The organism is Arthrobacter sp. MYb214, assembly GCF_002979865.1.
In the GTDB taxonomy this organism is placed as follows: domain Bacteria; phylum Actinomycetota; class Actinomycetes; order Actinomycetales; family Micrococcaceae; genus Glutamicibacter.
On the sequence record NZ_PCPZ01000002.1, the window covers coordinates 345,335 to 457,865 of the forward strand.

A 112,531-nucleotide genomic window follows, 5' to 3' on the forward strand; every position below is an offset into this window, starting at 1 on the left:
CAGCAGTGCCATCGCCGCTTTTCTATCAAGCAACAGCTTCCCATTCCATGTCCGTCGGAACTGGACAGAGCCGGAGCTGAGACGACTAGTCGATAGCGGAAGATATTGGAACAGCGAGCGCCAAGGATTCTGGATTATTGGCGAGGGAGAATGCTTGGGAATGGCAGTACTCGAAGATCTGGAAGACGACACTCCCATGCTTCACCTGCGCTTGGCGGAAAAGCACCGGGGATCAGGCCTGGGTACCCTCGTACTGAGGGAATTGACCGCCAAGGTGTTCACTGATTTCCCCGGCACCTTGCGCTTCGAAGGCCAAACCAGGGAAGACAACATCGCGATGCGCAAGACTTTTCTTCGCGCCGGATTCCTCAAGGAGGCGCATTACCGGATGGCGTGGCCCACCGGCGACGGGCGCCATCTCGCCTCGGTTGCCTACGCGATCCTGCGCCAGGATTGGGAATCCGGGACCGCTACCCGCTTCGATTGGGAAGATCTGGACCTGTGAGCGGCGCGCGGTCCTGCGGCATTTGATTTGGCGCCTCTGGCAACTGCGCACTGATCCTGCTAGGGTTTCACACCAAATCAACTACCGCTGAGCGGTAGAAGGCTTCTAGGAGGGCAGTCATGGCTGCATGGCCCAGAATCGCGGCGCTGGCCATGCTGCTGGCCGCCATGGTGGCATTGATGGCATTCCAGTGGCTTCCAGCTCTCTTGTTCTTGCCTGCTGCAGGAGCCTTGCTCGTTTGGGACGGCTCTGCGCGCGGACGCTCTTCAGGCCCCGGGAAAGGCCATGGGTAGGCCAGCTGTGACCTGCCGGATGCCTTTCACGACGCGTCCTTGGCCAAGTGATCCCGGGTGATTTCCAGATGCCCCAAGTGCTGGCAGAGCTCTTCGAGCACATGCAGCAGCACGCCCTGGCAGGTGGACATCCAGTATTCGCCCTCCCTGCCTGGCGGGGCCGCAACGGGAGCATCATTCATGCCCGTGAGCGCCAGGTCGTTGGCGAACGCCTTCCTGGCCTCATGCGCCAGTTGCAGGGCAGCCTCCTTGTCCATCACCGCGGTGAACTCGGCGGCCCGATCGCGGGGGACCTCGAGGCCGAGATTGACCGTGGAAGACCAGCGGCGCATCATCCCGCAGCAATGCAGCACCAGCTGCACCGGCGAATTGCTGCCGTGAACTGGCAGGACGCTATTGGCTTGTTCCTGCGGAATGCTCGCCAAGGCTTCGGTAAGCTGGTCGAATTTCTCTAGCAGGAGCGTGGCGAGGATCTGCTCGCCGGGTGCAGGGGAGTCCATGCACCGATTCTAGAACGATTCGCGCGGCAGCGTGAGCCATGCGGGGTGCACTAGCATTGAGCAATGACTTCTTCTGTCTCCACGGATAAGGGAATGCCGCCAGCCGAAGTTGAAATTGACGCGGAGCTGGTCAGGCACCTGCTGGTTAGCCAGGCGCCGAACTGGGCGAACCAGGACATTGCCTATCTGGCTACCGGGTGGGATAACGAGGTGTACCGGCTGGGTGCTGAGCTGGTGGTGCGCCTGCCGCGCCGGGAACTAGGCGAGGCCATTGGACTCAAGGAACGGCGTTGGCTGCCGCAATTGGCCGCCGAGACCGGACTGCCCATCGCCATGCCGGTCTTCGTTGGCCGGCCCGCGCCGCAGTACCCCTTCACGTTCTCCATCTGCCCCTATGTCCCGGGCCGCAGCGCAGCGACGGTGGACCGCCGCAGGCGCGATGGCTACGCCGGAGAATTCGCGCAGTACTTGTACCGGCTGCACCAGCCTGCCGGAGCGTCCGGACCGCACAGTGAATTCCGCGGGGTGCCGCTGGCCGCGCTCGACAAGAAAACCCGCAAGCAGATTTCGGCGCTGGACCCTACATTGCACGAACCGGCCCTTGCACTTTGGGAAGACGCAGTGGCCGCGGCACCGCATGAAGGCGCACCGCTTTGGTTGCATGGTGATCCGCATCCGCACAACACGATTGTCAACGACTCAGCCAACGACGATGCCACGGTTTCGTTGGTTGATTTCGGAGATCTCTGCATTGGTGATCCAGCCAGCGACCTTGGCATGTTCTGGATGCATTTCAGCCCTGCAGCAATTTCGGAGGCATTCGACCAGTACGGGGCAGAACCCCGAAGCTCGTTATGGCGACGTAGTCGAGGCTGGGGTCTGAGATATGCAATGTTGACCGCAGACCTCGGCCCTGATGATCTTTTGGGCGTCATTGGCCGTGAAACATTGGGAATCCTGCTTACCGATTCCGAATCAGCGGCGATTGCCGGTAATTGAACGATGGGCGGGTCCGTAACACAATGCGCCATGGGAATGAGCTTCGAATACCTTTTAGGTGGTCAGCTGGGCTTTCAGCCTATTTTCTCTACTCTAAGATTCCATCACTGTTGTCTAGATGATTTGCGGGTGAAGAGTTACGGAAGCGCGTCGAACTGAGAGATGTTGCCCAGGTCAATATTCATTTGAGGGTACGGTATCTGAAGGGTTGATGGGGTAAGCATCAAGAAGAGGATCCTGGAGGATCTTTTGCGCGGTCCGTCGCTCGCATCCGACTACGAGACTTCTCGCGTAGATGTCCTGACCGACGAACCAGCGAAGATTCGAGGGCCACCAGTACATCGGCACACGCTCCGTTGATGTCGTGGACAAGAGGGAAGCTCCGCGCTGATCCGTCAATTTTCCGGAGTAGAGCAGCATTTCGCTTTGATACGGAGAAAACATCGTGGTCTGTTCATGAAATCCATGGCATACCCGGCCCAGGAAGCGAAAGAGTGGGTGCTCGGATCTGGATCGAGGGTTTTGGTCAGTTGCCTTGCAAGACTGGCGGGTGGATTTCCCCTGTCGGGTACCCGCCAGTAACCCTCCGGTTACTTGGCGTCTTTTTTCACTGCGAGCTCGGGCCACTGGATCCATGCCCGAGGCTGACTCCGTTCCTGCCCATGACATCCGTCCGGAGGATAGTTGAACCGTCTCGAAGTTCGACCGGATTGAGGACCAGCACATACGATTCGTAACCAGAGGGAATCACTGAGGTCACTGTGTTTCCCGTTTAGTCCAGCAGCCTGGCGACAGCTTCTGCTGGATGCATATCGGCTTCATAGCGCGAGGTATGCATGGACGTAGACTACCCTGGCTCGATGGCTGAATCCAGTGAAGCCCGATTCGCTTGATATGGTTCCAGTCGGAGAGGAGTAAAGACCAAAATGAACTTGGTTGAGCCTTCCCACAACCATGCTTTGCAGCCACGCCGATTCGGCAAAGGCGGACGTATTTCTTAGCTGGAAAAGTGTGCTTCAAGCTGCTCGGTTCGAGGGCTGATGAAAGCGACTTGCTAGCCTCTTACGGCCACAGCGATAGAAGAACGCTCTACGCGACAGCAGCAGAAATGTCGAATGCGGGGGACCGAGCTCCTTGAACAGCAGCACCGTCCAACCGGGCTATGGGCTGGCAGATGGTGTTGTGGATCGGCGGCAAGGTGATCCCATATCGCCGGGTTTAGCACACGGGGCACAACATTGCTTTTCAAGTTCCGAAGCGCGCTGTTTCCCGCAGTCCGCCCTACTTTACCCACCAGCTTCGCGGCTTCCCACACGGGATCTTCTGCCGCTGAAAGTGCGCGCGTTGGAAAGGGCGCGATCAACCGGTTTTCCGTACAAAGAAACCCGCTGCGCCGAACGAAGCGAAATGCGAGAGTCCTTGCATCACATGTTGTTGATGGCGTACTTGCGGCTTGACGGGGAATATGCCGCAGCCAGCGAATGGGGCAGCGAAAAGTGGTCCGAATGGATGCTGCGGCCCCAGAAAATGGCGAACCAACCAGAACGAACCGGTCCGCTTCGTTCCTGGTGTAATAGCTGGTTGGGCTGCGTAATTCTGCTCAATCATGGCCTCTGAATGCCACCTGTGTTCCCGAAGTTGACCCGCACAGTGACACAATAAGCCAAGTAGCCCCTTCAGGTTGCTGTCATGGAAAGGACCTTCTCCGCATGTCCCGCAAGTCCGACCCGGCCCGGGTGCGCAACTACTCGATGGTGCTCCAGGAGATTTTCTCTTCGCCCGGCGGCTCCCGCAAGGATGTCGCCGATGCCCTGGGCATCAGCGCCGCATCGGTTACCGGCATTGCGGCGAGCTTGCTGGAAAGCTCATTAATCAGCGAAGCCGAACCAATGGCTGTGGGGCAGGGGCGGCCCAGGGTCCCATTGCACGTTGATACCAAGTCCAATCTGGTGATGGGCATCCACCTGGGACCGCGAGTCACCGGCGTGGTGCTTACCGGGCTGGATGGGGTGGCCAAGGCCTCGGTTCTCGTGCCGCATGATGGCTTGGGCGCCCAAGAGTCCTTCAAGCTGGTCATTAACCAAGCGAAACAGCTGGTGGACGAGCATGCCAAGGGGAGGCCAATCTTGGGGACCGGGGTAGCCACCGGCGGCATTGTCGACCGGATCAACGGGCGGATTGTGGAGAATCGCGGTGCTCGTTGGCAACAGGTTCCCGCGGTGCAGATGCTCGAAGAATTGCCCCAGCCGATTATTCTGGACAACAATGCCCGCGCAGCGGCGCAGTCCGAGCTGTTCTATGGGCATGGCGCCACGGAGCGCGATTTCCTGCTCATGGTGATCACCTCGGATTTGGGCGCGGTTTTAGTCAGTGACGGGCGGATCCGCGCCGGCTGGTCGCAGCATGCCGGGAACATTGCCCATCTTCAAGTCAGTGACCAGGGGTTCCCTTGCGATTGCGGACGCAGTGGCTGCCTGCAAGTCATGGCAACCGACGAAGCTACCGTACGCCGGGCGCATGAGGCCGGTCGCCTTGATGTGATGCATTATGGCGATATTGATCGGCTTTATGACGCTGGTGATGAACAGATCCGTGCCCTGGTCGCTGATCGCGACACCTTTGTCGCCCGGGCCGCTGCGATGCTCTTCGACCTGCTGGACCCGGGGCTGCTAGTAATCGCCGGGACCCCGGCCGAACGCCCCGAAACCCGGACCCTGGTCCAAACGGTGGTCGCGGAGAATTCCCTGCAGGGCGCCCAGGCCTCAAGCCGCGTAGTCTACTCCAGCGACCATTCGCTGTCGCTGTCGATCTTCGCAGCCAGCTTGATGGTGAACGAAGTGCTGGCCAATCCGCTGGCCTTTATTGATCGGCTGCATGCGGAGACAGAGGCAGAATAAGCCCCGGAAAGTGTTGACAGTCACACCTTCTGCAATGTTTACTTTATTTCATAAAATAAATAAAGTGACAGCGGCCACGAGCCCGGCACAGGTGCCGGTAGCCGCTCAGGGAGGAACAAGATGGAACGACAGAAGAAAACTGCGCTCGTTGCCTGTGTCGTATCGCTGATGCTCGCCGCAACCGGCTGCTCATCAGCCAGCAGCCAAGCGGAGCAAGTCGGTGATGGATCCGGTGAGGCAACCTTGTCATTCATGACCAGCGAGCCAAAGAGCATCGTGCCGCAGAAGGATCCCGGAAGCCAGATCGGTATGGCGCTGTGCGCGAACCTGATGGAAGTGAATTCCGAAACCCAGAAGCTGGAACCGCTGGCCGCCAAATCGGTGACCAGCGATGATGCCCAGGTCTGGGATATCGAGCTGCAAGACGGATGGACCTTCCACGATGGCACCCCGGTAACGGCACAATCCTTCGCCGATGCCTGGAACGCCACCGCCACCGGATCCAACGCCTGGCAGGGCAATGGCACCTTCGTCTCCTTCGAAGGCTATGACAAAATGAACCCGCTGGATGGAGGCAAAGCCAAGGCCAGCGAGCTCTCCGGAGTCAAGGTTGTGGACGACACCCACATGGAAGTCACTCTGAAGGCGCCGAACCGCGACTTCCCGGCAATTCTGAGCACCAACCCGACCTGCCCGATGCCGCAAAGCGCATTCGATGACGAGACCGGTTACGACCAGGCACCAGTTTCTAACGGACCATACAAGTTCGACTCCTGGGAGCACAACCAGCAGGTAGTGATGGAGAAATGGGACGGTTTCAAGGGTGCCGAGGGCTTCAGTGGCGGAGCCGAGAAGCTGATTGGTAAGATCTACACTTCCGTGGATCCGGCCTACACCGACATGACCGCAGGCAACCTGGACATGATCCGCAACGTGCCGGCCACCATGGTGGACAAGGCTTCCAGCCAGCTGGGCGAAGAAGCGCTGTACAAGGTCGCAATCGGCTCCAAGCAGCAGACATTGCAGGTCCCTGCCTACGTCGATGAACTGACTTCCCCGGCTCTGCGCCAGGCGATCTCCATGTCCATTGACCGCGAAGCGATCGCCACCTCGCTGCTCAAGGGTCACGCCGAGCCATCTGACTCATTGGTCCCGCCATCGCTGGAATCCTACGTTCCCGGATCCTGCGAAGCATGCACCTTCGACCCCAAGGAAGCCAAGGAGATCCTGGCTGATGACGGCGGCTTTGAAGGCACGCTGACTATCGAAAGCAACTCCAACTCCGACCAGCAGCTGGTGCAGGCCATTGCCAAGCAGATCCAGGACAACCTGGGCATCAAGGTGCAGATGAAGCCGATGCTGGGCACCGAGCTGTCCGAGCGCCGCAACAACCAGAAGCTCGAAGGCGCAGCCTTCGGCTTGTGGGGCTGGTCGTACATGTCTCCTGACCAGTACCTGAGCCAGTATGAGACCGGTGGCGACGGCAATCTGGCCACCGGCTACTCCAATCCAGAAGTGGACAAGCTGCTACGCGCGGCCCGCGCCGAGATGGATGATGGGAAGTCCACCGAGCTGTTCAAGCATGCCGAGGCGAAGATCATCAAGGATCTGCCAGCCATCCCGCTGTTCATCCCGACCGACTACGGCCTGCAGTCCAAGTGCGCCGTGCTCAACGACGTGCAGGGCGACCTGCAGTACTACCGCGCGGGCTACGGCTGCTAGCACCACCAGTCTCCGGCGGGCGGGCCATGAAACGAGTCATGGGTCCTCCCGCCGGTACACACTATTCTTCTTAAGGGGTAACCAATGCTGGGTTATACCGTGCGGCGCATCTTGCAGATGATCCCGGTGCTACTGGGCGCCACCTTCATTATCTACGCACTGACCTTTCTGATGCCGGGCGACCCGATCTCGGCGCTCACCGGCGAACGCCCGCTGCCCGAGGCCACCGTGATGCAGATCCGCCAGGCCTACCATTTGGATGACCCGTTTTTCGTCCAGTACGGCAATTACATCCTCGGGGTCTTCCGCGGGGACTTCGGCATCGACTTCTTCGGCCGCCCGGTACTGGATTTGATCCTCGAGCGCTTGCCGGTGACTTTCGCGCTGGCGCTGACTGCCTGGGTGCTCAAGCTGTTCATTGGCCTGGTTATCGGCGTTTACGGAGGGCTGCGCCGCGGACAGTCGGGAGACCACTTCGCACTGGTGTTCACGGTGCTGTTCATGGGTGTACCGGGCTTCGTGATCGCTCTGGGCGCACAGACCTACTTCGGTGTGCACTTGGGCTGGGTGGACCCGGCCGGCATCCGCGCGGGCTGGCCCATGGCCTTCATTCTGCCCGCCTTGGTCATGGCCTTCGAGGCCGCCGCCGGGCTGGCCCGGCTGACTCGCACCTCGCTGGTGGAAGTGCTGCGCGCTGAATACCTGCGCACCGCCAAGGCCAAGGGCCTTTCCCCGCGGCGGATCATCTGGGGCCACGCACTGCGCAACGCCATGATCCCGGTGGTGACCTACCTGGGCCTGAGCCTAGCCGGCATGCTCGGCGGCGCGGTCATCATCGAGGCCATCTTCAACATCCCGGGCATTGGGGGACTGATGGTCAGCTCCATCAACAACAAGGAAGGCACAATCGTGGTTGGCATCGCTACCTTGCTGGTGCTGGTGTACTTGGTTTTCAACCTGCTGGTTGACCTGACCTACGGCCTGATCGATCCACGGGTGAGAATATGAGTTCGAGCATGAGCACAGTCAATCCCGCCGATGGCGCCCAGGCGGTGGACCGCTCCCCGCAGAAGTCGCGCGGCGCGCACCGGCGCTGGTGGCTGAAGCCGCGCTTCGCGATCTCCGGGTCCATTGTGCTGCTGATGATCCTGATGGCCGCGTTCCCTCAGCTGTTTACCGGCTTTGGTCCCGGGCCCACGGAGAGCTGCGACATCCTCAAATCCAACCAGCCGCCTAGCGCCGCGCACCTGTTCGGCATCGATATCCAGGGCTGCGACTACTATACCAATGTCATATATGGGGCGCGCGCCTCGATCCTAGTGGGCATCGTGGTCTCGGCCATCGCCTTTGGCATCGCCGCGCTGGTCGGGGCCGTCGCCGGATACTTCGGAGGCTGGGTGGACGCAGTGATTTCCCGGGTGTGCGATATGGCCTTCGGCCTACCGTTCATCCTGGCCGCGATCGTGGTGCTGCAGCTGTTCAGCGAGCGCAACGTGTGGACCGTGATCTTCGCGCTGTCCCTGTTCGCATGGCCCGGGGGCGTGCGCTTCATGCGCTCTTCGGTGCTGGAAGTGCGCAACCGCGAGTACGTGCAGGCCTCCCGGCTGCTGGGCGCCAGCAATGGGCGGATCATCGCAAAGCACATCGTGCCCAATGCAATCACCCCGCTGCTCGTGCTGCAGACCCTGGGTGTGGGCGGGATGATCTCTGCCGAGGCCGGCCTGACCTTCATCGGCATCGGGCTCACCCCGCCGTCGGTGTCCTGGGGCCTGCAGCTGGCAGCGGCCCGCGACTATATTGATGCCGCCCCGCACCTGCTGCTGTTCCCAGCCGTATTCCTGACCATTACCGTGCTCGGCTTCGTCCTGTTTGGCGAAGCCATGCGCGACGAGTTCGACCCGAAGGGCAAGTGATGAGCACTGCGCACGAAGCAGCAAACCCGCTGCTGGAGATCAAGGACCTGCGCGTTGAGTTCGCCACCCGGCAGGGAGTTGCCACCGCGATCAACGGCGTGGATCTCTCGCTGCAGCGCGGCCGCGCCCTGGGCATACTGGGTGAATCGGGCTCAGGGAAGTCCGTGACCGCGCGAACCATCATGGGCCTGCTGGACACTCCGCCGGCGAAAGTCACCGGTGGGCAGATCCTGCTGGACGGAGAAGACCTGCTCGCAGTGACCCCCAAGCGCCGCCGGGAGCTGAACTCGGCCAGCGTGGCCATGGTGTTCCAAGACGCGCTCAGCGCCTTGAACCCCGTGCACCCGGTGGGCCGCCAGATCGGCGAGCTGTACCGCGTGCACCGCGGCTACAGCCCGGCAGAGGCCAAGAAAGCGGCCATCCAGATGATGGACCGGGTGCGCATCCCAGTTGCAGCCAGTCGGGTGAACGACTACCCTCACCAGTTCTCCGGGGGCATGCGCCAGCGCATCGTGATCGCGATGGCCCTGGCCCTGGACCCGCAACTGCTGATCGCCGACGAGCCGACCACCGCGCTGGATGTCACCGTCCAGGCCCAGATCCTGGAGCTGCTGACCGAGCAGCAGGTGGAGAACAACATGGGCTTGATCCTGATCACCCACGACATCTCGGTGGTCCGGGAGGTCACCGACCAGGTGGCGGTGATGTATGCCGGGCGGATCGTGGAGAACGGGCCCACCGCCCAGGTGCTCTCCGAACCGGCACACCCCTACACCCGCGGTCTGGCCTCATCGGTGGCCAGCGAGGAGCTCAAGGGCCAGCTTCTTCCAGCAATCCCGGGCAGCCCGCCGGACCTGCTGAACCTGCCGGCTGGCTGCGCCTTCGCTGGGCGTTGCCATCTGGCCAACCAGCAGTGCGCCACCGAAGTCCCGGAACTAGACGAAATCGCCGCGCAGCGCCACACGGCCTGCTTCAACTCCCAGGAGGTGCTAGCCCATGCTTAGCCCGCAGACCCTGCCAGAGACCGCGACACCGGATGCCGCCCCGCTGATGGAAATGCGCGGGGTTACCCGCCACTACCCGGTGGCCCGTTCTCTGCCCATCGGGCCGCGCAAAGTAGTCAAGGCCCTGGACGGGGTGGACCTGCAGGTGCAACAGGGCAAGACCCTGGGAATCATCGGGGAAAGCGGCTGTGGAAAGTCCACCATGGCCCGCGTGCTCAGCGGGCTGGAAAAGCCCACTGCTGGCCAGGTGCTGTTCGAGGGCCACGACATCAATGCGCTGCGCGGAGCGGAGCGGGCGCAGATGCGCCGGAATATCCAGCTGATCTTCCAAGACCCCTACGCGTCGCTGAACCCGCGCATGACTATTGAGCAGATCCTCTCCGAGCCCTTCGAAATCCACCCGGACATCGCCAAGCGCGGCTCCCGCCGAGCTAATCTGGGCGAGATGATGGAATTGGTCGGGCTGAACCCCGATCATTTGGGACGCTATCCGCACAACTTCTCCGGAGGCCAGCAGCAGCGCATCGGCATCGCCCGCGGCATCGCACTGAATCCGAAGGTGCTGATCTGCGACGAAGCGGTCTCGGCCCTGGACGTATCGGTGCGCGCCCAAGTGGTGAACCTGCTCGATTCGCTGCAGCGCGAACTGGGTCTGAGCTACGTCTTCATCGCCCACGACTTGCAGATCGTGCGGCATATTTCCGACTCCGTGGCCACCATGTACCTGGGACGGGTGATCGAGACCGGCTCCTACGCCCAGGTCTATGACGCCAGCGCCCATCCCTATACCCAAGCATTGCTCTCGGCAGCACCGGAACTGCGCCAGGATCCGGCGCATGCGCGCCAGTTGATCATGCTGCAAGGCGACCCGCCTTCGCCGATCGACCCGCCCTCCGGCTGCCGCTTCCACACCCGCTGCCCGGTCGCCCGGCCGGACTGCGCAACTAGCGAGCCGGAGCTGGATCCGGTGGCCGATGGCCACCGCGCCCGCTGCTTCTATCCGGGCCCCATCAGCACAGAACTATCCCAAGGAGACTGAAACATGGATTTGAAAGTTGGCATTATCGGCTTCGGGCTGCGCGCTTCCCTGCACCGCTACCTGCAGCGCCCAAACGAAGGCAGCGTCGTGTCCATTGTTTGCGACACCAGCGAACGCGGCCGTCAGGATGCCGCTGAGGCGCTTCCTGATGCGGTAGTCACCGGGGATTTGCAGGAATTGCTGGACTTCGAGCTGGACGCAGTGCTGGTGCTCACCCCCGACTACACGCACCGGAACGTGGTGGTGCGCACCTTGAAATCCGGTATTCCGACCTTCGTGGAGAAGCCGCTGGACATCACTTTGGAAGCGGCCGACGAGATCCTGGATACCGCTCGGCGCACAGGCACCCGGCTGTATGTTGGACACAATATGCGCCATATGCCGGTGATTCGGCAGATGAAGCAGCTCGTCGACTCCGGGACCATCGGCGAGGTCAAGGCCGTCTGGTGCCGCCACTTCGTAGGCAACGGCGGAGATTACTACTTCAAGGACTGGCATGCCCAGCAGCGCTATGCGAATACGCTGCTGCTGCAAAAGGGAGCCCATGACATTGACGTTATTCACTGGCTGGCCGGAGGCTACAGCACCCAGGTTTCGGGCGTTGGCGCGCTGGCCGTCTACGGTGACGTCACCGATCGGCGGGACAACTCGGATCTGCGCATGCGCGACTGGTTCTCGCTGTCGAACTGGCCCCCGGCCAAGCAGACGCAACTGAACCCAGAACTGGACGTGGAAGACTTGTCAATGGTGCAGATGAAGCTGGATAACGGGGTGCTGGCTTCCTACCAGCAGTGCCATTTCACCCCTGACTATTGGCGCAACTACACAGTGATCGGCAGCGCCGGGCGGTTGGAGAATTTCGGCGACGGTCCCGGGGACTTCATTCACGTGTGGAACACCCGCAGCACCCATGGATTCGCCGAACCGGATTTGAAGGTCGAAGTCAATGGCGATGATGAAGGCCATGGCGGCGCAGATCCGAATTTGATCGCAGAGTTCCTGCGTTTTGCCCGCGAAGGGGGAGCGACCGATACTTCCCCGGTTGCCGCTCGCGCGGCAGTGGCCGTGGGCGACTACGGCGCCCGCTCAATGCGCGCGGAGGGAGAGGCCCTGCAAATTCCAGCGCTCGATGGACAGCTCGCCGAGTATTTCGCTGCCAACCAGCAGGCGGCGGCCGTTAGCTGACCTCGATGGGGCTGGCATTTTTGGTGCAGCTGGGCGGTCGCTTCAACGTTCTGAGCAGGCAGAGCCTGCCAAGATTAGGCGAACCGGCCAGCTCCCCGGGGCTCTGGCTTATTGCTTGGATGCCAAAGCTGGCAGCTTATCCATGGAGGTGAACACCTGCGTTGCGCCAGCTGCGCGCAGCAGCTCGGGCGAAGTGCTCGTGGGTCCGCCGTTGGAATAGCCGTACACCGTCGCGCCGGCCGCGATCCCGGCAGCCACCCCGGTGGCCGTGTCCTCGATAACCAGTGCGCCAGCTGGGTCAATGCCCAGTGACGCAGCTGCGGCCAGGTAGACATCCGGTGCCGGTTTGCTGCGTGGGCATTCCATGCCGCTGAAGACCCGGTCTCCGAAGTACTCGGTGAACCCGGCCAGGGCCAGCTGCATTTCGACCTTGGCCCGGTCTGCGCCAGTGGCGCAGGCAATGTTCTGGCCGTAGACCGCCGAAATCTGATTGACTGCTTCCAGCGCTCCGGGGATCGGCTGCAGCTCCGAGCGCAGCGCTTCGTCGCGGCGTGCGCGGAACTGGCTAATCCACTGGTCGTCGATGCGGAATCCGGTCTGGTCGAGGATGGGTTGCCACTGGTCTTTCAACGCCTTGCCGATGAAGATCTCGATGCATTGCTCGGGGCTGATCTCCCAGCCCAGCTCGATGAGCATCTGGCGGAGCACGGAATTGGTGATGGACTCGGAATCCACCAGGACGCCATCGCAATCGAAAAGCACGGCGGAAAATTTCGGATGCAGCAAGGACGGTCCCTTCCAAGGATTCAGCAATTGGCTACGCGGCAGAGAATTCGTGGAGAATGCGGGCCAGCGGCGCCAGCTCGGGCTGCTCTTCTGCCTGCTTCAACACGCGTTCCAGCGTGGCATCGTGAATGGGCTTGGCCTTCTGGTACAGCTCGTGGCCAGTGGGAGTGAGCTCGGTGTAAATGCCGCGGCGGTCATCGGCGCACAGCACCCGCGAGAGCAGATTGCGGTCTTCGAGCCTGGTAACCAGTCGCGTCGTTGCGCTGGGGCTCAGTGCCGTGGCGCGGGCCAGCTGCGCCATGCGCATATGCCAGCCATCCTGACGATTCAGGGCATCCAGAAGTGTGTACTCGACCACAGAGAGCCCCACCTGCGCCGTCAGGTCCTTTTCAAGTGCAGTATCGATTAATCCGTGCAACGACGCCAAAGTGCGCCACCCTCGGGCACGGATTTCGACAGCATCATCTGCGATTCCCATGGGTTCCTCCAAAAGTACTTGCTTGCGCTGGTTAGTTGCGTGTGCAACGATAGTGTTCATCGCGCAATAACAAGCGTGTGCAACTAATTTATCTAGTCTATCAGGAGTAACGCTATGCCGCTCGGTCTTATTGCGTTGGCCATCGGTGCCTTCGGCATCGGGCTTACCGAATTTGTCATCATGGGCTTGTTGCCGGATGTGGCAGCCGACTTCGGCGTCAGCGAGGCCGCAGCTGGCTGGCTCATTTCCGGATACGCATTGAGCGTCGTGGTCGGCGCGCTCGGCCTGACCGCAGCCACCGTCCGCTTGCCGCGCAAGCCGGTGCTCGTCGGGTTGCTGGTACTTTTCATCATCGGCAACTCGCTTACCGCGATGGCCGCAACGTACGAAGTGGCCATGATCGGCCGCGTCATCGCCGCCCTGTGCCACGGTGCCTTCTTCGGTATCGGCGCGGTCGTGGCAGCTGACCTGGTCCCGGCCAACAAGAAGGCTGGCGCCATTGCCATCATGTTCACCGGGCTGACCGCCGCCAACGTACTGGGTGTTCCCTTCGGTACCCTGCTGGGGCAGCATTCCGGCTGGCGCTCGACTTTCTGGGCCATCTCCGGCATTGGCATTATCGCCCTGATCGGCATCCTCGTGCTGGTGCCAGCCATCAAGCACGCAGCCGAAGGCATCTCCCTGCGCAGAGAACTCGGGGCCTTCACCTCGCTGCAGGTCTGGCTGTCCCTAAGTGTCACGGTCCTTGGCTACGGTGGCATGTTCGGCGCCTTCACATACATCGCCTACACCCTGACCGAGGTCACCGGATTCAATGAGACCAGCGTTCCATGGCTGCTGATGCTCTTCGGCGTGGGTCTGTTCGTCGGCAACTGGATCGGTGGCCGCATGGCTGACAAGAGCATCGACCGCACTCTGCTCATCTTCATCTCGGCACTGCTGGTGGTCCTTGTCCTCTTCGGATTCTTCGCAAGCAACCAGATCGCCACCGTTATCGCTTTGCTGCTGATGGGCGGCTTCGGGTTCGGAACCGTTCCCGGTCTGCAAAGCCGCATCATGCAGTACGCCGGCAATGCACCGACCCTGGCATCCGGCGCCAATATCGGTGCGTTCAATGTCGGCAATGCGCTGGGCGCATGGGCTGGCGGCCTGGGCATTGCGGCAGGCCTGGGCTACACCTCGCCGATCTGGATCGGCGCACTGATCGCCCTCGTCGCACTGGTCGTTATTCTCCTGGCCATGGGCTTGGCCAAGAAGTCTTCGGCAGCATCACCCCAGCTGGTTACAGCTGGCTAATCCACAGTTTTGTTCAGTCCCCAACCAATTTCTAGGAGTTAGACATGACTACCCCCATTCCAACCATCACGCTGAACAATGGCGTTGAAATGCCTCAGGTAGGTTTTGGAGTCTTCCAGGTTCCCAACGAAGAGACCACTGCTGCAGTGGGTTCAGCGCTCAAGGCCGGCTACCGCAGCATCGATACCGCCGCCATCTACGGCAATGAGGAAGGCGTGGGCGCAGCACTGGCCCAGTCCGGCATCGCCCGAGAAGACCTGTTCATCACCTCCAAGATCTGGATTGCGGACATGGGTTACGAGCAGGCGCTGGAAGCCTTTGATGCAAGTCTTGAGCGCTTGGGCCTGGACTACCTGGACCTGTACTTGATTCACTGGCCAGCCCCGGAAAAGAATCTCTACGTTGAGACGTGGAAGGCGCTGGAGAAGCTGTATGCAGAGAAGAAGATCCGCGCCATCGGAGTTTCCAACTTCCAGCCTGAGCACCTGGAGCAGCTGGTCGCCGAAGGAACCATCGTTCCGGCCGTGAACCAGGTGGAGCTCCACCCAGCTTTGCAGAACCGCGAAGTCGTTGCAGCTAACGCGCAGCACGGTATCGTCACCGAAGCATGGAGCCCGCTGGCTCAGGGTGCAATGCTCACCGACGAAACCATCGTGGGCATCGCTCGGGCACATGAGGTGTCCGCGGCTCAGGTCATCCTGCGCTGGCATCTGCAGCAGGGCCGGGTGATCATCCCGAAGTCTGTGACTGAATCACGCATCATCGCCAACTTGAACTTGTTCGGCTTCAAATTGACCAGCGACGAACTGGCAAGCATTGATGCCCTTGATCGCGATGGACGCACCGGCCCAAACCCGGACACCTTCAACGGCTAACTTGATGACAACAACCAAGATGCTGCCTGTGCCCTCATCGGGCCACGGGCAGCATCTATGGCTTGGATAGTCCGAGGATTTGTTCGGATGCGGACTTTCTGCACTGGCGCCGGCTGGCCACAAGCATTATGGAGTGACGGACGACTATGCGTCTGATACAGCTATACGGCGGATCGTACAGTTTCCATTGATCAATGCTCTGCGGAAAAATGTAGGTAGAAATCATGTTTCGCCCGTCGGCCAGCTATACAGTCAAATGGAGACAGATCGGCGACGCGTGCTGTCTCCGGTTCGGCATCCTGCTGGTACGGCAAATTTTTTTCTGCCGCAGTCACGGTTGGAGAACGCAACGGCGCGTACTTGCTTGAGAATCATGCCTATCAGCGCCGTAAGTTCGCCTTTGGAGATTTCGAATGCCGAACTTGCAACTGCAGCGGGCGTTAGTTCGCCACCCCGGAGATAGCCACGGCGAGGACTCCACCCGTTCCCTCACCGAGGATGCCGTTGAATTGCACCGCATCGACCTGTGCCGTAGACAGGATCTCTGAAACCGATACGTTGTTCTCCTCGCCATTGCAGATGACTTCGACAGTATCGTTGCCGCTCCAACTGGACCCAGTCTGGGTGGCGAATCCGAGTCGAAGCGTTCCCTCTCCGAAGCAACTGACGCGGATCCCCGTGATCCGGGCGCCGGAGTCATAGTTGAGAACGATGCCCGAATCAGTATCTCCCGGAGTACCTTGGCCAACGCGCAGGGTGCCCCCACCGAGGGATCCCTTTGCAGACGTGGCTGCCTCCAGGAACATACTTGCCTCGTTTTGTGACTGATTCCAATCGACTTCAGGCATCGACGAGCAAGAGGCCAACCCGATAATAAGGACAGTTGGCATGATGACCGGAGAAAGACGTTTAACCATTTGAAGCCATACTATCAAGGTGACTGAAGAATGAAACTTTGGTGTAACCGGACTGTCAGAGCTACGGCACGGCTGGTGTTTGAACGTGTTTGGTTTTAGGCGCACAATGTACAAAGTTCAAAGGCCGTGAATCTGGGCGCGTTTTGTCTCAAAGAGGTGACGTACGCTGGGAGAGGTTGGATCCGCTCAGCCTTTACCCTGCCTGGCGACGGAGCGCCCGCGTCGAGGATCCGATTCATGAGCGTCCATGTAGATTCGAAAATAAGTACTTCTACCGCGCAGGACCGCAATCAGTCTGAGACGGGCTCGACGATTGCTAAATCCAGACTGGGAAAGCTCGTATCCGTGAAACCGGTTCAATCAAATCGTGAAACTACGTTGTTGAGTCGGCTGATTGTCACTATCGTGTTGGGATGCTTTGCGATTTATTTCCTAGCACCAATATGGTGGTTACTGGTGTCGGCTTCAAAACCGATGGGCGAGCAGTTTGCTGCTCCAGGTTTTTGGTTCAACGGAATGCACCTGGGGAACAACATCGCCGAGTTGTTGGCGGCACGCGACGGAATTTTCCTGCGGTGGATTATGAATTCCGTATTTTATGCCGGGATCGGTGCCCTGGTTGGGACGTTACTGGTATCGATGGCTGGCTATGCCATGGCCAAATACCGCTTTCGTGGACGCGAAGTAGTTTTCAGTGTGGTGCTAGCAGCGGTACTAATTCCCAAGATTCTTTTCACTTTGCCCCTGTACCTCATGTTTTCAGAGCTGGGATTGATCAATAATCCATTGGCTGTCCTGCTGCCCAGTATCGTCAGCCCCTTCGGTGTATACCTTTCGCGAGTCTTCGCCGCGCAGTCCGTACCTGACGAAGTAATTGAAGCAGCGCGTCTTGACGGGGTAAGTGAGGTTGGGATCTTCTTCCGCGTGGGTGTGCGCATGATGACGCCCGCTCTGGTGACCATCTTCTTGATCAATTTTGTAGAAATCTGGAATAACTATCTGTTGCCTGCAATGGTCATCAATGACTCCTCATTGCAGCCCGTGACAGTGGGTTTGGTGGCTTGGTTTGCTTCCAATGGCAAGGTGCCAATGTCGCTGGTAGTCGTTGGAGCACTGGTTTCCGTGATTCCGTTGCTGTTGCTATTCCTGTTCCTGCAACGCTTCTGGAAAGCAGGCCTGACAGCTGGCGCCATCAAATAAGCGGAATGCCCAAGGCTCGGTATTTTTACATCATTGGTCAGCAAAGCGGCCAGCTCAACGCTCTAGGTTGAGCTGGCCGCCTTGCTGTTCGGAGCTGTCCGGGAAAGTGGTAAAGCCTCCCAAGAAATGGCCTCCAACGCGAACTAACCCGGCGCTAGAGATTTTCGGCCACCAACTTCCGCGCCGTCTCTCTGAGGGCATCGATAACTCGAATAACTGTCGGTCTGTGAAGGTGTTCGGCGCGTACCAGGATGTCGATTTGTCGACCTGATTCCAAGCCTGAAACTGGTCGTAAAGTCACATCCTTGCCCAGCATGGACCGCGAAGTGAAGCGAGGCAAAATTCCCAAGCAATGACTGGCTCGTACCAGTGCGGCTGCCGTGCCGTAGTCGTTGACCCGATGCTCAATTCGAGGAGCCGACCCCGACAACGCGGCGATGGTATCGAGCACATCAGCCGGCGAGAATCCTGGGCGGGAGACCACCCAAGGCTCTTCGATAACTTGAGCTGGCGAGAGACTTTCAAACCGTGCCAGTGGATGATCTTGATGCACAGCAATATCTAGGGGTTCGAAGGCCAATGGGATTACGGAAACTCTGTCGGCAGGCCAGGCCTCGGTATGCGGCATTCGGTGAGCGAGGACCAGATCATATGTAGAAGTTAGGGCCGGAAAATCTTGTTGTGAAACGTCTTCATCAAAGAAACGCAAGGGCGGCAGGTCATCATCACCGGAATTCAGTAACGGCGCGAAGATCGTTTGGCCAATGGAATGAAATCCAGCGATGAGTACCGGTTGGGCAAAGTTGCCTTCATAGTTCCTGATCTTGGAGTCTGCCTCGGCGAGAGTTGAAGCAACCTGGGCGCTGGCTTGTGCCAAGATCCTTCCTTGGCTGGTGAGTACTAGCCGCCGTCCCTCTTTCTGTGTCAGTGGCACAGGGAAATTGCGCTGCAGTTGGGCCAACTGCTGCGAGACCGCCGAGGGCGAGACAAAAAGGGCCTTCGCCACGGCGTTGACGCTGCCCAAATCCGCGAGTTCACGCAGAATCCTCAACTGATGCAATTCCATGAAGTAAATTCTAAATCGTTGGATCAGTAAATCAGTGATCTTCTAAGGTGTTGTACCGTGCTGTCGGGTGCGACACTTGAAGCGACCCCATGTCTGTGTTGCGCGCACCCAGGTGCCCAATCCAAAGGAACCCGCATGAAAGCACTGTACAAGTCCGGCCCGCACGCGGGGCTGGAACTCGTTGATCGCCCAGAACCAGAGACCGGCGCCCACGAGGTCAAGATCCGCGTCATGACCGCCGGAATCTGCGGCACCGACCTGCACATCGAAGCCTACGACGATGCAGCCAAGGCCATGATCAACACCCCGCTGGTTCCGGGCCACGAGTTCTACGGCGAGGTCGTGGAAATCGGCGACTTCGTGCACGGGGTCAAGATCGGCGACCGCGTCTCGGGTGAAGGCCACGTCGTGTGCGGCCTATGCCGCAACTGCCGCGCCGGCCGCAAGCAGATGTGCATCAACGTCGATTCGGTAGGCGTGCAGCGCGACGGCGCATTCGCCGAATACGTGGTGATCCCCGAAAGCAATGTCTACATCCACCGCGATGAGCGCATCACCCCACTGCTCGGCGCCATCTTCGACCCGTTCGGCAATGCCGTGCACACCGCACTGCAGTTCCCGATGGTGGGCGAGGACGTGCTGATCACCGGTGCCGGACCCATCGGCCTGATGGCCGCGGCAGTGGCTCGCCACGTCGGCGCCCGCAACATCGCCATCACCGATGTCTCCGAGCAGCGCCTGGAACTGGCCCAGTCCATGGGCATCGATCTGGCCGTGAATGTCGCGACCACCCGCATCAAGGAAGCGCAGCAGAAGCTGGGCATGGTCGAAGGCTTCGACTACGGCATGGAAATGTCCGGGCACAAGACCGCCCTGCCGGAAATGATCGAGAACATGAACCATGGCGGCAAGATCGCCATGCTCGGCTTGCCCAGCACCTCGATCGACATCAACTGGGGCAAGGTTGTCACCCACATGCTGACCCTGCGCGGCATCTACGGCCGCGAAATGTTCGAGACCTGGTACGCCATGAGCGCCATGCTCACCTCCTCGGAGGTGATGCGCGAGCGCATTGCCTCGGTGGTTACCGACTTCCTGCCGGCCACCGAATGGCAGCAGGGCTTCGAAGCTGCTCGCAGCGGGCACGGCGGCAAGGTCGTGCTCGACTGGACCGTTTTCTCAGGCTAAGAATTTCCCGCATCAACAAGGAGCATTTGCAATGTACACGGATCTCAAAGACCAGCTTGCCGCCGAATTGGACGAGCTGAAGTCCTCCGGCCTGTTCAAGGCAGAACGCCACATCGACTCGGCCCAGTCCGCCTCCATCATGGCCGGCTCGCTGGGCGACGATGCACGGAAGGTGCTGAATTTCTGCGCCAACAACTACCTGGGCTTGGCCGATAACCAGCAGATCATCGACGCGGCCAAGACCGCCATGGATGAGCGCGGCTTCGGCGTGGCCTCGGTCCGCTTCATCTGCGGCACCCAGGACCTGCACCTGGACCTGGAAGCCAAGCTCTCTAAATTCCTGGGCACCGAGGACACCATCTTGTTCTCCAGCTGCTTCGATGCCAACGGCGGCGTGTTCGAATCGCTGTTCGGCAAGGAAGACGCCATCATCTCCGATGCGCTGAACCACGCCTCGATCATCGATGGCATCCGCTTGTCCAAGGCCGCGCGCTTCCGCTACGCCAACCAGGACATGGCCGACCTGGAAACCCAGCTGCAATCCGCCGCGCAGCTCAACGGCGGGGCGGGCGCCCGCCGCACCATCATCGTCACCGATGGCGTCTTCTCCATGGACGGCTACCTGGCTCCCTTGGAGGCCATCTGCGATCTGGCTGACAAGTACAACGCGCTGGTCATGGTCGATGACTCCCACGCCGTGGGCTTCATGGGCGCCACCGGGGCAGGCACCCCGGAGCATGCAGGAGTCTCAGACCGCGTGGACATCTACACCGGCACCTTCGGCAAGGCATTGGGCGGCGCCTCGGGCGGCTACGTGTCCGGCCGCGGCGAGATTGTCGCGATGCTGCGCCAGAAGGCCCGCCCGTACCTGTTCTCCAACTCGCTGGCTCCATCGATCGTGGCTGCCACGTTGAAGGCGCTGGACCTGGTGGTGGACTCCGGGGACCTGCGCGAGAAGCTCTTCGAGAACGCTGCGCACTTCCGCCGCCGCATGACCGAAGAGGGCTTCGAATTGCTCGACGGCGAGCACGCCATCATTCCGGTGATGTTCGGCGACGCGGTCAAGGCCGCAGAGGTCGCAGGCAAGATGCTGGAGCAGGGCGTCTTCGTCACGGCCTTCAGCTTCCCGGTAGTGCCCAAGGGCGCCGCGCGCATCCGCGTCCAGCTTTCTGCCGCGCATTCGGCTGAGGATATCGAGGCCTGCGTGCAGGCATTCGTCGCCAGCCGCTGACCCAGGGGGATTGCCCGGCGCCGTGTTTCAATAGGGATGACGAGTTGGAATAACCAAAGGCGGTGGGCTCATGGCTACCAGGAACGACGTGGCGCGCTTGGCCGGCGTATCTCCTAGTACCGTGTCCTACGTGATCAGCGGCCGGCGCACCATTTCCGAGGCGACCAAGGCCAGGGTCTTGGCGGCCATGCGGGAGTTGAACTACACCCCGGATGCCTTTGCCCAAGGCCTGGCCGGATCGCGCCGGGGCATCCTTGCCCTGCACTTTCCCACCAGCCTGGACGGCTATTCTTCCACCGAGTTCGAGTACGTCACCGCCGCCATGGAGCGTGCCCGCGCGCTGGGCTACCACATGCTGTTGTGGTCCAACCCGATGACCGATGCCATGGGATTGGAAAGCCTGGTCGGGCAGAAGCTGGTGGCCGGGGTGCTCTTGATGGAAGTGTCGATCAATGACCCGCGCTTTGATGTCCTGCGGCGCGCGGGCATTGCCTTTGCCTCCATTGGCCGTCCCGATGACAGCGCGGACCTGTCCTATGTCGATAATGATTTTGCCCAGGCCGGGCGCATCGCGGTGAACTATTTGGCGAGCCTCGGCCACCAATCCATCATGTACATCAACGTATCGGTGGAAGACCAGGAAGCCGGCAACGGCCCGGCCATCCGCACGGCCCGGGCCATCTGCGATGCCGTGCGCGATCGGGGCATGGCGATGCAGGAAGTGCCGGTGGAAAACAACGCCCGCGGCGGCCGCGCGGCGTTGAATGCCTACCTGGAACTGCACCCGCGACCCACTGCGGTGCTGGCGCTCAAGGAGTTCGCCACCGCGGGATTTGTCAACGCCGCTGGCCTGGCTGCGTTGCGGATCCCCGATGACCTCTCGGTGATCGCCCTGGGGGTCGGGGACCGTTCGGCCGAGATGGTTGCCCCGGCGCTGACCACGGTAGCCCCGCCGGGGGAGGCCATTTCCCATGCCGCGGTGGACGCCCTGGTGCAGCAGATCGAGGGGCGCTCCCAGGCGCCGGTGCAGCAACTGGTCGCGCCGCTGATGGTGGTCCGGGACAGCTCGGGCCCGGCACCGCGATGACCTGCCCGCGCCATTTTCTCCACGGTGTTCACCCATAACTGTTGACGCGCGTCGATGACCTGCGTCACTATTGAGGGGATCACTCGTGCCAGGCCGCCTCATCCGGCAGGGCATTACCCAACGTGGAGGGCATCATGACTAAAGCAAAACGTGGGCTGAAGTTCGCGCCGGTTATCTCGGTGGCAGCAATCGGCCTGCTCCTGGCCGGTTGCTCGGGCGGAGCAGACCCCAATGACCCCAACGCCTCCGGCGGCGGCGAAGCCCAAGTGGGCCAAGCCGACGGAGTCGTCGATATCTACGGTCCGGTCACCGGCATTGAAGCCGAACTGCTGGAAGAATCCTGGGCCAAGTGGTCCGAGGAGAACGGCATCAAGATCCGCTACACCGGCGACAAGAACTTCGAATCCCAAATCGGAATCAAGGTCCAGGGCGGCGACACCCCGGACCTGGCCGTCTTCCCGCAACCCGGCTTGCTGCAGGCCACCGTGGCCCAGGGCAAGGTGCAGCAACTTCCCGAGGCAGTCCAGTCCCAGCTGCAGAGCAACTGGTCCGAGGACTGGCAGAACTACGGCAAGGTCGATGGGGTGCAGTACGGGGTGCCGCTGATGGCCAGCGTGAAAGGCTACATCTGGTACTCGCCCAAGCAGTTCGAGCAGTGGGGCTTGAGCGTCCCGGAAACCTGGGATGAAATGACCACCCTGGGCACCGAAATCTCGAAGCAGACCAATGAACCGGCCTGGTGTGCCGGATTCGCCTCGGGCGAGGCATCGGGATGGCCGGGCACCGACTGGATTGAAGACGCGGTCCTGCGCCAGTCCGGAACCGAAGCCTACGACAAGTGGGTTTCGGGCGATCTGGAATTCACTTCGCCAGAAATCACCAGCGCCTTCGATTCCGTTGGAAAGATCCTGCTGGACCCGGAGCAAGTCAACGCTGGATATGGCGACGTGAAGTCGATCAACGCCACCGCCTTCGGCGATGTTGGCACGGCCGTGGCCAAGGGAACCTGCCCGCTGACCCACCAGGCATCCTTCCTGGAAGGATACGTCCTGGATTCCAAGAACGCCGATGGCGAGAAAGCTACCGTGGCGCCTGACGGGGATGTCTGGGCTTTCGTTGCCCCGCCAGCCAAAGCCGATGACCCCGTATCTGTTGTAGGCGGCGGTGAATTCGTTGCCGCCTTCTCCAATGATGAGGATACCGCCAAGGTCCAGGAATACCTGGCCAGCGCGGATTGGGCCAATAGCCGCGTTGGACTCGGCGGCGTGATCTCGGCGAACTCCGGGCTTGATCCGAAGAACGCCAGCAGCGACCTGCTGCGTTCCGCTGTTGAATTGCTGCAGGATCCGAACACCACTTTCCGCTTCGACGGGTCTGATCTGATGCCCAAGAGCGTCGGCTCCGACTCCTTCTGGAAGGGCCTGGTGGACTGGATCGATGGCAAGCCGACCAAGGAAGTGCTTGAAAATATCCAGTCCGGCTATGACTCCTAGTCGCCATCTGGTACATCGCCAACGGCCGGGAGTCCCGGCCGTTGGCGGGATTGTAGGAGCCTGAACGCATGTCTGAATTCTTCCAGTGGCTGGCTGGCGTTCCGCCGCTAGTCCAAGTGCCGATCGTCCTGGTTGCCTTCGCGGTCTTGATCGCAGCGATCCTCGCCTTTGTCGAGATAGCGACCAAGGGCGGACGGGTTTTCGCCGTCGTGCGCTTTGCCGCCGCGGTCTTGGTCCCGGTGGCGATCCTGCTGGTCCTGGGCCTGTACAACTCCGTGATGTGGGTGGCCGCGCTGGCCGCGGTGCTCGGTGCGGTGCTGTTTTTCCTGGACCGGCGCTCGCGATCCGGCGCCGGCTCGCTGCTGCAGCTGTCCGGTTTCCTGGCTCCGGCCATGCTGCTGCTCGCTATGGGCTTGATCTACCCCACGGTCCGCACCGCGGTCAGCGCCTTCATGGCCAACGACGGATCCGGCTTCGTCGGCCTGGGGAATTTCCTCTGGGTGTTCACCAGCCCCGATGGCCTGACCGCCCTGCTCAATACCCTGGTGTGGGTTCTGGTGGCGCCCGTGGTCTCCACTATTATCGGATTGGCCTACGCGGTATTCATCGACAAGAGCCGTGGCGAGAAGTTCTTCAAGCTGCTGGTGTTCATGCCCATGGCGATTTCCTTCGTTGGCGCATCGATCATCTTCAAGTTCTTCTACGACATCCGCCAGGGCGAGCAAATAGGCGTGCTCAACGCGATCATCACGGCATTCGGGGCCACCCCGGTCGACTGGCTCGGGCTCGAACCGTGGAACACGTTGTTCCTGGTGGTCATCCTGATCTGGACACAGGCGGGATTCGCCATGGTCATCCTGTCCGCGGCCATCAAGGGCGTGCCCGCAGAGCAATTCGAAGCAGCCTCCCTGGACGGGGCCAGCCCATGGCAGCGTTTCGCCAATGTCACGCTGCCGGGGATCCGCTCCACCGTCATCGTCGTATTGACCACCATTTCCATTGCCTCGCTCAAGGTCTTCGACATCGTCTCTTCGATGACCGGCGGACGCTCGGATACAACGGTACTGGCATTCGAAATGGTGCGCCAGTTCCAGCTCGGGGCACGCACCGGCTACAGCTCGGCCCTGGCCGTCATCCTGTTCATCCTGGTACTGCCGATCATCATCTACAACGTCCGCCAGCATAAGAAGCAAAGGGGAGTCCGATGAGCACCGTCAGCGAATCCTCTCGACGCCTCTTGGCAGCTACCGAGAAAACCAGCGGGAAACTGCGCAAAGCCACCACCTCCCGCGCAGCCACCATTGCGGCGTTCATCATTGCCGCGGTGTGGACCATCCCCACCTTCGGCCTGTTTGTCTCCTCCTTCAGGCAGGCTGATGACATCAAGACCTCGGGCTGGTGGACGGCCCTGTCCAACCCTTCATTCACGCTCGATAACTATGCGCAGGCCTTTGCCTCCGGCGACAGCCTTCCGCTGTCCAAGGCGTTCCTGAATTCGCTGGTCATCACCATTCCGGCGGCGATCGTGCCGATCCTTGTCGCCAGCTTGGCTGCCTATGCCTTCGCGTGGATCAACTTCAAGGGGCGCAATACGCTCTTCGTTCTCGTTTTCGCCCTGCAGATCGTTCCGATCCAGATGGCGCTGGTTCCGCTGCTCCAGCTGTTCTCGGACGGAGTGAAGATCGGTGGGCTGTATATCCTGCCGGGCTTGGGAGTCAACGGGTTGGATGGCGCCTACGCCAAGGTCTGGATTGCCCACACGATCTTCGCCTTGCCGTTGGCGATCTTCATGCTGCACAACTTCATTTCGGAGATCCCCGATGAGGTCATCGAGGCTGCTCGTGTTGACGGAGCCGGGCACGGGAAGATCTTCTCGAAGATCGTCCTGCCCCTGTCGATGCCGGCTATTGCTTCCTTCGGAATCTTCCAGTTCCTCTGGGTGTGGAATGACCTCTTGGTTGCGACGGTCTTCACCTCGGGTGGAGGCTTGCCGATCACGAAAGCGCTCCAGGACCTCTCGGGTACCTACGGGCAATCCTGGGAGCTGCTCACCGCAGGCGCTTTCATCTCGATGATCATTCCGCTGGCGGTCTTCTTCGCCCTGCAACGGTTCTTCGTGCGGGGATTGCTGGCAGGTGCCACCAAGGGGTAACCCTGGCCTGCAGTGGGAACAATAGGGTGCCAGTCTGAAATCCCAGACGGGCACCCTATTGTTCTGCCCCATAGGCAACGAGCCATGGGTAGGCTCTTGGCTAAAGGATTGGAAATACCACGAAGGCGGAGCGCTCATGGCAACCTTGTTGCTTACCAACATTGGACAGCTGACTACGGTTGACGCGAAGGGCCGCGTGCTGGAAGACGCGGCGGTGCTGATCGAGGACGGACTGGTCGCATGGATCGGCAACATGGCGCATGCACCTGCTGCAGGACACGGGATCGATTTGGGCGGCCGTGCGGTGCTGCCCGGTTGGGTTGATTCCCACAGCCACCTGATTTTCGGCGGCGACCGCGCCGAGGAGTTCGTAGCCCGCATGGCAGGCCAGTCCTATGCCGCTGGAGGCATCGCGGTCACCACATCGGCCACCGGGCAGCTCTCGGACAAGGAACTGGCCGACCTCGTGGCTGATCGCCGCCGTGAAGCTCTGGCGATGGGTACCACCTGGATGGAAACCAAGACCGGCTACGGCCTGGCACTGGAAGAAGAAATCCGGCATTCGGTGCTGGGCAAGCCGCTGGTCGATTCCCTGACTTTCCTTGGCGCTCACTTGGTACCGGCAGGATGGGATGCCGATGACTACACCGATTTGGTCACCGGACCGATGCTGGATGCCGTGGCGGCCTACGTCGACTTCGTGGATGTCTTCTGCGAACGCGGCGCATTCACCGAAGAACAGTCGCGCCGGGTCCTGGACGCCGCAAGGAACAAGGGACTGGCGACGAAGGTCCACGGAAACCAGCTGGGTCCAGGGCCGGGCGTGAAGCTGGCCGTAGAGTTCGGCAGCCACTCGGTAGACCACGTGAATTACCTGGACGAACAGGACCTCCATGCGCTCGCCGGAAGCTGGGCTGGCTGGGACACTGCAACAAGAACAGGGACTGCGGGCACCGTCGCCACCTGCTTGCCCGCCTGCGACCTGTCCACAAGGCAACCGCTGGCCCCGGGCCGTGCACTGCTCGATGCAGGCGTGCGAATCGCACTGGCAAGCAACTGCAATCCGGGTACCAGCTACACGAGCAACATGAACTTCTGCGTGGCTACCGCAGTGCTCCAAATGGACCTGACCCTGGCTGAAGCCATCGAGGCGGCAACCTACGGAGGGGCGCTCGCGCTGGGCGTTGCCGACCAAGTGGGATCTATTGAGATCGGCAAGCGCGCGGATCTGCATGTTCTTGACGCGCCAGTTGCTGCGCATCTGGCGTACCGTCCTGGGATGAACTTGACCCACAGCGTGTATCGGGCCGGCAAAGCGATCTAGAGCTTTGTGAAAGCCCATTTAAAATCTGTCTGGATCGCGCGCGCCTAGGGAAGGGGATAGGGACGGCAGGAATCCGGCCGCGAGGATTCTTCGGCCCCGAGCCGTGCTGCGGATTGAAGCAGTCCAAGCCGTAAGCAAAACTAGGACGCTGCATTCTGTCCGACTGCTCGATGGAAGCGATGAGAAGCCTTCAATGCCTGCCCCTGCTGGCCACGCAGGTCCGGTACTCCCAATTCCCGACGACTGGTGGCGGCTTCTGGCGAGATCGAGGCAAGCCTCCGTGCCTTCCCGGACTGGTAGCTTCCTAGCGCTGGGAAATCAGCGTCTCGTGCCCGGAGCCATGGGCAATTCTCCCGCTTGGCTCAGCACAGTTCTGCATGGGGATGCCCACTGTCCCAATGTCACTGAGAATAAAAGAGGCTTGCCTGCGGCTCGTGGAAACCGATGAAACGGCAGCTGCTCTTGCAAAGTCAGTTGGCTACGAAACAGCGGTCGCATTTAGGCAGCGATTCCAGGCCTTGAAAAGCTTGCCGCCTGTTGAATACCTGGCGGCGTTTCGCAAATAGCCACGAGGCTAGGAGGGCAGAATGAATATTCCATCTGGGCTCTCGAATCCTGAACGCTGACCGGTGCGCGCGTACACGCTCACCGACCATTGGGAGCCAGAACGGTAGGGAGCTAAATGCCAGTCGGCGAATCGCTGCACGAGCTGCAGCGAGGTTCCTTCGCGAAGTTCGTCCTGGTCTTCCGGTCCGCCGTTGGCATGGCGGGTGGTTCCGACAACGAGTACGCCCGAGACGCTGAGCATCTGATCGGCTAAGTTGAAAACGCCTCGCAGTTCATCGCGAGAAATGAAAGCAGGCACATTACCGGTCAACAATATGGCGTCGTACGTCCTTGGCCGGTCATGCTCGTCCAATGAGCCCACGGTCAGCTGGTTCGCCGATAGCTGCCGGAACCAGCTCCCGTCGAATAGCTCTGCAGCTACATCCAGCACTTGGGGAGTGGGATCTATGCCGTAGCCACGGTGTCCCAAGCGGCGCAAGGCGTTGACGGTGTTGCCTACCCCGCAACCGATATCGAGAATTCGTGAATTGCGGCGGCAGAGCATGTCGGTGAAACGGGCGACTACTTCCAAATCAGTGCCGTCAAGGGTCTGAGCACGCATCTTCGCTGCGTATGAATCGTAGTCGGGGCCCATGTCCACAGTTTTGCATAGGAACGAGACGTGAGCGACTTGTTTGCGCTAGCAGGCAAAAAATATAGCTCCGGATTAGGCATTCATGATAAACAAGACCTATGGCTAATACTGCTTTCAAGGGAACCCCTGTACAGACTATTGGTGATCTGCCGGCCGTTGGCTCGCAGGCTCCAGCTTTCACTCTCACCGACACCGGCCTTGCAGATGTCACCAGCGAATCGCTGGCTGGCCGTCGCGTTGTCCTGAACATCTTCCCGTCGGTTGATACCGGCGTTTGCGCTGCCAGCGTGCGTCGCTTCAACGAATTGGCTGCCGGCCTGGAGAACACGACCGTGGTGTGCGTTTCTGCTGACTTGCCATTCGCACTGGGACGCTTCTGCGGTGCCGAAGACATCGAGAACGTTACCGCTGCTTCGGTCTTCCGTTCCGACTTCGGTTCGGACTACGGTGTGACCCAGGTTGACGGTCCACTGGGTGGCTTGCTGGCCCGTTCGGTTGTTGTCCTGGATGAAGACGGCAAGGTTGTTTACAGCCAAATCGTCCCGGAGATCACCACCGAGCCGGACTACGATGCAGCCATCTCAGCACTGAACTAGATATTGTTTGCACCGGAAACGGTGCATGAAAGCCCGCTTGAAAATTTTTCAGGCGGGCTTTCTTTATGCCCAAGCCGGTAATCCCATCGGTCGATCAAGCCAAATCTCACGTGGCTTGTGGTGGGAACACATTTCGCCGAGGTTGATCATCAGTGGACCGGCTATCGGACGAGCAGAATCTGCATGCCTGGAACAACGCGGTAATTTCCTCGCTGACTAGTTAATTCCCATCAATAGTCGATTGCTGCCGCACTTTTGGGAGCGGTCTGCCACTGGCGGGAATTGGAGAATTTCTGGGCAGGCATTCTCAAGACGGGTTTCTCACCCTATACTCGAAATAGATTGTTTCTGACTGTTATCATCTAAAAATAATCATAAAACATCAATCCTGATCTGTCGGGCACTGCATGCCAAAAGGAGCAAACGCATGAGCGAGCGAACCGTGCTAGGCGCACATATGGAAGAAGAGCTGGTCTCGCAACCAGAGATGTGGCGTCGTGCAGTAGCGCAGCAACAGCGCGAAAACCTGTTGCCGGCCAAGGGCGCGAAGGTTGCCGTAGTGGGATGCGGGACATCATGGTTCATGGCTGAAGCCTATGCCGCGGCGAGAGAAGCAGCAGGCCACGGTGTGACTGATGCCTTCGCCGCATCTGAAGCGCGTATCGCTACGCGTGACTACGATGCCGTGGTTGCGATTACTCGTTCGGGCACCACCTCTGAAGTGCTCCAACTGCTGGCCGAACTCGATGACAGCATCCACACCGTAGGCATCATCGGGGACGTGGCCTCGCCCATAGTGGACAGGGTCGATGCCGTGATTCAGCTGCCTTATGCCGATGAGCAGTCCGTCGTCCAGACGCGTTTTGCTACCACTGCCCTGGCTTATTTGCTCTCCAGCGTGGGGGAAAAGCTGGATCACGCAATGACCCAAGCCGAAGCGCTGGTGAACTCGCCAACACCACAAGAACTAGTGGACGCAGAACAATTCACCTTCCTTGGACGGGGATTCTCCGTGGGCCTGGCCCATGAAGCCGCCTTGAAAATGAGAGAGGCTGTCCAAGGGTGGACCGAAGCCTACCCTGCAATGGACTACCGTCACGGGCCGATCGCCATTGCCGCGCCCAACCGAGTGACGTGGATGCTCGGCGAACAGCCCGAGGACCTGGATATCCAGGTGCGCAGCACTGGCGCCATCTACATCAATGAAGACCGTCACCCGTTGGCCGAGCTTGCCTACATTCACAGGGTCACCCTGGACCGGGCGCGTGCCCGGGGGATGGACCCGGACCACCCGCGCAACCTCACGCGCTCGGTGATTCTGGAAGGCTGAGTACTCAGCCATGTTAAAGCGATATCTGCTCTTCGATGTCGGCGGCACCGACGTTAAAGCCGGGCTGGCCACAGAAGAAGGTGAAATTCTCCGGGTACTGCGAGAACCTACGCGCAAGGCATCCCCGCAGCTTGCCGCCCAGGTACTCGTTGACCAGTTGCTCGGGCTCGCAGCCAAGCTCCGTGAAGCGAATGACCAGCAGCCGGCGGCAGCGGGCCTGGTGGTCTGCGGATTGGTAGACCCGGTTGCCGAGATGGCAGTGTTCTCAGCGAACCTCGGCTGGCGCGATGTTCCGATGAAGCGGCTGGTCTCTGACGCGCTCGGACTGCCTGTGGGCTTCGGGCATGATGTGGCTTCGGCTGCCCGTGCAGAACTGGAGTTAGGAAGCGGCGCACACGACGACGCACTGCGGCGCAACAGCGCCATTTTGATCATAGGAACCGGGATTGCGTCGGCCTTGGTGGTCGACGGCCGTCTCTTGGAAGCTGGCGGGTACGCAGGGGAACTGGGGCATGCGCCGGTCCCCGGAGGCCTGCTCTGTGCTTGCGGTGCCACAGGCTGCCTGGAAACCCTCGCCTCGGCCGGTGCCATCGCACGAAGATACGAACAAGCCACGGGAACATCGGCCGGTGCCAAAGAAATCTTCGCCGCCCGGGCCGCTGGAGACGCCAAAGCGGCAACGATCATCGCGGAGGCCATTGAGGCTCTGAGCTTCACGCTGGCTCAACTATGCTCATCAACCGCGCCAGAAGGAATCATCATTGGCGGAGGTTTGGCTCAAGCCGGGCCATCGTTCTTTGCTGAGATAGAACAATCGCTAGAACGGCGATTATCTTTCCAACGCAGACCACGGATTGTTCCGGCGCGGCTTGGCGCGGAGGCAGGGTTGCAAGGTGCCTTGCTGCTCGCCCGCCAGGCAACACATCCCGGGGCAGGACGCCACCCATGATTCTTAGCTTCACGCCGAATCCGGCCATGGACGAAACCTACTTGACCCCGAATTTGAAGCTGGACTCCAGCCACAGGGTCACGCTGCAGCATCGCCAAGCAGGTGGCAAGGGGATCAACGTAGCCAAGGTACTGCACTCCCAGGGCATTGACGTCGAAGTCATATGTCCGCTGGGTGGCAGCCTTGGAGAGCAATTCGCTGTCGAATTAGGACAGCAGGGCATTGCGATCAATCCGGTTCGCACTTCTGTCCCCACCCGCCGCTCCATGGCTTTCCATGACGCGGAGTCCGACATGACGAGCATCTTCAACGAAACAGGTACCGCGCTGGCAACTGCCGAATGGTCGCGTATAGAAGACGAGTTCCAGGCCTTGCTATCGACAGCGAGCGCGGTGGCCATCTGCGGATCCTGGCCACCGGGAACTCCCAAGGAAACAATCAGCAGGCTCATTGGCCACGCCACCGGCCAAGGACTGTGGACTGTGGTGGATACCAGCGGGCCAAACCTGCTGCTCGCTGCCAAATGCGGGGCAGTTCTCAAGCCCAACGATCATGAGCTGCGCGAGGCCACCGGTTGCGCCAGCATAGGTGGGGGAGCGCGGGAATTGCTGCGTCTTGGCGCCCCGGAAGTCTATGTCAGTGCCGGGGCCCAAGGGCTGTACCACTTCACCAGGGAAACACCGCTGGTCGCCCATGCCAAACTCAACCGAACGCTGTCCGGGAACCCAACTGGGGCAGGGGATTCGGCCGTGGCCGCTATCGCCTCGGGGTTTGTGCAGCTGCTGAACCGGGAAGCGATCTTGCGACGGGCTGTCGCCTGGTCCGCGGCTACGGTACTCATGCCAACTGCAGGGAGCCTGTCACCCCAGCACATCGAGCTGGCTAGAGACACCAACTACCGCATTATCCCTGCGAACGAACAAATCTAAGGAGCACGACCATGCCATTGGTTCCCACCAGCCAAATTATGGATCAGGCAGTAAAGCAACGCCGAGGCCAAGGAGCTTTTAATGTTATTCACCTCGAGACCGCCCAAGCCATAATCGGTGGTGCTGAGCAGGTCGGGTTGCCGGTGATCTTGCAGATTAGCGAGAATTGCGTGAAATACCACGGTGGACTCCACGCGATTGCCGCTGCAACACTGGCATTGGCCGAATCTGCCGAAGTCCCGGTGGCTGTGCATCTGGATCATGCCGAGGATGAATCGCTGGTATACCAGGCAATGGATCTGGGATTTGGATCGGTCATGTTCGACGGCGCCAAACTGCCCTTTGAGCAGAACGTTGCAGCCACCATACGAGTAGTGGAAGCCGCCCATCGCCAAGGGGTCTACGTCGAGGCAGAACTTGGAGAAATTGGCGGAAAGGACGGTGCCCACGCTCCTGGGGTACGCACCGACCCTGTCGAAGCACGGCATTTTCATTCTCTGACAGAGGTTGATGCCCTCGCCGTGGCCGTCGGTTCCTCGCACGCCATGCTTGAGCGATCTGCCAGCCTGGACTTGCCACTGATTGAGCAGCTTTCGTCAACGCTGGCCATACCAGTGGTGCTCCACGGGTCATCCGGGGTCCCCGACACTACGCTGGTCAAGGCGATTAACTCCGGCATGCGCAAGATTAATGTTTCCACGCACCTGAATGGATTCTTTACCCGTGCCGTGCGTGATTGGCTCGAAGCTAATCCTGGTGCCGTTGACTCACGCAAATATGTGGGCGCTGGCCGCGCAGCCTTGGCCTCAGAAGCGGCCCGCCTGCTCCGCCTCTTTGCCTTGCTTGAGCACTAAACTGGCAAAGAAGCATGCATTAATGATTACTTATGAGCTTTTTCGAACAAGTTAAATCTCTAAATATCAAAATTCTCTTGACCTGTGATCTGTAACACTTCATACTTTTTAGTGAATCTGACTTTTCTTGATTTATATCGGCAAGAAAAGTCACGAATTATTCACACTTGCATCGATGCAAAAGCATCACAGCGATGAGGAGCAACCATGAAACGTACGACGCGAACCGGGGTTCTCGCCCTTTCAACAGCCGCGGCATTGCTACTGACCAGTTGCGGTTTTTCTGATAATGGTGGCGGATCCGCGGATGCTTCAGGTGGCACTACGACCTTGAACATGCTCGTACCGACTTACTCGGATGGGACCAAGGGCCTCTGGGAAGGCGTAATCGCTGACTTCGAAGCCGAGCACGAGAACATTGACGTCAACCTCGAAGTCCAGTCTTGGGAAAACATCGAGGGTGTGCTGAAAACCAAGTTGCAGGGTGGACAAGCTCCTGACATCTACAACGGCGGAGCCTTCGCGGAGTTCGCTGCCGAGGGCCTGCTTGCACCGGCAAGTGACATTGCCTCGCAGGAAACCATCGATGATTTCCAAACGACTTTTGCGGACGCGGAGAAGTTCGAAGGCACCCAATTCGGTTTGCCATTGATCGCTTCGGCCCGGGCTTTGTTCTACAACAAGGCCCTGATGGAAGAAGCCGGCGTTGATGCCGTTCCTACCACTTGGGAAGAACTCCATGATGCATCGAAGCTGATCAGCGAGAAAACCAAGGCCGATGGTTACGGGATGCCCCTGGGCAGCGAGGAAGCCCAGGGCGAATCGCTGATCTGGTTCGCCGGAAACGGTGGCAGTTTCGGAGACTCGCAGAAGATCTCGGTGAATACGCCGCAAAACCTCGAAGCGGCCGAGTTCATGAAGAAGATGGTAGACGACGGTGTCACCCAGAATGATCCCGGTGCCACACAGCGTACCCCGATGCTCAACACGTTCGTCCAAGGCAAGCTCGGCTTCGCCTACGCGCTGCCGCAGACAATCGGGCAGATTGAGGACGAGAACCCGAAGCTGGACTACGGTGTGGCTGCCGTGCCGACGAAATCCGGTGAGCCTGCAACGCTGGGTGTTGCCGATCGCTTGATGTCCTTCAGGAATGACGGCAGCAAGTCTGCTGCCGTCAAAGAATTCATGGACTACTTCTTCTCCGCTGACGTCTACACCGATTGGGTGAGCACCGAAGGATTCTTGCCAACGACGAAGTCCGGCTCCGAGAAGATGGCTGGAGACGAAACACTCACGCCATTCCTGGACATGTTGCCTAACGCGGTCTTCTACCCGACGACAAACCCGGCATGGAACGCCACCGATGGTGCATTCAAGTCACTGATGGGCGAGTTGGGGACCGGCAAGTCTGCTCAGGAAGTACTCGAGAGCATCCAAGCCAAGGCCGACGCCGCAAGCTAGGAACTGCTACCGGAAGCATTCCACGGCAGGCCCGGCGTAACACCGCCGGGCCTGCCGTGCTGGACAACCGAGAATCTCCGGTCCCAGGGTTACCTGGCCGAACGCAACGAAAGCGAGCCGACTATGAGCTCCGTACTGCCAGCTACGAACCGGGCCCGGCGCACCCGCCGCCGAGGCACGGATTCCCAGACATTCTTGTCTTCTTTGCCATGGATTGGGCCGGCACTCTTGCTGATCCTGGCCATCGTGGTGTTCCCCGCCGGCTACATGATCTACAACTCGACCAGGAAGATCTCTTCGGTGGGAACCGATCTTGAATCGGCAGGCCTGGAGAACTTCGTGACCATCTTCCAAGACCCGGTCTTGCCCCGAGTTTTGCTCAACACCGTTCTCTGGGTGGTGTCGGTGGTGGTCATTACCGTGCTGCTGTCACTGGTCCTGGCCCAGTTCTTGAACAAACCCTTCCCTGGACGCACCATCGTCCGGATGGCGGTTATCGTCCCATGGGCCGCCTCAGTAGTCATGACCACCACAGTTTTCTACTACGGGCTGGATCCGAACTACGGCATCTTCAACCACTTCTTTGTTCAACTCGGCTTGATGGATGAAGGCTACGGATGGACCAAGAACGCCGTTCCCGCCATTGCCGTTTCGGTAGTTGTGGCCATCTTTGTTTCCATCCCTTTTACGACCTACACCCTGCTGGCCGGGTTGCAAGCAATCCCGCAAGAAACTTTGGAAGCAGCCCGCGTAGATGGAGCCGGTAGATGGAAAACCTACCTGTTGGTGATCATTCCCCAGCTGCGATCCGCGCTGGCCGTCTCGATGCTGATCAACATCATCAACGTCTTCAATAACTTGCCGATATTGAAAGTGATGACCGGATCCATCCCCGGCAACAGCGCAGACACGCTGATGACCTACATCTTCAAGGTGCTGCAATTCGACCGCCGACTGGATCTGTCTTCGGCACTTTCGGTTGTGAATTTCGCAATCGTGCTGGTGATTGTGGCGATCTACGTGAAAACCGTCAAACCCATGCAGGAGATCTAGCCGTGACATTTTTGGTAACCGAAGATCGAGCCGCGAAGAAGACTGTCATCGGCCGGATGGTTGTAGGCTTCGCGGTAGTCATTATCTTCCTCATTCCCTACGGCATGATGCTGATCGGGTCGCTGAAAACCCAATCCGAAATCCTGGCTATCCCGCCAAAATACCTGCCGCAGGATGGTGCGCAGTTTTCCAACTACATCACCATGTGGGACACCCCGGAAACTCCGGTGCCCTACAACTTGATCTCCACCATCGTGATCGCGGTTTTCGCCACCTTGCTGGTACTGCTGGTCGCGACCCCGGCCGCCTACTACACCGCCCGATTCAAGTTCCCGGGCAAGATGGTATTCATGTTCTTGGTGATTGTCACGCAGATGCTGCAACCTGCCGTGCTCACCGCAGGTTTGTTCAAGCAGATGCTGGCTTGGAATCTGAACGACACTTGGCTGGCAATGATCCTGATCAATGCCGCCTTCAACTTGGCCTTCGCGGTATGGATCATGCACTCTTTCTTCGCAGGCGTACCACGCAGCATCGATGAAGCTGCGCAGATTGATGGGGCTGGAAAGCTGCGGGTGCTGTTCACCATCAACCTTCCACTGGTTTGGCCGGGTATTGTCACAGCAGTGATCTTCACTTTTGTTTCCTGCTGGAATGAATTCGCTGCCTCGCTGGTGATCCTCTCCACCGCCGAGAACCAGCCGTTGAGCGTCGCGTTGACCAAGTTCGTTGGCCAGTACTCCACTGCATGGCAATACGTTTTCGGAGTATCCATTGTGGCCATCGTTCCGGTGATCGTGCTCTTCGCATTGATCGAGAAGCGGCTTATCGGCGGCCTGGCTGCCGGTGCGGTGAAATAGCCGTGGGCACGGCGTTGCTGGCGCTGGAAATCGTGGCCACGTCTGGTGCATGCGCCCAACGGGCAACGCGGGCCGGAGCCGATCGGCTCGAAGCCTGCCAAGCGCTGGAACTAGGCGGGCTCACGCCAAACCCGGAAGCGCTCGAACAGATCCTTGAGCATCGGCCTCCACGAGGGGTGCACGCACTGCTGCGCAGCCGTCCGGGAAATTTCCGCTACACCACCGAGGAAGCCGCGCTCATGGAGAGGCAAGCTGCACGTCTTGCTGCCGCGGGGGTAGACGGGATAGTGCTCGGTGCGCTGGATCCACGCGGGGCACTGGACTTGGCCATGATGCGGCCCTGGGCCGAGGCCGCCCTGGCGGTGAACCAGAGGCTGGAAATCACGGTGCACCGGGCCATCGATGCCAGCCGAGACCCAATAGGGGAACTTGCCAGGCTTCTGGAGTTCCCGGCTCACCGAGTGCTCAGCAGCGGCGGGAGAAGAACCGTTGGCCAGGGCATGGCCACGATCGAGGCCATGGTTCAAGCCGCCGGCAGCCGGATCGAGATCATGTGCGGTGGCGGGCTGCAGGCAACAGATATTGAATCCGTACGCAGACTGGGAGTCGCAGCCGTTCATTCTTCTGCCAAGACCCGCTATGCCGATACCATCGAAGTATCTGAGCAACAGGTGCGCCAACTGCGCTGCACGCTTGATGAACTGGAAAATTAAGGAGCGCGCACGATGAAACGCGAGGAACGGCAGAACCAGATCCTCGATCTGCTGGCCAGCCGCGGCCAGATCGATGTAGAGGAAGTCGTCAAGCAACTGGGTACCAGCCCGGCCACGGCGCGCCGGGACCTGGACGCATTGGCCGCCGCATCACTGCTTACCCGCACTCACGGAGGTGCGGTCTCCAACTCGGTGGCCTACGACCTGCCTTCCCGCTACCAGCGCGATAGCAACGACCGCGCGAAGGCGCAAATCGCGAAGCTGGCAGCCGACATGGTCTCGCAGAATATGGTCATCGGATTATCCGGGGGAACCACCACCAAGGCGATCGCCAGCGAACTGAGCCTGCGCCAAGACCTGGTGGGTGAACCGGGCCGGGTCACGTTGACCGTGGTCACCAACGCGGTGAACATTGCCTCGATGCTGGCCGTCCGCCCGCATATCCGGGTGATGGTTACTGGCGGCGTGCTCAACGACCGTTCTTACGAGCTGGTTGGTCCAATGGCGCAGTCCTCTCTGGCAAAGATCACCATTGACTTGGCTTTTGTCGGAATCAACGGGTTGGATCCCGAAGTCGGTCCGATGGTCAGCGATGAAATGGAAGCGGCAGTCAATGAGCAAATGATCCGGCAATCGAGCAGCAGCTACCTGGTGGCCGATTCATCGAAGATCGGCAGGCGCTCGTTTGTCATCTTGGATCGTCAGAACCTGACCGGCATCATCACGGACAACGACGCCACAAGCGAGCAACTGGGTGCCTTGGCCAAGGCCGGCATGCGTGCAGCCATGGACGTGGCGGAATATCGGCCCGAGGAGAAATCCTAGCTGCGCTGGAACTGCCCACCGAGCTGCTGGTCCGGTCGGCGTTTGTGCTTGCGGAACCAGCGGATGCCAAGCACTATCTTTTCCGATGGCCTGCGCTGGTCCTGTCAAAGCAAAGCGCGCAACAAGCAGGGCCGGCCGCACAGGTCAAAGCGAGGAGCCCAGGTTTTCAAGCAACGCCCGGCTTCGCGCGAGGAAGAGCTGTTCACGATTGCTATTGGGAGCCACGGAGTTGAATACCCCGGCGAGCATCACCGCAGCATCCAGCCTCAGCACAGTCCACGCTGCCGAAGTGTCGTCGAAACTGCCGCCATTTCCGGTGTATGCAGTACGCAAGCGCTCGCTGTCCAAACCGTTTTCGGCAATGGCAGCGTATTCCTCGATGCGTGCCAGTTCCATCTCCGGGGCAGCGCAGAGGGCATTACTCCAATCGAATATGGCCAGGGGCATTCCAGCCAGAACACGAACGTTCTGCCTACGGATATCCAGATGCAACAGGCTGCGCCGGTGCAAGGATCTTTCGAGAAGAGCACGCAACACGTCGGCCGATGGCAAGGCTGGCATCGCATGCTGGCGGGCTAGCTTCGCGTAGCGGTCAGCGATGCGCTGGGCAACCGTCGCATAAATTGTGCCGGCCTGGCTGCCTTCCTCGTCGAAAGCGAGCGGCGGAAGTTCGTGCAAAGAAGCCAGCAACGAGCCCAATGCGTGAGCGTCCACTGGTGAGCCGTCATCTTCGATGACTTCGGTGATCAACACCGGGTACCCGTCTTGATCTACGAGATCAATTGCCCGTGCGCTGGGCAACCCATGTTGTTGAGCCCAGATGCTGCAGTTCAATTCCTTGATCTGAAGGCTGCTGGCCGGAATCTGCGGATTGTTGCTGGTGTTGTAGACCCGCATTCGAGGGATGCGGTAGCCCTCGTAGCGGGTCCCGCGCAGCGAGCTGTAGAAAAGGAATTCGGTGCCTTCCCCGGTTAGTGCCAGCTCGCGTGCGCCACGGCGGGCGGCTAGCCTGGCAGCGACCTGATGGGGCTCGAGAATATGCGTCCTAGCCATTGATTGACTGCGCAGCGGTGAGGATGCGCGGACCAATCTTGCGCATGAGCTTGCCCATTTTCGGGTTGTCGGTGCGCGAGAGCGTATCCGATAGCCGTTCAAGACTCATCAGGCCCAACCAGATTTTGGCCCGGTATGCTTCCTCTGCGCTGGGAGCAATCAAATCCGCCATTTCCAATCCATGCCACAGGCTCAGGTAAGCGGTGTTCAAAGCCGGGTCCCACGCAGCGGCCAGGTCCCAATCCAAGATGCCAACCAGTTTCTCGCCGATCCAGTGCATGTTGTGGCCGGCCAAGTCGCCATGGACTAAGCCCGCAGGAACCTGTGCCAGGATATCGAGCTGGGCCCAGAGCTCGGTAGCAGGCCCTCGCAGTTCCTCGGGCAGCGCATCGAAGCATTGCTGCTGCCTGGCCTGGGTCCATTCGCCACGGAATGAAAACGGTTTGGCCAGATGCTCGCTGATCGGCTCCAGCGGCAGCTCGGCCAAATCCTTGACCAGCTGTCCCAGCACCTTCGGATCCCCGTAATGCGGTTCATGGGCGCTGCCGGGGATGAAAGACATGGCCACGGAGCTGAGTCCGTCGACGTGCAGGATCTCGGAGACCGCCACCGGAATCTGGTAGTTGAGCTGGCCCTCCAGCAAAGACAGCAGCTTGACGGAACGGGGCATCTGCTCCGTGGCCGCTGGCGTGCGCGCCATGCGAATCACCGCTTGCGGATTGCCAATGACCACCTTGTGGAATTGTCCGCCTTCGTTCACGGCCGCATCTTCCCAGGAAAGATCGGGGCAGAGCTGACGGGCAATCTGCAGTTCTCCAATGGTGGCAGGACGGCTCACTCGCACTCTTCTCGTTCAGCTTGCTGGTGGTCTCAACCTCAGGCTATCGCAGGTTTGCCACGTGGCTGCTCAGTACGCGCACAGCCAGATCAGCCTATGATCGGAAACGTGAACGCTGAACAATCTAAGCAGACAGCAACCCGCAAGACCCTCAAATTCGAGATCGTCTTGGTTCTTGCCCTGTCTTTGGGACAAAGCGCGGTCTACTCGCTGCTGAGCTTTGCCGACAAGGTCACCCGGGCGCCGCTGCGCGAGCAGACTACATCGTTGAACAACCCGCAGAGCACCCGCGAGTTCTTTGATTTCTCCTACCAGCTGCTGGACATCTTCTTTGCCTTGGTACCCGTCGTGCTGGCGCTCTACCTGATGAAGCGCACGACCGGACGAACCATCCGGGACATCGGTTTCGATATGCGCAAGCCGGGCAAGGACGCACTGCTCGGGGCGGGGATGTTCTTGGCCATGGGAGTAGGAACGCTGGGCGTCTATGCCGCTGGGCGGGCACTGGGCGTCACCACGGCACTGTCAGCAGCGAATCTTGGCGATTATTGGTGGAGCGTCCCAGTGCTTCTGCTGTCGGCTGCACGTCATGCAGTCCTCGAAGAAGTGCTGATGCTCGGATTCCTGTTCATCTACGCCAAGAAATTGGAGCTGGGCCTGTGGAGCACCATTATTGGTTCTGCGATGATCCGAGGCAGCTACCACCTGTACCAGGGGGTGGGGCCGATGATCGGCAATATGCTCATGGGCGTCGTCTTCGGCTGGGTATACCAGAAGTACGGGCGGGTGATGCCGCTGGTTATCGCGCACTTCCTGCTTGATGCCATCGGCTTCGTGGGATACGCCTTGGTCGGGCCGGCCATCGGAATCGGCCAGTAGCGCCGGTAAGCTGAGCCAATGCAGATTACCGTGCTGCGCGAGGAGGACCTTCGCCAAGCAGTTGAATTGTGGGAAGCAACTGGGCTGACTCGTCCGTGGAATGATGCGCTCGCCGACGCCCGACGGGCTTTGGCCGAGCCTACTTCCACGGTGCTGTCAATCGTTGAGAACGATCAACTCATGGCTACTGCGATGGTTGGCCATGATGGCCACCGAGGTTGGCTCTACTATGTTGCGGTGGATCCGTGCCGGCAGGGCAACGGCCTGGGAAGGGCGCTGGTGGATGCCGCTGTCCTGTGGCTGCGGGATCTCGGCGTGCCCAAGGTGCAGCTCATGGTCCGCGAGGAGAACTCTGCCGTCATCGATTTCTATGAACGGCGGGGCTTCGAAGACCAGCACGTCGCGGTCCTGGGGAAGCGGCTGGACCGGCCTTAAGGAAAAGAAAGTAGGTGGGGACGCCATTGTCCCCGCCTACTTGCGATCTCTGCGGAACTGTTTACAGCACCACGGTTCCGGACTCGGTCTCAAAGGTAACCGACATGATGCCCGGAGTGCCATTCGGCGCTTCATATTGCATGGTGACAGCGCCCAAATTGACGTTCTGCGGCTGGCCCAGCCAATCCAGCACCCGTTCACGCGAGCCGGCGATGGAGATCTGGCTGATGGCGCCGGCAGGTTCCAGCGCCTTGGACGGATGCAGCTCCTCGGATCCTTCATCCCAGGAAATCAGGTACGGGCACTGCGGATCGGCGATCAGGCCCTTGATGCCAATCTGCTGCCAGGTCAGTTCGCGGCCATCAGGGAACTTCCGGTTGCCCGGCACCGACTTGCGGCCCAAGCGCTCCTCGGCACTGGATAGATCCTCCACCGAGACGCACCAGCCCATCCAGCCGCCGCCGAGCTCCGAACGGGCGCGAACCGCCTGTCCGAAGGGTGCCTTGTCGCTGGCCGGGTGGTTCAGGACTTCAACCACCTCCAGGTACTGGCCATGCTTGAGCGGGAAGATGACATTGCGTGTTCCGAATCGTGGATGCACGCCGCCCTTGACGAATTCCAGTCCAAGGGACTCGGAGATTCTTTCAGCGGTTGGCAACAGCCCGTCTGGGCCGCATGCATAACTTACGTGATCTAGCCTCATCATGTGCCCATCATGGCAACATGTGATGCGAGTCTCTACTTAGGCACACCTAAGTGCCGTGATGCTATCGAATACTCTGCGATGAACCTGCAATATTCGCGAAATATGACCGATTGAGTCCAATGACGAGCCCTTGCGTTGCAAAGATCTTCGGTTTTCGGGCAAACTGGTACCAGGTCATGAGTCCCAGTAACAAGCCCCGGCTTACTGGGCGGCAACCCTCCAACCGCGGTGGGGTGCCCCGGGTGAAGACCTGGCCCTTGAACGCACAAGGCATCAAGGACAAGCGCGGGTTACCCCTGGAAGTCGTCACGATATGGTGCTTCCTGTCGGTGTCTTTTCAGTGGCGTACCCCCATAGTCATGAAACGCTATTTGGAGGAAACCATGAGCAATAACTGGTCATTTGAAACCCGTCAGATCCACTCCGGCCAGACCCCGGATCCGACGACCGGAGCACGGGCTCTCCCGATTTTCCAAACCACCTCTTTCGTCTTCCCCAGCGCCCAGAGCGCTGCTGCACGTTTCGCGCTGCAGGAACTGGAGCCGATCTACACCCGTATCGGCAACCCGACCACCGACGCGGTGGAAACCCGCATCGCTGACCTGGAGGGCGGCGTTGGAGCACTGCTGCTCTCTTCGGGACAGGCTGCCACCACTTTCGCCATCTTAAATTTGGCCGAAGCCGGCGACCACCTGGTGGCCAGCCCCAGCCTGTATGGCGGAACCCAGAACCTGCTCAAGCACACGCTCAAGCGCCTGGGCATCGAGGTCACCTTCGTTTCGGACCCGGACAACCTGGATGATTGGCGTGCCGCGGTGCGTCCGAACACCAAGGCCTTCTTCGGGGAAACCATCTCCAATCCGCGACAGGACGTCCTGGACATCGAGGGCATCTCGGCGATCGCCCACGAAGCTGGCGTGCCGCTGCTGGTGGACAACACCCTGGCCACCCCGTACCTGATCCGCCCGATCGAGTGGGGCGCGGATATCGTGATCCATTCGGCCACCAAGTTCCTTGGCGGCCACGGCAATGCCATTGCCGGTGTCATCGTGGACTCGGGCAACTTCGACTTCGCCAAGGACGCCGACCGCTTCCCGGGCTTCAACACCCCGGACGAGTCCTACAACGGCCTGGTCTTCGCCCGCGACCTGGGTGTCAACGGCATCCTGGGCGCCAATCTGGCCTACATCCTCAAGGCCCGCGTGCAGTTGCTGCGCGATTTGGGTTCCTCGGTTGCGCCGTTCAACGCGTTCTTGATCGCGCAGGGCCTGGAAACCTTGTCGCTGCGCATTGAGCGCCACGGCCAGAATGCCGTAGAAGTTGCCAATTGGCTCGAATCCCGCGAGGAAGTGCAGAAGGTCGCCTACGCAGGCCTGAAGTCCTCGCCTTGGCATGAGCGTGCGCAGAAGTACAGCGATCAGGGCGCCGGCTCGATCATCGCGTTCGAACTGGAGGGCGGTTCGGAAGCCGGCCAGGCCTTCGTGGACGCACTGGTATTGCACTCCAATGTCGCGAACATCGGCGACGTGCGCTCATTGGTCATCCACCCGGCCTCCACCACCCATGCCCAGCTCTCCGAAGCTGAGCAGGTTGCGGCCGGCGTGAGCCCGGGACTGGTGCGGCTGAGCGTCGGACTGGAGAATATCAAGGATATTCTGGCCGATCTGGAACTGGGCTTCCAAGCTGTTGCAGCCCTCGAGAACAAGGAACTGCAGGAAACCCTCTAGGCATGGCATCCATTGTGACTACTGAAGATACTCTGCGCGCCGAAGAGCTCGCTGGCGGGCAAGACGGCATTTTGCGCCGTAAGTCCGTGGGGGAGCACCACTTCGAATTCGGTGGATTCCTTGCGGACGTGGTGCTGGCCTATGAAACGTGGGGGACGCTAGCAGCTGATGGCTCCAACGCGGTGCTGGTGATGCATGCGCTCACCGGTGACGCCCACGTTGCGCAAGGCGATTCGCAAAGCGCCGGCTGGTGGGAAGAACTCGTAGGCCCCGGCGCCACGGTTGACACCAATGAGTACTTTGTCGTGTCCATCAACATGGTGGGTGGTTGCAATGGTTCCACCGGCCCCTCGTCCTTGGGCGACCAGGGCCTGCCCTACGGTTCGAGCTTTCCCTTCGTCACCATCAAGGACTCGGTGCGCCTTGAAGCTCGGCTGGCCAAGCAACTGGGAATTGATTCCTGGCATGCGGTCATTGGCGGTTCGATGGGCGGTGCGCGCGCGTTGGAATACGCCGTCGAGTTCCCCGACCAGGTCAAGAATCTCGTAGTGATGGCCTCGAGCGCGCAGGCGACTGCCGAGCAAATTGCCTTTGCACAGGTGCAAACCCAATCCATCCGGTTGGATCCGCACTTCTGCAATGGCGACTACTACGGCAACGATGCGCGCCCGGACGCCGGTCTTGGCTTGGCTCGCCGCCTGGCCCACATCACCTATCGTTCCGAAGCCGAGCTTGAAACCCGTTTCTCGCGCAACCCGCAGGATGGCGAGAAGCCAACGGGTCTGCTCGAGGGGCCTCGCGGGCGGTACCAGGTGGAAAGCTATCTTGACCATCAGGCCAGCAAGCTGGTGAATCGGTTCGATGCCAACAGCTACCTGGTGCTCACCGAGGCGCTGATGAGCCATGATGTGGCTCGCGGCCATGAATCCCTGGAAGCCGCCTTGGCGCGACTGGCGAAGGTCAACGTGGTGGTTGCCGCGGTAACCACTGACCGGTTGTACTTTCCTGAGCAGTCAGTGAAGCTGGCTTCGTCGCTGGCCAAGCCAAAACCGGTGCACTACATTGATTCGCCGATTGGCCACGATGGATTCCTGACCGATGCCACGCAGCTCGATGGCGTGCTTCGGACCTTGGTGTTCGGAGACTGAGCCCCGGAAGGGGCTCGGGAAGATTTCAAAGCCTGAAGCAGTTCCGCCAGTAATCGGTGGAACTGCTTCAGGCTTTTCGTGCCTACTTGGCGCTGTCGCCGGCGCCGAGCGAGTCGTTTGGCTTGGTCTGCGCAAACGGCGTGGCCGAGGGCCGTTTCGGGGTGATGCCGTCGCCGGAGGACTGGTGGCGCAGGCGGCGCAATACCCAGGGAGCAAGATGCTCACGCGCCCACTGCAGATCCTCCTTGCGGGCTTCCCTCCAGCTGCGTTCATCCACGGCCGGAACGATTTCGGTGTCCAGCGGATGCGCGACGTTCAGCGAGTCCAGTGCCATGGCGGCAATGCGCTGGTGCCCGGCGGGGGAGAAGTGCAGGCGATCCGGTGCCCACATCTGGGATTGGTGCAACTCCTGCAAGGCCCACATGTCCGCCACGATGGCGTCGTGGCGGGCGGCTACGGTGCGCACGTTTTCGTTGTAGATCGCCACCTTGCCTCGGATGCTTCCCAAAACCGGGGTATCGCGAATATCGGGCCCGGTGAAGAGCAAGAGCGTGGCGCCCGTATCGGTGAGCTTGGCTACCGCATTGTCGAGGATATCTGCAATCTTGTCTGGATCCCCGCCCGGGCGCAGGACGTCGTTGCCGCCTGCGCAGAGCGAGATCAGATCGGGCTTCAGGTCAATGCAGGGATCGAGCTGTTCGGCAACGATCTGGCCAATCAGCCGGCCTCGAATGGCGAGATTGGCATACGAGAAGTCCGGGACGGTGCGGCTGAGCTCATGGGCCAAGCGGTCGGCCCAGCCAAGGTGGCGGCCGGTGCTCGACGGGTCGGGGTCGCCGATGCCCTCGGTGAACGAGTCCCCAATGGCGACATAGCGGCGCCACGGATGCAGTGGGGCATTGGCGGATGTTGATGGTTCAGAAGCAGAATCGTTTGGCACGAATCTATTGTTACCAAAGGGTAACTTATAGTCAATCATTCCCGAGGATGATTCCATGAGCCGCCGTGCTAGTCGCTCAAAGCGTCCCGGCGCGCCTGAAAGTACTCGTCGCGGGTAATGATTCCTCGCGAGTGCAGGGAATCGAGTTCGGCAAGCTTGTCCTCAAGGGATTTTTCCGGCGCCAGCATAGCTGAATTAGCGGCTCTTGCCATCAGTTCGGTTTCCAGGGTCAGCGGATCAAAACCGGCGCTCTTGGCTTTGCGGTAATTGCGCACCGCTACGAAGATGATCAATCCGATAACGGCGATAAAGAGCATGGCGAACAGGGGAGTGCCGACTGAAAATACGGTGTCCACGTTATCGAATAGGGACGAAGCGCTTCCCGGGTCCGGTTCGATGTACCCGAAACTATCGAGATCCTCTTGCAGCTGCCCCGGAATATTTTCGCTGTATTCAATTTCGTCCATGGCGCCTATTCCTAACGCTGTCGCTGTCGCTGTCGCTGTCGCTGTCGCCGTCTCGTCCGGCGAGAGCGGCGTTCCGGAGGACCGTGAGGCCCTTGGTCCAGTTGAACACGAAAAACTTGAAAAGCTAGGCAATTTTTTGAAGATTTATAATCTTGTAACATGTCAACTGGATTTCCAGGCCTTGGAAGACCATGGTTCCAGGATAGTGCCGGCCAACGCCTTCAGGAGATTCGACGGTGATTACGGGGAAGTTCTGCTGCACCCGGGCGCTGCCATCGCCGGTGGCCGGGGACTTGATGGAATCGGGCCGCGGAAGCGCTGAGCTAGCGAGGTCCTGTTCGATAGTCTTGGGGAACTATGACTATCCCGGACCAGGCTCCAGTGGCCATCATCTCCCGTAACGACGAATCCCGCCTTGGAACTCCGCTGCTGGTGTTCCTGCACGGCTACGGCTCGAATGAACAAGACCTCATGGGGCTCTCGCAGCATCTGCCCGAAGAGTTCACTTACCTCTCGGTGCGCGCACCGCTGCAAGCAGGCCCGGGGTACAGCTGGTTCCCGCTGACCCAGGAAATCGACTACTCCATCGAGTCGGTGGCACGCAGCGTCGAAGCGCTATGGGCATTGCTGGAACCGCTGGTAAAGCAGCACTCCTCGATCACCCTGCTCGGTTTCTCCCAGGGCATGGCCATGGCGACTTCATTGGCACGCTACCAGCCCGATTCCATTGAAGCCGTCGTCGGGCTCTCGGGCTTCGCCGTGGATCCCGGGCCCTTGGATATATTCGACGACGCGAAGCTGGCAGAAAAGCCGCTGCCGCTGTTCTGGGGCCGCGATCTGGCTGACCCGGTGATCACCCGGGACAAGATCGAATACACCCTGGGATGGGCCCCGGGGCACACCGAATTGGCCAGCGAAACCTACCGGCAGATTGGCCACTCGGTGTGCATGGAAGAACTGCAGGATGTTTCCGAGTTCCTCAACAGGGTCGTCCTGGGGAAAAGCTGACTACTGCTGCGCGGTGACCTTCACGCATTCACCATTCACGCACACCACGTCGCCGGGGCGGATCTGCGCCCCGCGACGGGTGTCCACCTCTCCATTGACGGTGACGATTCCGTCGGAAATCATTTCCTTGGCGTGGATGCCATCCTCGGCCAGGGAGGCAAGCTTGAGCAACTGGCCCAAGCGGATGGACTCGTCGCGGATTTCTAGGTCAAAAGCTTCGTTGGCACTCATGGCTTCCATTCTTCCCTAAATAAGCGCGCTGCATCGTTAGAATCGGCCAAAGGCGTGGAAGTTCACGTCGGCGTTACCTGATTCGGCTTCGTCTGCAGGCCGCGGAAACGATACCCTTGGAAGGTATGTATTTTTCTACGGACCGCAACCAGCGGCCTCGTAATTCCCATTGGAGTTGATATGGCGCCACAGTCCAAGCTAGACCAGGTTATTTCCCTCGCAAAGCGTCGAGGATTCGTTTTCCAGGCTGGTGAAATCTACGGTGGTTCCCGTTCGGCATGGGATTACGGTCCCCTGGGCACCGAACTGAAGGAAAACATCAAGCGCGAGTGGTGGCAGAACTTCGTTCGCGGCCGCGAGGACATGGTTGGCCTGGACTCGTCGATCATCTTGCCCAAGGCTGTCTGGGAAGCATCGGGCCACGTGGCCACTTTCACCGACCCGCTGGTCGAATGCATCCAGTGCCACAAGCGCCACCGCCAGGACCACCTGATCGAGGCTTTCGAGGCCAAGAAGGGCCGTGCGGCCAAGGACGGGATGAGCGAGATCGCCTGCCCTGACTGCGGCACCAAGGGCCAGTTCACCGAGCCGCAGATGTTCTCCGGCCTGATGAAGACCTTCCTGGGCCCAGTGGATACCGAAGCCGGCCTGGCCTACATGCGTCCGGAGACCGCCCAGGGCATCTTCGTGAACTTCGCCAACGTGCTCACCGCCTCGCGCAAGAAGCCGCCATTCGGCATCGGCCAGATCGGCAAGGCTTTCCGCAACGAAATCACCCCGGGCAACTTCATCTTCCGCACCCGCGAGTTCGAGCAGATGGAAATCGAGTTCTTCACCGCTCCGGAAGATGCCCCCGCTTTCTTCGACCAGTGGGTCAAGGATTGCTGGGCATGGTTCCTGGATCTGGGCATCAAGGAAGAGAACCTGCGCCAGTTCGACGTGCCAGAAGACGAGCGCGCGCACTACTCGGCCGGCACCATCGACTTCGAGTACCGCTTCGGCTTCCAGGGTTCGGAGTGGGGCGAGCTCATGGGCGTTGCCAACCGCACCGACTACGACCTGTCCAGCCATGCGAAGGCTTCGGGCTCCGAGCTGTCCTACTTCAACCAGGCCACCGGTGAGCGCTACACCCCCTACGTGATCGAGCCTTCCTTCGGCCTGACCCGTTCCATGATGGCTTTCCTGGTCGATGCCTACACCGAGGACGAAGCACCGAACACCAAGGGCGGCGTGGACAAGCGCACCGTGCTCAAGCTCGATCCGCGCCTGGCTCCGGTCAAGGCCGCGGTGCTGCCGCTGAGCCGCAATGAGAACCTTTCCCCGAAGGCCAAGGACCTGGCTGCCGAGCTGCGCAAGCGCTGGAACATCGACTTCGATGACGCCGGTGCCATTGGCCGCCGCTACCGCCGCCAGGATGAGATCGGCACCCCGTTCTGCATCACCGTGGACTTCGACACCCTCGAGGACCAGGCCGTGACCATCCGCGAACGCGACACCATGTCCCAGGAACGTGTTTCCCTGGACCAGGTCACCGCTTACCTTTCCGAGCGCCTGAACGGAGCCTAGAGCCCGATGAACGAACTGGAATTCCGCCTGTGGCGCTCCGGGGACGACCTCCAGCTGCTGCAGATCTTCGGCGATCCGCGTTCCCCGCAGGCCCACCAGGACCGCACCATGCTGCGCGAAAACAGCGATGCACCGTTCTCCCGCACGCTGGTAGCCACCGTTGACCAGGTGGCTATCGGCGCCGGCGTGGTGTTCGCTTCCTCGCTGCATCCGCAGCGCCTGTGGCTCTATGTCGAGGTAGCCGCCGAGCAGCGCCGGTCCGGCGTTGGCACCGCCCTGGTGGAACAGCTGCGCAAGCAGATTCCGGCCGGCCAGGCGCAGGAGCTCAAGGCCCGCTACACGGTGACCGCGGGCGATCCTGCTGCCGCGGCGGCTGGCTTCTGCCAGTCGCTGGGCCTGGGAGAAATCCAGGTCTCGCGCGATGTCATCCTGGAGCCGGGGGCTCTGGCTGAACCGGTTTTCGACACCAATGACCGGGTGATCGAGGACCTGTCCACCGGCAGTGTCGAGCTGACCCAGCTGGTGATGGATTTCTACAACGCGGTGCACACCGATTGGGACCCAGCCAAGATGACCGTGGGCTCGGCGCAGCGCATGCTGCTCGACGAGCACACCGGCGCGCAGGGCGCCCTGGTGCTGCGCGACAAGCCGAAGCGCGAGGGCGGTGTTCCGCTGGCTTTCGCGGTCAGCTACGTGCCCGCCCGCGAGAACGCCCCGACCGACGTGCTGGTAGGCCACAACCCGGCCTTCAGCGATGACGAAGTGGCAGAAGCGGTGCGCGACATGGTCGCCATGCTGATCCACCAGTACCCGGTGAAGCTGGAAGTCGACTCGTCGATGTTCATCCTCTCCTCGCTGATTGATGCGTTGGCCGTGGTTGACCAGGCCACCGTCATATCCACGACGCATATCCTCGCCAGCGACGCGGCGAAGTAATGCCAGCAAGAGCGGGACCCGCCTGGCGGGTCCCGTTTTTGCCATTCTGCACCAGCCTCCACTTCTTGAAAGAACTCCGTTGACCACCAGCACCACCATGACCTCGCAGGTCCGCTCCGGCGGAAAGATCCTGTTCATCCTGCTTGCCATCGCTTCGGGCCTGCTGCTGTGCGTGCAGTCTCGCATCAACGGGGCGCTGGGCGCGAAGCTGGGGGACGCCATCGCGGCATCAACCATCAGCTTCGGTGTCGGTTTGGCGGCATTGGTACTGCTGGCCATCTTTGTTCCCGCGGTGCGCGGCTCGGTGGCGCAAGTGCCGCGCGCCTTGGCCCAGGGCCGTTTCCCGCGCTGGTACCTGGTGGCCGGCGCGGTAGGTGCCCTGATTGTCTTCAGCCAGGCCGCCGCGGTGCCGCTCATTGGGGTGGCGCTGTTCACCGTCTGCCTTGTGACCGGCCAGGCAATCGGTTCCATGTTCATGGACCGGGTGGGCTTTGGCGGGGCCGCGCCGCGCAAGATCAATGCCTTGCGCATCCTCGGCGTGGTGCTGACCATTATCGGCGTGGTTTGGGCGGTCAGTCCGCGCGGAGCCGACGCCGATCTTGCCGCGTTGCTCCTGCCAATGGCGCTTTCGGCAGCCGTCGGCATGCTCATGGGCTTCCAGGCAGCTGCCAACGGCGCGCAAGCGGCGGCTTATGGCGGCGCCACGGCGGCGACCCTGGTGAACTTTGCCGTCGGGTTCGTGGTCCTGGCGATGGTGATGCTGGTGCGGTTGCCTGCCGGCATCGGCCTGGACCCGCTGCCAGGCACCTGGTGGTACTACATCGGCGGACTGCTCGGTTGCCTGTTCGTCGGCATCACCGCCCTGGTGGTCAAGCGGCTCGGAGTGCTGGTCACCAGCCTCGCGGCCGTTGGCGGCCAGCTGGTGGGCTCGCTGCTCCTGGACGTTTTCTTCCCGGCTCCCGGTTCGTCCGTCACCGCCGCAACTGTCATGGGTACCTTGCTGACACTGCTCGCTGTTGGCCTGGCCTCGATCTCAGGAGCGCGGAACGCGAAGAGCGCCAGCACCCGAATCCCGGTGGCATCACGCAATTAGCGTGGCGCGCTATCGCTGTTTACCTTCCGTTTTCCTCCACGACTTATGCTGGAATCCATGGAATCACAGCGCATGGCACAGGGCTCGGCCAGGGAAGTCTTCAAGGTCTTCCTGAAGCTCGGCTTGACCTCTTTTGGCGGTCCCATCGCCCACTTGGGATACTTCCGCACCGAACTGGTTGATCGCCGCCGCTGGCTCGATGACCAGCAGTACGCCCAACTGGTCGCATTGAGCCAGTTCCTGCCGGGCCCGGCATCCAGCCAGGTCGGTTTCGGCTTGGGATTGCACCGGGCCGGAATGCGCGGTGCCCTGGCGGCATTCCTGGCATTCACCCTGCCCTCTGCGGTGGTGATGGCGGTCTTCGCCTTCGGCGCTTCGCTGTTCAGCGGTCCCATCGGTACCGGGCTGCTGGCCGGCCTGAAAATCGTTGCGGTCGCCATCATCGCCCACGCGGTACTGGGCATGGCAAGGAACCTGGCTCCGGATCGTGCCCGTGCCGCCATTGCGGTTGTCGCCGCCGGATCGGCGCTGCTTTTGGCCGGAAGCTTCGGGCAGGTCCTGGCCATTGCCTTCGGCGCATTGGCAGGATATTTCTGGTGCCGCGGCAAGGATGCCGGAGCAGCGGCGGCTATGCAGTTTCCGGTATCAAGGACCGTGGGCATCAGCTGCCTGTCGCTGTTCGCCATCCTGCTTTTCGGGTTGCCGGTGGCAGCCCTTGCAACGGGCTGGGATCTGCTGGGCTTCATCGATGCGTTCTACCGCTCCGGCGCCCTGGTCTTTGGCGGCGGGCACGTGGTCCTGCCGCTGCTCCAAAGCGCAGTCGTGGATCCCGGGCTGATCAGTTCCCAAGAATTCCTCGCCGGCTACGGCGCGGCCCAGGCCATGCCCGGACCGCTCTTCACCTTCGCCGCGTACCTTGGCGTCCTCGTCGACTCGGGTCCCGGCGGCGCTGCCGGAGCGCTCATCGCCTTGCTTGCCATTTTCCTTCCGGGCTTCCTGCTGCTGCTCGGCGTGCTGCCGTTCTGGAACCGGGTGAGCCACTGGCCTGCCGCCAGGGCCATCATGCATGGCGCCAACGCGGCAGTGGTCGGGGTGCTCGCCGCCGCACTGTACAACCCGGTCTTCACCTCGGCGATTACTTCGGCTCCCGCTTTCGTCCTGGCCTTGCTCTGCTTTGTTTTGCTGACCGCCTGGAAGATGGCCCCATGGATTGTCGTGGCCATCGGTGCGCTCGGGGGAGTGCTGCTGGGCGTGCTGGCTTAGGCAGGCTCGGTGAGCTGCTGGGGCCGGCACCCCGTTGCGCCTCGTGGCGCCCGGGTACCGGACCTCGGCGCAATGCCCCTAGTTCAGGCTCTTGGCTGTGTTGAGCACTGCGATCAGCTCGTCGAACCATTGCGCATAGCTGCTGTAGGTGAACGGACGCTTATCATCCCATTCGACCACCTGGCTGGCCTCTACCGCTGGCAAAGACGCGAAGACGGGATGGTCCTTGACCTGCTGCGCGGTGCCCGAATAGCTCAGCACCACATCGGCAGGGTAATCGGCAACCTTCTCCCAGCTCATTGAAGCCCAGCCGCTGTCCTCGGTCTGGCCGACAATATCGAATCCGAGTTCATCCAGCAGGGCCAGCTGGCCCAGTGATTTCTGGCCGACGTACAGGTCGTCATACCCATTGAGCGCGATGATCCGCAACGGCTGGTCCTTGGCCAAGGCACGCAACTGTTCAAGTTTGGCTTGGTAGTCGGCCTTGGCGGCGGACTGCGACGCAATATCCCCACCCAATGACTTGGCCAATGATTCATAGTCCTCGATGACCTCCAGAACAGGCCGGTTGCCAAATTTGATGCCCAGGAATGGAGCCGTGGCAGTGGCCTCTGCCTGGACCTTGTCATCCCACCAGGTCCAGCCCGTGCCTTCGGCATTGCCGAAGCCCACGATCAGATCCGGGTCGAGGCCAAGCAACTTCTCCAGGCTGAACTCTCCGTCCTGGCCGATGATGGTCATCTCTGCTGGATCCGCACTGCCAAGGGCCAGGCTGCCCGACTCGTCCAAACCGTATCCGAAGACGCCCGAGGGGCGGATGCCGTAGTCCCAGAGTGCCGCAGCCGAATAGGAATCGGTGACCAGCGTTTGCGGTGTGGCATCCATGGAGATGGTTTTTCCATAGCCGGAATCGGTGAAGCTCCACGCTGCGCTGGCTTCGCCGCTTGAAGGGGAAGCGGCCTGGGTGCTCGGGCTGCAGGCGGCCAGGGCCAGGGCTGCGGCCAGCGAAGCTGCGCCGAAAAAGACGCGTCGGGTCATTGGTTGCATGTTCTTTTCCTTCTTAGATGGCCTCGTGGCCCAGCGGGATCACGAGTGGTGTGTGCGAGACGGGATCCTGGATGATGGTGCAGGGCAAGGCGAAAACTTCGCGGATCAGTTCCTCGGTGACAATCTGCGAGGGAGGTCCTGCGGCGACGATCTCACCGGATTTCATCGCGATCAGGTGCGTGGCGTAGCGGCACGCTTGGTTCAAGTCATGGAGCACCGCAACCACCGTATTGCCCTGTTGCTCGTTGAGCCTGCGGCACAGTTCCATGATTTCGATCTGGTGGGAGATGTCCAAGAAGGTGGTCGGTTCATCGAGCAGCAGCAAAGGAGTCTGCTGGGCCAGTACCATAGCGATCCAGACGCGTTGGCGTTGCCCGCCGGATAGTTCGTCGACCAGCCGCCGGGAGAGCCCGGTGGTGCCTGTGGCGTGCATGGCGCTGAGCACTGCTTGCTCGTCCGCGGCAGACCATTGGGAGAACAAGCCTTGGTGCGGGCTGCGGCCGCGGGCGATCAGATCCGCAACGGTGATGCCATCCGGGGCGATGGAGGACTGCGGCAGCAGCCCCAGCCGCTGGGCCACCTGCTTGGCTGGCAGGGACAGGATCGGTTTGCCATCCAGGATGACCTGGCCGGAGGAAGGCTTCAGCACCCTGGACAGGGCGCGCAGCAAGGTCGATTTACCGCAGGCGTTGGGTCCAATGACGACCGTAAACGAGCCCGGGGGGATGGATAGCGAGAGGTTTTCGGAGATGGCCGATGGCCCGTAGCCCAAGGTGAGCCGGTCGGCGGATAGCTGCGGATGGGTCATGCTCATTGGCGTCGTGCCTCACGAAGTAGTAGCCAGATCAGGTAGACCCCGCCGATGCTGACGGTGACTACGCCAACCGGCAGGGAAGTGTTCTCCAAAACGCGCTGGGCCAGCACATCGCTGGCCAGCAGCAGCACGGCGCCGAGCAATGCCGAGTAAGCCAACGACACGCCTGCGCTGCCCATGATCCGGCGCGCGATTTGCGGAGCAGCTAGCGAGATGAAGGCGATGGGGCCTGCCGCCGCGGTGGCCAGGGCAGTCAACGCCACCCCGATCACCAGCAAGGACAGCTTGCTGGATTCGGTGTTGATGCCCAGCGCCACAGCAGCGTCATCGCCCAATTCCAGCAGGCGCATCCTGCGCGTGCAGGCCATGGCGCCCAGCGCGAGAGGCAACGCGACCGCTGCGGCCGGTATGGCCTGGTCCCAGCCGATGGCATTCAGCGAGCCGGCACCCCAGATGGCCGCGGACATGGCGTCCTCCAGCTCGCTGCGCAAGATCAGCCAGGTGTTGGCCGAAGCGAGGATCGCGCTGACCGCGATCCCGACGATGATCAGCCGGAATCCCTCAGAGCCGTTCTTAAAGGACAAGGCATACACCACGGCCGCGGTGGCCAAGCCACCAGCCAATGCACCGAGTGCCACCTGGAAATACCCGCCGCCGAAGACCAGCATGACGGCCAGCGCACCGGTATAGGCACCGGTATTGAATCCGATAATGTCTGGAGAACCCAGGGGATTGCGGGTCATGGATTGGAAAATTGCCCCGCTGGCGCCTAGCGCTGCGCCCAATAGCAGTGCCATCAGAACGCGGGGCAGCCGCCATTGCAGCACCACCCGCTGGCTGCTGGCCTCCCCGGCTCCAGCCAGGGTATTGAGCACTTCGCCCAAGCCCAGCGTGTAGTCGCCAGTGGCCAACGCGTAGAGGCCCAGGGCGGCCGCCAACACCGAGAGGAGTGCGGCGAGAAGCAGCTGACGTGGTTGCACGCGCAACCAGATGCGTCCAATGCGCAGTACCCGGTGGCCCGGGCCAAAATCCACAGCACTCATAGTCCGCTAGCCTGCTTGCGCCGAACCAGCCAAATCAGCACCGGAGCGCCAAGCAAGGCCGTGACGACCCCCACCTGCATTTCGCCGGGCGGGACAACGATGCGGCCGAGCACATCGGAAACGAGCAACAGCACCGGGCCGAGGATCATCGAGAAACACAGGATCCATCGCTGATCCGGTCCGACGATCCAACGGCTGATATGCGGGATCATCAAGCCCACGAAGCCGATCGGGCCGGCGGCGGCGGTCGCTGCGCCGCAGAGCAGGGTGACCGCCACAATCACCACTGCGCGGGTCAGGCCGATATTGGTACCCAGCGCGAGGCTGGCCTCATCGCCCAAGGCCAATGTGTTCAGCGAGCGGGTGCACAGCACCGCCAAGACCAGCCCCAGGATAACGAAAGGGGCGATGACGCCCACCATGGGCAGGGTGCGGTTGTTCAAGGTTCCCGCGCCCCAATAGCGCATGCGGTCAAAAGCCTCGGGGTTGAGCAGGGTCATCCCGTTGGAAATTCCTCCCAGCACGGCGCCCAGTGCGACGCCGGACAAGGTCAGCCTGGCCGGTGTCGCTCCACCGCGGCCACGCGATCCAATGAGGTATACCGCGAGGGTGGCCAGCACGGCTCCGGCGAAGGCGAACCAGATGTACTGGGAAATGTGGGTGATGCCGAGGAACGCCACAGCGAGCACGACGGCGAATCCGGCGCCCGCATTGACCCCGAGGATACCGGGATCTGCCAGCGGATTGCGGGTCAGTGCCTGAATCAATGCGCCGCCAACAGCCAGGGACATTCCTGCCAGGAGCCCAATCGCGGTGCGCGGCAGGCGCAGCTCGTTGATGATCACCAGTGTTTCGGGTGTGCCAATTCCCCATAGCGCCTGCCCGGCAGCCAGCGGCGCAATCGCCTTTGCTCCAATGCCCAAAGACGCGAAGAGGGCGACTGCGAGCAAGCCGAGGCAGAGGGCCAACGCCGCTGACTTCCAAGCATTGCTGGCGGCCAATCCTGCTGATCCATGGGCGGCTTTGGCTTGATCGGACTTGTTGGCGGGCTGATGCGGCGCAAGGAGGGTCATGCGACTTTCCGTAATTAGGGAACACTCACTGAATCGCGAGCACAAAAAGTCACACTACCATGATGTTTTTAGTTTAGGGCAAAATAAGTCACAATAGACGCACCTATTTACAAATTGGTGCTGAATGCGTTCCGACTAGGCGAGATTGATAAAACGCACCGACCCGTCAGCTTCGGCAAGAACCATGAAGGAATCATGATGAGTTGCCAGGTATTCCTCGATGCGCGCCAGCACCGACACCTCGGCCCGGTCGTCCAATGCAGGGCCGGACGAAGCCATCCACGTCACCGCTAGCTCCGGGCGCGCTTTGAGCTGAGCCGCCATCGGCTCGGAAGCCGCCGGGCCAACGATTACCACTGCTCGACGTGTTATCGCCCCCTGAGAGGCAATGGATTCTCCGGAAGAACCGGCTCTGGAATCCTTATCCGAACGCCACAGCGCAAAGTGGTAGCCGGCCACGGCAGCGGTCGCAACCAGCCAGCCCAGCGGGCCGCGAACGGTGTCCAGGAGGGAATCAAGACGAGAATCGGGTTCCAGGTAGAACTCGAAAATCCGGTACCCGAAGACCAGCAGGGAAACCAGCGCGACGACGGAACTGGCTCCGAAGAACAGGACCAAATAGGCGCTGCGCGAGTCTGCCGGGAAGGGCTTCCAGGGCTTGAAGTACCAAAGCCATGCGGCGGCTCCGAAGGCGAGCAAGCCGAGACCATGGCCCAGCAAACCCGCGGAGTAGCCCACCGAGACGCTGGACCCGAGTGCTGCGAAGAGCGCATTGACCACCATGCCCAGCCCGGTAGCCAGCACGGCCAGGCTGACACCGCTCAGCGCCAGGTGCGCTGCGCCAACCACGGAGGCAGGGTGCAGCCCGGAACGCAGCTGGGACTGGTGGTAAATCCAGAGAACCGCGGCCGCCACAATGATGGCCAGCAGGCTTGGACCGCCGTCGAGGAACAGCTCGGTGCGTTCCTGCGCCGTCCATGCCTGCGGCCACACCCAGGAAACCAGCTCGGCGATCGCCAGCAGGAACGCCAACGCCGGTGCGGCCAGGCCCAATACAACCAGCAGGACGCTGTTCAGGAGATTGGACATCTTCTGGACTCTGCGCAGTTTCCAATGCCAGAACCACAGGGCCGAGGAACCTGCCAGCCAGACCAGCGCCATCAGCAGATTCGGCATGCCGGTGGGGCCCACCAGGGTGTTTTCCGGCACGACCAGGATTTCCAACGCGACCGTCAGCGTGGCAATCAGCGAAAGCGCGAAGAGCACCATGCTGAAGTAATTTCCCGCGGTGGCCGCCAGCTGGGCGAATTGCCGCGGTGCCGTACGCGGTGAAGTGATTTGGCGGTGCTGCCAGGCGCACACCGTGCCCCAGCCCAAGGCCACCGCCAGCGTCGACTGCCATGCACCGTCGCGGGCTGCGGAAACAAGTCCCGCCAGGAACGCCAGCGCGGCGCAGCTGCTGGCAGCCAGGGTGGCAAGGTACGCGGCCGAGGCCTGCAAGGACCAGATGGCTGAGTCGAAGGCCGACGGCCGGGCCAAGCGCTTGCGGATGGAACGCCACAACAGCCAGGCCAAGGGGATTCCAACCAGGGTGAAGGTGAAGGCCATCGCCAGCTGCTCGGTGCTGACCAGCAAGGAATCGAAACCATGGAAGAGCGCGGTAAAGAGCGTAGACAAGCCCGTAGCCGAGACCATCAACAGCACGAACAGCAAGCCGTGGAGGATCACTGGACGCAGCACGCTGCTGCTTTGCACGTGGAACGCCGGGGCGGTTGCGGCCATCAGTAACCCATCTCCTCGGCGGTGCACAGGCCGACCTGCCACGGCATGCGGTCAATCAGCCAGGCTCCATCGATCTTGCGCAGCTCGAACGCCTCTTCATATGAGGACAGATTCCCCAAGGGCAGGAATTGGGCGTCGCGGGTATTGAACCTGGTGCGCACGGTAGCGCTGGACTCCCCGACGGTGCTGCGCAGCAGCTGCACATCAAGCGGCTGCGGGGCATAGGGTTCGGGAGAGCACAGCGTCCTGGATTGGCCTTCAACGGTGTAGCCCTGCATGGCCGGCAAATCCTCGGCCTCGAAAGCCATCAGATATCTTTGCACGACCCCTTCCGGAGTGTTCTCCCCGTGGACCTCTGGTGCCGAGCGCAGCGAAACCACGAGCAATGCGGCTATAACCAAAGCCACAATGGCGGCGGCAAGGGCCAGCAGAACCACCCGCGCCGCCGAAAATTTACTTGTCATTGCATCATTTTGGTCCACATCAGGACAATAATCCAGCGCCTCGGAATCAAGATTTGATGAAGATCTCAGTTACTGTTTTGCGTTCGTGCGGGATAATGGATGGGTGACGACCCTGACTGATGCGCCAACCAACACCCCGACCCTCAAGCTGCCTCCATTGCAGCTGGGCAAGCTGACCATTGATACCCCGGTGGTTCTTGCTCCGATGGCTGGGGTGACCAACCGCGCCTTCCGCCGCCTCTGCCGCGAATATGGCGGCGGGCTGTACGTGACCGAAATGGTGACCGCCCGGGCACTGGTGGAACGCAACCCCGAATCCTTGCGCATCATCTCCCACGATCCCGACGAGGAGATCCGCTCCATCCAGATCTACGGCGTGGACCCCGGCACCGTGCGCGCTGCCGTGCGCATGGTGGTTGACGAAAACCTGGCGGACCACGTTGACCTGAACTTCGGCTGCCCAGTTCCAAAAGTCACCCGCAAGGGCGGCGGCTCGGCCCTGCCCTGGAAATCGGATCTCTACACCTCCATCATCGAAGCCGCGACTTCAGAGGCCGCCAAGGGCGATATCCCGCTGACCGTGAAGATGCGCATCGGCATCGACAAGGACCACCTGACCTACCTGGAATCAGCGAAAATTGCCCGGGACCACGGTGCGGCCGCAGTCACCTTGCATGCGCGCACCGCCGGTCAGTACTACGCGGGGCACTCCGACTGGGACGCGATCACCACCCTGCGCGAAGCCATGGATGACATGCCGGTGCTGGGCAACGGCGATATCTTCAGTGCCGAGGATGCCATTGAAATGGTTGAGCAGACCGGTGCCGCCGGCGTCATGGTAGGCCGTGGCTGCCAGGGCCGGCCATGGATTTTCGGCGACCTGCAGGCGGCCTTCGAGGGCCGTGAAGACCGTTTCCGCCCGGGCGTGCGCAAGGTCGCCGACACCGTATACCGCCATGGCGAACTGCTGGCCGAATTCTTCGAGGACGAGGGCAAGGGCATGCGCGATATCCGCAAGCACATTGCCTGGTACTTCAAGGGCTACCCGGTAGGCGGCGAAATCCGCTCGCAGCTGGCCCAGGTGCCATCCCTGGCAGTGCTGCGCGAACTGCTGGACCAGCTGGATCTGGACCTGCCGTACCCGGGGGTTGCCGCAGAAGGCACCCGCGGACGTGCGGGCCACCCGAAGAAGACGCACGTCCCCGACGGCTGGCTGGATAACCGCGTGATGAGCGATGCCCACCGCGAAATGATCAAGGCCGCCGAGCTGGATATCTCCGGCGGCTAGCCACCCCGGGATAGCCACGGCTACGCCACTAGTGGATAACTCCTCAATGCCGGCAAAGAGTTACTAGACTAGGAACTATGACTCAGATCCCCGGATATACCGAAGCCGACCAGCAGCGGTGGGTGCCTGAACCAGCGAAGAAGTCCTACCGTACTGCCTTTGAGCGGGACCGTGCCCGCGTGCTGCATTCCTCCGCCTTGCGCCGTTTGAGCGCCAAGACCCAGGTAGTGGCACCGAACCAGAATGACTTCGTGCGCAACCGGCTCACCCACTCATTGGAAGTGGCCCAGGTGGGCCGCGAGCTCGGTGCGGCCCTTGGCTGCGATCCGGATGTCGTCGACACCGCCTGCTTGGCGCACGACCTGGGTCATCCGCCCTTTGGCCACAACGGCGAGAAGGCGCTGGACAAGGCAGCCAAGGACATTGGCGGATTCGAGGGCAATGCCCAGACCTTGCGTTTGCTCACTCGCTTGGAAACCAAGACCTTCCGGCACAACGGGCATTCGGCCGGGTTGAATCTTTCGCGGGCCTCGCTGGATGCAGCGTGCAAGTACCCGTGGCTCAAAACCGATGCGCCAGAGGTCAACGGCAAGAAAACCAAGAAGTTCGGTGTCTACGAGGATGACGCCACCGTCTTCAACTGGTTGCGCAATGTCCCGGAAGCCACCGCCGGAGCAGTCTGCATGGAAGGCCAGGTCATGGACTTGGCTGATGACATTTCCTACTCGGTCCATGACGTGGAAGACGCAATTGTCGGCGGCAAGCTGCAACTGCGTTGGCTCAAGCAGGATCTGCAGCGCGAGCGCGCGTTGCAGGTGACCAAGGACTGGTACTTGCCGACCACTGGGGAGGCCGACATCGACGCGGCGTTGCGCCGCCTGGAAATCAGCGATGAGTGGGTTTCGCATTTTGACGGCTCACGGCGTTCCATGGCGGCGCTGAAGGACATGACCAGCCAATTCATTGGCCGCTTCGCCGCCGCCGCAATGGATGCCACCCGGGCACGCTTCGGGGAAGGCAAGCTCACCCGCTATAACGCGAACCTGATTGTGCCCGAGGAAACCGAGCACGAGATTGCCGTGATGAAGGGCATCGCGGCCAGCTACGTGATGGCTTCGGAAGTGCGCCAGCCGCTCTACCTGGATCAGCGCACGCTGCTGACCGAGCTGGTCGAACTGCTCTGTGAAACGGGCCGGGATAATCTGGAGCCGATCTTCGCAGCTGACTGGGAAGACGCCGCTGATGAAGCGGCCCAGCTGCGTGTGGTGATTGACCAGGTCGCCTCGCTCACTGACGTCTCAGCCACCGAATGGCACTCGTATCTGGTCAAGGGCGAAGCCCCTGACGCAAAGTTGTTCTAGAAGGGAATCATGGCAGGGCTGATCAAGCGTGAAGATATCGACGAGGTGCGTAACCGCACCGACCTCCGTGAGGTCGTCGAGTCCTATGTCACGCTCAAATCCGCGGGCATTGGCTCGTTCAAGGGCCTGTGCCCTTTTCACGACGAACGCAGTCCGTCCTTCCATATTCGCCCGCAGCTAGGAACCTTCCACTGCTTTGGCTGTGGCGAGTCCGGCGACGTGATCGCCTTCATCCAGAAAATGGACCACTCCTCGTTCACCGAAACTGTGGAACTTCTGGCTGCCCGGATCAATTACGAGCTTCGCTATGAAGACGGGGGACCGGGACCGCGCCGCGAAGACTACGGCAAGCGCCAGCGCCTGGTCGACGCGCACAAGGTCGCCGAGGAATTCTTCCGCGCGCAGCTGGCTACCGAGGAAGGAGCCGCCGGCCGCGAGTTCCTTGCCGGTCGCGGTTTTGACCAGGAAGTCACAGCCCAATTCTCCGTGGGCTATGCGCCCAAGGGCTGGGATTCGCTGCTCAAGCACCTGCGCTCCAAGGGCTTCGTTGATGATGAGCTGAAGCTGACGGGCATGTTCTCCGAGGGCAATCGCGGAATCTATGACCGATTCCGAGGACGTGTCATGTGGCCGATCCGCGACCTGTCTGGTGCCACCATCGGCTTCGGTGCACGCAAGCTCTACGAGGATGACCAGGGCCCGAAGTATCTGAACACCCCGGAGACCCAGCTCTACAAGAAATCCCAGGTCCTCTATGGCCTGGACCTGGCCAAGAAGCAGATTTCCAAGAGCCGCCAGATCGTTGTGGTGGAAGGCTACACCGACGTGATGGCCTGCCATCTGGCTGGCATCACCACCGCGGTGGCCACCTGCGGTACCGCTTTCGGCACGGACCACATCAAGATTGCCCGTCGCCTGCTGCAGGATGACGGCACCGGTGGTGAAGTCGTCTTCACCTTCGATGGTGACGCCGCAGGCCAGAAGGCCGCGCTGCGCGCCTTCGAAGAAGACCAGCGATTTATTGCCCAGACTTACGTTTGTGTTGAACCAACCGGTGCTGACCCGTGCGACTTGCGTTTGCACCGCGGAGACGAAGCTGTACGCGAGCTCATCGAGCTCAAGCGTCCGCTGTTTGAATTCGCCATCCGTGCCGAATTGAAGAAATTCAATCTGAACACCGTTGAAGGACGTGTCCAGGCCTTGCGCCAGACCGCTCCGATCGTTGCGCAGATCCGCGACTCGGCCATTCGTCCGGCATATGCCCGTGAGCTTGCCGGCTGGCTGGGAATGAATAATGAGGACGTCAACCGCTCGGTGGGCGCCTCCATCAAACGCGCCCGGTTGCCGAAGAACGCCGACCTGCAGGCACCACACCCGCAACCGGGGGAGGCTGAACAGGCAATCCCGGCGGCGGCCTTTGAACGCCCGGATCACCGCGACCCGGTGATGCGCCTTGAACGACAGGCCCTGGAAGTGGTGATCCAGCAGCCGCAGCGGTTGAAGGACGAGCAATGGCAGGCGTTCTACGAGGCTCGCTTCCTGGCCCCGGCGCACTCTGCTGTCCACGATGGCGTCGTTGCCGCGTCCAGCGCAGGCGCTTCGGCGACCTCCTGGGTTGAAGTCATTCGCGACGAAGTCCCCGAGCAGTTGCGCAGCTTCGTTTCAGAACTCGCAGTGACCAGCATTCCGGCATCTGACGAACATAGCCTGAACCGCTACTGCGCCGATATCATCAACGGCTTGATTGAGCTTCAAATCACACACCGCAAGGCTGAGCTGATCGGCCGCTTGCAGCGTGCTGAAATGGCACCCGAGGGTGAAGAATATGCCCAGATCAACCGGGAACTGATGGAACTGGAGATGCGCCGGAGGATCCTTCGCGGAACCTAGGATCCCGATTTTGCATTCGCGGGAATCTTGGGTAAAGTTATATCTCGTTGCAATCCTCCATAGCTCAATTGGCAGAGCATTCGACTGTTAATCGAAGGGTTACTGGTTCAAGTCCAGTTGGAGGAGCTTACAAGAAGGTTCCGGCTCGCATTCGCGAGTCGGAACCTTTTATTTTCGCCTGAAACCGGAATTCTGGCACCTAGTCCTGACTAGCCTCGCCAGGAAAAAGCCGAGTTAGGTAGCAGGGGCCAGTTGCTGGACCAGCGGCGGGTTTTTTGCCTAGCGGATTCAGGCAGCCGGGTTCCATAAGCGCCGGGATTCCAGATACCAGAAATACGAGAAAAGGCTGATCTCGAACCATTCGACAATGAATAGGGCCTCCTGGATGCCCGCGGCCAGCAGGATCGGCCAGGCAATCAATCCGATGAGCATCAGCACCAGGATGATTGCGTAGTGCAGCTTCTTGCCTCCGCTGGTGTCCATCGCGCACAGCGGCTTGTGGTCCAGGTGGCTGGCGATGGCGATGCCCATGGAGAAGATCAGCAGGAATGCAGCGCTGGCATGCACGCCGGCGAACTGCTTGCCTTCAACGGTCCGCCACAGCAGCAGCAGGACAAAGCCGACCAGGAGCAGGGTGCTCAGCAAACCGAGCGCTTTGGTCGCGGTGCTGTGGAACAGCGCGCGGTGCGGAGCGCGGCTAGTCCTGATTCCCAGCCAGATGAATACCGAGCTGACGACGAGAACCGCAATAACCGATACCTGCACGGAGAAGATGAGCCGCCTCTGCTCGCCCAGGGGCAGTTGCGCCAGCGTTTCACCCAGCTTGGTGGGAACCAAGGCGACGAACATGGCGTAGAAGCCGGCCAAATTCAGTGCATAGTCCTCCAGCTCGTCTCCGGTGTAAACCACCAGCAGCACTCCGGTAGTCACCAGCATCGCAACGAACAAGTCCCGTGCTGGACCCAGGTAATAGGAACTCAGGGAGTCTTCAATGCGCTGGTTGGCAATGCCATAGATGACGATGGCAACGACAAGGAGCAGGGGCACCGCGAGCAGCATGAGGCGCACGTAGCGCAATGTACTGCGGCCCGGGGAGTGTTCAAGGGAAGTGGCCATAAGTGCATTCTGTAATGAATCACCCAGGTTTTGCCAACGGGCCCGCCTAGCGCAGGAAAATTCCCGGGAGAATCGCAGGCATCGGTCCGCGGGCCAGATGCACCTGCTGGAACACCTGAATGGTGCACGTCAATCGCCCGCACTTGGCTTCCGGAAACTGCAGCTGCCTTGGGCAGCTCGGCTGGAGCCGAATCCGGGGCAAGCTAAATTGTCGGTAGGCACTGGCATGATTCTTGAAGAGTCAACAAAGACTCTTTTCGGCCGAAGTCCTCATCCGCTTGGGCTGATATCCGCCTCGGCGCCAGCGTGGCGCCGTCTTCACTCGAAGGAAGCTTTCATGTCTGTACAAAATCCGGTCGATCCGAACATGGTGCCACCGGCACCGCCTGCCAAGAGCTCAGCTGGCAAGGGCCTGGGCATTGCGGCCCTGGTCGTGGCCATCGTTGCATTGGCCCTGTGCTGGGTACCGATCGTCAACAACTTTGCCGCCGTGCTCGGTTTCATTGCTCTGGTACTGGGCATCGTCTCGCTCATTGTCGCTTCCAAGCGCCGTGGCAGCAAGGGCTTGGGCGTTGCATCGAGCATCATCGCCATCGTAGCCATCGTTCTTGTGTTCGTCACCCAGGCAGCCTATGTGAAGGCGATCGACGAGGTCGCCAACGGCATTGCCGACGCTTCCGACGGCGAAGTGGCGGCACCGGCTGAGATCATCGAGCAAACCGAAGACGAAACACAGGTATTGGCCTTGGGGCAGGCCGCTGCTGTTGGCGAGTATTCGGTCAATGTCAGTGCGGTGAACCTGGATGCCGGCGCACAGATCGCCAGGGCAAATGAGTTCAACCAGGAGGCCGAAGGCCAGTATGTCCTCGTGGACCTTTCTGTTGTCTACAACGGAGAAGAAGAAGGCGACGCATGGCTGGACCTTAATCCAGAGCTGGTGGGCTCGGATGCAAGCATCTACAGCACCAGCAGCGCGACTGCGATCACCGCCAAGCCGGGCATGGACGTTCCTACCTTGGCCAAGGGCGGGAAGGGAAGCTACCAGGTGGTCTTCGACGTGCCGGCCGAGGCCGTGGCAGATGCGAAAATCCGCATGAGCGAAACGCTCTCGTTCACTGACGACTCGGTGCTCTGGGCTGCGAAGTAGCTCGAATTCGCAGAGGTTCCGCTATCCCATCAGGGGTGGCGGAACCTCTTTTCTTTTGCCCTGGCGGCGAGGAAGCCCGCAGCTCGCGGATTGCGACCACAACATGAACACCGAAAATAGGAAGATCGGGAAAATTTTCAAGGAATTCCCCGCGCTGCCGGACCTCGGAAATACGCGAGAACCCGGGGCGATTCGCTCGCTCTCATTTGCTTCTCATGGACGCGCCATAATCCTCTCACCACCGCCTAATGCGCTCCTCACAAGGGTCTTTTAATGTTCAAAGCATGAATCGCCGCATACTTCTCATCCTCATGGTGTTGGCCGTGCCAGCGGGACTGGCCGGCGCCAGCCAGGCACTTGCCGACAAGGCCAATCCGCCCATCCCGCATCAGCAGCCAATCATTGTCCAGCTCTCACCGGCTCCCGAGCCCGCTGCTGCACAAGCGCAAGCTGAGGAGCTGATCGCCAATGGCTGATATCCATGAGCACCAGGGATCAACGGTGTCGGCACGGTTGCGCATTGTCGGGTGGATCGTGCTCACTACTGCACTGGCCCTGCTGGCCGTAACGGTTTCGATGCGTTCGATCATGTCCGGCCAAGTAGCCGAAGCTGCCAACGTGGGCATCGCGCAGGAAATCGAGGAGTTCCGGACCTTCGCCGCCGAGGGACTGGACCCGAAGACAGCTCGCCCGTTTTCCTCGATCGGTGAATTGATGGAACGCTATCTGGCCCGCCAGCAGCCGATGGCCGGCGAAGCGATTCTCGCGCAGGCCAATGGACGGGTGCTCACCGCAGGCACCGCAGCCAACCAGGCCGGGACCTGGCTGGCTGATGACCCCGTGCTCCTGGGCCGTATTCTCGATGACGCAAAGACCTCCGGAATCCTGGAGAGCAACCACGGGACGGTTCGCTGGGCGAAGGCCGAGGCCAAGGATGCCTCCGGAGCCAGCGGGGCGGGGCACCAAGCCCATCTGGTCGTCGCGCACTTCATTGGCGGGGCCCAGGAAGAAGCCAACCGGCAGGCAACCATGCTCTTCGGCGTGGCCGCCGGGGGACTGGCCTTGACCGCGGGGATCGCCTGGTTGGCAGCTGGGCAGATCATGCGTCCCATCCGCACCATGAGCGAAACCGCCGCCTCGATTAGCGCCAATGACCTCTCGGCCCGCGTTCCGGTCGAAGGACGCGACGACTTGGCGCAGCTGGCCAGGACACTGAATGCGATGCTTGACCGGGTTGAAGCTTCGCATCTGGCCCAACGCCACTTCATCGCCGAAGCACGAGAGCACCTGGGAAGCCCGCAACGCAAGATGGCAGCTGCCTTGCAGAAGCTCAACGAGGAAGAGGTGCCCCGGAAGCAACGCGGCAGGATCATCAGCACCGCGCAGGCGCACATTTCACTGATGGGGCAGACGCTTGCCGATCTGGAATTGCTGGCGCAAAGCTCGGACCCGGACTTCATCCAGCGCCGAATGGTGCCCGTCGGCGAAGTCACGGCGGACGTTGCCGCGGCAGCCGCCCGCCCGGGCGCCTACCCGGACCGCCGATTCCGCATAGCCGAGTCTGCCAAGGCCCAGGCGTGGCTGGATCCGCTGCGCGTTGCCCAGGCCATGCACCAACTGATCCAAAATGCTGTCGCGCATACCGAGGATGGAGAAAGCATCCGGATCGGTTCTGCCGCAGCAAAGGGCATGGCCAGCTTCTGGGTTGCCAACGATGGACCGGTGTTGGATCCGGACCAGGCCCGTGCCCTGCTGGAAAACTATCGCAGTGCCCCGGAAGCCGGCCAGCAAGGAACCGGCATGGGCTTGGGCCTGGCCGTGGTGAAAGCGGTCGCGCAAGCCCACGGCGGCACGGCCTGGGTGGAATCCGGAAACGGCAACGGAACCAGTTTCGGATTTTCCCTCCCGCAAGCTGATGCCGGACAAGGCATCCGCTGCGAAGAAGAATTCGCCCAATCCATGGCCAGCAGCCTGGGCGGTGAGTCATGAGCATCAAGCCAACCGCGCCACGCTCGGGATTCCGCTACACCGCCCAGCGGTCCACGGACCAAGCCGCGGAACAGGGCAACGCCGGTGCTGCACGAAACCGGTGGAGCAAGCAGAACGCAGCGCGAATCATCGCCGCACTGGTCTTGCTGGCCTTTCTCGGCTGGTGCGCCTACGGAGCCTTCGGCCCAGATGCGGGGACAGCGCAGGCATTGCCAGCCCAAGGGGCCCTGACCCTGGCGGTCTTCGCCTTGGCCATCTGGCTCTGGGTCTTCTCGCCAGTAGGCGATACCTTTATCGCCTTGGGCGCAGCAGTGGTGCTGGTGCTCATGGGCGTGCTGCCCGAAGCCGACCTGTTCTCCTCGCTGGGAGAAGACACCATTTGGCTCTTGCTGGCCGCCTTCGTGATCGCGGCGGGGATCACCGCCACGGGACTGGCTACCCGCGCCGCAGCATGGATAGCCGCAGGGGCGAACACCCCGCGGCAGCTGATCCACCTGACTACCGGCGTGCTGGTGGCTACCGCATTCGCGGTGCCGTCCACTTCCGGGCGCGCGGCCCTGGCCATTCCGGTCTTCATTGCCCTGGCCAAGGTGCTGGCGGATCGCCGCCGCATCGTCCTGGCCCTGTCCCTGGTTTTCCCCTCGGTTATCCTGCTTTCGGCAGTGGCATCCTATCTGGGCGCCGGAGCGCACCTGATCACCAGCCAGGTCCTCGCCACCGCGGGCCATGAAGGATTCTCCTTCGCCGGCTGGCTGGTCTACGGATTGCCGCTGGCTTTCGTTTCCTCCCATCTGTGCGCCGAACTGGTGCTGTGGATGTTCACCCGCAAGGAGGACCGCGCAGAACCGCTGGCGGTGGGCATCGAGCGGCTGCAGCAGTATTCGCCGGTGCCGCTCTCGGGCCCGCTCACGGTGGGGCAATCCAGGGCAGCGCTGCTGGTCTCGGCTGTGGTGGTGCTCTGGTGCACCGAGCCCCTGCACCAGCTCCATCCCGCCATCGTGGCCCTGCTTGGTTCATTGCTGGTAGCCAGCCCGGGATACGGCTCTGTAGGCCTGGCCAAGGCATTGAAGGCGGTGCCGTGGTCGATGCTCATCTTCATGGCCGCGACCCTCACCCTGGGCACGGCGCTCGCCGGAAGCGGAGCCGCCGAATGGCTGGCCCGCAAGGTGCTTGGCCCCGTCGAGCAGCTCGGCGCTGCCGCACCCTGGGTCTTCACCGTCCTCGTGGTGGTGGTCTCTGCCGCGGCGCATCTGGTCATCCAGTCCCGTTCGGCCCGCTCAGCGGTGCTGATTCCGCTGGTGGTCTCGCTGGCCCCGGGCGTCGGGGTCAACGCGGTAGCCATTGCCCTGGCTTCCACCGCCGCCGCCGGTTTCTGCCACACCCTGACCAGCAGCGCGAAGCCGGTGAACCTGTTCTCCGAGATCGAGGGCATCGAAACCTATAAGCCGGCAGACCTGCTGCGCCTGAGCGCGGTGCTCGGACCGCTCATGGTCCTGCTGGTCCTGGTCTTCGCCTTCTGGATCTGGCCGGCCATGGGACTGCCGCTGTTCCTCTGAACCACCTTGTAGCTTCACATCTCATCGCATTCATCCTCACTGAAAAGGACAACGAATCATGGCACACGCACTTCCACAACGCATCCTGGTAGCCCCTTCCGGATTCAAGGAATCCCTCGACGCGGCGGGAGTCGCGGCGGCCATCGGCGCCGGGGTTCGCCGGGCCTTGCCCGGAGCCACGGTCAAGGCAGTGCCCATCGCCGATGGCGGCGAAGGCACCGCAGAAACCCTGGCGTGCGCTACCGGCGGCCACCTGGTGCCAATGGCAGTCACCGGTCCGGTCGGCCAGCAAGTCGAGTCCCACTACGCCATGCTCGGTGGCGAAGCGGCCGGAACGGCAGTCGTCGAAATGGCCGCCGCTGCGGGCCTGCGGCTGGTTCCCCGCGACCAGCGGGATCCGGGAACCACCACCAGCTACGGTGTGGGCGAGCTGATCGCGGCCGCCATTGATGCCGGGGCCTCCAAGATCCTCGTGGGCTGCGGCGACTCGGGTACCTCGGATGGAGGCATGGGTGCATTGCAGGCGCTGGGTGCACGAATCCTTGATGCCAGCGGCCATGAGGTCAAGGCCGGCGGCAACTACCTCGGATCGGTGGACCGGTTGGATCTGTCCGGCCTGCACCCGGCCCTGGCTGCCGGGAATGTCCGGATCACCATGGCGCTGAACCCGCACAATGTGCTGACCGGCCCGCGCGGAGTGGCCCGCGTTTTCGGTCCGCAGAAGGGGGCAACTCCGGAACAGGTCGAAATCATGTCAGCTGGTTTCGAACGCTGGGCCTCGATCCTGCGCCGCGATGCGTTGGAGTCCTCGCGCTCCACGGATTTCGCTTTGGCCCCGGGGACGGGTGCTTCGGGCGGGCTGGGCGCTGGCTTGGCGGCGGTGGGGGCGGTGCTCTTGCCTCGCTTCGAGGCGATCCTGGACTCGGGCTTGGCCGGCATCGATCTGGACTCGATGCTGCGCGGAGCGGATCTGGTCATCACCGCAGAAGGCGCCATCGACTTCCAGACGCCCAAGGGCAAGGTGCCGGCGGAGGTAGCACGGCGCGCGGCGCTGCATGGGGTGCCGGTAGTGGCCTTGGCAGGAACTCTGGGCCGCGGCTGCCGAGACGTGCACGATATCGGAATTGACGCCATTGCCTCGATCATGCCGATCCCGATGACGCTGCAAGAAGCAGTGGATGACGGGGAGCGGCTGCTGATCGAAGCGGCCGAACGCTTCATGCGCACCATCATCCTGGGTGCATCAATGGCAGCAGCCCGGCTCAGCCCGCGCGAGGCCTGGTAGCAGCCAGCGGTCGCGCCCTGAATAGGAACAAGCGTGCTGCCTTGCTAGAGCACGTAGGAGGCGATGAGCTGAGAGAGGGCCCGGACATCAACTTTGCCCTTGAACTCCAGACGAACTTTGCCCAACCCGCTGAACCACAGGTCCAGCTCCGCATCCAGATCGAAGGTTCCAGCTGTTTCAAGGGAGAACGACTGGACTTTCGAATACGGTAACGAGGTGTAATCCCGCTTTTTGCCGGTCATGCCTTGCACATTGACGGCGATGAGTCGCTTGTTGCTGAAGACCACGTAGTCGCGTGCACCCTTGAAAGCGCTTAGTAGCTCTTCGCCAGTGACCATCATGGGTACGATCTCCGGTGCGACTTGTGAAAGGTCCCATGGGCCCAATTTGAAGACAGAGGAATTATTGAAATCAATCATGTAAAGAGCGTACGAAGGATGAGGGACAAATAGGCGACGACTAATTTCCCGAATCATGGTTGAGAGCCCAACTTGTCGGTACTTTCAGGTACGGTGAAATAATCAAATCTTCAACCAACAATGGGGGTCAGCGTAAATGCAACTTCGATCAAAAGTAGACTTCAGCACTGCGGTAGAAGATGTAAGGGACTATTTCGGGACCATGGGAAACGGTCGGCCCAAGTATTCTGGATCGCGCTTTGAAACTCTGGGTGAAGGTGTCGATACTGATCCACATCGAATCACTGCGACCGACTTGGTGGCGGTATCGATGCTCTCCGTTGACGTGCCAGCGCAGGCTTCCTTGGGAATCCTCGAAACGCTAGCCGAGCAAATCAGAGAATTGCTGTCCCAGATTCCGCAGGACTTGAAGTTTGAGAATTTGACACCAGAATCATTCGAGAAATATCTCGCTGAGGGATCGCCTGCGGATAAATTGTGGTCGCTTCTACGGCAACATGAAGACCCTTGGAAGGTTGGACAAACCACGGCAAGCAAGATCATGGCTCGCAAGCGGCCGGACTTGATTCCGGTTTACGATTCGGTTGTCGAAGCAGTTGCCGGGATCAAAGGCAGTGGAGAACAGTGGATCGTTTGGTACTCAGCCTTCCACGACGGTTCTTCCGAGGCCGCGGAATTTGTAGACAAGCTCAGAGCGATCAGGGCTGAGGCTGGCCAACCTCACTTGTCGTTATTACGAGTTTTGGATATTGCATTATGGAAGCAAGGAAAGCGCGAAATAAGGCATTCGTAAATCGCGCCTAGGGCTTGGCCCAGAATCGGCTCAGGCGTGCTGCCTTGACCGTTGACAACGGCGTTCAAGGCAGCACGCCTGTTTTTCGCGTATTCCCTAGAGCTCGATAGCCGCCACGGCCTGAACCGCGCGTGCCGCCTCGGCGCCCTTCTTCAGGAAATGCTCGAAGTAGAAGCCCTGGTGCTCATCATTCGAGTGGAAGTGGTGCGGGGTCAGGCTGACCGAGAAAGTAGGTACATCGGTATCCAGCTGGACCCGCATCAAGCCGTCCACTACCGCCTGGGCAACGAAGTCGTGGCGGTAGATGCCGCCGTCAACCACGAGGGCTGCGGCTACCACTGCATCGTACTTGCCGGTCTTCGCCAGGCGCTGGGCCTGCAATGGCATTTCGTAGGCGCCGGGTACGCTGACGACATTGATGGTGTATTCCTGCCCGGAAGAATCCATCTCGGCCTTGAAGCCGGCCAGGGCCTGGTCGACGATATCCGCATGCCAGCTGGCCTTGATGAAGGCGACGTTCAATGGCTTGCTCATGAGTTGCTCCCTGATTCTGCGTGCAAATGTCTAAGTCTTTTGATCTACCCTAGTGGCGTGGGTCTCAATGGAATAAATGGGGAAGGGGTTTGCGTAACGAATGAGCCGGTTCAGCGCCAGCCCATCAGCGGGGCCACGTGCTTGAGCACTGATTCGATGACGTGGGCGTTGTAGTCCACGCCCAACTGGTTTGGAACGGTGAGAAGGAGCGTATCCGCCGCGGCGATGGCTTCGTCTTCGGCCAGCTTCTTGGCCAGTTCATCTGGTTCCCCGGCATAGGACTTGCCGAAGACCGCACGGGTCTTCTCATCGATGTTGCCGATCTGGTCCGAGCTGTAGCGGTCACGGCCGAAGTACTGCCAGTCGCGCTCATCGGTCAGTGCGAAGATGCTGCGGCTCACCGAGACGCGCGGTTCGCGTGAGTGGCCGGCTTCCTTCCAGGCGTCGCGGTAGAGCTGGATCTGCTCGGCCTGCTGGACGTGGAAGGGCTTGCCCGATTCATCGTCCTTGAGCGTGGAGCTCTGCAGGTTCATGCCCAGCTTCGCGGCCCACACTGCAGTGGCATTGGATCCGGAACCCCACCAGATGCGTTCGCGCAAGGTGTCCGAATGCGGCTCGATGCGCAGCAGGCCCGGGGGATTGGGGAACATCGGGTTCGGGCTAGGCTCGGCGAAGCCTTCCCCGGAAAGCACCTCGAGCAGGCGCTCGGTATGCCGGCGGCCCATATCGGCATCCGATTCGCCCTCGCGCGGCTCGAAGCCGAAGTGGCGCCAGCCGTCAATGACCTGCTCGGGCGAACCACGGCTGATGCCCAGCTGCAGGCGGCGATTGGAAATCAGGTCGGCGGAGCCTGCATCCTCAGCCATGTACAGCGGGTTCTCGTAGCGCATGTCGATGACGCCGGTACCGATCTCGATGCGGCTGGTTCGCGCGCCGATGGCAGCCAGCAGCGGGAACGGGGAGGCGTATTGCTGGGCGAAGTGGTGCACGCGGAAATAGGCGCCGTCCGCGCCGAGCTCCTCGGCGGCGACCGCCAGATCGATGGCCTGCAGCAGGGCATCGGAGGCGGTGCGGGTGCCTGATTGCGGGTGGTCGGTCCAGTGGCCGAAGGACAAGAATCCGATGTTCTTCATGCTTGAGGCAACAAGTAGTCTCGAATGGTTATTCCAGTCCTAGCCTCGTGGTCTGCTAGAACTGGCGGGCGGCGACGCCGGCTCGATGCGCAGTGGCGAGCGCCTCTTCGAGCTGCGCGATAGTCACTGGCTGACCGCGATCGGCAAGGTGCGCGGAGTAGAAATTAGCGGGATCTTGGGCGTAGACGTGAGTGTAGCCACCGGATTCGGGCTCGGCGCGCCACGAATCAGCCAAGGTTCCGGCATTGACCGTGTCGAAGCCCAACGCTTGGACAAGTTCCAGCACTTCGGTCTTGGCAGCAAGGTCATCGCCATATATTGGCAACGCGGTCCTCGGAGCTGAATTGACCAGAAGCGGGATGTGATGCGCCACGATGTTGTTGAAGGCTTTGGTGATGCGGGCGCCGGGAAGGAGCGATGCTTCCAATTGCGCAGTAGTGGACTTCAAGGAATCGAGAACTTCTATGCGCCCGTCGCGGGATGGGTAGTAGTTGCCGGTGGATAGGACCGTCTTGTTGGCAAGCACCTGGGTTGGAAGGTCCGAATAAGCCGACAGCGGGATGGCCAACACGACGATATCGCCATATTCAGCGGCTTCAGCAACGGTTGCCGCGTGCGCGTTGTCGCCGAGTTCTTCCACCACGTCGGCGAGCGAGGCGGTGCCGCGTGAGTTCGCGATGGCCACGGTGGCGCCAGCGGCCACAGCTAGGCGAGCAATGGCCTGGCCGATATTTCCGCTACCGATAATCCCGATCTTGGTTGTGCTCATGGGTTGCTCCGAATTCTTATCTTGTGGTCGATGAGGTATCTAAGGGTGAAGAATTTTATGTGGTGCGGGCAAGTTCCTGGCGAACCGTATCCATGAGTCCAGGGAATCGATGATCCAGTTCTTCGGTGCGCAACCAGTTGCGGTGCCGGGTGCCATCAACCTCTTGCCTGATCAAGCCGGATTCCCTGAGGATGCGCCAGTGCCGGGTGAGTGCCGACTTTGAGACACCAAAGTCCGAGCTGCTGCACGCGCCACCGGGGGTTGCGCCAATGTGAGCGATGATGGCGCGCCTGACCGGATCGGCCAGAGCGGCCATGATTTCGAATAGGTCCATTTCCTCTTCGGAGGGAATGGTTAGAGGTCGAGTGAGGCGGCTTGCCACGTTCATTTCCTTAACTCCGAAAGGCGTGCATGTACGCAAAAAGTGTACATACTAGTTATGTACGCGTCAACATGTACATGCAGAAGGGATCAGGCCCTGCGAATTAGCGGTGCGATGGCTGTGAGGGGTGAAGCGCTGGAGAGCCGCAGGTATTCTGCGAGTTGATGGTTGACCAGATCTCATCGAGCGATAGGCTCAGCGCGGCCGCGACAGCGGCGATGGTGGAGAAAGCGGGAGTGGCGACGCGGCCGGTTTCGATTTTCCGCAGGGTTTCGGGGGAGAGGCCGGCTTGGATCGCGACGTCGAGGATTGTTCGTTCGCCGCGTGCCTGCCGAAGCAGCGCGCCGAGGTTCTTGCCCTGTTCGATTTCCCGGGCGGTAAGCGGCAGTCTGACCATAATGAGACCATTATACCGGTATTAAAATACCGGTATAGTAATTGGAATGATCGAGATTCTCACAGCCAGCGAAGTAGAGCGCGCCCGCGAGACCGGACGCCTTGTCGGAAACATCCTCAATACGCTCAAGCACCGCGTGCAGGTCGGCACCAATCTCTTGGAAATCGACGCCTGGACCAAGGAAATGATCGAGGAGGCCGGCGCGGTCTCCTGCTACGTCGACTACGCCCCGTCCTTCGGCAGCGGCCCCTTCGGCCATTACATCTGCACGGGAGTCAACGATGCGGTGCTCCATGGACTGCCTCGCGACTACCAGCTGGCCGATGGCGACTTGCTCACCCTGGATCTGGCCGTCACCTTTAAAGGCATCGCCTCCGACGCGGCGATCAGCTTCATTGTCGGCACGGCTGCGCGTGCAGAAGACCTGAAGATGATCGAGACCACGCAGCGCGCCCTGGCTGCCGCCATCGCCGAGGCGCGTCCCGGAGCCAAGATCGGCGACCTGTCCTTCGCCATCGGATCGGTGCTGACCGCCGAAGGGTACAAGGTCAACATGGAATTCGGCGGCCACGGCATCGGCAGCACCATGCATCAGGATCCTCACGTTTCCAACGATGGCCGCCGCGGACGCGGGTACACGCTGCGTCCCGGTCTCCTGCTGGCCATCGAACCGTGGGTCATGGCCGATACCAGCAAGCTGGTGACCGACCGCGATGGCTGGACCCTGCGCAGCGCCACCGGCTGCCGCACGGCGCACACCGAGCACACCATTGCCATCACGGAAACTGGCGCGGAGATTCTCACCCTGCCCACCGACCTCTCGGCATAGGCAGAGGCCGGCATGGCGGCGATCAGGCGTTCGGGCTTTCCCCGGTGCCGGCGCCGCGGCGGCGGAGCACCGGTTCGGCCGTGCCGGTGCCGCAGCCCGAGGAGGCGCTGCCGCAGGCCGGGGAAGCAACAGAGGTGCAGCACGATCCGCTGCACCCGCTGGCCCCGGCGTTGCCCGCATCCTCCGGCTGGCGCGAAGCATGGCCGGCGGCTTCGCGCAGCGTCCTGGCCAGCTGCGCCGGGTCCTGGCCTTCTTGGCCCAGGACCACGAATCCCGCGTCGGCAATCATTGCCAGGTCGGCTTTCGCATCCTGCCCTTCGCTGGTCAGATAGTCGCCGAGAAACAGCGAATTGGCCACTTCCAGGGCATTGGCCTGCAAGGAACGCAGGTGCATTTCGCGTCCGCCGGCCATCCGGATTTCCTTGTCCGGGCAGGCTAGCCGCACTACGGCCAGGATCCGCAGGCACGCGCGCGGGGTCAGGTTCCAGGTGCCTTCCAGCGGAGTTCCGTCGAAAGGCATCAAGAAGTTCACCGGAATGGAATCGGCCTCCAGTGCGCGCACGGCGAAGATCGCCTCGACCAGCTGCTCGGGTGTTTCGCCCAGTCCAACGATGAGCCCCGAGCAGGGGGAGAGGCCGGCGGCCCTGGACTGCTGGACGGTGGAGACGCGCTCGGCGAAGCTGTGGGTGCTGCAGATTTCCGGGTAGAGGGACTCGGCCGTATTCAGGTTGTGGTTGTAGGCGTCGGCGCCGGCCTCCTTGAGCCGCTGGGCCTGCCCCTGCTTCAGGATGCCGATGCAGGCGCAGACCTCGACCTGCGGATGCTCTTCCTTCAATGCGCCGATCATGTCCGCGACGCGTTCCACATCGCGGTCCGTGGGTCCCTTGCCGGAGGCGACCATGCAGACCCGCGAGGCGCCGCCGGCGATGCCCAAACCTGCCTGGCGCACCGCTTCGCCGGGCTTGAGCCAGGTGTATTTCAGGATTTCGGCCTTGGAGCCCAGACGCTGGGAACAGTAGGTGCAGTCCTCGGGGCACAAGCCGGACTTCAGGTTGACCAGGTAGTTGACCTTCACGGTGTTGCCGAAATGCTTGCGCCGCAGCATCCCGGCCGCACTGACCAGTGCCGACGTCTGCGCGTCGCTGGTGGCCAGCAGCCCGAGGGCCTCTGCTGCGGTGAGCTGGTGGCCAGCGGAGATGCGTGCGGCCAGCTCGGTGAAATCTGCGGTGTCGGTGCGCTGCGCGGGGATGCTCATGGGTTCCTTCGCCTGGTTGGATGGCTGCCTGCCAAGGTGCAGCCATTCTTGAACGGTGTTCAATTCCTGGCACCAATGTACACGAAAAGCCCCCGACTTGAACAATGTTCAAGTCGGGGGCTTGCTCTGCTTTCCACAGCAGTTGCAGACGGCGCGCGTCCCGTGCGGAGCGCCCGCCGCTCAGCTGGAGGTCTTGCTCCGGTAGATCCGCGTGGCCAGCGCCCAAGCCAGGATCAAGATGCCTGCCAGCCAGGCCAGGGCGATCCAGAGCTCGGAACCCACGGGTTCCTGCGACAGCAGGGCGCGCAGCGAATCGACGATAGCAGTGATCGGCTGGTGCTCGGCGAACCAGGCCACCGGCCCGGGCATTGACTCGGTGGGAACGAACGCCGAGGAGATGAAGGGCAGGAAGATCAGCGGGTAGCTGAAGGCGCTGGCGCCATCCACCGATTTCGCGCTCAAGCCGGCAAGCACCGCTACCCAGGTCAGACTCAGGGTCACCAGGCACAGCAGCGCGAGCACGGCGATCCACGCTGCCATGGAGGCGGAGGAGCGGAAGCCCATGGCCAGGGCGACCCCCAGTACCAGCACCAGGGAGAGGAGGTTCGCCGCCAACGAGGTCGCCACATGGCTCCAGAGCACGCTGGAGCGGGAGATCGGCATGGAGCGCAGGCGCTGCACCAGCCCATCGCGCAGGTCCAGGAACAGCCGGTAGGAGGTGTAGGCGACCCCGGAGGCGATGGTGATGACCAGGATCCCGGGCAGCAGGTAGTTGATATACGGCCCGGTGGCGCTGGTGGCGCTGGTGGCGCTGGTGCCGATAGCCCCGCCGAAAACGTAGGTGAACAGCAGCATCATGGCCACCGGGGTGATGGCCGTGGTGATGATGGTGTCGGGGCTGCGGACAACGTGGCGCATCGAGCGCCCGGTGAGGATTCTGGTTTCCCGCAGTGCCGCGATGCTCATGGCTTGCTCCCTTCGGTTCGCTGGTGGTGGCCGATCAGTTCCAGGAAGATCTCCTCCAGGCTCGGCCGCTTGGCCACCAGCTCGGTGGTGGCCGGCGGCAGCAGGGCCTGGAGTTCGGCCAGCGTGCCCTGGTGGATGATGGTGCCCTCGTGGAGGATGGCGATTTGATCGGCCAGGTGCTCTGCTTCATCCAGGTACTGGGTGGTGAGCAGGATCGTGGTGTCGGACTCGGCCAAGTCGCGGATCACCTGCCAGGTCTCGCGGCGCGATTGGGGATCCAGTCCCGTGGTCGGCTCATCGAGCAGGAGCACCGGCGGGTTGCCGGCCAGTCCCATGGCGATATCAAGGCGCCTGCGCATCCCGCCGGAGTAGGTTCCTGCGGGCCGGTCCGCTGCGTCGCAGAGGTTGAAGCGCTCCAGCAAGCCGTTGGCGATGGACCGCGGATTCTCCAAGCGGAGCAGCCGCGCGATCAGCAGCAAGTTTTCGCGCCCGGTCAGGACCTCGTCCACTGCGGCGAATTGCCCGGTCAGGCCCAGCGACCGGCGGACCTGGACCGGGTTCTCGCGCACTGCAGCTCCGCAGACCCGGGCGGTTCCCGCATCGGCGGGAAGGAGGGTGGCCAGGATCCGCACCAGCGTCGTCTTGCCGGCGCCATTGGAACCGAGCAAGGCGAAGATGCTGCCAGGCTGCACGGTGAAGTCCAGTCCGCGCAGCACGGGCAGCTTCTTGAATGACTTGACCAGTCCGGTGACCTCGATGGCCGGTTCCGGGGCCAATGCGGTATTCATGTCATTGCTCCTTCGATTCGTTCTCTGCTTCGGAAATGGTGTCGGCCAGGCGGGTGCGTTCCTTGTCGGTCCAGCGCTTGCCCCCGTAGGCCTGGGCGAAGTCATCGGCGAATTCCGCCGGGTCCTGGCCAAGCAGTTCGCGCAGCGCGGTGCCGTTGGCGGCTGCTCCTTCGAAGAGGTCGGCCAGGTCCGAATACATGGAGATCATCGTTTCGGCGTCGGTGACCCCGCTCTGGTTCAGCAGGTAGCGCTGCACTCCTGCAGCGGCCTTGGCATAGGGCTGGGGCAGGGCCTTGAGGCGTGCCATGCTCTGCTTGTACTGCTTCTTCTGCTCCAGTGAGCCGGTGAAAGCTTCAATCCATTTGGCGACCATGATCAGTGCCCTTTCTGCGGGGTGCTCGGGTGGGGGAGGTTGTTGATGCGGGAGACGAGCAGGTTCCAGGTGGTCCAGAAGTCGTCGAGCTGCTGCTTGCCGCTGGGGTTGAGGGTGAAGACCTTGCGGGGAGGCCCTTTTTCGGACGGGACTTTCTCCACCGAGACGAGGCCTTTCTGCTCGATGCGCACCAGCAGCGCGTAGATCGTTCCCTCGGCCAGATCGGTGAAGCCGCGTTCGCGCAGTTCCGTGGTGATCTCGTATCCGTAGGCCGGGCGTTCGGCCAGGATCGCCAGGACGATCCCTTCCAAGGTGCCTTTGAGCATCTCGGTCATCTGTGTGGCCATGCTGCACCCCTCTCTACTTAGTGTCATTGAGTACAAGTAGATAGTAGAACTAAGTAGCGGTATTTAGCAATACTTAGTACCAAGATTTTCCAGATATTTTTCGTGGCTTTGGAGAACCGCCATTTGACCAGTGGCAAGATGGCGCAACCGGAAATCCGGTATGCTCCTGGAAGCTGAGCCGGTACTGGATCTATGGGGATGAGGCGCCATGAAGGATGCGAGATGGCATTGGGAGCTGGTCCATGCCGAGCGTGCGCGGTTGGCAGGATTGCTGGGCAGCTTGGCTCCGGAGCAGTGGAACGCCCCATCGCTATGCGCGAACTGGCAGATCCGCGATGTGGCGGCGCACCTGGCGGCCGCCGGATCCACTTCGACCGCCCGCTGGCTGGTGAATATGGCTCGTTCCGGATTCAATGCCGACCGGCACAACGAGCGGCTGCTGCGCCCGCAGCTCGGGGACAGCGCCCGGCAAACGCTGGATAATTTCAATCGTTCTGCCAGCAAGTCCATTGCCCCGCTGAACTCGGTGACCGGTTTGCTGGGCGAAGTGGTAGTGCACGGTCAGGACATCGCCCAGGCGCTCGATCTGATCCTGCGGCCTGAACCCACGGCACTGCGAGCGGTGGCAGGATTCTTCGCCTCCAAGGACTTCGCAGTCAATAGCAGCACCCTGGTCAAGGGCTTGCGGATGTCGGCGGCGGACGACGCTTTCAGTTGCGGGAACGGTCCCGAGGTGCGTGGCGAACTGCTGGATCTGGTCCTGGCGATGGCCGGAAGGGAACAGGTCCTCCCGCGGCTTCAGGGCGCAGGGGTCGGCGAGCTGGCACGCAGGATCACGGCACAGCCGCGGAAATAGCAAGCATCGCGCCGCACGATGACTGTACGGCGCGATGCTGGGGAAGCTGGCAAATCAGCCAGCGGGAATGAGGGCGGTGGCCAGCGGGTTCTCCAGATCGCCTGCGTATAGCAGGCCTCCGGACTGGTCGGCGAGATCCAGCATCTGCTGGTTGTTGCGCAACTGCAGGCGGTTCAAGCACGACAGCGGGAAGTTCTGCGCGAAAAGTCCCAGCTGATCAAAGCGTTCAGCGAACTGCGGATGCTGCCCGCGATAATCCAGCAGCCGTTGAACTACGGTCTTCCAGAAATCTGCTTCGGAAAGCAGTTCTTCGGCATCCAGCAGCGGCGCGAGGAAGCGGAAGAACGAATCAAAGACATCCGTGAAGACCGACAATACCGGATCTCCACCGGTGCGTACCCGGCGAATCTCCTCCGGGAGTTCCACCCGGTCCGAGAGCACGGCAATCTCTTCGCCCAGATCCTTGAGCAGGACCTTCTTCACAGCACCGTTCTCAAGCACCATGATCACGTTTTCGCCATGCGGCATGAACACCAAATCATAGGCAGCCAGGCAATGCACCAGCGGAATGAGGTAGGCATCGAGGTAACGGCTTAGCCAGTCGGCCGGTGCTAGCCCGCTGCGGCGAATGAGGGCGCCGGCAAAGGACCTGCCGGACGCATCGACATGCAATAGGCTGGCCATCGTAGCCAACTTTTCTTCCGGGCCCAGCAGGCTGATCGGGGACTCCCGCCACAGCGCAGCCAGCATCTTCCGCTGCGGATCGCTCTTGCCGGTGGCTGCTTCGAACTGCGGGTTGCGGTAGCCTACGGCCGCAATTTCACGCAGCAGGGCGACCGGCTGGGTCGAGAGCACCGGGTCCTTTGCGAACAACTCGCCCAACCACTGGTTGATCGCGGGAGTCACCTTCATGTACTCGGCACTGAGCCCGCGCATGAAGCCCATATTCAAGATCGACATTGCCGTCTTGACGTAGTGGCGTTCCGGGTTGGACAGGTTGAAGAAGGTGCGGATCGACTGCTGCGCCTGGTACTCGTCAACGCTGGTGCCCAGCCAGATCAATTGCTTGCGGGCAATATCATTGGCGAACGTGATCGACAGGCGGTTCTCCCATTGCCAAGGGTGCACCGGAATGAAGATGTAGTCCCCGGCTGCATAGCCGGTGCCGAACAAGGAGGCCTCCAGGGCCGCATCCAAGCGCTGGCGCTCGGCTGAATCCAGCTCAGTGGCCAGCAGCCCTTCGTAATCCAGCGAATCCACGGCGTCGAATTGTGCTCGGGACTTGTGGGCGGCAGCCCAGCCAAGGTGCAGGGCGGAACCGGTTTCGGGGGCGTACCTCAGGTAGTCGGTGCGCCCGATGCCCATTCTTCCGTTGTTGGCTATGAAGCACGGGTGGCCCTCGGTCATGGAAGATTCGATGAGCTGGAAGGACTGTGCGGCTGTGCCGTCGAACCGGGCCAGCTGTGCTGAATTATGGGTTGCATGAACCTGCTTGTAGCAGTGGCTGGCCAGCGTGGATGAGAGCTCTTCAAGGTAGGTGGGCAGCTGCACCGGGGAAAGCGTGAGTTCCTGGCAGAAGTGGGTGATGAACTCAATGGCGTCCACCTCTGCTTGCTGCCAGCTGCCGTCAACGAAGTGGTGGTGTTCCACGGACTGCGGTGAAACCAACCAGTGGTTCAGCTGGTACCGCTGGGCGCTGAAGCTGTAGCGGTGGGCATCCTTCTGGACTGAGTAGCGGTTTTCTCCATGGCCGGCAGGCTCCAGGAGGCGCTCATGCGAAAATTCGCCCAGGGCCTTGGCCAAGACATGGCGGTTGGCGATGTCCCAACGTGCAGGGGAGAGGAATGAGGATTCCAAGCCGCGGCCGGTAGCGGTTTCGAAATCCTGGCGAGTGCAGATGGACAGCAGTGCCTGCTTGATTGAGCCGTCTGCCTCGGAAAGCTCCACTGGACGTACCGGGCTGAAGCCAACGCGGGCATTCAGGGCATGGATGGCTTTGTTGCGCAGGTCAGGTTCCACGATGATTCGTTCGGTTCCGGGCAGGGCGAAAGCCTGGACCATGGCCGAGGAGAGAGCGTCGAGGGTGAACCCAGGCTGCGGATCGGTGGCTGCCGGAGCCAGGAAGTGCAGTCCACGGTCGCCGCGGACGCAGTTGTACGCATCGGCCAGGGGCGATGCTGCTGGGTCGTAGAGCTCGACAAGGAATTTCTCGTCCCCTGACGCGTCGATGCCGAAGAGGACTTCGTAGCCTGGGGTGCCAAGCAATGTGCGGTATTCTGCTTCGATTTCCTTTTCGGTTGCGTTGGCCATGCCCCAGAAGGAGGCATGCGCGGTGGCAATCCACGAATGCAGCAGCGCAGTATCCCCGGGCAACGTCACGGAACGGAAAGTGTAGTTGGTCATCGGAAGTTCCTTAGGCTCGTGCGCTGGCAGTGGCGGAAGTGGGCAAGCCGCTGAGTTCGGCGGCGCCGAATCGCTGGAAAGCGATCCGTCGCTCGACCGGGTAGACCTCGCGTCCAGCCAAGCGGTTGATAATTACTGAATTGCGGTAGGCTCCCATGCCCAGATCCGGAGCGGTGAAGCCGTGGGTGTGCAGTTCAGCGTTCTGCACGAAGATGTCCTGGTCCAACCCGATGGAATATTCGCGATCTACATTGAAGCGGCCATCGGGAAGGTAATCGATGCGTTGGCTGATGCCTTGCAAGAAGTCCGGAGTGCCTGCGCGGTAGCCGGTTGCCATGACAAGGTGGTCGGCGAGGAATTCCAGGTCTTCACCGGTGCGTTCATGGCGCAAGCTGATGGCCAGGTGATCCGTGTCAGCGCCGATGCTCGTGGCCGCGCAGCCGGTACGCAGGTGCACATTCGCTGCGCCATTGACGCTTCGCTGGTAGAGCTCCTCGTGGATTTCGTTGATCAAGTCCGCGTTGATCCCCTTGTAGAGCCCCTTTTGCTCTGCTGACAGGACATCCCGCTGATCCATGGGCAGGGCATGGAAGTGGTCGATGTATTCCGGAGATGTCATCTCCAAAGTGAGCTTGGTGTATTCCAGCGGGAAGTAGCGTTCTGAACGCGTTGCCCACACTAGATGATCCTCTTCTGGCAAGCTGCGCAGCAGATCCAAGAAGATTTCTGCGGCGCTCTGGCCGCTGCCGAGCACAGCAGTTACTTTCGGGCCGGAACCTGCGGTCCGGGAGGATAGGAGTTTCTCGCGGTGGAAGGCGTAGTCGCTTGAGTGCACCACGTTGCCGGTGGCTTGTGCTTCCGTGGTGAGAACCGGCGGCAGATAAGGCTGGGATCCGGTGCCCAGCACCAACTTGTCTGCGGTGAATCGGGTCAGTCCTGCGGCAGTGAGCACCGACAACAGGTAGACCCCGTCGTGGTATTCGGCTTCGAGCACCCGGTGCCCGAATCGTACGCTTTGAATATTTTCTGCGGCCCACGCCAGGTAGTTGGAATACTCCTCGCGCAAGGCGTAGAAGTCTTCGCGGATATAGAACGGGTAAAGCCGCTGTTTTTCCTTGAGATAGTTCAAGAACGAATGCTTGCTGGTCGGGTCCGCCATGGTCACCAGATCTGCCATGAAGGGAACCTGGAGATGGGTTCCGGGAAGCATCATGCCAGGGTGCCAGACGAACTTCTCTCCGGCTTCCAGAACTGCAACGTGCAGATCATCCAATCCATCGGCCAAGGCGGCAAAACCCAGATTGAAAGGGCCAGCGCCAATAGCGATGACGTCAAAGTGCTCGGTAGGTTCAATCATTTCTTCTCTCCAAGGGTGCGTTCGGCCAGCAGTCCGGAACCAATCCGGCAGATAGCGTCGAGGATCTCGCTGATATCGGCCAGGGTCGTATTCGGATTGAGCAGCGTCAGTTTCAGCAGGCGTTTGCCTTTGACCGTGGTGGCGGCGATCATCGCTTCGCCGCTGGCATAGAGGCGTTGGCGGATCTGGTTGGCCAGGGCATTGTGCTCGTCCAGTTCCAGGGGGTGCTGTGGATCTTCAAAGGAGAAGACCAGCGTGCTCAGCTGCACGTCGGCTGCCATCCGAAGCTGGGCCCGCATGGCAACTTCCTGTTGAGCGTCCTCTGCCAAGGCGATGACCTGGTCGAACATGGCACCCAAACGGCTGGCCCCCAAAGAGCGCAACGTGACCCACAGCTTCAGCGCATCGAAGCGCCGTGTGGTCTGCAGGGACTTCGAGACCTGGTTGGGGGTGGACTCGGCCTCCGCACGCGGGTTCAGGTACTCGGCATAGTGGGCGATGGATTCCAAGGAGGCTGCCGAGCGGACCACCAAGGCGCTGGAGCCGATGGGCTGGAAGAAGGACTTGTGGTAATCCACGGTGACCGAGTCGGCCAATTCAATGCCGTCCAACCGGTGGCGGTGGGAGTTGGAGACGAGCAGGCCGCAACCGTATGCGGCATCCACATGGAACCACGCGCCTACTTCTGTGGCGATAGCACTTAGCTGGGGCAACGGATCGATGGCCCCGAAGTCGGTATTCCCGCTGGTGGCGGAGATGGCCATGGGCACCAAACCGGCGGCGAGGTCTGCGTCCAGGCGCACTCGCAATGCATGCGCATCCATGCGGTGCTGGGCGTCTGTAGGGATCGCCACGGCCGCGTCGTAGCCCAGGCCAAGGAGCATCGCGGCGTTGCGAATCGAGAAGTGCGCATCTTCCGAGCAATAGATCCGCAGATTAGCCAGCCGTTCAGGCAAGGTGCCCCGCAGCTTTGCGGTTGCGGTGTTTCGTGCGATCAGCATGGCCTGAAGGTTGGATTGAGTTCCGCCAGAGGTAAAGATTCCGTCGGCCTGCCCGGTCCCGAAGCCGATCAGATCGGCGGTGAAATCGATGAGTTTGCGCTCGATCAGTGTTGCTCCAGCGCTCTGGTCAAAAGTGTCCATCGAGGTGTTGATGCTAGTGACGAAGTTCTCGGCGACCACCGCAGGGATCACGACGGGGCAGTTCAAGTGCGCCGCGTACTTCGGGTCGTGGAAGTAGACCGCGTCGTTGAAATACAACTCATTCAGCTCGGTGAACGAGTCCTGGGTTGAACCCAACGGACTATGCAGGTCGACCAGGTCGATGCGTTCCTGCAACTGCTGCGGAGTCGGTCCGGTCGTCGGCGCGTTCACCGATGCCAATCGGTGGGCCACGCGTGAAATGGCTTCACGCGACTCGTTTTCGTAGACACGGGCGGTGTCTGCGCAGAGCAACGAATCATCGTAGATCGGCAGTGGTAGATCAGGCATTTGCAGGGTAGGCAGTGAGGCACCCAAAAGCATGCTCCTCAGATAGAGACAATCAATAGTTGGTCAGGCTCACCTAACAAGAATCTATTAACAACACACTTCAATTAGTTAATGCAAGCCGAGTAATTCACTCTCTCCGCCAGGAGAAAAGTTTCTACATTTTCCTGCGGGTGGCGCCCGGCTGTGATAAGTTACCCGCTGACCTGCATCTGAGCGAGGCTGAAGTTGGACCTCTGCGAGGTTGAAGTGGAGAGAACTTCTCGACTTCCAATGTCCCGGAATTATCACTAATCGTTTGATTGCACTTTCAAGCTAGAACTGTATGATCAAACAGTTAGAGCAAGGGAGGGCAAGTGGCCACAGCAAGCCCAGGAAAAGTCCAGCGATCCCAGCGTCTGCTCCTCGGGTCGAACGCAACGGACGCGGCAGGACGCTCACTTTCTGATATCACGATTGATCTGCTGTTCGTGGGTACCCTTGGCGCAACTGCCACGCAGATGGGAGTGCTCAATGCGCTTGGTTCCCTTTCCTTTGTGCTCGCGAGCATCCCCGCGGGCCATTTGGTCGACAAGTATTCCGCGTTGCGGGTCCTGCGCATCGGTCTCGGGTCCAAGCTTTTCCTGCTGGGGTGCCTAGCGGCGCTGTCCTTCGCCGAGGAGCTGACGATCCCGCTGGGGATGCTGTTGTGCGCATTGCTCGGCTTCTGCAATGTATTTTCCGAAACGTCCCAAACCACTGCCGTTCCGCAGCTCATCGGAGATGAGCCTGAAGTCCGAGCGGCGAGCATTAGCAAGCTGATCGCCTCGCTGGGAGCTGCGGACCAGTCAATGACCGTGATTGTCCCGGCCTTGGCGGGAACCGGCTTCGCGCTGTGGGGAGCGCCAGCGCTGCTGAGCATCTCGACGGCTCTGGGCCTGCTGGCAATGCTGATGGCGCTGCAGGTGCGTTCCTCTCGCCTGTCGCCAGGCCCTGGCCGCCGCCCCGGGCCGTCGACCGAAAAGGGCGGCATCCTGGCTGGCCTCAGGTATCTGGCCCGGCACCGCCTGCTCTTGGCAATTACCGTTGCAGTGATGTTCTCCAACTTGGGGCTGGCCATCGGGTCATCGGTGGAAGCGATCTTCATTATCAACGAGCTCGGCTTTGGCGAATTCGGGTACGGCCTTTTCGCCTCGGTGGGTGGCGTTGGCGGGCTAATTGGAGCTGCTATCGCAGGAACGCTGGCTGGAAAATTCGCTCCGGCAACCTTGCTGATCTACACCGGTTCGATGCAGGCAGTTTTGGCGGGCTGCGTATTGGCCGCGGCTTATGCAACCGAAATGTGGTCCATGGCGCTGCTGGGAATTTTCGCGCTGGGATGGGGAATCGTCGTGCTGCTCTTCAACATTGCTGCCTCGTCCTGGATTGTGCAGATCGTTCCGGAGCAGCTGCTGGGCCGGGTCCTAAGCGCACGCCGGTTATTCACCTTTGGAGTCGTACCCGTTGGCGGATTGGCGGGCGGCGCATTGGCCAGCGCGTGGGGGATTACCGCTGGACTGCTTGCCTGGGTCGTTGCCGCAACCCTCTCAGTTATTAGCTACCTAGTGATGCGCGGCCCCGCAAGCCGTTAGGCTGGAAAGCATACGCACCACGAAGTAAAGGCAACCGCGCACGTGAAACTCGTTATCGACGCTCGATACACCCGCATCACCCACCATGATGGCATTAGCCGGTATACCGCCGGGTTGATCGAGGCCGCCAGCAAGCTTGCCGAGGTCACGATGCTGGTCAACGACACCAGGCAGCTGGCAATGCTCCCCGATGTTCCGTATCTGAAGATTTCCGGCCCCACGAGCGTGCTCGAGCCATTCGTCGCCCTGCAGATCAACAAGCTCAAGCCGGATGTCGTGTTCTCGCCCATGCAGACCATCGGATCGTTGGGGCGGAAATATCCCTTGGTCTTGACCCTGCATGATTTGATCTACTACTCGCATCCGCATGCACCGAAGTTCCTGCCTGCTCCGATTCGCGCTGGATGGTTCTTGTTCCATCAGGTCTACTGGCCGCAGCGGATGCTCCTGAATCGTGCCGACGCGGTGGCTACCGTTTCCAACACCACAGCCGATCTCATGCGCAGGCATCGACTGACCAAGAAGCATATTGGACTGGTGTCCAACGCCCCCACCGGAAATTTTGCTCGTCGAGACCAAGCGAAGCGCCCCAAGAAGACCTTGGTCTATATGGGTTCCTTCATGGAATACAAGAACGTCGAGACACTCATCCGCGGCATGGCGCACCTGCCGGACTATGAGCTGCACCTGCTAAGCGGGATCAACGAGCAACGTCATGCTGAATTATCCAAGCTCATCCCCTCGCAAGCCACAGTGGTATTCCACCGCGGTGTCAGCGACGAGGAATACGAGCAGCTGCTCAGCGAATGCACTGCCTTGGTAACCCTTTCGCGAGAAGAAGGCTACGGGCTTCCCCTGGTCGAAGCGATGAGCATGGGAACTCCGGTGATTGCCACCGATATGCCGATTTTCAGGGAAGTCGCGGATGACGCCGCGCTGTATGCTTCGGCAGATGATGCACAAGGCTTCGCGGACCAAGTACGCACTTTGGATGAGCAGGCTACCTGGAGACAGTATTCGCAACGCGCCGTGGAACGAGCCGGGCACTACTCATGGGAACAATCAGCGCAGCAGCTGCTGGATTTGGCCAGATATGCGGCAGATCACAGAAAGTAGTTTGCTGCTGCTTGGTGGATAAGCATCCGGTCTCGCCCGGAAAATGGCGGAATTTCGGGGCAGGGAACGCATGCTCCGCAACGGGAACTTCCGATTTGAAAACGGCACTTGGCCAGTGCTAAAGTATTACTCGTTGCATTCCTCCATAGCTCAATTGGCAGAGCATTCGACTGTTAATCGAAGGGTTACTGGTTCAAGTCCAGTTGGAGGAGCCAAAGAAACCTCCCAGCTCCGCAAGTAGCTGGGAGGTTTTGTTTTACCCAAAAGCGGTCGTTGCCATGCGCAAATTCGAAGTGAAAACCCAGCAACACCCGAACCTCCTATAACCACAGGTGATTAGACGATAGACTTTCGAATCGTTAACAGTTACACCCACAGCATGAGATAAATGCAGTGGGTTTTACGCCTGAAGACTGAGTCGTATGCGGCAACCGGGGTGTTAGCGTTTGATGTACCGGTTGCTGAGCGATCGAGAATATGGAGAAACCATGTCTGAAGCTGAATCGACGCAAGCTGACGAAAGCCTTAAGTCGAGTGTCAAGAGTGCTAAGACGCAGGTTGATGGTCTCAAGGAGCTTGTTCCACAACAGCTCTCGGACGAGATCAAACTCGCGACTACGGTACTCAAAGGCAAGGGAATCAGCATTGGCATGGCGGCGGCGCTCGCCGGAGCTGCACTGCTCGTAGTGCTGCTCTTCGTCATTGCTGTTGTAGTTACCCTGGTCAATGTATTGGCTCTCTGGTTGCCCGGTTGGGCAGCCGCATTGATCGTTGCAGGATTCTTCTTGCTGGTTGCTGCCATCTTGGGATTGGTTGGATATGCCAAGGTCAAGAAGGCACTGCCGCTGAAGCCGGAAGCAGCTATTCGCGGACTCCGCCACGACTTGGGCGTGCTCAAGGACGGCAGCGCCTTCGATGTCAGCACTCTTGATGAGCCGCTGAAGAAGAAGTCGGCTGAGGATGACGAGAAGGCTGAAAAGAAGAAGGAACCGAAGCCTCCGGCACCGAGTGCCGATGAGCTGATCCTTCGCACCAAGCGTCGCCGCCGCCAGATCCAGGCTCTGCGTGACAACCTGGGCGAGAGCGTGCAAGCGCCACTGGCCAAGATCGACAAGATTCGTTCCTTCACCCAGGGAGCTGGGGAAAAGTTCTCCGGAGCAGCTGCCAAGGCGAAGGGATTCGTTCGCCCTTCCTCGTCTTCGTCTTCCGAAGACCAATCGGAGGCTGACAGAGCCGGCTCAAACCGCTTAGAGCAGGCACGACCGTATATCGTGATGGCAGGTTCCGGGCTGGCGCTGATGGCTGTTGTCCGCGCATTGTTCAAGCGCTCCTAGGTCTTTCGCCGACGGGGCCAGGCATTAGCCGTACCAAGCGTGCGCGTGCCCCGTCGTATGAAAACTTAGGCTAGAAAGGCACTGACATGGTTTGGATCGCTATTGCAGCGGCACTATGCAGTGCCTTTTGTCTTGCCTTTGGAGCGCACTTCCAATCGCAGGCAGTCCGCAGTGCTGTTGGCGGTCTGGACCTGACAATTAAGAATGTCGGGAAGCTGGCCCGCAATAAACGCTGGATGAGCGGACTGGGGCTGATGGCTCTTGGCATGGCCTTGAATGTTTTCGCGCTAGCCAGCGCGCCCTTGACGGTGGTTCAGCCAATTGGTGCCATTGCATTGGTGATCACTGCGATGGTCAATGCCAAGGAAACCGACCTGACGATGAATCGTCCCACCGTATTGGCGATCATCAGCTGCATGGTGGGTTCGGTTGGCTTCGTGCTTCTGGCCGTCACTGCCACTAGCAGCAACCAGGAGGTAAACGACTACGAAGCGCACTTGATTGAAATGATCTTGGCGGTAGTCGTTGCCATCGTGGGATTGGCCACCATCTTCTTCCACAAGAAGCTCGGTGCGTTCTTCTTCATCCTCGGTGCTGGCGTTCTATTCGGATTCGTCGCCGTACTGGTTCGAACCATTGCAATCGCCGTGATGAATATCGGCGACGGCAGCTTTGTCCAGCTGCCTTGGCTGGCTGGCCTAGCGGTAGTTGTAGCTGGCCTTCTCGGCTCGTATTTTGTGCAAAAGGCCTACTCAAAGGGACCTCCTGACCTTGTCATCGCAGGGTTGACGGTGATTGACCCAATAATTGGCATTGCCATTGGAATCGGCATCCTCGGGGAGCTGCGTCCTGATGTTCCGGTACTGGTCACCGTGCTGATGCTGGTGGCTGCTGGTTTGGCTATCGTCGGTGTGACCGCACTGTCCAGACATCACCCGGATGTTATTGAACGCCGGAACCAGTCTGAAGCAGAAAAATCCATGCCTGATTCCAAATAGACTGAAGCTGCAGATTTTAATAGAAACTACAACGCGTGTGAACGCCGAAGGATGCTCGTGGCCAAGGAAAAACCGCTGACCATCGTCATTGCTGCTGACACTTATCCGCCAGACGTCAACGGTGCAGCGATGTTTTGCTACCGGTTGGCTACTGCGATGCATGCACGCGGCCACCGGGTGCATGTGCTGGCGGCCCGTGGAGATAAGGGCAAGACCTACACCGAGATCCGTGATGAAGCAATTGTGCATCGTCTGGAATCGCATTCGGTACCTACCCACGAGTACTTCCGCATCGTGTTCCCGTGGGAAGTCAATCGGCAGATCAGCAAGCTGCTCTCGGATATCAAGCCCGATGTAGTCCACGCCCAGAGCCACTATATGATTGGCCAGCGCACGATCGGATGGGCTCGCAAGAACAAGGTTCGTTCCATCGCCACGAACCACTTCATGCCGGAAAACCTTGACCCCTTCCTGCCTTTCCCGCAGTGGTTCAAGCGAATTGTCGCGCAGAATTCGTGGAGAGACATGGGGAAGATCTTTGGGCGGGCAGACGCCGTCACGACCCCGACTCCACTGGCGGCCAAGGCAATGCGTGAGCGTGCCAAACTGAACCGGGTGCTTCCGCTGTCTAACGGGATCGAGATCGGCAACTACGAGCTGGCGGCAGGGGAAGAAATCATTAAAAACGAGTTCCCCACGATCTTGTTCGCAGGCCGTCTTGCCGTTGAGAAGAACATCAATGAACTCATCGAGGCATTGCCTTTAATGAGCAAGGTGCCGGATGCCATCATTGAAATTGTTGGCGGGGGAGAGCAGCGCGCTCACTTGGAGAAGATCGCCGACGAATTGCAGCTGCGAGACCGTGTCCGTTTCCTTGGGCATGTAAGTGATGAACAACTGCGCCAGGCCTACCTGCGTTGCGATGTGTTCTGCCAACCAGGCACCGCCGAACTGCAGTCATTGGTAACCCTGGAAGCACTCTCGGCTTCCAAACCCGTCGTTCTGGCCAACGCGATGGCCCTGCCGCACCTGGTAGACGAAGGCATCAATGGTTACATGTTCACGCCGGGAGACCGGCAGGATCTGGCCAACAAGCTAGACCAGGTTCTGGCCTTGGATGAGCAGCGCCGTGCCAAGATGGGTGAAGCCGGGCATGAAAAGGTGAAGAACCACGCGCAGGAAAAGACGATGAACTCCTTCGAAGCCCTTTACCGCGGCCACGAAGTTTCCAGCCATTAATAGGTTCATCGTCATCGGGTGCGTCAAATCGGTGTTTCGGCTAGTGATGCCCTAGAATATTTCGAGTGTGGTTACACCGCTTCGGCGATGGGCCCATGTGGGGAGTTAGCTCAGTTGGTTAGAGCAGGGGACTCATAATCCCTTGGTCATGGGTTCAAGTCCCATACTCCCTACAAAATAGGCCCCTATAAAACCTAGGCTGACTAGGTGATATAGGGGCCTTTTCTATGCCCGAAAAATAATACTGGACAGTATGGCACTCTTATGCGGGTCATTCAGTTCGGATAAGTTTTGTTCGTGATGGTAATTTTTTGGTAAGTCTGGAGCATCCTTATCCCAAGAGAGTGGACAATTCCGCGTCCAGTCGCTTGGCGCTATCCGCTAGATCATCGGCGAATAGATCGCCGTAAACATCCAGCGTCATGGTTGCCGACTTGTGCCCAGCAATGCGCTGCACGACCTTGATATTCGCCCCCGCCCTAATTGCCAGCGATACGGCTGTATGCCGCAGGTTGTGGAACGTGGGAGGGATGAAGTCACTATCACCAAGGGCTAGCGTCATAGCTCCGTATTCTTCCAGCCCCAGAGCGGCCCACACAGGCCGCGTAACGGCCCCGGTAGCCTCCAGCCCCTCGGTCTCCTGAAAAGCTCTTACAGCGGCTTGTGTGCGCTCGCCGTACCGGCCGAGCTGCACCGCATTGCCGTTGCTTGTCTCGCGCTTAGTCTCACCCTTGACACCTAGGCGGCGCTGCACAGCGCCCACGGCGCTGGCTGCTGCCTTGGCTGCCGGGTCATAGTGCCGCTCGTGAAAGTTGGAACTGTTCAGTTGCCCACCGCGCGGCGAGCGGAATACTAGATCCTCTGGTCCGGCCTCCAGTGTGAGCGCTTCCAGCTCCGTGGCTATCGTTGCCGGTATCGGTACGGTGCGCTCCTCATGGTTCTTGGCTACGCTCGCCTCCACTAGCGCAGTCGGTATCTCGCCGTAGTCCAAGTGCTTTCGGCGCAGCGTTGTAACCTCGCTCCAGCGCAGCCCGGTCAATCCTGTCAGAAGCACAAGCAAGCGATAGTCTCTGCTGGCATCAGCCACACGGATTAGCTGGGCCATGGTGAGCCGCACTTGTGAGCGTGTCGGCTTAGGTGTCGGCGTGGCCATGACGCGCCCGGCGCGGTTGCGTGCTGGGTTCTTCCCTAACAGCCCCTCGGTAACGGCATAGTCAAACATCCGTGAGAACTGTTTCAGCGCCTTGGACTTGGCGCTCGCGCTCGCAGGGCTACCGTTGGCCATGCTCATGGCCTCCAGCCAGTCGGTAACATCGCCGTGCTTGATACTCGCAATGGGGCGATACTCCCAATGGGGCTTGATCTGGTTGCGGTAGATCTTTTCGTAAGTCTCCTTGGTGGATAGCGTGCAGCCTCGTCGCCCTGTCGCGCCATTGGCGGCAATGACCTTGAGCCAGCGGCTGTGCAACGCCGCTACGGTAATTCCCTTGGCGTTGTTCGGGTCTACATAGCTGCCGTCTCGGGTGGCTGCTGCTACCTCGGTTAGGTGGGCCTCGGCCTCGCGCTTGAGCTTGAACACTCGGCGCTTTCGCTTGCCCTCGGGCGTGTAGTAGTCGGCAATGTATCCATTGCCGTTCGGATTCTTGACTACTGCTGCCATGGCCCGGCCCTCCTGTTAGGTCTGTACTGGCTGAACGCCGCTAGGCGTGCATTAATTCCCGTGCAGCGTCTTGGACGTTGCGGACTCTAGAACTGCCTTGACTGTGGAGGCGTACCACTTGCCGCCGTTGGCGGTTGGCACCTCGCGTTCAGTAAGTGCCTGGGCGATGCCGCGTAGGCTCTTGCCCTCGGCCTTGAGTGCATGGATAAGCTCGCGAGTCTCGGTTGGCAGTTCGGATGAACGGCCCATGTGCTTGCCCTCGGTGGCCTTGATTTTTGCCATGCCCTCGCGGGTGCGCTCGCCAATACGCTTGCGCTCCATCTCCGCGACTGCCGCCGTGATCTGCGCAGTAAACGCTCCAGTCGTGGAACTGGTATCTATTCCTAGGTCAAGGGATACCAAGGCCCACCGCTGGCGGCTTGCAGTCTCCAGCATGGCGGCGAAGTCGGCAACGTTACGGGATAGCCTGTCTAGCTTGGCGACGGCGAGCGCGTCGGCTCGTCCTGCCTTGAGGTCGGCCAATGCCTCGGCTAGTACGGGCCTGTTCGCCAAGCTCTTGGCGCTGGCGGCGTTCTCTCGCCGTATGTCCAGTGTCCAGCCCTTGAGTGTCGCCTCGGCCTGCAAGCGCTCTACTTGCACCTCTGGGCCTATCTCCTGCTTGTCGGTGGATACGCGCACGTATCCGATGACCTTGAGCGGTTCCTCTGTGATCTGTTTCATAGTCTAAGTGTACATAAAGGGTTCCCTTTTTGTACATACCTCAGTCGTTTTCGCTGGAATGTAGTGGGTGGGGAGGTACCCCCTTTACGCGCAGAAGCATTTCCCGGCGGTGATAGCGGCTCAAAAGTTGGCACATTACAAAGCTTTGGTTGCATCATGCAACTACCTCTAAGGGGTGGGGTCTGGTGCCGCCGCTCCGAATTTGCGCAGTAAAGGCGTTCAGAAAAATTGGGCGGCATATCTCCAGAAGTTTTGGGCAGCGTCAAGGCCGGGGCCAACTAAGCCCCGGCCCTGCCGCGTTACTCGGTTCGGCTCCAGCCCTCTGGGTAAATGACATCCGCTTCTCGATTGACCGTTGGGAGCGTATAGGCAACAGCGGTCGCATACTCTTGAACGGTCAAGGTTCGATTAGGTGGCTTCATCTCCCAACCTGCTGGCGGCTCTCGCCGCCGCGCCGCAACCATGGCGCTATTCAGACTGTTGCTCACTTGCTGCATATGCCCCGGCCTGACGCATAGGGTATTGCGGCAAATGTGATCAATCACTAGAGCTGTGTCGCGTTCCAGCCCTGCTATGTTTTCCCACGCCCAAATGTGCGCACGCACATCCCGGTTCCCAATGTAGAAAAAGCCATATTCAGCAGCCCAGTCCTTGCCGTTGGTCTTCACGCCGCCTGTCCAGTTCCAGCAACCTGTGACCGTATCGGCTTCTACGTTCTCCATGAAGCGTTCCAGCGGGTCGCGGCTCCGCTGCCGGTTGCGCTCTATTGCCGCCTCGCTGAGCGGCTCCAGTTCAGGTTCAAGTGCTGGACTCCATGGCCCGGTAACTCCCTGCTCCCAACGTGTGTGGCCATGGCTCTTGCAGAGCATGTACCCGACCGGCGACAACACGCGTTCAGCGTCACGGGTGCAGTCTGTAGCCTGGCACGTATTGGCCACGGTGCCCAGGGTCTCCACTCGCAACGAGTGGTAGGCGCACAGCGGCACGCCCTCCAGTAGGCCGACCGCTTCAACGGCGCAGCGCCATGCAGCACAGAGGCCGCGCTTTACGCCCTTGTTGCTCGCTGCCTTGAGCCTGCCGCTGAAGCTCGGCTGAGGTCTAGCTATTGTCACGGCTTGACTTCCATTCCCTCTCGAAGTCTTTGGTCACATCCCCAATCGCTGCCGCTATGGAACGCAAGGGGTAGACCCTTGCACCCTCGGGATGATTGACAATCACCTCCCTGTTAGGGGTAAGCCGCACGCCGTGGCGTTCGGCGCTCGGGTAATTGCCCGCGTAAACGGGGCCGCCGTTTAGCTCCACCTCCAGCGCTTCCCGCTGCTTGCTGTCAAGCTCCAGCTTGTCGGCAAAAGCGAACAGGATTGGCCTCAACGCTTCACGCACCTCGGCTTTCAAGCGTTCCATTTCAGGGCCAGTCATTAGTGCCGGGTGTGTGGCCTGCTGGATAAGTTGCAGATGTGCCGCCGCCTCGTTCAGAGCCTGCGCTGTTGCTTCATGATCGCGCTCGCGCTCGCCGTACAGTTCGCGGTACCCCTCAAGCTCCTGCCGCGCGTGAATGAGTTCCGTTCGTGCGCTTGGATCAGCCTTGGCCTTGGTCTCGAGTTCGCTGACGGCGGTCTCGGCCTTGGCCAGTTCCTCGCGTGCTTGGGTCTCGCGCTGTGCGGCGTTGGCCTCATCGTTGGCACATGCCGCGACAATCGCGGCTAGGGAATCGGTATTCATGGTGTCAGTCATTCGTTGCCCCTCCTTGGGCGTGCTGGCCACAGGTTGCCGCCTGTGGCGCTAGTGTGTTCTCGGGCGTTGGTTGCCCGTATCCATGCCGCTAGGCGCTCAGAATGAAGCGCAGCGCCTAAGCGCGGCGGTTCCTCCTGCGCGGCCCTGCGTGGCCGCTAGGCTCCTCCGGCATGGTTGGTATCGGTAGCCCGTATTCACGGGCGAACTGCTGCACACTCGGCGATTCAATCGCCTCGCGGTTGAACCAAGGGCCAGTGCCCTTGACGGTTAGCTCCACCTCGCCACGCCTCCACATGTTGCGCCGCGCTCGCCGGCGCCCGTGCAGGGTCTTGCTTACCGGCTGGAGGTGGCACGGGCTAGCGCAACCCGGGCCTACCTCGCACCCTGTCAAGTGGTCTAGTTGCTCGCGTTGCTTATGGCCGCCCATGAGTAACCCCCATGCCACACGGTGGGCCAGCCAAGTAGCATCGGCGGATAGGTAGGTGTACATCCATGGATAGCCGCTAGGGTTGGCACCCGCTGACCCCTCATAGACCCAGCACGTGCCTTGTACCGTAATCCCTGCCGCCAAGCGGCGGCGGTTCTCCTGTTCGACAAGCTTGGACTGTTCGGGGTCTCGGTGCTCGGTTAGGTGTAGGTATTCATGTTCTCGGCAGAGCCGCCGATACTTGACGTGATAGCCGCGCCGCCCTTGGCGGTCGGCTAAGTGGTTTGCACAGTCGGGATAATCGCAGCGCTGTGTATCGGCTTTATTGCGTAGCCACCATTGGTAATGAGCGCCGCACATCTGCCGGGTTTGGGCGGCCCTGCTGCACCCTGCGCGGGTACAGGCTCCGGCATTGATTCCAGTCGTATAAACCTCCAAAAAATGGGGTCATAGGGATGTCATAAAAAAATCCTCTTAGAACGGGTTCGGGAATAGGCTGCTCTCAAATTTCCCGCCAATACTGGGGAGTTTTCAGGCGCTGACTATGAGAAGGTGCCAGCAATCGGTATTAGGTAAGCGGTACCATTTCGGCTCGGTTCGACAGCCCTTGGCAACGGCCCTAGCGTGCCCTATGCGCGCTGCTGTGAAGCCCACCTGTCAACCTCGGTTCGGTTGTATCGGCATTGGTGCCCGAACTTGTAGAACGGGATACAGGCGCGGCCCTCGGCGCTGGCCAGCCAGCGCACCGAGATGTTCAAATACTCGGCGCATTCAGGCCGGGTCATCCAAACAGCATCGTTGGCAATTGATCGGCCCTCATAGGCCGTATTCGCAATTGTCATTCATCCATCCTTTCAATTAGAAATCGGGCAGCATAAAGTAATAGCCGTTTTCTTTCTAATTGTTTTCCCGATAAGTAGGGCCGGGGTCATAGCTCTAGTTATCGGGAATAAGGATGGCACCCTCCTGCGCGCGAAAAGCACCCAACGCGCAGCGACATCCATTTGGCGTTACCACCCTGCATGGCAGATTGCCCAGATACGCAGGGATGACAACACAAGAAATAACATTAGCACCCGTGGACTTGTTTGTCAAGTGCCAATGTGGTATCGCGCGCGAAATAAAATGTCCGGACCCTATTAATTCAGCGCCAACAGGCGCATACTGGGCGGCATGGAACCTGAATATCTCGTAACAGTGCTGGAGCTTGACGGCCTGCTCATAGGCCGCAGTCAGTCCGGGCAATTGGTTTTCTTTCAAGACTCCGCCAAGGTGTCCGATACCCGCCTCGTGGAGGTGCTTGGCACGCTTGGCATGGAAGACTTCGACGTAGACCCATTGGAGGGTACAGGCTCGGCGCTGGCTGGATACCTCCAGCCGTGCGCCCCATACTCCGACCTTGCCAAGGCAGTAGACTTAGCGCTCCGTCTCGGCTCCGCAGCTCCAGACGTGCAGCCAGAGGTAACCGGCAATGACTTCACGGCTTTGGATTGGGCACCGCCGAGCTAGTGGTAAGTCCTCGGTAAGTCATGGCTGATATTTCCGCATAAACACGGCGTTATAAGTGGGTCTCATAATCCCTTGGTCATGGGTTCAAGTCCCATACTCCCTACCAAACAAGATCGTCCAGCAGCTTATGCAAAAAAGCTGCTGGGCGATTTTTCGTTCCGGGGTCTGGAAACTGGAAGAAGCCAGTTCCCGGCCCATTGCGCGGTGCCAACTTGCAACTCTCATGGCAGTCCAAGGAACAGGCCACGCGGCTGCGCGGCATGGAGCTCTCGCCAGGGGCAAGAACACGCAGAGGATCCGGTCTGCAAGACCCGCGACAGTAACCGTGGCCCTTCTTGGTGCACCCCTGGGAGCCTTCACGGTCATTCGTGCAGCGGCAAGAGTATTGATGGACGCATGTCGCGGATCAGCAACACCGGGTCAATGTATTCTCCTTCGAGCCGCACGCCCCAGTGAATGCATCGGCCCGAGCAGTGCGCCCCGGTTGCTACCTGTCCCACCTTCGCGCCAGCCTCGACCCAATCGCCCACCGAGACTCCGGCGGCTACCGGTTCGATGCTGGTCTTGAATCCGGAACCGTGGTCGATGACCAGCACGGGTCGATCCACGATCACTGAAGCGAAGGCGACTTGGCCGCGCTGGGGCGCGAAGACCGAGTCTCCGGAGCTGGCAGCCAAATCCACGCCGCGATGACCGGGAAGCCAATTCTCCTCCGGCTTATCGAAGGGCTCCAGAATTTCCGGTTCGCCAGCTAGCGGCCAACGCCAGCCGTTGCCGGCGGCGAGTGCAGCTTGTGCTTGGACTGGTTGTGGCGCCGCAGTCAGGGGCGAGGCCGGAGGACCACTGAAGGCCAGCAGCAAAACCTGCAGCCCGGCGACTAGATACTTGGATTTCATCCTCTCAGGATGGACCCAATAGCCGGATCTTGAGCAGTTGGAAGAGCGAATTGTGGGCAAGCGAATGGGCTGCAGATCACCGATATCGCCGTGTAAAGCGTTGAGTTCTCTGTAGTACACTTGAAACAGCAGTGTCCTGTCACAGGTGTGTCCAAAACTGGGTGCGTCGGGCAGGGGATTGACTTCGCGTATGAGTATCCACAGCTTCATGAGCTGTGGCCTGAGGTTCCAGTGGTCCGAGAGAATCGGTGGACCGAAGGCGAGATGCCAAGCATCTATCGGTATTCATGCCAGGGCGGATATCCACAATGGCTATCTGCATCAACCCGAACAAACAAGAGCAGTTACCGCGGGCGCATGCGCGCCCGGTCCGCCACTGCTGAAAGGAGTTGCGACATGCCAGTCGTAACCATGCGAGAGCTGCTTGACAGCGGCGTCCACTTCGGCCACCAGACCCGTCGCTGGAACCCAAAGATGAAGCGCTTCATTTTCACCGAGCGCAACGGCATCTACATCATCGACCTGCAGCAGTCGCTGTCGTTCATCGACCGCGCTTACGAGTTCGTCAAGCAGACCGTTGCCCACGGCGGCACCGTACTGTTCGTCGGTACCAAGAAGCAGGCTCAGGAATCGATCGCCGAGCAGGCTAACCGCGTTGGCCAGCCATACGTGAACCAGCGTTGGCTCGGCGGTATGCTGACCAACTTCCAGACCGTCTCCAAGCGCGTTCAGCGCATGAAGGAACTGGAAGAGATCAACTTCGAGGACGTTGCTGGCTCCGGTCACACCAAGAAGGAACTGCTGCTGCTGAAGCGCGAGCTGACCAAGCTGCAGAACAACCTCGGTGGTATCCGTAACCTGACCCGCACCCCTTCCGCTATCTGGATCGTTGACACCAAGAAGGAACACTTGGCTATCGACGAAGCACAGAAGCTGGGCATCCCAGTTGTGGCCATCCTGGACACCAACTGCGATCCGGACGAAGTTACCTACCCAATCCCAGGCAACGACGACGCAATCCGCTCCGTCAACCTGCTGACCCGCGTTGTTGCTGACGCTGTGGCCGAAGGCCTCATCGCCAAGAACAACAAGGCTGCCGGCAAGACCGAGGGTGCTGCTGAGCCAATGGCTGAGTGGGAGCGCGAGCTGCTTGAGGGCGAGAAGGCCAAGGCCGAAGCTCCAGCTGCAGAAGCTGCAACTGAAGCACCAGCTGCAGACGATGCAACTGAGGCACCAGAAGCCAAGTAGTCACCTCGGTGACTCCAGAAGTTTGCCTGGGCCCACTAGCGTGTAGCTCGGGGTGAACTTCACCAAGTCTTGTGGGACGGGCCGGAAATCCGACCCGTCCCATAAGCAAAATAAACTTGAAACTCCTAGCTGAATGGGATTGCACGTGGCAAACTACACCGCTGCTGATATCAAGGCACTGCGCGAGCGCACTGGCGCCGGCATGATGGACGTTAAGAAGGCACTGGACGAGGCTAACGGCGACGCCGAGAAGGCCATCGAGATCATCCGCGTCAAGGGCCTGAAGGGCGCTACCAAGCGCGAAGGCCGTTCGACCGCTGAAGGCCTGGTTGCTGCCAAGGTTGAAGGCAACGTCGGCGTCATGATCGAGATCAACTGCGAGACCGACTTCGTTGCCAAGAACGAGAAGTTCATCGCACTGGCCAACAAGGTCCTGGATGCCGCTGTGGCTTCCGGTGCTGCAGATGCAGAAGCACTGCTGGCTTACGAGCTGGACGGCAAGACCGTTGGCGACATCGTTATCGAAGAGGGCGCAATCCTCGGCGAGAAGGTTGTTGTACGCCGTGTTGCACGCATCGAGGGTGCCAAGGTTGCTTCGTACCTGCACAAGACCAGCAAGGACCTGCCAGCTCAGGTTGGCGTTCTGATGGCTGTTGACGCTGACAGCGAAGCTGCCGCAACCGTCGCACACGACGTTGCTGTCCACACCGCTGCAATGGCTCCTACCTTCCTGTCCCGCGAGGAGGTTCCAGCTGACAAGGTTGCCGACGAGCGCCGCATCGCAGACGAAACCGCTCGCGCGGAGGGCAAGCCAGAAGCTGCACTCACCAAGATCGTTGAAGGCCGCCTGACCGGTTTCTTCAAGGAAATCGTCTTGGTTGACCAGGCTTTCGCCAAGGACGCAAAGAAGTCCGTAGGCAAGGTCTTCGAAGAAGCTGGCACCAAGCCAGTTGCCTTCGCACGCTTCCGCGTTGGTGCCTAAGCTTTTACAGCTCTAAGCATTAGCCGTACGCATTAAGCGAACCGCGTTCAGGGCAACCTGAGTGCACAAGATCAAAGGGAGGTGAGCACCGAGAGAAAACTCGGTGACTCGCCTCCCTTTTCTTGAGCCCGGATCTCACGATAGCTTGGGATCTGGGAAGTAGTACCCCCAGCTTGATTCCGACCTCCAGGAGTAAGACACCTCATGCCAAGCACCCCAGAAACCAAACGACGCCGCGTACTGCTCAAGCTCTCCGGTGAAGTATTCGGCGGCGGCAAGATCGGCGTTGACCCGGATACCGTTCGCGGCATCGCCAAGCAGATCGCTGAAACCGTAGGCGAAGTAGAGGTCGCAATCGTGGTTGGCGGCGGCAATTTCTTCCGCGGCGCAGAACTCTCGGCCTCCGGCATGGACCGCTCGCGCGCAGACTACATGGGCATGCTTGGCACCGTCATGAACTGCCTGGCACTGCAGGACTTCCTGGAACAATGCGGCGTCGAAACCCGCGTCCAGTCGGCCATCGCCATGGCCCAGGTCGCAGAAAACTACATCCCACGCCGTGCCATCCGCCACATGGAAAAGGACCGCGTTGTCATCTTCGGCGCTGGCGCAGGCCTGCCGTACTTCTCCACCGACACCGTGGCCGCGCAGCGTGCCCTGGAAGTCGATGCTGACGAAGTTCTGATGGCCAAGTCGGGCGTCGATGGCGTGTACACCGCGGATCCGAAGAAGGATCCGACCGCCAAGAAGCTGGAGACCTTGACCTACAGCGACGCGCTGGTCAACGACATCCGCGTGATGGACCAGACCGCCATGACCATGTGCCAGGACAACAAGCTCAATATGCTGGTCTTCGGCATGGAAGGCGAAGGAAACGTGGCCGCGGCAATTCGCGGCGAGCGGATTGGCACCACTGTCACCGTCTAATCGGTGATCGTGGCTTAGGATTGAAGTAGATTTAATTTCCCGTAGCGGAAACACAGATGAAGTACTTGAGGAGTACCGGTGATTGACGAAACGCTGGCGGAAACCGCCGAAAAGATGGAACGCACCATTGAGGCCGCCAAGGAGGACTTCGCGACGATCCGTACCGGTCGCGCCCACCCAGGCATGTACTCGAAGGTCATGGTGGACTACTACGGTTCCCCGACCCCACTGCAGCAGTTGGCTTCCTTTGCAGTGCCAGAAGCACGCACCATCACCATCACCCCATTCGATGTGACCGCTATGCGCGCAATCGAAAAGGCTCTGGGCGATCCAGAAGTTGGGGCAAACCCATCTTCGGACGGAAAGATGATCCGCGTTGTCCTTCCAGTGCTGACCGAAGAACGCCGCAAGGAATACGTCAAGCTGGCCAAGGCCAAGGGTGAGGACGCCCGCGTTGCGCTGCGTAACCACCGCCGCAAGGCCAAGGACTCCATCGACAAGTTGGTCAAGGATGGCGAAATTGGCGAGGACGAGGGCACCCGTGCAGAAAAGGACCTCGACGCGCTGACCAAGAAGCACGTTGACGCAGTTGACGAGATCTTGAAGAAAAAAGAAGCAGAGCTGCTGGAAGTCTAATGCCAGGCTCGACAGACAACACTGAGGGCAACGCTTCGGCGGTGCCCTCAGTGGCATCCGGAGAATCCCAGCCCCTGACCCGACGTGAAGCTCGTGCCCAGCGCGAGGCTGCCGCCAAGGGGAAAAAACGCGGTTTCATGAAGAACCGCGCGGCTAGGGAAACTCCAGAACCTGCCACTGGAATCCAAGAACCGGTCACGACTGAACCGGCCAATCCGGTAGCTGCTCCAATGGCCACGCCAGCACCGGCACCAGCCGTGGAGCAAGTTGCCGGCACCGATGGCGTTTTGCCGACCCCTCAGCCAGGGGCTGGCGCGAACCCGGCAGCCGAGGTTTCCCCAGGCAAGGATGCAGCCGCTACGGCTGATACCGGGCAAGCGAAAGAGCGTGCCAAGGCAGCCTTCAAGGCTGATACGTCCAAGTCGGTGGCGGCCCCGGGGCCGGTCGCTGCCCAGCAGGCCGGACCAGCAGAGGAACCGGCTGAGCCCGTAGAATCGGCGGAACCCGGCAAAGCCAAGATCTTAGCGGCCCCAGCTGCCCAGGGTGGTATGCCAGCGAAGGGCGAAGCGACCAAACCGGAAGCCGAATCAGCGGCGCAGAATCCAGCGCCTGCCGAGGGCAAGATGCCTGCTCCACCGGTTTCCGACTCCACGGACCTGGCCGAGACCGGCCAGCCCGACGCGGCAGAAGCAGACATCCCTGCCGAGCTGTTGATAGGAACCCCGGAGCCGAAGAAATCGCGCGCCGGACGCAACCTGCCCGCGGCAATCGGCGTAGGCTTGCTGATGCTCGGCGTCGTCCTCGTTGGCCTGATGTGGTCGCAGCCATTGTTGGTCATCGCGCTGATTGCCCTCAGCGGCATTGGCTGCTGGGAAGTTGCGAGAGCTACTACTCACGCCAAGACCGCGGTGCCTCAATTGCCGTTGTACCTGTCCTCGGTCTTGCTGCCGGTCAGTGCCATTTGGGGCGGGGTGGAAGCCCTTGGATTCAGCTACATTGCCTGTATCCTCATCGCTCTGCTCTTCCGGCTCATGGAAGGACTAAAGGGTGCTGTGGCCTCGGTGATGAGCAGCGTGTTCATCATCAGCTGGGTGCCGCTGCTGCTTTCCTTCGCCCTGCTGATTCTTGATTCCGAGAATGGCCAATGGCTCATTGCCACGCTTTTGCTGCTCGCGGTCGCCAACGACACCTTCGGCTACATCGTGGGTGTGCTAATAGGCAAGCATCCGATGGCGCCAAAGATTTCTCCGAAAAAGTCCTGGGAGGGCTTCGCCGGATCAATGATTGGTTCGATGGCTATTGGTGCTTGCGCAATGCACTTCTGGCTGGAAATGCCATGGTGGACGGGCGTCATCTTGGCGTTCTTCACCACCATTGCCGCGACCACTGGCGACTTCGCGGAATCCATGGTCAAACGTGAACTGGGCATCAAGGACATGAGCAACTTGCTGCCGGGCCATGGCGGAATCATGGATCGCTTGGACTCGATATTGTTTGTCATTCCTCTGGGCTACGTGATTTCGCATGTGTTGGCCTGGAGCGTCGAAGTCTTCTGACCGGTCCCGCCAGCGGGTGTGATCCTCTACTGGAATGCACTGGCTGGTGTGGCCATTAAGCCAACTATTGGCCCAAGCCAATAGAATATGAGGGGTATCGCCTTACCGGGGTACCCAACTGATATCTCTCTAGAGAAAAAGGAACTGTCGTGTCGCAGCAGCAAGATGCTCCGTTTTCCCGCGTACCGGACTCGGAATTCGGCTACAACGCAAAGCAAGTTGATGCATTCCTGAGCCGTGCCCGCGCCACCTTCAACGGTGGAGGAAACGACGACAGTGTGGTCACCAGCCACCTGATCCGCCGCACCACTTTTGCGCCGCAGAAGGGCGGGTACCAGGCCCGCGAAGTCGATGGTGCGCTGGACCGCTTGGAAGATGTCTTTGCCAAGCGCGAGCGCGACGACTTGATTGCCCATCAGGGCGAGGAGGTCTGGCTGCAGCAGGTAGGCCGCCTGGCCGCGATCCTGCGTGGCCGCCTGCACCGTGCCAAGGGTGAGCGTTTCCGTCGCCCGTCGCGTTCCAACGCGTCGAGCTACAACATCGAAGATGTCGATCGCCTATGCGATCAGCTCATCGACTATTTCGAGAACGACGTGCCCATGGCCGTTGACACCGTACGCCGCGTGGAATTCCGCTCTTCGCAGGGAACCGATGGCTACGAGGAATCGCAGGTCGATGCATTCCTTGACCGCGTGGTCGAGCTGATGGCTTCGATCGACTAGCAGCTGTCTCCAGCGCAAACGCATTGCCGCGCAGGGCAGTGGGAAATTCTCCCCGCTGCCCTGCGCGGCTTTTTGCATTCTTGGCGACGCGCTGGCCGATAAGGCTAGGGCCGGGTCTGTTCATAGTGGGCCAACCAGTTTCGCAGCATTTCTTCGAGCACAGGACGATCAGCGGGGGCCAGCTGGTCCACGAGGCGCTTTTCGTTGCGCATGTGGGCGGTAAACGCTTCATCGATTTTCTTCTTGCCGCTAGCCGTCAAGGAGATGCGGCGCCCACGCCTGTCATCACCGGATAGCGCGCGGGTGACCCAGCCGTTGCTGACCAGCTTGTCGAGCCGCTTGGTCATGGCTCCGGTAGTCACCATCGTCTGCTGTGCCAGCTCGCCGGGGGCCAGGGAGTGGGGTTCTCCTGCCCGCCGCAAGGCCGCGAGCACATCGAATTCAGCTTCGGTCAGCCCATGCTCTGCATAAACCGTGCAGAGCTCCTCGGTCAGGTAATTAGCCAAGCGATGCAGCCGGCCGATGATTCCCTGGGGCGCTGGGTCGAGATCCGGCCGTTGTTCTGCCCACTGCTGTTGAATGCGCGATACGTGGTCGTTTTGCTCCATGCCTTTATTATATCTTCCAAGGAAGCTAAAGTATCTTCCATGGAAGATATTTTGAATTCCGCGGGGCACCGGCTTCGAACGCTGGGCTGGGTAGCACTGACCGCGATAGCCCCGATCGCGTGGGGCTCCAATTACTATGTCACCAAGGAATTTCTTCCCGACGGCTCAGCGCTCTGGGGTGCGGCGATCCGTGCATTGCCGGCGGGCTTGGTGTTGCTGGGGCTAGCCAGGAAACTCCCGCAGGGCAGCTGGTGGTGGAAATCCGCGGTTCTGGGCGTGCTGAATATCGGTGCCTTCTTTGCCCTGATCTACGTGGTGGCGCAACTTTTGCCATCGGGTGTCGCTGCTACGACCATGGCGATTTCTGCCGGTGTGCTCATGCTGTTCGCATGGCTATTGCTCGGTGAACGTCCTGCACGTTGGCCTTTGGTTGGGGCCCTCTTGGGCTTCGTCGGCGTGGGCATCATGGTATTCGATGCACAGGCCGGCATCGATATCCTGGGGATCGTGTTGTCGCTGGTAGCAATGGTCCTATCCAGTGCCGGGTTCATCCTGACCAAACGATGGTCTGAAGGGATGCCGATTATCCGTGTCACCGCGTGGCAGCTGGTGGCCGGAGGGGCAGTACTGGTCCCCTGCGCGCTGTTCGTGCATGGAGCACCCCCTGCGCTTGACCTGCAGGCGATGACGGGCTTCGGCTATGTCAGCCTCATTGCCACCGCGGCTGCCTATCTTGCCTGGTTCACCGGGCTGCGCCATCTCCCTGCATCGTCAGTTGGCCTCATTGGCCTGCTCAATCCAGTGACAGGGGTCCTGCTGGGAACATTGTTGGCAGCGGAAAGCCTCGGCCTCCAAAGCCTGATCGGGATGGGCTTGGTTCTCGGCGGAGTCCTTCTGGGGCTGGCCAAGGGATCCCGGCGCAGATCAGCTTCGGCACGCGAAGCATCTGGCCGCGACGCGCCTGCCGGAGAATCCGTGGAGACTGGCTAGAACTTCGCCCGCCAGTCCGGGACATGGAGCAACGCCATGACGCGTTCAACGTTGGCGGGCACGCTCCGCTTGGTGCTACGCGATACGAAGATCATCACCATGAAGGCCAAGGGAACGCTCCACGCCGCAGGCTGGCGCAAGAGGTGGATCCAGATCTCATCTTCCTGGGGCAGGAAGGCGCCGGTCATCAAGGCCAGCCCGCAGGAGATGCCGCCAGCCAGCAGTCCGGCAACAGCACCTCGAGCGGTCAGCGAACGCCACCAAATGCCCAAGAGCAGCAGCGGGCAGATGGTGGATGCAGTGAAGGCGAAGACGTTTCCAATGGCGCCCGCCAAGGCCAATGAATTGGTCACCACCGCGACCAGGACGGGCAGGGCGGTGGCCAGCACGGTAGAGATCCTGAAGCCCCGCACGGTACCCGAGAAGAATTCCTGGGACAGCGCACCAGCCAGGGATACCACCAAACCGGAGGTGGTGGAGAGGAAAGCTGCGAATGCGCCACCGACGACAATTGCGGTCAAGGCGTCGCCCAGGAATCCGTCGAAGAGGCGCCCGGGCAAGAGCAGGATGGTGGCATCGGTTTCATTGGTGGCACCGAGCTCCGGGGTGTAGAGCAAGCCCAGCACGCCCAAAGTCGTCGGCAAGAGGTAGAACGCGGAGAGCAGGCACAGCACAATCACCGTGGTGGTACGCGCAGCCTGGCCTGTGGGGTTCGTGTAGAAGCGCACCAGCACATGCGGCAGCCCCAGGGTGCCGAAGAGCAATGCCAAGATGATGGATACCGTCTCGTAGAGGTTCATCGCGTTCACGGACTCCAGCTGCGCATACAGGGCCTGGGCATGCCCGGATGCCGAATGCTCGGGGATGGCCCGCCCCAGCAGGAAAATCGTGGGAATAACCAAGGCCGCCAGCTTGAACCAGTACTGGAAGGCCTGGACGAAGGTCACCGAGCGCATCCCGCCGGACAGCACCGTCACGCAGACAACCGCGGCAACAATGACCGGACCGGCCCAACTCGGGAATCCGGTAGCGATGGATAGGGTCAGGGCTGCTCCGTGCATTTGCGGAACGATATAGAGCCAGCAGATCACCACCACCAGATAGGTGGTGATTTTCCGCAGCATCGGCGAGCCTTCGAAACGGATCTGCGCGAAATCGGGAATTGTGTATGCCCGGGAACGTCGCAGGGGAGCGGCAACAAACAGGAGCAGCATCAAGTAGCCTGCGGTGTAGCCGATGGGGAACCACAAACCTGATTGCCCAGAGAGCACAATCAGTCCGGCAACGCCCAGGAACGAAGCCGCCGACAGGTATTCGCCGCCAATAGCAGAGGCATTCCACCACGGGCGTACGGTGCGTGAAGCTACGTAGAAGTCGGAAGTCGTGCGGGACAGGCGCAGGCCGTGGAAGGCGATCAGCATGGTCGTGAGGCAAACGATCACCAGGGAGGAAACGGACAGCAAGCTAGCCACGGCTGATGCTCCGATACCGTTCTTCATTGCGTCCCGCGGCCCTGTTGTAGAGCATTCCGGCCACGATGATCAGTGGATACATGCCGATGCCCAAAACCCACCATGGCAGGGGCAGGCCCAGCAGATGGATGTCCTCGAAGACCGGCCAAAAGACGAGCAATGCACTGATGCCTACCAGCATCGCCAGCAGGCCCGCCGCCACGGCACAGGCCAGCCGCAGCTGGGAGCGGATCAGCTGGCGAACATAGAATTCTTCTGCTGTGTGCTCGGGACGGTCGGGGGAGACAGTCAAGGATGCATCCTGCGGAGCCTGGACACGCACGCGTTTTGGACGCTGCTCAGCGAAACGTCCGGGCATGAGGGGCTCTCGCCGGCTGTTGTCTTGGGGAAGTTGCTCCACGGAAGGCCAGCAGCTTCCTACAGCGGGCGGACGCGGTTGGCAGCCAAGCGTTCCCGCAGGTATGGCAACGCGCGACGAGAAATCGGAAGTTCGGTGCTGTTGACCAGCACAGCGGCCTTGCCGGTCTGCAAGCGAACGGTTTCGATCTTATCCATGCACACCAGGTAGGAACGGTGGATCCGAACGAAACCGGACTCGCCCCACTGCTGTTCCAGATCGTTGAGCGGAACCCGGATGAGATAGCTCGAATCCTTGGTGTGCAGCCGGGCGTAGTCTCCCTGGGCTTGAACGTAGGCGATATCCGCCCGAGGGATCAGCTTGGTGATGCCTCCCTGGTCCACCGTGATCATTTCCGGCTTGGCAGGGGTCTCCTCGACCAGCTCGCAGATGCGGCGAACGGATTCGGCCAGGCGCTGCGGGCGAATGGGCTTGAGCACGTAGTCGATGGCGGCCAACTCGAATGCTTGCAGCGCTTGATCTTCATCGGCGGTGACAAAAACAATCAGTGGGGGATTGGTGAAGCGGGAGATGACGCGGGCAATATCCAAGCCTGACAAAGCCGGCATGTGGATGTCGAGGAAAAGTGCGTCGACAGTATTTTCCTCCAGCGCCTTCAGCGCCGCGGCACCAGAGGTGGCGCGGTGAATTTTCCCGATGCGGGAATCCTGGCTGAGCAGAAAAGCGATTTCTTCTACCGCTGGAAGTTCATCATCGGCGACCACCACGTTAATCATGCGAAAATTCTACCGTTTATTGGATTTTTCTATGCATCGGAAGTGATCGTGTTGGGCGGACGGAACTTCGGGACACGCAAAGTGATCAGCGTTCCGGCCCCCGGCGCGGTCTCCACCACCAGTCCATTGGAATTGCCGTAGAGCTGGCGCATGCGCAGGTCGACGTTGCGCAGGCCTACGTGCATATTCGGGGTATCGCCAGCTAGCACACTGGACAGCTGCTCGGGATCCATGCCCATGCCGTCATCTTCCACGCTGATGACTGCGTGCATTCCGTCTTCGGTGGCCGTGATGGAGATGACTCCGCCATCTGGCCGGGCTTCGAGTCCATGGCGTACCGCGTTTTCAACCAGCGGCTGCAAGGCCAGGAAGGGAATTTGCGTGGGCAGCACCTCGGGAGCGATCTGCAAGGAGACCTTGATGCGCTCACCGAAACGGGCCTTTTCCAGCAACAGGTAGCGGTCAATCGCTTCCAGTTCTTCGGCCAGGGTGGTGAATTCACCGCGGCGGCGGAAAGAGTACCGGGTGAAGTCGGCGAATTCTATGACCAGCTCACGGGCTCGAGCGGGATCAGTATTGATGAACGAGGCGATCGCATTCAGCGAGTTGTAGATGAAGTGCGGGGAGATCTGAGCGCGCAAGGCACGCATCTGCGCTTCGAGCAGCATGGCCTTGGATTCATCGAGCTGGGCGGTGGAAACTTGCGCGGATACAAAGACCGCTACCTCGGAAACTGCCCGAACGAAGCTGGCGCCGGCCCTGCGTGATAGCGCGGTCACCGTTCCCACGCTTTGATCTCCTACGGTGATCGGCGCGGACACGAAGTCCATGCCGGAGGAACGTTCTACCTGGGTTTTGCCGGTTGCCAGCGCGCTTTTGGAAACCTTGGAGGCTGCTTCTTCGAGTTCCGCGGTGAAATCGGCCCCTGCATCGGTGGCCAGCACATGGGTGGTGTCGCTGATCAGCAATACCTGGCAGTTCAAGAGCCTGCGCAGCGCCTTGGCGCTTTTGGCCGCCCCGTCCTCAGTCAGGCCGCGCTCCAAATGGGGAACCGCAACGGACATGTGGTGCAACGTCTTGTAGGTGGCTTCCTCGACGTCGGTACCCATTTCCTTGGTGGAGCGGGAAATCCTGAAACCGATGTAGCCGACAAGAGCGATTCCGACCATCGCAATGGCGACGATCAGGGTGACTTGCAGCGCTGGAGACATGTATCCCATCTTAGGGCCCTGCCTGATCTGCCGACCGTTCAGCGCGCCATGCTGCGCCGTTGGGCGCAGAAAGCAGTCCGTTGAGCCACGAGCTGTGCAAGACCCCTAGTCGCCAACGGGTTTATCGCCAATAGTGAACTTAGTCACAAAACCGATGTGCGCCCAGTCACATCATCAACTCGCTCAAGGAGGGCATCATGAGTGCCAACCCGGAACACGGCGTCGCTGCTGACGTTGATTTCGTCAAGGAGAGCCAATCCGAGGAATTCCAGGAACTGCGAAAGACCCACCGCAGTTTTGTTTTCCCGATGGCAGTCTTCTTCCTCGTCTGGTATTTCGCCTATGTGCTGCTAGCCGACTACTTCCATGACTTCATGTCCATCAAGGTTCTCGGCAATATCAACATGGGTATTGTTCTCGGGTTGCTGCAGTTCGTGTCGACCTTCGCGATCACCGCGGCCTACGTCAGTTTCTCGAATAAGAAGCTCGACCCCAAGGCAACCAAGATCCGTGAACGCCTAGAGAGCGAGGGAGTGAACTAAATGAACCAGCTCAGCATCCTGGCCCAGGCCGCGGGAGAGTCGACCCAGGTCGGCAACCCCTTGGTCAATATCGCCATCTTCCTGGCCTTCGTGGGCGTCACCATGGTGATCGTGCTCCGCGCCTCCAAGAACAACAAGACCGCTGCGGATTACTATGCAGGCGGCCGTTCCTTCACGGGAACGCAGAACGGCACCGCAATTGCCGGTGACTACCTCTCGGCAGCCTCCTTCCTGGGCATCGTTGGCGCTATCGCCATCCAGGGCTACGACGGCTTCCTCTACTCGATCGGCTTCCTGGTTGCTTGGCTGGTTGCCTTGCTGCTGGTTGCGGAGCTGCTGCGCAACACCGGCAAATTCACCATGGCCGATGTGCTGTCCTTCCGGCTCAAGCAGCGTCCGGTGCGCATCGCCGCGGCCATCTCCACGCTGGCAGTGTGCGTCTTCTACCTGCTGGCGCAGATGGCTGGCGCCGGCGCGCTGGTTTCCCTGTTGCTGGGTATTGACGAGAAGCTGGGACAGTCGCTGGTGATCGTTATCGTTGGCGCATTGATGATCCTCTATGTGCTGGTTGGCGGCATGAAGGGCACCACCTGGGTGCAGATCATCAAGGCCTGCCTGCTGATCGCCGGCGCGCTGATCATGACCGTGTGGACGCTGGCCATGTTCGGCTTCAACTTCTCCGACCTGCTGGGCAAGGCAGCTGAAGTAGCCGGCAACCCCGAGATCCTGAATCCGGGCATGAAGTACGGTGTTTCTGAAACTGCCAAGCTGGACTTCATCTCGCTGGCCCTGGCCTTGGTGCTTGGCACCGCCGGCCTGCCGCACGTGCTGATGCGCTTCTACACCGTTCCTACCGCGAAGGAAGCCCGCAAGTCCGTCGTCTGGGCTATCTGGCTGATCGGCGCCTTCTACCTGTTCACCCTGGTGCTGGGCTTCGGCGCCGGTGCACTGATTGGCCCGGATCGAATCCAGGCGGCTCCAGGCGGCGTGAACTCTGCGGCACCGCTGCTGGCCTACGAATTGGGCGGCACAGTGCTGCTGGGCCTGATCTCTGCAGTGGCCTTCGCAACCATCCTTGCTGTAGTGGCGGGCTTGACCATCACCGCGGCGGCATCCTTCGCCCATGACGTGTACGCGTCGGTGATTGCCAAGGGCAAGTCGACTCCAGAGAAGGAAATGAAGATTGCCCGCCGCACGGTCTTGGTTATCGGAGTCTTCGCTATCGCTGGCGGCATCGGTGCCCAGGGGCAGAACGTGGCCTTCCTGGTGGCATTGGCCTTCGCGGTGGCCGCTTCGGCTAACCTGCCAACCATCTTGTACTCGCTGTTCTGGAAGGGCTTCAAGACCCGCGGCGCAGTGTGGTCCATGTACGGCGGCCTGGGTTCGGCTTTGCTGCTGATCATCTTCTCGCCAGTGTTCTCGGGCTCGGAGACCGCAATGATCCCAAGCATCGATATGGTGATCTTCCCGCTGGCTAACCCGGGTATCGTCTCCATTCCGCTGGCCTTCTTCCTAGGCTGGCTGGGCTCGGTTACCGACAAACGTGTCGAGGACATTACCAAGCAGGCGGAAATGGAAGTTCGTTCGCTGACCGGTGTCGGTGCCGAGAAGGCAGTCGACCACTAAGGCGAAGAATTCATAAAACTCAATAGCGAAGTTCCGGGAACCAGCCAGCAGGCTGGTTCCCGGAACTTTTTGCTGCCCTGTGCGCTACGCGTTATTGGCTAGCGAGTGCTGAAGCAAAGCGGTGGTGCGGTAGGGGACGAGCTCGGCCATGGATAGTGCCGAGTCCGCACGATTCACTCCGTCTATATGCAGCAGCTGTCCATGGACCCGAAACAGCTCCTCGGCGTCTTTGGCCGCTACCCGCACCAAGATGTCGGCAGAGCCGGTGAGCCCGTGTGCTTCAAGCACCTCGGGGATGGCTTCGAGCTTGGCGGCGATGTCCCCGAGATGGCGTTGCTCAACATGCAGCTCGACAAAGGAAAGCAGCCCGTAGCCCAGCACTTCGGGCGGGATGCGGCGGTCAATGGAATCAAGAACTTCATTCTCCAGGCGGGTCATCCGCGTCTGCACGGTATTTCGCCCGAGGTTCAAAGCCGTGGC

Annotated in this window: 112 protein-coding genes, 3 tRNA genes and 1 riboswitch (2 of these 116 cut by a window edge); of the genes, 69 read left to right on the plus strand and 46 right to left on the minus strand. The window is 60.6% G+C overall.

Features of this window, described 5'->3' with window-relative positions:
• Positions 1-505 carry the 3' portion of a GNAT family N-acetyltransferase gene (locus CQ012_RS07300; RefSeq protein WP_286134162.1) on the plus strand. Its footprint begins 14 nt before the window's first position, so the window shows 505 of its 519 coding nt (coding positions 15-519); its start codon lies beyond the left edge, outside the window; its stop codon occupies positions 503-505.
• Between the two features lie 119 nt (positions 506-624).
• Complete coding sequence (locus CQ012_RS17580; protein WP_166650654.1) at positions 625-798, plus strand: hypothetical protein; 174 nt, start codon at positions 625-627, stop codon at positions 796-798.
• A 26-nt stretch (positions 799-824) separates the two neighbouring features.
• Here the strand turns inward: CQ012_RS17580 and CQ012_RS07305 are convergent, their stop codons facing one another.
• A complete protein-coding gene (locus CQ012_RS07305) occupies positions 825-1,298 on the minus strand; it encodes a mycothiol transferase (RefSeq protein ID WP_105657160.1) in 474 nt (157 codons plus the stop codon).
• A 63-nt stretch (positions 1,299-1,361) separates the two neighbouring features.
• Here CQ012_RS07305 and CQ012_RS07310 point away from each other — a divergent pair, with 63 nt between their 5' ends.
• Positions 1,362-2,297 (plus strand): aminoglycoside phosphotransferase family protein, encoded by a 936-nt coding sequence (locus CQ012_RS07310; protein ID WP_105657161.1) that lies wholly within the window; start codon positions 1,362-1,364, stop codon positions 2,295-2,297.
• A gap of 1,359 nt (positions 2,298-3,656) precedes the next feature.
• Here the strand turns inward: CQ012_RS07310 and CQ012_RS17755 are convergent.
• Complete coding sequence (locus tag CQ012_RS17755; protein WP_133833013.1) at positions 3,657-3,905, minus strand: hypothetical protein; 249 nt, start codon at positions 3,903-3,905, stop codon at positions 3,657-3,659.
• Positions 3,906-4,006: 101 nt separating this feature from the next.
• Here CQ012_RS17755 and CQ012_RS07315 point away from each other — a divergent pair, with 101 nt between their 5' ends.
• From CQ012_RS07315 to CQ012_RS07345, 7 genes are all read left to right on the plus strand, one after another.
• The gene (locus CQ012_RS07315) at positions 4,007-5,194 is read left to right on the plus strand and encodes an ROK family protein (RefSeq protein ID WP_105657162.1); all 1,188 of its coding nucleotides are present in this window, start codon (positions 4,007-4,009) and stop codon (positions 5,192-5,194) included.
• 120 nt (positions 5,195-5,314) lie between these two features.
• A complete protein-coding gene (locus CQ012_RS07320; protein ID WP_105661758.1) occupies positions 5,315-6,916 on the plus strand; it encodes a peptide ABC transporter substrate-binding protein in 1,602 nt (533 codons plus the stop codon).
• A gap of 84 nt (positions 6,917-7,000) precedes the next feature.
• A complete protein-coding gene (locus tag CQ012_RS07325) occupies positions 7,001-7,924 on the plus strand; it encodes an ABC transporter permease (protein WP_105657164.1) in 924 nt (307 codons plus the stop codon).
• An 8-nt stretch (positions 7,925-7,932) separates the two neighbouring features.
• The gene (locus CQ012_RS07330; RefSeq protein WP_105657165.1) at positions 7,933-8,829 is read left to right on the plus strand and encodes an ABC transporter permease; all 897 of its coding nucleotides are present in this window, start codon (positions 7,933-7,935) and stop codon (positions 8,827-8,829) included.
• A complete protein-coding gene (locus CQ012_RS07335) occupies positions 8,829-9,833 on the plus strand; it encodes an ABC transporter ATP-binding protein (RefSeq protein WP_105661759.1) in 1,005 nt (334 codons plus the stop codon). The genes CQ012_RS07330 and CQ012_RS07335 overlap by 1 nt, the downstream gene beginning before the upstream one ends.
• The gene (locus CQ012_RS07340) at positions 9,826-10,872 is read left to right on the plus strand and encodes an ABC transporter ATP-binding protein (RefSeq protein ID WP_105657167.1); all 1,047 of its coding nucleotides are present in this window, start codon (positions 9,826-9,828) and stop codon (positions 10,870-10,872) included. Before CQ012_RS07335 ends, CQ012_RS07340 begins: the two co-directional genes overlap by 8 nt.
• Before the next feature lie 3 nt (positions 10,873-10,875).
• Positions 10,876-12,057 carry a Gfo/Idh/MocA family protein gene (locus tag CQ012_RS07345; protein ID WP_105657168.1) on the plus strand — a complete coding sequence of 394 codons (1,182 nt, stop codon included), beginning with the start codon at positions 10,876-10,878 and terminating at the stop codon, positions 12,055-12,057.
• A gap of 108 nt (positions 12,058-12,165) precedes the next feature.
• On the opposite strand, the gene CQ012_RS07350 is transcribed toward CQ012_RS07345, so the two are convergent.
• Both CQ012_RS07350 and CQ012_RS07355 read right to left on the minus strand, forming a co-directional pair.
• Entirely contained in the window at positions 12,166-12,819 is a 654-nt protein-coding gene (locus CQ012_RS07350; protein WP_286134589.1) for an HAD family hydrolase, read from the minus strand.
• 55 nt (positions 12,820-12,874) lie between these two features.
• A complete protein-coding gene (locus CQ012_RS07355) occupies positions 12,875-13,321 on the minus strand; it encodes a MarR family winged helix-turn-helix transcriptional regulator (protein WP_105657169.1) in 447 nt (148 codons plus the stop codon).
• A 114-nt stretch (positions 13,322-13,435) separates the two neighbouring features.
• Between CQ012_RS07355 and CQ012_RS07360 the strand changes: the two genes are divergently transcribed.
• Both CQ012_RS07360 and CQ012_RS07365 read left to right on the plus strand, forming a co-directional pair.
• The gene (locus CQ012_RS07360) at positions 13,436-14,617 is read left to right on the plus strand and encodes an MFS transporter (protein WP_105661760.1); all 1,182 of its coding nucleotides are present in this window, start codon (positions 13,436-13,438) and stop codon (positions 14,615-14,617) included.
• A 44-nt stretch (positions 14,618-14,661) separates the two neighbouring features.
• Positions 14,662-15,492: an aldo/keto reductase gene (locus CQ012_RS07365; RefSeq protein WP_105657171.1), complete on the plus strand. Its 831-nt coding sequence runs from the start codon at positions 14,662-14,664 to the stop codon at positions 15,490-15,492.
• 440 nt (positions 15,493-15,932) lie between these two features.
• Here the strand turns inward: CQ012_RS07365 and CQ012_RS07370 are convergent, their stop codons facing one another.
• Positions 15,933-16,409, minus strand: coding sequence for a hypothetical protein (locus tag CQ012_RS07370; protein ID WP_146112254.1), 477 nt, complete (start codon positions 16,407-16,409; stop codon positions 15,933-15,935).
• A 237-nt stretch (positions 16,410-16,646) separates the two neighbouring features.
• Here CQ012_RS07370 and CQ012_RS07375 point away from each other — a divergent pair, with 237 nt between their 5' ends.
• The gene (locus CQ012_RS07375; RefSeq protein WP_105661761.1) at positions 16,647-17,609 is read left to right on the plus strand and encodes a carbohydrate ABC transporter permease; all 963 of its coding nucleotides are present in this window, start codon (positions 16,647-16,649) and stop codon (positions 17,607-17,609) included.
• A gap of 154 nt (positions 17,610-17,763) precedes the next feature.
• On the opposite strand, the gene CQ012_RS07380 is transcribed toward CQ012_RS07375, so the two are convergent.
• Positions 17,764-18,675: a LysR family transcriptional regulator gene (locus CQ012_RS07380; RefSeq protein ID WP_105661762.1), complete on the minus strand. Its 912-nt coding sequence runs from the start codon at positions 18,673-18,675 to the stop codon at positions 17,764-17,766.
• A 135-nt stretch (positions 18,676-18,810) separates the two neighbouring features.
• Between CQ012_RS07380 and tdh the strand changes: the two genes are divergently transcribed.
• From tdh to CQ012_RS17880, 8 genes are all read left to right on the plus strand, one after another.
• Positions 18,811-19,863 (plus strand): L-threonine 3-dehydrogenase, encoded by a 1,053-nt coding sequence (gene tdh / locus CQ012_RS07385; RefSeq protein WP_105657175.1) that lies wholly within the window; start codon positions 18,811-18,813, stop codon positions 19,861-19,863.
• Positions 19,864-19,894: 31 nt separating this feature from the next.
• Positions 19,895-21,094, plus strand: coding sequence for a glycine C-acetyltransferase (locus CQ012_RS07390; RefSeq protein WP_105661763.1), 1,200 nt, complete (start codon positions 19,895-19,897; stop codon positions 21,092-21,094).
• A 70-nt stretch (positions 21,095-21,164) separates the two neighbouring features.
• A complete protein-coding gene (locus CQ012_RS07395) occupies positions 21,165-22,181 on the plus strand; it encodes a LacI family DNA-binding transcriptional regulator (protein ID WP_105661764.1) in 1,017 nt (338 codons plus the stop codon).
• 134 nt (positions 22,182-22,315) lie between these two features.
• A complete protein-coding gene (locus CQ012_RS07400) occupies positions 22,316-23,674 on the plus strand; it encodes an ABC transporter substrate-binding protein (protein ID WP_105661765.1) in 1,359 nt (452 codons plus the stop codon).
• Positions 23,675-23,742: 68 nt separating this feature from the next.
• Positions 23,743-24,882, plus strand: a complete 1,140-nt coding sequence (locus CQ012_RS07405) for a carbohydrate ABC transporter permease (RefSeq protein ID WP_105661766.1) — start codon at positions 23,743-23,745, stop codon at positions 24,880-24,882.
• Entirely contained in the window at positions 24,879-25,826 is a 948-nt protein-coding gene (locus CQ012_RS07410; RefSeq protein ID WP_105661767.1) for a carbohydrate ABC transporter permease, read from the plus strand. Before CQ012_RS07405 ends, CQ012_RS07410 begins: the two co-directional genes overlap by 4 nt.
• Positions 25,827-25,962: 136 nt before the next feature.
• The gene (gene hutI, locus CQ012_RS07415) at positions 25,963-27,150 is read left to right on the plus strand and encodes an imidazolonepropionase (protein ID WP_105661768.1); all 1,188 of its coding nucleotides are present in this window, start codon (positions 25,963-25,965) and stop codon (positions 27,148-27,150) included.
• Between the two features lie 434 nt (positions 27,151-27,584).
• Positions 27,585-27,716 (plus strand): hypothetical protein, encoded by a 132-nt coding sequence (locus CQ012_RS17880; RefSeq protein WP_286134590.1) that lies wholly within the window; start codon positions 27,585-27,587, stop codon positions 27,714-27,716.
• A gap of 8 nt (positions 27,717-27,724) precedes the next feature.
• Here the strand turns inward: CQ012_RS17880 and CQ012_RS07420 are convergent, their stop codons facing one another.
• Positions 27,725-28,351: a class I SAM-dependent methyltransferase gene (locus CQ012_RS07420; RefSeq protein WP_105661769.1), complete on the minus strand. Its 627-nt coding sequence runs from the start codon at positions 28,349-28,351 to the stop codon at positions 27,725-27,727.
• A 98-nt stretch (positions 28,352-28,449) separates the two neighbouring features.
• Between CQ012_RS07420 and tpx the strand changes: the two genes are divergently transcribed.
• From tpx to CQ012_RS07470, 10 genes are all read left to right on the plus strand, one after another.
• Complete coding sequence (gene tpx, locus CQ012_RS07425; RefSeq protein ID WP_105661770.1) at positions 28,450-28,947, plus strand: thiol peroxidase; 498 nt, start codon at positions 28,450-28,452, stop codon at positions 28,945-28,947.
• A gap of 427 nt (positions 28,948-29,374) precedes the next feature.
• The gene (locus CQ012_RS07430; protein ID WP_105657184.1) at positions 29,375-30,277 is read left to right on the plus strand and encodes an SIS domain-containing protein; all 903 of its coding nucleotides are present in this window, start codon (positions 29,375-29,377) and stop codon (positions 30,275-30,277) included.
• Between the two features lie 10 nt (positions 30,278-30,287).
• Complete coding sequence (locus CQ012_RS07435; protein ID WP_105661771.1) at positions 30,288-31,226, plus strand: ROK family protein; 939 nt, start codon at positions 30,288-30,290, stop codon at positions 31,224-31,226.
• The gene (locus CQ012_RS07440) at positions 31,223-32,155 is read left to right on the plus strand and encodes a 1-phosphofructokinase family hexose kinase (protein WP_105657186.1); all 933 of its coding nucleotides are present in this window, start codon (positions 31,223-31,225) and stop codon (positions 32,153-32,155) included. Before CQ012_RS07435 ends, CQ012_RS07440 begins: the two co-directional genes overlap by 4 nt.
• Before the next feature lie 11 nt (positions 32,156-32,166).
• Positions 32,167-33,009: a class II fructose-bisphosphate aldolase gene (locus tag CQ012_RS07445; RefSeq protein WP_105661772.1), complete on the plus strand. Its 843-nt coding sequence runs from the start codon at positions 32,167-32,169 to the stop codon at positions 33,007-33,009.
• Between the two features lie 207 nt (positions 33,010-33,216).
• A complete protein-coding gene (locus tag CQ012_RS07450) occupies positions 33,217-34,470 on the plus strand; it encodes an extracellular solute-binding protein (RefSeq protein ID WP_105657188.1) in 1,254 nt (417 codons plus the stop codon).
• Between the two features lie 123 nt (positions 34,471-34,593).
• Complete coding sequence (locus CQ012_RS07455) at positions 34,594-35,523, plus strand: carbohydrate ABC transporter permease (protein WP_105657189.1); 930 nt, start codon at positions 34,594-34,596, stop codon at positions 35,521-35,523.
• A gap of 2 nt (positions 35,524-35,525) precedes the next feature.
• Positions 35,526-36,383 carry a carbohydrate ABC transporter permease gene (locus tag CQ012_RS07460; protein WP_286134591.1) on the plus strand — a complete coding sequence of 286 codons (858 nt, stop codon included), beginning with the start codon at positions 35,526-35,528 and terminating at the stop codon, positions 36,381-36,383.
• Between the two features lie 2 nt (positions 36,384-36,385).
• A complete protein-coding gene (locus tag CQ012_RS07465) occupies positions 36,386-37,096 on the plus strand; it encodes a copper homeostasis protein CutC (protein ID WP_181149033.1) in 711 nt (236 codons plus the stop codon).
• Between the two features lie 12 nt (positions 37,097-37,108).
• Entirely contained in the window at positions 37,109-37,921 is an 813-nt protein-coding gene (locus tag CQ012_RS07470; RefSeq protein ID WP_105657191.1) for a DeoR/GlpR family DNA-binding transcription regulator, read from the plus strand.
• A gap of 144 nt (positions 37,922-38,065) precedes the next feature.
• Here CQ012_RS07470 and CQ012_RS07475 read toward each other — a convergent pair whose 3' ends face one another.
• Both CQ012_RS07475 and CQ012_RS07480 read right to left on the minus strand, forming a co-directional pair.
• Positions 38,066-38,974, minus strand: coding sequence for a phosphotransferase family protein (locus CQ012_RS07475; RefSeq protein WP_105657192.1), 909 nt, complete (start codon positions 38,972-38,974; stop codon positions 38,066-38,068).
• Positions 38,967-39,812: a phosphotransferase family protein gene (locus CQ012_RS07480; RefSeq protein ID WP_105657193.1), complete on the minus strand. Its 846-nt coding sequence runs from the start codon at positions 39,810-39,812 to the stop codon at positions 38,967-38,969. Before CQ012_RS07480 ends, CQ012_RS07475 begins: the two co-directional genes overlap by 8 nt.
• 96 nt (positions 39,813-39,908) lie before the next feature.
• On the opposite strand from CQ012_RS07480, the gene CQ012_RS07485 reads away from it, so the two are divergent.
• Complete coding sequence (locus CQ012_RS07485; protein ID WP_105661774.1) at positions 39,909-40,691, plus strand: CPBP family intramembrane glutamic endopeptidase; 783 nt, start codon at positions 39,909-39,911, stop codon at positions 40,689-40,691.
• Between the two features lie 18 nt (positions 40,692-40,709).
• Positions 40,710-41,126, plus strand: coding sequence for a GNAT family acetyltransferase (locus CQ012_RS07490; protein ID WP_105657195.1), 417 nt, complete (start codon positions 40,710-40,712; stop codon positions 41,124-41,126).
• Positions 41,127-41,187: 61 nt separating this feature from the next.
• On the opposite strand, the gene CQ012_RS07495 is transcribed toward CQ012_RS07490, so the two are convergent.
• Positions 41,188-41,832: a VOC family protein gene (locus CQ012_RS07495; RefSeq protein ID WP_105661775.1), complete on the minus strand. Its 645-nt coding sequence runs from the start codon at positions 41,830-41,832 to the stop codon at positions 41,188-41,190.
• Positions 41,833-42,004: 172 nt separating this feature from the next.
• Positions 42,005-42,124: riboswitch (SAM riboswitch) on the plus strand.
• A gap of 91 nt (positions 42,125-42,215) precedes the next feature.
• Between CQ012_RS07495 and CQ012_RS07500 the strand changes: the two genes are divergently transcribed.
• Positions 42,216-43,559: a bifunctional o-acetylhomoserine/o-acetylserine sulfhydrylase gene (locus tag CQ012_RS07500; RefSeq protein ID WP_105661776.1), complete on the plus strand. Its 1,344-nt coding sequence runs from the start codon at positions 42,216-42,218 to the stop codon at positions 43,557-43,559.
• 2 nt (positions 43,560-43,561) lie between these two features.
• On the plus strand, positions 43,562-44,707 hold the full coding sequence (gene metX, locus CQ012_RS07505) for a homoserine O-acetyltransferase MetX (protein WP_105661777.1): 1,146 nt from the start codon (positions 43,562-43,564) through the stop codon (positions 44,705-44,707).
• A gap of 82 nt (positions 44,708-44,789) precedes the next feature.
• Here the strand turns inward: metX and CQ012_RS07510 are convergent, their stop codons facing one another.
• Together CQ012_RS07510 and CQ012_RS07515 are read right to left on the minus strand one after the other, a co-directional pair.
• Complete coding sequence (locus CQ012_RS07510; protein WP_402472421.1) at positions 44,790-45,647, minus strand: SGNH/GDSL hydrolase family protein; 858 nt, start codon at positions 45,645-45,647, stop codon at positions 44,790-44,792.
• Positions 45,648-45,715: 68 nt separating this feature from the next.
• Entirely contained in the window at positions 45,716-46,114 is a 399-nt protein-coding gene (locus tag CQ012_RS07515; RefSeq protein WP_105661778.1) for an SHOCT domain-containing protein, read from the minus strand.
• A gap of 357 nt (positions 46,115-46,471) precedes the next feature.
• On the opposite strand from CQ012_RS07515, the gene CQ012_RS07525 reads away from it, so the two are divergent.
• Positions 46,472-47,122: an alpha/beta hydrolase gene (locus tag CQ012_RS07525; protein WP_105661780.1), complete on the plus strand. Its 651-nt coding sequence runs from the start codon at positions 46,472-46,474 to the stop codon at positions 47,120-47,122.
• On the opposite strand, the gene CQ012_RS07530 is transcribed toward CQ012_RS07525, so the two are convergent.
• Positions 47,123-47,353, minus strand: coding sequence for an RNA-binding S4 domain-containing protein (locus CQ012_RS07530; protein ID WP_181148825.1), 231 nt, complete (start codon positions 47,351-47,353; stop codon positions 47,123-47,125). It abuts the gene before it with no gap.
• Positions 47,354-47,533: 180 nt separating this feature from the next.
• On the opposite strand from CQ012_RS07530, the gene CQ012_RS07535 reads away from it, so the two are divergent.
• From CQ012_RS07535 to chrA, 4 genes are all read left to right on the plus strand, one after another.
• On the plus strand, positions 47,534-48,919 hold the full coding sequence (locus CQ012_RS07535) for a glycine--tRNA ligase (protein WP_105657203.1): 1,386 nt from the start codon (positions 47,534-47,536) through the stop codon (positions 48,917-48,919).
• 6 nt (positions 48,920-48,925) lie between these two features.
• Positions 48,926-49,855 carry a GNAT family N-acetyltransferase gene (locus CQ012_RS07540; protein WP_105661781.1) on the plus strand — a complete coding sequence of 310 codons (930 nt, stop codon included), beginning with the start codon at positions 48,926-48,928 and terminating at the stop codon, positions 49,853-49,855.
• A 79-nt stretch (positions 49,856-49,934) separates the two neighbouring features.
• Complete coding sequence (locus CQ012_RS07545; protein WP_353616144.1) at positions 49,935-50,948, plus strand: DMT family transporter; 1,014 nt, start codon at positions 49,935-49,937, stop codon at positions 50,946-50,948.
• A gap of 57 nt (positions 50,949-51,005) precedes the next feature.
• Positions 51,006-52,211 (plus strand): chromate efflux transporter, encoded by a 1,206-nt coding sequence (chrA, locus tag CQ012_RS07550; RefSeq protein WP_105661782.1) that lies wholly within the window; start codon positions 51,006-51,008, stop codon positions 52,209-52,211.
• A 78-nt stretch (positions 52,212-52,289) separates the two neighbouring features.
• On the opposite strand, the gene CQ012_RS07555 is transcribed toward chrA, so the two are convergent.
• From CQ012_RS07555 to CQ012_RS07580, 6 genes are all read right to left on the minus strand, one after another.
• Positions 52,290-53,258, minus strand: coding sequence for an ABC transporter substrate-binding protein (locus tag CQ012_RS07555; protein WP_105661783.1), 969 nt, complete (start codon positions 53,256-53,258; stop codon positions 52,290-52,292).
• Between the two features lie 13 nt (positions 53,259-53,271).
• On the minus strand, positions 53,272-54,072 hold the full coding sequence (locus CQ012_RS07560; RefSeq protein ID WP_105657206.1) for an ABC transporter ATP-binding protein: 801 nt from the start codon (positions 54,070-54,072) through the stop codon (positions 53,272-53,274).
• Positions 54,069-55,115: a FecCD family ABC transporter permease gene (locus CQ012_RS07565; RefSeq protein WP_102598151.1), complete on the minus strand. Its 1,047-nt coding sequence runs from the start codon at positions 55,113-55,115 to the stop codon at positions 54,069-54,071. The genes CQ012_RS07560 and CQ012_RS07565 overlap by 4 nt, the downstream gene beginning before the upstream one ends.
• Positions 55,112-56,188, minus strand: coding sequence for a FecCD family ABC transporter permease (locus tag CQ012_RS07570; RefSeq protein WP_105657208.1), 1,077 nt, complete (start codon positions 56,186-56,188; stop codon positions 55,112-55,114). Before CQ012_RS07570 ends, CQ012_RS07565 begins: the two co-directional genes overlap by 4 nt.
• A 135-nt stretch (positions 56,189-56,323) precedes the next feature.
• Positions 56,324-57,970: a DUF5671 domain-containing protein gene (locus tag CQ012_RS07575; RefSeq protein WP_105661784.1), complete on the minus strand. Its 1,647-nt coding sequence runs from the start codon at positions 57,968-57,970 to the stop codon at positions 56,324-56,326.
• Positions 57,970-58,434 carry a hypothetical protein gene (locus CQ012_RS07580; RefSeq protein ID WP_134780863.1) on the minus strand — a complete coding sequence of 155 codons (465 nt, stop codon included), beginning with the start codon at positions 58,432-58,434 and terminating at the stop codon, positions 57,970-57,972. Before CQ012_RS07580 ends, CQ012_RS07575 begins: the two co-directional genes overlap by 1 nt.
• 103 nt (positions 58,435-58,537) lie before the next feature.
• Between CQ012_RS07580 and dusB the strand changes: the two genes are divergently transcribed.
• The 4 genes from dusB to CQ012_RS07600 all read left to right on the plus strand — a co-directional run bounded on the left by dusB (position 58,538) and on the right by CQ012_RS07600 (position 63,099).
• The gene (dusB, locus tag CQ012_RS07585; RefSeq protein ID WP_105657211.1) at positions 58,538-59,722 is read left to right on the plus strand and encodes a tRNA dihydrouridine synthase DusB; all 1,185 of its coding nucleotides are present in this window, start codon (positions 58,538-58,540) and stop codon (positions 59,720-59,722) included.
• Between the two features lie 77 nt (positions 59,723-59,799).
• Positions 59,800-61,083: a deoxyguanosinetriphosphate triphosphohydrolase gene (locus CQ012_RS07590; RefSeq protein WP_105657212.1), complete on the plus strand. Its 1,284-nt coding sequence runs from the start codon at positions 59,800-59,802 to the stop codon at positions 61,081-61,083.
• Between the two features lie 9 nt (positions 61,084-61,092).
• A complete protein-coding gene (gene dnaG, locus CQ012_RS07595) occupies positions 61,093-62,973 on the plus strand; it encodes a DNA primase (RefSeq protein WP_105657213.1) in 1,881 nt (626 codons plus the stop codon).
• Between the two features lie 53 nt (positions 62,974-63,026).
• A tRNA-Asn gene (locus tag CQ012_RS07600) sits at positions 63,027-63,099 on the plus strand.
• A 162-nt stretch (positions 63,100-63,261) separates the two neighbouring features.
• On the opposite strand, the gene CQ012_RS07605 is transcribed toward CQ012_RS07600, so the two are convergent.
• On the minus strand, positions 63,262-64,089 hold the full coding sequence (locus tag CQ012_RS07605) for a hypothetical protein (protein WP_105657214.1): 828 nt from the start codon (positions 64,087-64,089) through the stop codon (positions 63,262-63,264).
• Positions 64,090-64,426: 337 nt separating this feature from the next.
• On the opposite strand from CQ012_RS07605, the gene CQ012_RS07610 reads away from it, so the two are divergent.
• From CQ012_RS07610 to CQ012_RS07625, 5 genes are all read left to right on the plus strand, one after another.
• Positions 64,427-65,236 carry a DUF4352 domain-containing protein gene (locus tag CQ012_RS07610; protein WP_105661785.1) on the plus strand — a complete coding sequence of 270 codons (810 nt, stop codon included), beginning with the start codon at positions 64,427-64,429 and terminating at the stop codon, positions 65,234-65,236.
• 284 nt (positions 65,237-65,520) lie between these two features.
• The gene (locus tag CQ012_RS17410; RefSeq protein WP_133833006.1) at positions 65,521-65,712 is read left to right on the plus strand and encodes a hypothetical protein; all 192 of its coding nucleotides are present in this window, start codon (positions 65,521-65,523) and stop codon (positions 65,710-65,712) included.
• Positions 65,705-67,225, plus strand: a complete 1,521-nt coding sequence (locus tag CQ012_RS07615; RefSeq protein ID WP_105661786.1) for an ATP-binding protein — start codon at positions 65,705-65,707, stop codon at positions 67,223-67,225. Before CQ012_RS17410 ends, CQ012_RS07615 begins: the two co-directional genes overlap by 8 nt.
• On the plus strand, positions 67,222-68,781 hold the full coding sequence (locus CQ012_RS07620) for an SLC13 family permease (RefSeq protein ID WP_105661787.1): 1,560 nt from the start codon (positions 67,222-67,224) through the stop codon (positions 68,779-68,781). The genes CQ012_RS07615 and CQ012_RS07620 overlap by 4 nt, the downstream gene beginning before the upstream one ends.
• A 58-nt stretch (positions 68,782-68,839) precedes the next feature.
• The gene (locus CQ012_RS07625) at positions 68,840-70,066 is read left to right on the plus strand and encodes a glycerate kinase family protein (protein WP_105661788.1); all 1,227 of its coding nucleotides are present in this window, start codon (positions 68,840-68,842) and stop codon (positions 70,064-70,066) included.
• A gap of 44 nt (positions 70,067-70,110) precedes the next feature.
• Here the strand turns inward: CQ012_RS07625 and CQ012_RS07630 are convergent, their stop codons facing one another.
• Complete coding sequence (locus CQ012_RS07630) at positions 70,111-70,485, minus strand: PH domain-containing protein (protein ID WP_105661912.1); 375 nt, start codon at positions 70,483-70,485, stop codon at positions 70,111-70,113.
• 136 nt (positions 70,486-70,621) lie between these two features.
• Between CQ012_RS07630 and CQ012_RS07635 the strand changes: the two genes are divergently transcribed.
• On the plus strand, positions 70,622-71,278 hold the full coding sequence (locus tag CQ012_RS07635) for a DUF6308 family protein (protein WP_146112926.1): 657 nt from the start codon (positions 70,622-70,624) through the stop codon (positions 71,276-71,278).
• A 96-nt stretch (positions 71,279-71,374) separates the two neighbouring features.
• Here CQ012_RS07635 and CQ012_RS07640 read toward each other — a convergent pair whose 3' ends face one another.
• The 5 genes from CQ012_RS07640 to CQ012_RS07660 form a co-directional block, all read right to left on the minus strand.
• Positions 71,375-71,812 carry a 6,7-dimethyl-8-ribityllumazine synthase gene (locus tag CQ012_RS07640; protein WP_105657220.1) on the minus strand — a complete coding sequence of 146 codons (438 nt, stop codon included), beginning with the start codon at positions 71,810-71,812 and terminating at the stop codon, positions 71,375-71,377.
• Positions 71,813-71,922: 110 nt separating this feature from the next.
• Positions 71,923-72,945 carry an LLM class flavin-dependent oxidoreductase gene (locus CQ012_RS07645; RefSeq protein WP_105657221.1) on the minus strand — a complete coding sequence of 341 codons (1,023 nt, stop codon included), beginning with the start codon at positions 72,943-72,945 and terminating at the stop codon, positions 71,923-71,925.
• Between the two features lie 55 nt (positions 72,946-73,000).
• The gene (locus CQ012_RS07650) at positions 73,001-73,753 is read right to left on the minus strand and encodes an NADPH-dependent F420 reductase (RefSeq protein ID WP_286134163.1); all 753 of its coding nucleotides are present in this window, start codon (positions 73,751-73,753) and stop codon (positions 73,001-73,003) included.
• 16 nt (positions 73,754-73,769) lie between these two features.
• A complete protein-coding gene (locus CQ012_RS07655; protein ID WP_105657301.1) occupies positions 73,770-74,096 on the minus strand; it encodes an ArsR/SmtB family transcription factor in 327 nt (108 codons plus the stop codon).
• A 103-nt stretch (positions 74,097-74,199) separates the two neighbouring features.
• The gene (locus CQ012_RS07660) at positions 74,200-74,493 is read right to left on the minus strand and encodes a helix-turn-helix domain-containing protein (protein ID WP_105661790.1); all 294 of its coding nucleotides are present in this window, start codon (positions 74,491-74,493) and stop codon (positions 74,200-74,202) included.
• Positions 74,494-74,539: 46 nt separating this feature from the next.
• Between CQ012_RS07660 and map the strand changes: the two genes are divergently transcribed.
• Positions 74,540-75,322 (plus strand): type I methionyl aminopeptidase, encoded by a 783-nt coding sequence (gene map / locus CQ012_RS07665; RefSeq protein WP_105661791.1) that lies wholly within the window; start codon positions 74,540-74,542, stop codon positions 75,320-75,322.
• 22 nt (positions 75,323-75,344) lie between these two features.
• Here map and bioB read toward each other — a convergent pair whose 3' ends face one another.
• From bioB to CQ012_RS07690, 5 genes are all read right to left on the minus strand, one after another.
• Positions 75,345-76,577: a biotin synthase BioB gene (bioB, locus tag CQ012_RS07670; protein ID WP_105661792.1), complete on the minus strand. Its 1,233-nt coding sequence runs from the start codon at positions 76,575-76,577 to the stop codon at positions 75,345-75,347.
• Positions 76,578-76,757: 180 nt separating this feature from the next.
• On the minus strand, positions 76,758-77,543 hold the full coding sequence (locus CQ012_RS07675; RefSeq protein ID WP_105661793.1) for an ABC transporter permease: 786 nt from the start codon (positions 77,541-77,543) through the stop codon (positions 76,758-76,760).
• Positions 77,540-78,331: an ABC transporter ATP-binding protein gene (locus tag CQ012_RS07680; RefSeq protein ID WP_105661794.1), complete on the minus strand. Its 792-nt coding sequence runs from the start codon at positions 78,329-78,331 to the stop codon at positions 77,540-77,542. The genes CQ012_RS07675 and CQ012_RS07680 overlap by 4 nt, the downstream gene beginning before the upstream one ends.
• A 1-nt stretch (position 78,332) precedes the next feature.
• Complete coding sequence (locus CQ012_RS07685) at positions 78,333-78,704, minus strand: DUF1048 domain-containing protein (protein ID WP_105657228.1); 372 nt, start codon at positions 78,702-78,704, stop codon at positions 78,333-78,335.
• A 2-nt stretch (positions 78,705-78,706) separates the two neighbouring features.
• Complete coding sequence (locus CQ012_RS07690; protein WP_105661795.1) at positions 78,707-79,051, minus strand: PadR family transcriptional regulator; 345 nt, start codon at positions 79,049-79,051, stop codon at positions 78,707-78,709.
• 208 nt (positions 79,052-79,259) lie between these two features.
• Here CQ012_RS07690 and CQ012_RS07695 point away from each other — a divergent pair, with 208 nt between their 5' ends.
• Positions 79,260-79,907, plus strand: a complete 648-nt coding sequence (locus CQ012_RS07695) for a maleylpyruvate isomerase family mycothiol-dependent enzyme (protein ID WP_105661796.1) — start codon at positions 79,260-79,262, stop codon at positions 79,905-79,907.
• 54 nt (positions 79,908-79,961) lie between these two features.
• On the opposite strand, the gene CQ012_RS07700 is transcribed toward CQ012_RS07695, so the two are convergent.
• From CQ012_RS07700 to CQ012_RS07710, 3 genes are read right to left on the minus strand one after another with little or no spacing between them, the layout of a single operon-like run.
• Complete coding sequence (locus tag CQ012_RS07700; RefSeq protein WP_105661797.1) at positions 79,962-82,310, minus strand: GNAT family N-acetyltransferase; 2,349 nt, start codon at positions 82,308-82,310, stop codon at positions 79,962-79,964.
• A 10-nt stretch (positions 82,311-82,320) separates the two neighbouring features.
• Positions 82,321-83,667 (minus strand): lysine N(6)-hydroxylase/L-ornithine N(5)-oxygenase family protein, encoded by a 1,347-nt coding sequence (locus tag CQ012_RS07705; protein ID WP_105661798.1) that lies wholly within the window; start codon positions 83,665-83,667, stop codon positions 82,321-82,323.
• Positions 83,664-85,157 (minus strand): pyridoxal phosphate-dependent decarboxylase family protein, encoded by a 1,494-nt coding sequence (locus CQ012_RS07710; RefSeq protein WP_105661913.1) that lies wholly within the window; start codon positions 85,155-85,157, stop codon positions 83,664-83,666. Before CQ012_RS07710 ends, CQ012_RS07705 begins: the two co-directional genes overlap by 4 nt.
• Positions 85,158-85,510: 353 nt before the next feature.
• On the opposite strand from CQ012_RS07710, the gene CQ012_RS07715 reads away from it, so the two are divergent.
• From CQ012_RS07715 to CQ012_RS07745, 7 genes are all read left to right on the plus strand, one after another.
• Positions 85,511-86,764, plus strand: coding sequence for an MFS transporter (locus CQ012_RS07715; protein ID WP_105661799.1), 1,254 nt, complete (start codon positions 85,511-85,513; stop codon positions 86,762-86,764).
• A gap of 42 nt (positions 86,765-86,806) precedes the next feature.
• Positions 86,807-87,880: a glycosyltransferase family 4 protein gene (locus CQ012_RS07720; protein WP_105661800.1), complete on the plus strand. Its 1,074-nt coding sequence runs from the start codon at positions 86,807-86,809 to the stop codon at positions 87,878-87,880.
• Positions 87,881-88,019: 139 nt separating this feature from the next.
• Positions 88,020-88,095, plus strand: a tRNA-Asn gene (locus tag CQ012_RS07725).
• A 273-nt stretch (positions 88,096-88,368) separates the two neighbouring features.
• Positions 88,369-89,214: a phage holin family protein gene (locus CQ012_RS07730; protein WP_181149034.1), complete on the plus strand. Its 846-nt coding sequence runs from the start codon at positions 88,369-88,371 to the stop codon at positions 89,212-89,214.
• 86 nt (positions 89,215-89,300) lie between these two features.
• Positions 89,301-90,212 carry a DMT family transporter gene (locus CQ012_RS07735; protein ID WP_105657236.1) on the plus strand — a complete coding sequence of 304 codons (912 nt, stop codon included), beginning with the start codon at positions 89,301-89,303 and terminating at the stop codon, positions 90,210-90,212.
• Positions 90,213-90,263: 51 nt separating this feature from the next.
• The gene (locus tag CQ012_RS07740) at positions 90,264-91,451 is read left to right on the plus strand and encodes a glycosyltransferase (protein WP_105661802.1); all 1,188 of its coding nucleotides are present in this window, start codon (positions 90,264-90,266) and stop codon (positions 91,449-91,451) included.
• Between the two features lie 99 nt (positions 91,452-91,550).
• A tRNA-Ile gene (locus CQ012_RS07745) sits at positions 91,551-91,624 on the plus strand.
• A gap of 158 nt (positions 91,625-91,782) precedes the next feature.
• Here CQ012_RS07745 and CQ012_RS07750 read toward each other — a convergent pair.
• The 5 genes from CQ012_RS07750 to CQ012_RS07775 form a co-directional block, all read right to left on the minus strand.
• Positions 91,783-93,111, minus strand: coding sequence for a tyrosine-type recombinase/integrase (locus CQ012_RS07750; protein ID WP_105661803.1), 1,329 nt, complete (start codon positions 93,109-93,111; stop codon positions 91,783-91,785).
• Positions 93,112-93,162: 51 nt separating this feature from the next.
• The gene (locus tag CQ012_RS07755) at positions 93,163-93,831 is read right to left on the minus strand and encodes a recombinase family protein (protein ID WP_286134592.1); all 669 of its coding nucleotides are present in this window, start codon (positions 93,829-93,831) and stop codon (positions 93,163-93,165) included.
• A gap of 299 nt (positions 93,832-94,130) precedes the next feature.
• The gene (locus CQ012_RS17415) at positions 94,131-94,553 is read right to left on the minus strand and encodes an HNH endonuclease (protein WP_146112928.1); all 423 of its coding nucleotides are present in this window, start codon (positions 94,551-94,553) and stop codon (positions 94,131-94,133) included.
• Positions 94,554-94,929: 376 nt separating this feature from the next.
• The gene (locus CQ012_RS07765; protein WP_105661805.1) at positions 94,930-95,565 is read right to left on the minus strand and encodes a hypothetical protein; all 636 of its coding nucleotides are present in this window, start codon (positions 95,563-95,565) and stop codon (positions 94,930-94,932) included.
• Between the two features lie 1,056 nt (positions 95,566-96,621).
• Positions 96,622-96,834, minus strand: coding sequence for a helix-turn-helix domain-containing protein (locus CQ012_RS07775; RefSeq protein ID WP_105661807.1), 213 nt, complete (start codon positions 96,832-96,834; stop codon positions 96,622-96,624).
• A 331-nt stretch (positions 96,835-97,165) separates the two neighbouring features.
• On the opposite strand from CQ012_RS07775, the gene CQ012_RS07780 reads away from it, so the two are divergent.
• Positions 97,166-97,501 carry a hypothetical protein gene (locus tag CQ012_RS07780; protein WP_146112929.1) on the plus strand — a complete coding sequence of 112 codons (336 nt, stop codon included), beginning with the start codon at positions 97,166-97,168 and terminating at the stop codon, positions 97,499-97,501.
• A 362-nt stretch (positions 97,502-97,863) separates the two neighbouring features.
• Here the strand turns inward: CQ012_RS07780 and CQ012_RS07785 are convergent, their stop codons facing one another.
• The gene (locus CQ012_RS07785) at positions 97,864-98,397 is read right to left on the minus strand and encodes a M23 family metallopeptidase (protein ID WP_105661809.1); all 534 of its coding nucleotides are present in this window, start codon (positions 98,395-98,397) and stop codon (positions 97,864-97,866) included.
• A gap of 396 nt (positions 98,398-98,793) precedes the next feature.
• Here CQ012_RS07785 and rpsB point away from each other — a divergent pair, with 396 nt between their 5' ends.
• The 6 genes from rpsB to CQ012_RS07815 all read left to right on the plus strand — a co-directional run bounded on the left by rpsB (position 98,794) and on the right by CQ012_RS07815 (position 104,468).
• A complete protein-coding gene (gene rpsB, locus CQ012_RS07790) occupies positions 98,794-99,645 on the plus strand; it encodes a 30S ribosomal protein S2 (RefSeq protein ID WP_105661810.1) in 852 nt (283 codons plus the stop codon).
• Positions 99,646-99,790: 145 nt separating this feature from the next.
• Positions 99,791-100,627, plus strand: coding sequence for a translation elongation factor Ts (gene tsf, locus CQ012_RS07795; protein WP_105657303.1), 837 nt, complete (start codon positions 99,791-99,793; stop codon positions 100,625-100,627).
• Positions 100,628-100,831: 204 nt separating this feature from the next.
• Entirely contained in the window at positions 100,832-101,554 is a 723-nt protein-coding gene (pyrH, locus tag CQ012_RS07800; RefSeq protein ID WP_105657240.1) for a UMP kinase, read from the plus strand.
• A 78-nt stretch (positions 101,555-101,632) separates the two neighbouring features.
• Complete coding sequence (gene frr, locus CQ012_RS07805) at positions 101,633-102,190, plus strand: ribosome recycling factor (RefSeq protein ID WP_105657241.1); 558 nt, start codon at positions 101,633-101,635, stop codon at positions 102,188-102,190.
• Positions 102,190-103,746: a phosphatidate cytidylyltransferase gene (locus CQ012_RS17885; RefSeq protein WP_286134594.1), complete on the plus strand. Its 1,557-nt coding sequence runs from the start codon at positions 102,190-102,192 to the stop codon at positions 103,744-103,746. Before frr ends, CQ012_RS17885 begins: the two co-directional genes overlap by 1 nt.
• A 149-nt stretch (positions 103,747-103,895) precedes the next feature.
• Positions 103,896-104,468 (plus strand): DivIVA domain-containing protein, encoded by a 573-nt coding sequence (locus CQ012_RS07815; protein ID WP_105657242.1) that lies wholly within the window; start codon positions 103,896-103,898, stop codon positions 104,466-104,468.
• Between the two features lie 104 nt (positions 104,469-104,572).
• Here the strand turns inward: CQ012_RS07815 and CQ012_RS07820 are convergent, their stop codons facing one another.
• Positions 104,573-105,076 (minus strand): MarR family winged helix-turn-helix transcriptional regulator, encoded by a 504-nt coding sequence (locus CQ012_RS07820; protein ID WP_105661811.1) that lies wholly within the window; start codon positions 105,074-105,076, stop codon positions 104,573-104,575.
• Between the two features lie 39 nt (positions 105,077-105,115).
• Between CQ012_RS07820 and CQ012_RS07825 the strand changes: the two genes are divergently transcribed.
• Positions 105,116-106,066 (plus strand): DMT family transporter, encoded by a 951-nt coding sequence (locus tag CQ012_RS07825; protein WP_105661812.1) that lies wholly within the window; start codon positions 105,116-105,118, stop codon positions 106,064-106,066.
• Here CQ012_RS07825 and CQ012_RS07830 read toward each other — a convergent pair.
• Genes CQ012_RS07830 through CQ012_RS07845 form a run of 4 tightly spaced genes read right to left on the minus strand, consistent with a single transcriptional unit; the run spans position 106,063 to position 109,883 of the window.
• A complete protein-coding gene (locus CQ012_RS07830; RefSeq protein WP_388023966.1) occupies positions 106,063-107,538 on the minus strand; it encodes a sodium/solute symporter in 1,476 nt (491 codons plus the stop codon). The two genes, CQ012_RS07825 and CQ012_RS07830, sit on opposite strands and share 4 nt — an antisense overlap.
• Positions 107,531-107,896: a DUF485 domain-containing protein gene (locus CQ012_RS07835; protein ID WP_105657246.1), complete on the minus strand. Its 366-nt coding sequence runs from the start codon at positions 107,894-107,896 to the stop codon at positions 107,531-107,533. The genes CQ012_RS07830 and CQ012_RS07835 overlap by 8 nt, the downstream gene beginning before the upstream one ends.
• Before the next feature lie 59 nt (positions 107,897-107,955).
• On the minus strand, positions 107,956-108,672 hold the full coding sequence (locus tag CQ012_RS07840; protein WP_105657247.1) for a LytR/AlgR family response regulator transcription factor: 717 nt from the start codon (positions 108,670-108,672) through the stop codon (positions 107,956-107,958).
• 29 nt (positions 108,673-108,701) lie between these two features.
• Positions 108,702-109,883: a sensor histidine kinase gene (locus tag CQ012_RS07845; protein ID WP_105657305.1), complete on the minus strand. Its 1,182-nt coding sequence runs from the start codon at positions 109,881-109,883 to the stop codon at positions 108,702-108,704.
• A gap of 197 nt (positions 109,884-110,080) precedes the next feature.
• On the opposite strand from CQ012_RS07845, the gene CQ012_RS07850 reads away from it, so the two are divergent.
• Positions 110,081-110,425, plus strand: a complete 345-nt coding sequence (locus CQ012_RS07850) for a DUF485 domain-containing protein (protein ID WP_105657248.1) — start codon at positions 110,081-110,083, stop codon at positions 110,423-110,425.
• On the plus strand, positions 110,426-112,051 hold the full coding sequence (locus CQ012_RS07855; protein ID WP_105657249.1) for a monocarboxylic acid transporter: 1,626 nt from the start codon (positions 110,426-110,428) through the stop codon (positions 112,049-112,051).
• Between the two features lie 84 nt (positions 112,052-112,135).
• On the opposite strand, the gene CQ012_RS07860 is transcribed toward CQ012_RS07855, so the two are convergent.
• A protein-coding gene (locus CQ012_RS07860) for an Lrp/AsnC family transcriptional regulator (RefSeq protein ID WP_105661916.1) crosses the window boundary here: on the minus strand, positions 112,136-112,531 show its 3' portion. Its footprint extends 78 nt past the window's final position; the window shows 396 of its 474 coding nt (coding positions 79-474); its start codon lies off the right edge, out of view; its stop codon occupies positions 112,136-112,138.

Coding starts and splice junctions, on each gene's coding strand:
- CQ012_RS17580 (WP_166650654.1), top strand. CDS start 625: ATGGCTGCATGGCCCAGAATCGCGGCGCTGGCCATGCTGCTGGCCGCC.
- CQ012_RS07305 (WP_105657160.1), bottom strand. CDS start 1,298: ATGGACTCCCCTGCACCCGGCGAGCAGATCCTCGCCACGCTCCTGCTA.
- CQ012_RS07310 (WP_105657161.1), top strand. CDS start 1,362: ATGACTTCTTCTGTCTCCACGGATAAGGGAATGCCGCCAGCCGAAGTT.
- CQ012_RS17755 (WP_133833013.1), bottom strand. CDS start 3,905: ATGATTGAGCAGAATTACGCAGCCCAACCAGCTATTACACCAGGAACG.
- CQ012_RS07315 (WP_105657162.1), top strand. CDS start 4,007: ATGTCCCGCAAGTCCGACCCGGCCCGGGTGCGCAACTACTCGATGGTG.
- CQ012_RS07320 (WP_105661758.1), top strand. CDS start 5,315: ATGGAACGACAGAAGAAAACTGCGCTCGTTGCCTGTGTCGTATCGCTG.
- CQ012_RS07325 (WP_105657164.1), top strand. CDS start 7,001: ATGCTGGGTTATACCGTGCGGCGCATCTTGCAGATGATCCCGGTGCTA.
- CQ012_RS07330 (WP_105657165.1), top strand. CDS start 7,933: ATGAGCACAGTCAATCCCGCCGATGGCGCCCAGGCGGTGGACCGCTCC.
- CQ012_RS07335 (WP_105661759.1), top strand. CDS start 8,829: ATGAGCACTGCGCACGAAGCAGCAAACCCGCTGCTGGAGATCAAGGAC.
- CQ012_RS07340 (WP_105657167.1), top strand. CDS start 9,826: ATGCTTAGCCCGCAGACCCTGCCAGAGACCGCGACACCGGATGCCGCC.
- CQ012_RS07345 (WP_105657168.1), top strand. CDS start 10,876: ATGGATTTGAAAGTTGGCATTATCGGCTTCGGGCTGCGCGCTTCCCTG.
- CQ012_RS07355 (WP_105657169.1), bottom strand. CDS start 13,321: ATGGGAATCGCAGATGATGCTGTCGAAATCCGTGCCCGAGGGTGGCGC.
- CQ012_RS07360 (WP_105661760.1), top strand. CDS start 13,436: ATGCCGCTCGGTCTTATTGCGTTGGCCATCGGTGCCTTCGGCATCGGG.
- CQ012_RS07365 (WP_105657171.1), top strand. CDS start 14,662: ATGACTACCCCCATTCCAACCATCACGCTGAACAATGGCGTTGAAATG.
- CQ012_RS07370 (WP_146112254.1), bottom strand. CDS start 16,409: ATGGTTAAACGTCTTTCTCCGGTCATCATGCCAACTGTCCTTATTATC.
- CQ012_RS07375 (WP_105661761.1), top strand. CDS start 16,647: ATGAGCGTCCATGTAGATTCGAAAATAAGTACTTCTACCGCGCAGGAC.
- CQ012_RS07380 (WP_105661762.1), bottom strand. CDS start 18,675: ATGGAATTGCATCAGTTGAGGATTCTGCGTGAACTCGCGGATTTGGGC.
- tdh (WP_105657175.1), top strand. CDS start 18,811: ATGAAAGCACTGTACAAGTCCGGCCCGCACGCGGGGCTGGAACTCGTT.
- CQ012_RS07390 (WP_105661763.1), top strand. CDS start 19,895: ATGTACACGGATCTCAAAGACCAGCTTGCCGCCGAATTGGACGAGCTG.
- CQ012_RS07395 (WP_105661764.1), top strand. CDS start 21,165: ATGGCTACCAGGAACGACGTGGCGCGCTTGGCCGGCGTATCTCCTAGT.
- CQ012_RS07400 (WP_105661765.1), top strand. CDS start 22,316: ATGACTAAAGCAAAACGTGGGCTGAAGTTCGCGCCGGTTATCTCGGTG.
- CQ012_RS07405 (WP_105661766.1), top strand. CDS start 23,743: ATGTCTGAATTCTTCCAGTGGCTGGCTGGCGTTCCGCCGCTAGTCCAA.
- CQ012_RS07410 (WP_105661767.1), top strand. CDS start 24,879: ATGAGCACCGTCAGCGAATCCTCTCGACGCCTCTTGGCAGCTACCGAG.
- hutI (WP_105661768.1), top strand. CDS start 25,963: ATGGCAACCTTGTTGCTTACCAACATTGGACAGCTGACTACGGTTGAC.
- CQ012_RS07420 (WP_105661769.1), bottom strand. CDS start 28,351: ATGGGCCCCGACTACGATTCATACGCAGCGAAGATGCGTGCTCAGACC.
- tpx (WP_105661770.1), top strand. CDS start 28,450: ATGGCTAATACTGCTTTCAAGGGAACCCCTGTACAGACTATTGGTGAT.
- CQ012_RS07430 (WP_105657184.1), top strand. CDS start 29,375: ATGAGCGAGCGAACCGTGCTAGGCGCACATATGGAAGAAGAGCTGGTC.
- CQ012_RS07435 (WP_105661771.1), top strand. CDS start 30,288: ATGTTAAAGCGATATCTGCTCTTCGATGTCGGCGGCACCGACGTTAAA.
- CQ012_RS07440 (WP_105657186.1), top strand. CDS start 31,223: ATGATTCTTAGCTTCACGCCGAATCCGGCCATGGACGAAACCTACTTG.
- CQ012_RS07445 (WP_105661772.1), top strand. CDS start 32,167: ATGCCATTGGTTCCCACCAGCCAAATTATGGATCAGGCAGTAAAGCAA.
- CQ012_RS07450 (WP_105657188.1), top strand. CDS start 33,217: ATGAAACGTACGACGCGAACCGGGGTTCTCGCCCTTTCAACAGCCGCG.
- CQ012_RS07455 (WP_105657189.1), top strand. CDS start 34,594: ATGAGCTCCGTACTGCCAGCTACGAACCGGGCCCGGCGCACCCGCCGC.
- CQ012_RS07470 (WP_105657191.1), top strand. CDS start 37,109: ATGAAACGCGAGGAACGGCAGAACCAGATCCTCGATCTGCTGGCCAGC.
- CQ012_RS07475 (WP_105657192.1), bottom strand. CDS start 38,974: ATGGCTAGGACGCATATTCTCGAGCCCCATCAGGTCGCTGCCAGGCTA.
- CQ012_RS07485 (WP_105661774.1), top strand. CDS start 39,909: ATGATCGGAAACGTGAACGCTGAACAATCTAAGCAGACAGCAACCCGC.
- CQ012_RS07490 (WP_105657195.1), top strand. CDS start 40,710: ATGCAGATTACCGTGCTGCGCGAGGAGGACCTTCGCCAAGCAGTTGAA.
- CQ012_RS07495 (WP_105661775.1), bottom strand. CDS start 41,832: ATGATGAGGCTAGATCACGTAAGTTATGCATGCGGCCCAGACGGGCTG.
- CQ012_RS07500 (WP_105661776.1), top strand. CDS start 42,216: ATGAGCAATAACTGGTCATTTGAAACCCGTCAGATCCACTCCGGCCAG.
- metX (WP_105661777.1), top strand. CDS start 43,562: ATGGCATCCATTGTGACTACTGAAGATACTCTGCGCGCCGAAGAGCTC.
- CQ012_RS07515 (WP_105661778.1), bottom strand. CDS start 46,114: ATGGACGAAATTGAATACAGCGAAAATATTCCGGGGCAGCTGCAAGAG.
- CQ012_RS07525 (WP_105661780.1), top strand. CDS start 46,472: ATGACTATCCCGGACCAGGCTCCAGTGGCCATCATCTCCCGTAACGAC.
- CQ012_RS07530 (WP_181148825.1), bottom strand. CDS start 47,353: ATGAGTGCCAACGAAGCTTTTGACCTAGAAATCCGCGACGAGTCCATC.
- CQ012_RS07535 (WP_105657203.1), top strand. CDS start 47,534: ATGGCGCCACAGTCCAAGCTAGACCAGGTTATTTCCCTCGCAAAGCGT.
- CQ012_RS07540 (WP_105661781.1), top strand. CDS start 48,926: ATGAACGAACTGGAATTCCGCCTGTGGCGCTCCGGGGACGACCTCCAG.
- chrA (WP_105661782.1), top strand. CDS start 51,006: ATGGAATCACAGCGCATGGCACAGGGCTCGGCCAGGGAAGTCTTCAAG.
- CQ012_RS07555 (WP_105661783.1), bottom strand. CDS start 53,258: ATGCAACCAATGACCCGACGCGTCTTTTTCGGCGCAGCTTCGCTGGCC.
- CQ012_RS07560 (WP_105657206.1), bottom strand. CDS start 54,072: ATGAGCATGACCCATCCGCAGCTATCCGCCGACCGGCTCACCTTGGGC.
- CQ012_RS07565 (WP_102598151.1), bottom strand. CDS start 55,115: ATGAGTGCTGTGGATTTTGGCCCGGGCCACCGGGTACTGCGCATTGGA.
- CQ012_RS07570 (WP_105657208.1), bottom strand. CDS start 56,188: ATGACCCTCCTTGCGCCGCATCAGCCCGCCAACAAGTCCGATCAAGCC.
- CQ012_RS07575 (WP_105661784.1), bottom strand. CDS start 57,970: ATGGCCGCAACCGCCCCGGCGTTCCACGTGCAAAGCAGCAGCGTGCTG.
- CQ012_RS07580 (WP_134780863.1), bottom strand. CDS start 58,434: ATGACAAGTAAATTTTCGGCGGCGCGGGTGGTTCTGCTGGCCCTTGCC.
- CQ012_RS07590 (WP_105657212.1), top strand. CDS start 59,800: ATGACTCAGATCCCCGGATATACCGAAGCCGACCAGCAGCGGTGGGTG.
- dnaG (WP_105657213.1), top strand. CDS start 61,093: ATGGCAGGGCTGATCAAGCGTGAAGATATCGACGAGGTGCGTAACCGC.
- CQ012_RS07605 (WP_105657214.1), bottom strand. CDS start 64,089: ATGGCCACTTCCCTTGAACACTCCCCGGGCCGCAGTACATTGCGCTAC.
- CQ012_RS07610 (WP_105661785.1), top strand. CDS start 64,427: ATGTCTGTACAAAATCCGGTCGATCCGAACATGGTGCCACCGGCACCG.
- CQ012_RS17410 (WP_133833006.1), top strand. CDS start 65,521: ATGAATCGCCGCATACTTCTCATCCTCATGGTGTTGGCCGTGCCAGCG.
- CQ012_RS07615 (WP_105661786.1), top strand. CDS start 65,705: ATGGCTGATATCCATGAGCACCAGGGATCAACGGTGTCGGCACGGTTG.
- CQ012_RS07620 (WP_105661787.1), top strand. CDS start 67,222: ATGAGCATCAAGCCAACCGCGCCACGCTCGGGATTCCGCTACACCGCC.
- CQ012_RS07625 (WP_105661788.1), top strand. CDS start 68,840: ATGGCACACGCACTTCCACAACGCATCCTGGTAGCCCCTTCCGGATTC.
- CQ012_RS07630 (WP_105661912.1), bottom strand. CDS start 70,485: ATGATTGATTTCAATAATTCCTCTGTCTTCAAATTGGGCCCATGGGAC.
- CQ012_RS07635 (WP_146112926.1), top strand. CDS start 70,622: ATGCAACTTCGATCAAAAGTAGACTTCAGCACTGCGGTAGAAGATGTA.
- CQ012_RS07640 (WP_105657220.1), bottom strand. CDS start 71,812: ATGAGCAAGCCATTGAACGTCGCCTTCATCAAGGCCAGCTGGCATGCG.
- CQ012_RS07645 (WP_105657221.1), bottom strand. CDS start 72,945: ATGAAGAACATCGGATTCTTGTCCTTCGGCCACTGGACCGACCACCCG.
- CQ012_RS07660 (WP_105661790.1), bottom strand. CDS start 74,493: ATGGTCAGACTGCCGCTTACCGCCCGGGAAATCGAACAGGGCAAGAAC.
- map (WP_105661791.1), top strand. CDS start 74,540: ATGATCGAGATTCTCACAGCCAGCGAAGTAGAGCGCGCCCGCGAGACC.
- bioB (WP_105661792.1), bottom strand. CDS start 76,577: ATGAGCATCCCCGCGCAGCGCACCGACACCGCAGATTTCACCGAGCTG.
- CQ012_RS07675 (WP_105661793.1), bottom strand. CDS start 77,543: ATGAGCATCGCGGCACTGCGGGAAACCAGAATCCTCACCGGGCGCTCG.
- CQ012_RS07680 (WP_105661794.1), bottom strand. CDS start 78,331: ATGAATACCGCATTGGCCCCGGAACCGGCCATCGAGGTCACCGGACTG.
- CQ012_RS07685 (WP_105657228.1), bottom strand. CDS start 78,704: ATGGTCGCCAAATGGATTGAAGCTTTCACCGGCTCACTGGAGCAGAAG.
- CQ012_RS07690 (WP_105661795.1), bottom strand. CDS start 79,051: ATGGCCACACAGATGACCGAGATGCTCAAAGGCACCTTGGAAGGGATC.
- CQ012_RS07695 (WP_105661796.1), top strand. CDS start 79,260: ATGAAGGATGCGAGATGGCATTGGGAGCTGGTCCATGCCGAGCGTGCG.
- CQ012_RS07700 (WP_105661797.1), bottom strand. CDS start 82,310: ATGACCAACTACACTTTCCGTTCCGTGACGTTGCCCGGGGATACTGCG.
- CQ012_RS07705 (WP_105661798.1), bottom strand. CDS start 83,667: ATGATTGAACCTACCGAGCACTTTGACGTCATCGCTATTGGCGCTGGC.
- CQ012_RS07710 (WP_105661913.1), bottom strand. CDS start 85,157: ATGCCTGATCTACCACTGCCGATCTACGATGATTCGTTGCTCTGCGCA.
- CQ012_RS07730 (WP_181149034.1), top strand. CDS start 88,369: ATGTCTGAAGCTGAATCGACGCAAGCTGACGAAAGCCTTAAGTCGAGT.
- CQ012_RS07735 (WP_105657236.1), top strand. CDS start 89,301: ATGGTTTGGATCGCTATTGCAGCGGCACTATGCAGTGCCTTTTGTCTT.
- CQ012_RS07740 (WP_105661802.1), top strand. CDS start 90,264: ATGCTCGTGGCCAAGGAAAAACCGCTGACCATCGTCATTGCTGCTGAC.
- CQ012_RS07750 (WP_105661803.1), bottom strand. CDS start 93,111: ATGGCAGCAGTAGTCAAGAATCCGAACGGCAATGGATACATTGCCGAC.
- CQ012_RS07755 (WP_286134592.1), bottom strand. CDS start 93,831: ATGAAACAGATCACAGAGGAACCGCTCAAGGTCATCGGATACGTGCGC.
- CQ012_RS17415 (WP_146112928.1), bottom strand. CDS start 94,553: ATGGAGAACGTAGAAGCCGATACGGTCACAGGTTGCTGGAACTGGACA.
- CQ012_RS07765 (WP_105661805.1), bottom strand. CDS start 95,565: ATGACTGACACCATGAATACCGATTCCCTAGCCGCGATTGTCGCGGCA.
- CQ012_RS07775 (WP_105661807.1), bottom strand. CDS start 96,834: ATGACAATTGCGAATACGGCCTATGAGGGCCGATCAATTGCCAACGAT.
- CQ012_RS07780 (WP_146112929.1), top strand. CDS start 97,166: ATGGAACCTGAATATCTCGTAACAGTGCTGGAGCTTGACGGCCTGCTC.
- CQ012_RS07785 (WP_105661809.1), bottom strand. CDS start 98,397: ATGAAATCCAAGTATCTAGTCGCCGGGCTGCAGGTTTTGCTGCTGGCC.
- rpsB (WP_105661810.1), top strand. CDS start 98,794: ATGCCAGTCGTAACCATGCGAGAGCTGCTTGACAGCGGCGTCCACTTC.
- pyrH (WP_105657240.1), top strand. CDS start 100,832: ATGCCAAGCACCCCAGAAACCAAACGACGCCGCGTACTGCTCAAGCTC.
- CQ012_RS17885 (WP_286134594.1), top strand. CDS start 102,190: ATGCCAGGCTCGACAGACAACACTGAGGGCAACGCTTCGGCGGTGCCC.
- CQ012_RS07820 (WP_105661811.1), bottom strand. CDS start 105,076: ATGGAGCAAAACGACCACGTATCGCGCATTCAACAGCAGTGGGCAGAA.
- CQ012_RS07825 (WP_105661812.1), top strand. CDS start 105,116: ATGGAAGATATTTTGAATTCCGCGGGGCACCGGCTTCGAACGCTGGGC.
- CQ012_RS07835 (WP_105657246.1), bottom strand. CDS start 107,896: ATGCCCGGACGTTTCGCTGAGCAGCGTCCAAAACGCGTGCGTGTCCAG.
- CQ012_RS07840 (WP_105657247.1), bottom strand. CDS start 108,672: ATGATTAACGTGGTGGTCGCCGATGATGAACTTCCAGCGGTAGAAGAA.
- CQ012_RS07845 (WP_105657305.1), bottom strand. CDS start 109,883: ATGTCTCCAGCGCTGCAAGTCACCCTGATCGTCGCCATTGCGATGGTC.
- CQ012_RS07850 (WP_105657248.1), top strand. CDS start 110,081: ATGAGTGCCAACCCGGAACACGGCGTCGCTGCTGACGTTGATTTCGTC.
- CQ012_RS07855 (WP_105657249.1), top strand. CDS start 110,426: ATGAACCAGCTCAGCATCCTGGCCCAGGCCGCGGGAGAGTCGACCCAG.